The organism is Pseudoalteromonas sp. DL-6 (assembly GCF_004328665.1).
In the GTDB taxonomy this organism is placed as follows: domain Bacteria; phylum Pseudomonadota; class Gammaproteobacteria; order Enterobacterales; family Alteromonadaceae; genus Pseudoalteromonas.
Genome location: NZ_CP019771.1, coordinates 576,713 through 664,854, shown reverse-complemented (window position 1 = coordinate 664,854; position 88,142 = coordinate 576,713). Strand labels below are relative to the sequence as shown.

Below are 88,142 nucleotides of genomic sequence, written 5' to 3'. Positions count from 1 at the left end.
AACCCCGAACCCCGAACCCCGAACCCCGAACCCCGAACCCCGAACCCCGAACCCCGAACCCCGAACCCCGAACCCCGAAATACAGGCACAAAAAAACGGCGCTTAAATAAGCACCGCTTTTAAATGGTTAGGCTATTTTTCAACCTAAAACCTAAGCAACTTTAGTATTTTCTTCGCAGCTTGCTAGGTATTCGTCAAACGTACCTTGAAAGTCAATTACTTGCTTGTCTTTAATATCAACAATACGGGTTGCTAGTGACGATACAAACTCACGGTCGTGGCTTACAAAAATAAGCGTGCCTTGAAAGTCTTTTAGGGCATTGTTAAGCGCTTCAATGGCTTCCATATCCATGTGGTTTGTTGGTTCATCCATTATCAGTACATTAACGTCTTGCATCATTAACTTACCGAATAACAAACGGTTTTTCTCACCACCTGAACAGTTACGGGCTTTTTTATTTGAATCGTCCGCAGTAAATAATAAACGGCCTAACATGCCACGAACCATTAAATCGTTGTGTTTAGCAGTGCGCCACTGCGACATCCAATCAAATAAAGTTAAGTCGTTATCAAAGTCTTTGGTGCTGTCTTGCGGGCAGTAACCAAAAGTCGCGTTTTCCGACCATTTAACTTCACCGTGTAAGCTTTCAAGTTCGTTAACTAAACAACGTAAAAAGGTGGTTTTACCCACACCGTTTTCGCCTATAACCGCCAATTTAGCACCGGCTTCTAGCAATAAGTCGCCACCGGTAAATAATGTTTCACCGTCAAACCCATGGCCAAGTTGTGTTAGCTCAAGCGCTTGGCGATACATCTTTTTGCCTTCGTCAAAGTTAAGAGACGGGCTCATACGACTTGATGACTTAACTTCATCAAGTTTAATTTTGTCCATTTTTTTAGCGCGTGAGCTGGCTTGTTTTGCTTTAGAAGCGTTAGCCCCAAAACGGTTAACAAAGTCTTGCAGCTCGTCTATTTCAGCGCTTTTTTTCGCGTTTTCAGCTAATAACTGTTCGCGTTGCAAGCCTGAGGCTTCAAGGTACTTTTCGTAGTTACCTGGGTAAATACGCAGCTCGCCGTAATCAATATCGGCCATGTGCGTACATACCGAGTTTAAAAAGTGACGGTCATGGGAAATAATAATCATGGTACATTTACGTTGGTTAAGCTCATTCGCAAGCCACGTAATAGTATGAATATCCAAGTTATTGGTTGGCTCATCAAGTAGCAAAATATCAGGATTAGCAAATAGCGCCTGTGCTAAAAGCACACGCAATTTCCAACCAGGGGCTACGTTTGCCATTAAACCATAATGAAATTCTTTATCGATACCCGCATCAAGTAGTATTTCTTCTGCGCGGCTTTCAGCGGTGTAACCGTCCATCTCAGCAAATACGCTTTCAAGCTCGGCCACTTTCATGCCGTCTTCTTCGCTCATTTCAGGCAACGAATAAATACGGTCGCGCTCTTGTTTTACTTTCCAAAGCTCAACGTCGCCCATAATTACCGCGTCTACAACGCTGTATTGCTCAAACGCAAACTGATCTTGGCTTAGGTTACCTAATTTTAGCCCCGGGGTAATAGACACATTACCCGCACTTGGTGTTAGTGCTCCGCTTAAAATTTTCATAAAAGTCGACTTGCCGCAGCCGTTAGCGCCAATTAAACCGTAACGGTTACCGTTACCAAATTTAGCTGAAATGTTTTCAAACAACGGCTCTGCGCCAAACTGCATCGTAATATTTGCGGTGGAGATCAAAAAAAGTAATCCTAGAAAATTAATGGCAGGGTTAAGCTGCAGCAAGGCGCCGCATAAATAAACAAGCAATAGAGTAAATAATAGGCCGCGAATTATACAGATCCGCGCTTCAAGATGAAAGGTAAAAGAATAATCTACGCGTTTAGTAATGCGTGTAAATAGCTTCTATAGCGGATTTATTTTGTTTAATTAACTCATTTATAGTTTGTAACTCGGCTTGGCTAATGGTTTTTTTACTTAGCATTAAATGTATAGAACTCTTATTAATGGCCGCCATTTTAGTTACTGGCTCAACGCTTGGATGTTGGTTTATAAAATATTGTGCTGCTACTTCGTCTTCTATTGCGTAATCCACTCTGTTTTTACTAAGCATTGCAAAGCGTTTATCGGCTGTGGGCATCATAATAACGTGAGCAGGATGATTTTGTTTAAACTGCGCAAATGCAGCGCCATAATAACTACCGCGACCAGTAGCGAGAGTTAAATCTCTATAAAAAATATCATTTAGGTTAGTTATATCGGGTGAATCGCTGTATTTGTATACACGCATTATTTCATCGCGATAAGTATCGCTAAAATAGGCATAACTTTGCCTATCTGGGGCTATGCTGGCTGCAAAAGTAACATCAATACGGCCTTCTTTTAGCTCTTCAAAAGCGCGAGCAGAGGTAGGCAGCAACATAAACTTTAAACAAAACGACGAGCCGCTAAAAATCGTATTTACTACATCAATTTCAACGCCGGTTAGCTTATCATTAACGGCAATTACATAGGGTGGCCAGTTGCGCTCATTAGTGCCCACAATGAGTGTTTTGGTACAGGCAAATACGTTCCAGCTACAGATTAGTAATACAACAAAAGCGATTTTTAGCATTTTATTACTCTAAAAAAATACAACACCTTAGTATAAACCAAGTTGAAGATTTAGCCTGTTTAAACATATTTGTTAGCAAAATAATTAAGGTCAACACACCCTAAAGAGCAAAATCAATTAGCCTTACTTACAGACTAATTGAGAACGCTAAATAGCCAACATATGCTGTTAATAATAGTGCGCCCTCAACTCGGGCAATACGTCGCCCTGTGTATAAAAATAGCAATAAAAGCAAAGAGCAGGCTAATAATATCCACTGATCATAATTAACTATGCGAGAACTGAGCGGTAATGGCTGCAATATTGCTGAGATAGCTAAAATACCCAACATATTAAAAATATTACTACCTAAAATATTAGCCACAGCCACATCGGCATGCTTACGTAATGCGGCAATAACAGAGACGGTGAGCTCAGGTAACGAGGTACCTACAGCAACTATGGTTAAGCCAATTACCCCCTCCGATAACCCCATAGCCAATGCTAAACCGGTAGCGCCAATTAGTAACACCTTAGAACCAATAATTAATAGTGTTAAACCAACGACCAGAAACCCTGCACTCAACCATAAAGAATTAGGCAACGCTGTTATTTCAGTGCTTTGTGCTTTATGTAATTCAGCCTGTGCCGCTTGCTCACTTTTATAAGTGTAAATTAAATAAGCCAAGAGGGCGCAAAGTAGTAATACGCCATCAGTAACACTAATAAAATGATTAATAGCCAATAAACTAAAAATAACCGAGGACAGCAACATCACTGAGGCATCTCGTTTTAGTCCTAAAGGAGAAATAGTAAGTGGTGTGATCACCGCACATAAGCCCAAAATAAGCAAAATGTTACCAATATTACTGCCCACCACATTACCAACGGCAATGTCAGCTTGGCCGCTTAAGGCAGCTTCAATCGATACAACCAGCTCTGGTGCTGAGGTACCAAACCCAACAATTAATAAACCGCTCAATAAGGGTGACAACTTAAAGCGCTTAGCTACAGCCAAGGCTCCTCTAATTAAGCCTTCTCCGCCTAAAGTTAAAAGCCCAATACCCAGTAGCAAATATAGAAAATTAGTCATAAAATTAAATAGTTAAAGTGAATGCTTGATTGTGACTTGGTTATAAAATTTGTGCTACAAATTTTGCGAGTACAAAGCATAGTTTAAAACATATTTGTATAAAAGCTTTGTGGTTAGTTTTAATAATATGCTCTAACTGTGTACCTAAGGGGTTGCAACTAAGCCTAATGACGCTCGATAAGCCTTTAATTGTTTTTCACGGCCAATTTCATCGGTTAATTTATTCCAGCCGGCTTCAATGTTTTCAACCGTTTGGTCTACGGTTTGGCTATGTCTTAAGTATTTAGCTACTTCGGTGTCGAGTATGTCTCTAAAGTAACGGTTGTTTTCAAAAATTCTTAAATCAAGAATAATATTGGCATTATTCACCGTTTTAGAAATAGAACCTAAATAAAAGCGAAGGGTGTTTTCACTCATCCCTTGCTTAAGCCAACTTTGCTGATTAACCAATTGAGAGGTACGGTATGGGTTCATGCCCGTGGCTCCTTTGGTTACATCCTCGTTAGATTGCAAAGGCTGAGCAACATACGACAAGTACTCATAAGCCAGCTTTTTTTTGCCAGCACTGCTGGCGCGGTTTATTGAACCTACCCAGCCACCAAACGCGGCATAAGGCGCATAGTTAATATCGCCAATAGCAAATGGGCAAAGGGTAGCATTACATCGCTCAAGCTGACCTGTTTTACGATTGAGTACCTCAGTTGACCCCGGTAATATACTTACCCCTGTTTTGTTTTTTACTTTAGATTCGGGTAACACGGTCATGGTGCCAATGTCGCCCCATTCAATTGCTAAGGCGCAGCGTCCGTTAATAAACGCATACCTTACATCGTTAGTGTCAAAGTTAAGCTCGTCAGCAGAGCCAAATTCGGTGGTTTGCTTATAAACTTTTAAGGCTTTTTTAAATGCCGCGTTATTTACTAACGGCGCCATGGTTTTGGTGTTAAAAAATATCCCCTGCGATGTTCCTTTGCTTTGCAAAAAGCTACCCGCAATAGATAGCAGCGACCAATACGACTGCTCATTGGCTTTTTTAGAAATACATGAGCCAAAGTCACCCTCGCCATCACCATTCATATCAACCCCATGTAATTGCTTTGCAATAGCAAGGTAATCATCCCAGGTTCTGGGTGGGGTAAGGCCATACTTTTTAAGAATATCAAGGCGGTAATACAGCAAATGTATATCGCCATCGAGAGGGATGGAGTAAATTTGGCCATTATATTTAGAGCTAAAATCTCTAAAAAAGCGCGATACATCATTCCACTGAATTAGAGGATCGGCACTCACGTAGGTGTCTAGGTGCTCTAGATAGTTGTTTTGTGCAAAATCAACCATCCACTGCGATGCATAGGCAATAATATCGTACTGGCTGGTTGGCGAGCTTAAATCTTTACTTATTTCGTTATATAACTGACCAAAAGGCACCTTAGTTACATTAACTTTAATACCGGTTTGCTGTTCAAACTCTAAGCCCCTTTGTATTAGCGGCTGGCTAATAAGAGTGCCTAAATCAACGGTGAGAATATTAAGCTGGGTGTTTGCTTGTAGTACTGTACTGGGTTGGCTTTCTATATTAGAAGCTGGCAGGTTACTTTGTGCAACGCATTGAAATACCAATATTAAGCTTAGAGCTAACCCAAACACAACTTTCATAAAATACTCAACCACAGCAATATGTAATTACTACTCTAGTCTATATTTTGTGGAAAAGGAAAAGGCAGATAGTTGTAAGCAATAAAAAGCGCTTCTAACTCACCACTGGCAAGTAACTTAGCAAATCCTTCATCAAAAATTTGTGCTAACTCGCGGCCTTTCGCGTTATCGGTAAAGGCAATGTATTGTTTTACAGGCACAATGTTTTCGATTTGATACTGCTGCGGGTCAAAATTCATTTTTGATAACTCAGTGGCGTTAGCAATCAGGGTTTGCTGCAGCGCTTTACGGTTATCTAAAAAGAAATCAAGCCTATCGAGCTTAAGCATTTTAACGCCTTCAATTCGCTGGGTAACCTGCTGCAAATCAATCGGCACATACAAATAATTATTGTAGTTAGCGCCCCTTAACGTACCCACTGATCTGTTTTGTAAAGAATACTCGCCTTGCCAATCTTTAAACCGATCTTTTTTAAACATCGCCGACACAAAAGTAATATCGTAATGCCAAACCGGAAAGTACAACCCCTCCACCTCATTTTGCCTTGCACTTAACATAGCATCGGCATTGCCGTTAGCCGTCCACCAATAAGCACGCGACTGAGGTACAATCATAATATTGAGTTCAATCGACTGCGCAGCAAAAATTTTAGTCAGCATATCAACGTAAAGGCCAGAGCCGTCTTTTTCTACCAGCCCGTCAATAGTGTCGGTAGCCAGTACAATTTTTTTAATATCGCTCGACGCCCAACCACTGCTAGGCACGCCTAAACAAAGCGCTAAAAGTACAGCTAAAAACCACCTAACCCTAACATTCATTGTAAGTAACACCTCGGAACTTAAGCACAGCCACACTAGCCAATACATTATTTATACTAGTAAGCGCTGAAGAGCGATCTTATGAGTAAACATAGCACACCTCGCTGACCAATAAATGAACGGTGCAATACGTGTTCATACTATTACACTGCAGGGTAAATAACAGCCATGTTTTTAGTGTGGATTAAGGTAAGTGTTTAATTATTGCTACTCATTCAAATAGCGCCGAGGCGTTTATATAACTTTAATACTTTCAAAGATGTAGAGTTAATAGGTAAAAGTGTAAATAACATTGGTTTATAGCAGTTAAACAGTGCTTTTTTGTAATAAAAACATACTACTTAGGGCGTATATATTGTTGTAGCTCTATATTTTTAAATGTTGATACTGTAGATTAGTTATAAATGAATGCCAGATTAATAGCTTGCGCTGTTAATAAATAAACCAAGGAGCGGTGAATTTAGTGCCTACTAAAACACTCAATTACTATAATCAACATGCACAAACTTTTAGCGACTCAACGCTTAATGTTGATATGTCGGCGCTTTACGCTGAGTTTTTACCGCTTATTCCTAAACATGGCCATATTTTAGATGCTGGCTGTGGCAGTGCCCGCGATGCTATGTATTTTAAACAGCAAGGTTTTACTGTTAGCGCGTTTGATGCAAGCCCCGAGCTTGCAAAGTTAGCCAGTAATTACTTACAACAAGCCGTAGAGGTTAAAACCTTTCAGCAGCTTAACTGTACAAATATGTACGACGGTATTTGGTGCTGCGCCAGTTTATTGCATGTGCCAAAAGTAGAGTTACCGCAGGTGTTTTTAAAGCTGCAAAATGCCCTAAAACCAAACGGGGTTTTGTATGTGTCGTTTAAATACGGCACGCAAGAACGCGTGCATAATGGCCGTGAATTTACCGATTTAAATGAAGATGGCCTAACCGCGCTAATTACCCACCACACCGAGTTTAAAATACTAAAACAATGGCAAACGGTTGACCAACGCCCAGAGCGCGAGAGTGAAGTATGGCTCAATGCCCTAATTAAAGCAGTGCCCGTTTTATGATTGGCGCAATGCAGCAACAACTCGACTTTATTGCCTATATTCAGCGCATGCTGGTTGAGGGAGAGTTCACCGCAACTTATAAATATGCACTATTACATGCTATTGCTGATATTTGCGTAGAACAGCAAAATGAAGATCAGAGTGCTCCAATGGAAATAAAAATCGACACGTTAGTCGATAAATTTATTCAACTTTATTGGAACCACTCAATGCCTTACGCTGCGCACTCTACCGATATTATTACTAATACTGAAGACATGCTGTTAAAGCAAAATAGCCAAGGACAGGCAAAGTTCATCACCGAAATTTACAAACTACAAAATGCAGGTGTGAAAAGTTACAACGCATTCAAAAACTACCAACAATATAACCAAGTAATTAGTTCTCTTAGGCGAACATTTATCGATGGCCCTCTTTGGCGCTTACAGTTACTTTCGGGTAAAGAAGAATGTTTTTTATATCCCCATATACTTTTAGGTAAAGGCAGAGAGCCCAAGCGAATTGTTTTAAATGCTGGTATAGCTCAGTGTTTTAGGCGTTTTTACGATTTGGTTGTGCATCTTAGTGTTACTGAATGGATAGAAAAAGTACAAACTATAAAAGCGAATCAAACACTATTAGGATCGCAAAGCCAGCTACAAGAGTTCTTGTTTGGCAGTAACAGAACTGCGTTAAAAGTGGTAACTCCACTATTGATAGATATTCAAAACGGGCTTTGCTTTTACTGCCAAAAGCCAATGAATCTAAAAAACGAAAAAGAAACTAAAAAAACGCCAGAGATCGATCACTTTATTCCTTTTAAGCGCTATCCAAACGACTTAGCACATAACTTTGTTGCTGCGCATGCTGATTGTAATAACAATAAGCGAGATCACCTCGCAGCTTTTGCTCACCGCGACCGCTGGCTAGAACAAAATCTTGATACTCATAAAGCCGAAATAACGAATAAACTGCAACCTTACTTTTATTGCGATGCTGATAAATCGCTTGCAGTAAGTAACTGGGCGTATCAGGTTGCCGAATCAAGCAGTGCTAAATTATGGCTTGGCAAAAACAGTTTCGAACAAGCAAAACCAACTGCTGAGTTGTTTACGTTCCCAAATGCATCACAACCTGAGTTAAATCAAGTTGCTAAGCCCGAAGTTAGCTTAAAATCAATAGATAATGCATTAAAGCTGCCGTACTTCCCCAATATAAAAATAGCCTGTGGGCATTTTAAAACAGGGGATGAAAGCGATATGGAATTGATGGACGCACCACTTGGCGCGGGCAAGCTCGACCCGCAAGTGCATTTTTTAGCGCACGCATCGGGTAACTCAATGAATGGCGGTAAACACCCAATACTTGATGGTGATTTATTGTTACTTGAGCTTATAACGTCCGATAAAGCAGGCTCGCTGCGCGGCCAAATAGTCGCTATAGAGCGGGATGATATAGGCGGGGAAGGGCAGTATTTACTGCGCAAAGTTAATAAATTATCTAATGGGCAATATGAGCTAATTGCTCAAAACCCCGATTACGAAGTAATGATTGCAGATGAAAGCATGCGAACGTTCGCACGCTTTAAACAAGTGGTGGCAGAGTAGTTTGTAGTCGCGCTTTAACTTGTGGGTGCAGAGTTTGCTCGCGCGAAAAGCTTTTAAATGTGTAGATGTGAGTTTATATTTCGTATGTATTTTCAATGTGGCGTTTGGGCTTGAGGGATTAAAAACCTCTATTCGAGGTTTTATCGCGTTTTTAACTTAAATAGCCTTTATCTGATCAGTTTTAGTCATAACTACACTTTGTATATTCATACAAGTTAGTTCGCAATTGCACTTCAAGGCATGATAGGAAATGCTTTAATTAACTAGGGTGGATAAGTGTCATTAAAAATTATTGTTTTAAAGTTAAAAATTGGTTAGTTTAAGCTTCACTAGGAATATCATTCAAAGGATTTATATTTATGTTAAAAACAGTTTTTGGAGTGGCTACTTCAGCGCTTTTATTTATATCAACCTCATCGGTATCTGCTGAGTCTGCAATCGAACAAATAAAAAAACGAGCTGCTGAAATTAATGAACTAAAAACATTGATACAAAGCCCTGATCCCGCTCTTAGGCTTGCAGCAATAGACACAATGCAAAACTCAAAAGACTTAGCAATGAAGGAGCTTGCATTTTCTACTGGTATAAATGCTTCAGATGAGTCTGTGGTTGCATTAACAATCCGCAACCGCTTTTCCGAAATCGACAGCTTTGTCGTTTTGCTTTCAAAGCCTGAAGATAATGAAAAAGCTCTAAAAGCTTATAACTACTTTGGAGGTAAAGTATTATTTAAGGTTATAAGTTACGATAAAGACAGAGCTACACTTGTCAATGATACTCATGTTTCTAATACAGATAAAAGCTCCACTATCTCTGGTCTAAATCTCTTTTTAAATTCTAGTAATTGTCAAGGTGCATTTAAATTAGCGGAAGACCTTAGCTATAAAGGCACAATATCGTGTGACAAACAAGAGTTTCCCGCGGTTATTAACTTATTTTAAAATACCTGAACTTCTGAAATCCTAATAAGCCCTTTGTCATTCCAACTAGAGTATATTTTTAGTTTAACACGTTGGGCTTTTACACCTTGCAAATTAATAATAACCTCATTATTACTTGGCAAAACAGTGTTGCTTGCAGACGATATCCACCCTCTTTTTCCTGACTTTTTTCTAGATACCAATACTTCAATATCTTTAATACCAGAATTATTTGGTAGAGATAACCTGATACCTTTGATATCTTTATGTGCTTTAAAAGATAAATCAAGTTCCGCGGTACCTTGTAATTGGGTTTCATAGTACGTATTTTTATCTTGATCTGAAATTAACTGTGCCGACAATTCATTACTCGTAGGCGGTAAGTTCCAATAACTAACTATAAATTCTACGGTTTGCGACGATTCAGTTTGTATTTTTTGTACTGTAGGCTGTTTTAAGCTAGAAGAAAAAAACGGAGCGGTCGTCTCTATTAATCGATCTAGCCTTAATACTTTACCAAACCCATAACCACTCTCCACAGACTGTAGCATACCAATTGGGTTGCCTTGAGCGTAAACTAAACTGCCACTCATACCTTTAAAAAAAATTTGTTTTTCATCTTGTGGGCTTATTGTTAAATAAATAAGCCCCGTTTCTTGAACCACAGCCGGAGTTCTTGATATAAGACCATCAGCATTCACTGTTGATACAACCACCGTTTTCGCTTTATCAATATCGGTTTGATTAACTGACAGTGCATTAAACTCAATACCGCATTGATTAGACAATGAACCGGCAATATGGCCAACAGCTAAATCATAGCCAAAAGGTTGTAAAGTTTGCCCGTCACCTAATGAACGCAGATTATCGCTTCCTTTAAGGGTCAAAAAAACACTCTCTGCAACAACATGGTTCGGTGCAATAAAATAACAGAGATTCAAACGTTTAACCGAAAAGCCTTGCCCAATGTCGTCACCTTCAATATAAATTTGGGTGGGGTTTTGTGCCAACACTGAAAACGTGAACAAAAGCAAAAGGAGTAGTGAATTTAATTGTTTTATCATTTTTACTCTTTATTTAATAACGTTTGTTTTAAAAGAAGCGCAAACTCTAGCAGTAAAAACATGAGTGCAAATAATGAGGTGATAGCAGCAACCACGGGGTCTTTGGTAACACGACTCCATACAGAAGGGGTGATAAGTAAATCTTCATTCCCAAATCTAGTTACTTGTACACCGTCACCTTCGGACACCACTGAAAAATAAAAAGCGTCGCTTTGAGTTATCCGTAGAAAGCCTTTAGATACATATTCAGCATCGTTATCGACTATTGAAATTCGATCTCCTGTGTCTAAGGTATAGCTTTCTCCTGGGTATCGACCTGAAGATAGAAACCGACTTTCTAATATATTGACCTCTCCTGCGAGTAGTAATGACTCAACATTTTGACCTACATCTTCGCCAACAAATGCAGTTCCCTCAAAGGGAAGAACAAAGTTCCTCGAAAGCGTCAGCACAATCTCTACATAACCAGATAATGGTTGTGCCGAATTATTTGCTATTAGTTCACCCATTACGTCATCGCTTCTTCCGGTGATCAGTAGCTGATGCTTAGTCACATTATTAATCGATGTAATGCGAAGTTTAGTACCAGGGGCAAATTCAAAAGATCTATTCAATGATAAATCAATAGGTTCCATAAAAAACTCTTCAGAAACTAATACACCTTCAGAGAATCTCCATTGATTGATCAATGCACCCGTGGTGTCTATGGTTATAGCCTGTGTATTGCCTTTTACACTATAAATATTGGTTCGATCCCCTAACAAAATAAAAGCAGCGATAATTCCTACAACAAAAATTAACGCGTAACCTGCATTAAGCTTTTTATTTTGACTACGAAGAAGAATTATTAACCGTTCAATCGTGAGTTTCATTTATGCTTTTCTGTAAGGTAAATGTTGTAGCGGGTAAGCTGCGGCCGTTCTTACGGCGTGCAATTTTAATATTGTACGTATCTTCAGACATGGTTGAGGCAGGCACTTCACAAATTGTGTCGTAGGAAGTGCGTTTACCTTCCTCTAAACGTTCACATTTTGCTTTAATTCGCTTTCCTGTTGCAGATTTAAGCTGCATAAAAACTTCACTTCGACCCGAACTAATCATAAAAAGAACTTGCGAGTCATCAACATTTACAGCACGAGAGGAAAGCAAAACATGTTGATAACGTTGATCATCACAACTTCCGGTTGTAGCAAGAGGAGCCAGTTGATTAATATTAAAAGCTGTAATTATTTTTTCAAATTTAGTGGGGTACTCTATATAAACCCTATTGCTTTTATCTGGAGTAGACTCAATCAGTTTATAATCATTCTCTGAGATATATGTACCGTTAATAGATGAAACTTTAAAACAAAAATCACTAATACCATTAGTCGTATCAAGAAAAAACTTATTATTAGTACTCGTTGATGAGTAAACAGCACCAACTAAAACATTGCCAGAAACCGGAACGACTGAACTAAAGTGCTCATTAAAACTATTTTTTGAAAGAGTAGCCAAGCGTTCAGCAAAACATTGCGGGGCTAAAAGAAAAATGATGCAGTAAATGAGTATTGCCTGTTTAGACATTTCGTATTAATTCCCTGTTAAGTAACATACTTTTTAAACTATGGCATAAAAACAACTAAGAAAAAATAATTTAAACAAATATTGTCTAAAAACAGTGTTTTTGTATCAACCCCAATGCTGTTTCGTGAGATTCTAAGGAGGCAAAGCCTGACTTCAAACATTATATTCCTGACCGTCTGTAATTGAGGTATAGTAGAAAAGGTTAATAAAAATTCAAATTATCACCCAACCGCTAATTTCCCAGCCTCATGCCACATTTCACTTGGCATGGGGTTGATTAATTCCCATGTTATATTCATCGGCTGGCTGCCGTTGTGGCTTTGGTATTTAACCTCGCCGTAGTTTACAAACCCCATAGTTCGGCCGTTTTCGTCTTTGCCTTGTTCACGCACAAATAACAGTATGGTTTTGCCTGTTTTTTGGTGTTCAATATAACTAAGACCGCGTCCGTGTTCTGGGCGGGCGCTATTTTGCGTTTGCCAATGGAACAGGGTGGGGCTGATTGCGTAGTCGTGATACAGCGTGGTGGGCGAGTAGGTTTTTTCGCACTTGTTGAGTGTTACAAATAACAGTTCTAGGTTTTGGTTTTTAAATTCTAAAACACCTTCGCGGGCGGTCGATTTTTTATCAAACGTGTGTGCCCCAAATGCTGCGAGTATTTGTTGGCGCGTGTAGCGGCTGTGTAATTTGATTGCGTGATTAGGTAAGCATGCTAAATCGCTTTCTTGTTGATGAATGCGGTTTATTAACAGCGTAATCACTTGTGCAAGTTCCTGCTGTAACTCGTTGTGTTTAAGTGCCTGTAAGCTTTGCTCAAGGGTTTTAAACCCTAAACTTGCGCCAGTGGTATCCCAAAAGTTGTAATGCGCCATAAGCGCGTACTGTTGGTTTTGAGCTGTTGGCGTAAAACTAAAGTTGTTGTTACATAAATCACGTAAAAAGGATAAGTAACTGAGCGAGTCGCAGCCGAGTAATTGGGTGTTGATTGCGCGGTAATATGCGGCGTAAATATCGCCTTGCCCTGCGGGTATTTCATCGCCCTTTAGCCAGTGCCAGCCGCCGAGCTTTTTATCTTTGGGTTTGTATATATCTTCAAGTGTGACTTGTGGGTTTATACGTAAAAAATTACTTAGCGTAAGCGTATCATTGGTATGTTGTGAATAGCTATTTATAAGCTGCTGTAGTCGGCGTTTAGTGTTTATAGCTTGCTGAATATTTTTTAAAATCGTTTGTTGTGTACGCTTTTGTAGCTCTATACGGCAGCCCAGCGGTAAATGCGGGAAGTGATTTTCAATTTCAGTTTTTATTGGTTGGTTGGTTTTACCAATCAATGCACGGAATTTACTGGCAAAGTCGTATTCTGGACGGGCATTACCGACAAAGTCGAGTACGGTACAGCATTGCTTTTGGCTATTATCTGGTAAACGCAAGCCACGGCCGAATTGCTGTAAAAACAGCGTTAGGCTTTCGGTCGGGCGTAAAAATAATAGGGTATCTACCTCTGGAATATCGACACCTTCGTTAAAAATATCAACTACACACAGTATTTGTATTTCACCTTGTCGCAGTGCTTGTTGTTTGGCCGCGCGTTCATTGGTGTTTTTACTGGTCAGCACATCGGCGTTTATGCCTGCTAAGTTAAACTTAGACGCCATAAACTCTGCGTGTTTTTGGCTTACGCAAAATGCCAGCGCTTTTATATCCTGAACATTAGTCACTATATCAGCAAGGCTGGATATAATTTTGTTTGCGCGGCTGTTCTCGCCTGTATAAAGGTTACTTAATTCGCTTATATCGTAACGGCCACCACGCCATGTTATTTGGCTTAGGTCTGTATCGTCATCTAAGCCAAAGTATTGAAATGGGCATAAGTGACGTTGGTTTATTGCCTCTGGCAAGCGAATTTCAGCGGCTATTACGCCACAAAAATCATCGAGTATATTGGCACCATCTTGTCGCTCTGGCGTGGCGGTTAAGCCAAGTAATATTGTGGGCGTAAAGTGATTTAAAATAGTGCGATAACTGGCGGCGCTTACGTGATGTACTTCATCTATAACTATGTAATCGTAATAGTCAGGAGTTAAATTAAGCGATTCAATTTGGCTGTTTAATGTTTGTATTGACGCAAAAAGTTGGTTGTAACGCTGTGGTTTGTAGTTACCCACCCACAGCTCACCAAAGTCGTTATTTTTAAGTACACCACGGTAAGCACTTTGCGCTTGTTTGAGTATTTCTTCGCGGTGGGCTACAAATAAAAAGTGTGCGTTTGGGTTTTTATCGTAAACGGCTTTAAAGTCAAATGCCGATATTATTGTTTTACCAGTTCCCGTTGCAGCAACCACTAAATTTTTGAAGCGATCATGAACGCTACGCTCAACGCTTAGTTTTTCTAAAATAGCGAGTTGATGGGTTTTTGGTGTTATATCAAAATAAAACTGGCTGCTTGATTGCCCAACACCGCGTTGCTCGTTAAGTGAATTTATGAGCTTTTCTTTACATTCAGCTTTGCCAGTAAATAATTCAAAATCTGGCGATTGCCAGTAAGTTTCAAAGGTGCTTTTAGTTTTGGCTATGATGTGCGGGATCTCTTGGGCGGTAATTTTTAAGTTCCACTCAAGGCCGCTAGTAAGCGCCGAATGCGATAAATTAGACGAGCCAATATAACCGGTATGAAAACCCGTATTACGCATAAACAAATATGACTTTGCATGCAAGCGCTCTTGCTGATTGTTGTAACTAAGCTTTACCTCGGTATTTGGCAGGCTTGCTAAAAACTCAACCGCTTTAGCATCCGTTGCACCCATGTACGAGGTGGTAATTACTTTGAGTTTATTGCCGCTTTTAGTAAACGCTTCAAGCTCATTTTTAAATATGCGCAGCCCCGTCCATTTTATAAATGAAACAAGCCAGTAAATAGTGTCGGATGATTTAATCTCGCGCTTTAGCTCGGTTTCGAGCGATATACCTGCATTAGCTCCGCTAAATAACTCGCTTTGGGTAAGCCCTGTTAGCGGAAAAATATCGTGAGAGTAATCTTTAAGATTTGCAGCAATAGGGTTTTGAGTATTAAACAGTGCAGTAAGAATACGGCCTTGGCTGTCGATAAGGTTTTCGTTGATTAGCTCGTCATCGCGAATATGATCTTTAAGCCACAGAACAAGGCTGTTTGCGAGGTTTATTTGCTCTTGTAAACGCTCGCTTGAATTAGGGATTGCATCAATTGCATGTTCAACCAGCTTGCCTAAAAAACGCGAAAGCCACGTAGCCGCCTCAGCCGATTCTAGCTGGCGTTCGCCCACATAAAATTGGTCACGATTTAAGTTCTGCTCAATTACTTGTGTAATTAACTGCTCGTAAATACCAATTTGCTGCATTAAATCGCTCCCTGTTTGCGAGCATTCAGTTTACTAAAAAATGCAATGTAAACAAGCATTAACTCATTATTGAATTAAAGACTGCTGCCAAGAAAATTTCCCCGTCATTTTGCCCGAAAAGACTCAATTGATGAGTAATTAATTGCATGGATGCAATTAAAGCCGTGACTTCGCCATGGATGGCGAATACACGGCGTTTACGTTTATATCAATTTAGGCTTTAAGGAAATAGCAAAATGCTCGGGGCGCCGTGGGGTTCCAAGGGGCGGTTGGCGTTATCCGCCCCTTGGTTGCCATCGCCAACGCGACATTTACTCGTTTATAAGATAATTAAGAAAGTCTTCTTTTGAAGCAAACACTTTGAAGATTTTATCGGCATGGTTTTTGGTTTGTTTTAATAACCAGTCATATGCTTCTTTTTTATAGCCTTTTCCATCGAAAACAATAACTACAGTTCTCTCGGGTGCATTACTTAATGACTCATAAAAGAATGGGAATTTTTGGTCGACAGAGCCGCTTTGTACTTGTCTATGAGCTTCTATTCTTAATAAGCCTTTAGTTTTATGATGTATCAAAAAAGTACTGTGGCGTGTACTGCCGTACATATCTTGATAGACTGCACGCTTAATATATTTCTGCTGTTGAGGTTGAGAGTCTGTACATTCAGTAAAGCCAATAGATGTAAGGTCTTCTTCTAGTTCTGTACAAAACTTACGGTTTGATTCTTGTGGCGAGCCTGTATGTTCATACTTATTTGGTATTTCATCAAATAATGGTAATTGACCATCCATGTAGCTTTCTCCTTTATAGTTGAACAATTAACATACTAAAAAAAGGATGAAAGTCAAAGTAACCGCAATATTTATATTTAGTTTTGAAGAAAGTGCAAACTGCCCGGAGCGCCGAGGTGACGAATGACCAAAGCGCAGCTTTGCAGCTTGAGAAAGTGAAGGCATGGATGCCGACAGTGACCCAGCTTCAGGGATGAATTATTTGCAGCAGAGTTGATTTAAAGACAAATCACACTTTGGTTGTCGTCGCCAACGCGACATATAACTAAAATTGCAATTAAAAACCAGTGTACGAGCTAGATTACACTCTACAATATCTAATGATCATTAAAGTAAGTAACGAAAGTAATGAGGTTATTGTTTTATATTAAAAAATTGGCATAATTAGTAAAAATTGTTTACAAGGAATGTAGATGCAATCAGCTACTACAGATACAGAATATACCGATCACTCCTCCTCAGCCCAAGAGCAGACAAGTAAACCAGCTTATACTGAACAAAGCGAACATAAACTTGTTTCACTTACTAGGGATGAATTGTCATTTTTAAATAAAAAACGTCGAAGCTGGAAGTTTGCAAATCCGAAAGATTTATATACTTTCAGAGATCAATCAGTTGGTATCTTTAACCATTTGTTGCACATCGTTATTTTTTTAGTTTGTTCATTTCTTTTTATTTCTATTCACTATCTACCTTTTGATAATGAGCTTATTAATGGGGTAGGTAGCTACAACACGATAACGCCACTTGAACGATTTTCGAGAACTTTATTAGTTGGCTTAATTTTATTCAATTTAAATTCGTTAAGGGTTAATTTAAAGGCATACCCTATTAAACGCTATTGGTTTGCTATGGCATCTAATTCGTTACTTAAAGTTGTTATTTTAAATATTTACTATTTACTTTTGATATTTTTGAGTATGGCTTTTATTGGTGCCTCTAAAGGGGTGGATTTATTTAGTGCGCTCGAAATGCTTGAAGATAGCACTAATTATGAACAGTTTTTAATTTTTGATACGTTTATATCGTTTGGCATTATTTGGCATGCCTTTAAGTTTTGTAGAAAGGAGGTTAAGCAGTGAAATATATTATTGTTTTAGCTCTTATCCTAATTTTATATCCTCAGCCTAGTTATGCCAAAAGTGAGTTGCCTTATGGGTGCGATGAGTATTCCAAAGTAGAAGAAAAGAGTTTTGTTTTATTTAATAAAAAACAATTTATAGAGCTTGGAGAATGCGCAGGAGAGGCTTTGGTGAAAGCTAAAAAGATTTATAATATCGCAGCTGCATGCTCAGAGGTTGTTGAAGATAAAAATAGTTTATTAGGTATATTTAGCTTATCGAAGGTTGAAGCAATTAAAATGGGCGTTTGTTTAGGCGCTATTAAGGCAGTTTATAACCGTTACGATAGAGAACTTGTTTTAGTAAATAGTCGTTACCGTAGTACAAAGCGTTATTATAGTTGTAAAAAAGGCATGGCCGCTGTGAATGAACTCGTTGCAAGCGCAAAAGATGAATATTACAAGCGTTCGGAACTAAGAGACATATTGTGCGATAGAGTGTACTAGTATGGCTGAGACAGTTGACACTGAAATTGAACTTATTCCTCAAATTGCAAAGTTATACATCAAACAAAAAGTTTCTGATACGTTACCGAAAGAGCTTCATGATGCGTTAAATAATATATTTACAAAAGGGCATAAAGAATCAACCGATAAGCATGTTTCAAATAGCCGCATGCTTGAATATAGAAAGGCGATTATTGCTTCAAGCTTACCTAATTATGGTAAGCGTGTTGAGCATAGAGTGATTCGTGGTCGACGAGCCTCTATATATAATGCTTTGTGTCTGTATACATTGGTGGGTACTGCAGGTACAAAAAAAATATTTCAAGAATACTATGCTACCAAATCATCAGTTAATAAGCGTGAATTTAAACTGTTAGACCTATTCGCTAAAAAAGAGCTCAGTGCAGAAATGTTGTTTTTTGGAGTATCTCAATCTTCATTCGAGAACATTAAAAATAAATTGATTGATAATAACTTTAATTTATTCACTGAGCAGCTGCCGTCTCCTTTTCAAAGTTTAAAAGCGGGTAATACCGATTTATCCCCTCTTGGTGTTCTTTATGATAGGAACGTTAATTGGCATAGCTTTATAGAAAATTATATTAAAGCGGATAAAAAACTTAAGTCTAAAGAGTGCATAGAGGCTAAGAGCATCCTTCAAAATGTAACTGATAAACGCCTACTTCAGCTTCCATTAGTTAAAGAATTAAGTGATAGCATCGATGCTCAAATTAATGAGAATAAAGATGCATGGGAGTATTTACACAATATTTTGAATTAAGTGTTTGTAGTGCTCCGCACAAGTTCATTATTGAACTCAGTTAACCAACTGGAGTTTAATAATGAAATCAATGAATCGTTTACTTAAAACCCTCCCAAAATGTCAATCTGTTCGTTACGTAGCAGAGGCTAAAGATATATATAGTCATCTTTTACAAAGTCATAACTATAGAGATATTGGCGGCCGAAAACTCACTATAAACCCTAAACTAATACGTTTTAAATTAGGTGATTACCGTTTGATTTTCGTATTCAAAAATGGAACTTTTCAACCTGTGGCATTTATTGCTCGCAAAAATCTTGAATCCTATTTAAAGCGAAGGTGAATAATGTTGTTCACATAATAATTAAATTTAGGAGGCTGTAATGGCTAAAAAAATAAGCCCTGCTGATAATGAAGCAAACCAAAAAAATGCGAATAAAGGTAACGAGGGTGTGAATCAGCAATATGCCAAAGTGCATGGGAATCGCGGTAAGCAATTGAATAAAAATGGAGGTAATAATTAATGGAACAATTAGTAGAAATTAAACCATCGCCTACTTTTCAGTTAAGTAAAAATATATACGAGCAATTACATTCTGCTGTTTGTGTACTGAACTTTGAAAAACTGAAATGGAAATTGACGCAATCAGCTGAAGCAACTTGGAATGATGAGCTGTGTGATTTTGCTGAACTTGAATACCGCAAATTTTTATCACTTAAAAAGTGGTATCCCAAATTATCACTCGTTCCGAGCAAGTTAGTTGATAAGTTTTGGCACGAGCATATTTTAGATACACAAAGTTACACAAATGATTGTGACGTTTTATTCGGTTTTTACTTACATCACTATCCGTATTTTGGAATCTATGGTGATAAAGATCAATCCAAATTACAAAGCTCATTTGATGCAACGGTAGCAGTATATGAGAAGCATTTTGGTGCTTTTCCTACTGCTGAGCTTTATCCAATGGAGTCAGTACAAATGGCACGTTGCGAAGATCATGCATGTCATGTTCCTTCAACTTGTGCATGCCGTGTCCCTGGTGCTTGTAAGTAACTAACTGTAAGAGCTGCTTACTAGGCAGCTCTTTGCCCTTATTTAAGGATTAAAAATGAGTTTAATATTTGCTGTTTTAGTTGATGGAGAAAATGCGTCTTATAACACTTATTCAGCGGTGCTCGACGAAGTTGAAAAATATGGCACGGTGGCAATTAAGTGGGTCTATGCGGATTGGACATCTGTACAACACAGTAACTGGCAGAACATACTACATAAAACAGCCTCTAGTCCCAAACAACAATTTCATTATGGTAAAGATGCTGCTGACCATGCACTGGTGATGGATGCAATTGAGCTTATAAATAATAACCAACGAATTAATGGAGTCTGTATTGTATCGAGTGACGGTGGCTTTTACAGCTTAGCACAGCGGATAAGAGAGAAAGGATTACACATAATGGCTATAGGTAATGAAAGCACGCCAGGGCGGCTTATTAAAGCTTGCCATAATTTTGTATTTTCAAAAAACTTAATAGACAAAGATGACTCAGAAGCTTTTAAAGATTTAAATACATTATTGATTACGGCTTATAAACGTTGTGTACAAAAGAATGAACCTGTTTATTTAGGTGACTTAGGTAGTGCGCTTAAAATGCTCGATTCATCGTTTGATTTTAGAAGTTACAGTGTTACTAGCTTAAAGGCGCTTATCAAAGAGAAGCCAAATCTTTTTGAAATTGCAGAAGAAAGCCACGACCGCTGCTTTATTAAACTCGCTAAAGAACAGATCCCTAATGTTAAAGGCGGTATGTTTGGTGAGATCCGTATGTTTGATAAAAATAGAGGGTTTGGATTTATCGCCTCAGACTATGGCGATTTTCATTTCAGTGTAAGTAAGTTATCAGGCGGGAGTGACCAATATAAAGTGGGCTCGCAAGTTACTTTTTATTGCTCACAAGCAGGTAGTAGTGAAAGATTAAACACTAATAAGTGCAAAAGTGTTGAGCAAGTAAATCTTTATTTTTAAAAGCGGTGCATTTCGCGTCAGCAAGTTGTGCGTCTGCGTTAATAAAGGCCGTGGATGTGTTCGCTGCCAGTCGCTCGTTGCTCGAAACCGAAATTGGCGTTTAAAATAATCACAGCTAAAAATGGTTTCTACGACTTCAACTTATTAACTCACACAGTGAGGCAATTAAGCTCATTATTCGCCTCATTGTGTGAGGCGAATAATGGCGTGAAAGTAACCTAATTTAAAAGCGGTGCTTTTCGCGTCAGCAAGCTTAACGCTTACATTGATAAAGGCAGCGGGCTTCGAGTGACGAGCAGCGAGGCGCGGGTAAAATGCAAATGCCTATAAATACGCGATGTAAAATCGCTGCTACAGATCAATATATAGCTTTTTGTATTTCCTCTAAAAGCGCAGCGTCTCATGACCTCTTTGTAAATAAATTACTTAAAACCTATTTGACCACAGAGAAGCGGGTGAGGAGTAAATGAGTAGATAACGGGCTTCGAGCAGCGAGCTTGTGCTAATACCTAAAATCTAATACCTACTCTTTTAGCGCAGCGCCTCTTAACCTCTGTGGTGTATAAATCACTTAAAAACTATTTGACCACAGAGAAGCGAATGAGGAGTAAATGAGAAGGCTACGGGCTGCGGACTTCGAGTGACGAGCAGCGAGCTTTTGCTATTACCTAAAACCTAGCTCATAGCCCGCAACCCGTGCCAGGTCAGTCGGCCAAGGCGCTATTTGTGGGCTGATAGTCACCATTATCTAACGCATCAAAGTAGGCTTGATAACGGCCGTTTTGTTTAAATTTAAGTAATTGCTGATTAAAAATTTCAAGCCGCTGTTTACTCTGTTCGTTATTTTTAGGGAACATCATAAAACTTTGGTTTATGAGCAACGCTTTGGGGTGATGGTTAATTGAGCTAAATAAGTTAGGTAACTTACTGGCCAAGGTGTAATAACCTACACTTTTTTCTTCGGCAAAGGCATCAATTCTGCCCATGGCTAAGCGCTTAAAGTTTTGCTCTGTGGTACTTACTCGAGACATATCAAATAGACCCGCTTGTAGGGCTTTATCAAACTCTTCGCCATAGCTGTAAGCAAGCCCGCCACCGAGTAATAAGCCTTTTAAATCGTTTATATTTTGCCAATCAAATGGGCGTTGTTTGTGATAAAAAAATACAAAACGCTCGTTTAATACCGGCTCACTGTAAAAATAATCCTCAGTGCGTTGTTGTTCAAACATCCATACGGCGGTGGCTGCGTATTTATCATTAATGGTGTCGTGGTAAGCACGCGGCCAGGGTAAAAAGGTAAAGTTAACCTTAATATTGGCTTGTGCAAATAAGTCGGTGATTAAATGGGCAATCACACCTTGGTTAGGCAATGATTCACTTAAAAAAGGGGGCCATTCGCCGGTGCTTATATTTAATGTTGCGGTGTTAGAGGGCTGCTCGTCTTTGGGTTGAATTGCTTCAATTGCATAGCTGTAATCACTCATCAAAGCCATCAGCAAAAAAGATGCGGTAAAAATAAGGTATCTTAATTTAGCTGATAACATCACATGCATGTGTATAGGTCGCTCCTTTTTAGCCATTAGGTTGTGACTGGTGCTGTTTAAAAAGTAGGCTATTGTAGTGAGTGAAACTGAATACACGCTTAAGTTAGATTTAAAGCCACCTTTGAATACGTTCAGCGTACTCTATTATTCTTTTGTTTGCATGTTTTTTGCGCGCTCTTCTGCTTCTATTAGTGCTTGTGATTTAGGAGCGCGTTGCTTTTCTTCCACTTTTGGTTTTTGTGGTGAATTTGGATCCCAGCTTTCATCAAGCGATAAGTTAGCAAATGGGTTACTGCTTTGTGGCGGGACATCGCGCTTAGTGGGCTCAACTGGCGACACCTTTACTTGCTCTGGTTTTATCGCACTTTTTTTAGTGGGCAAGGGCGCATCAGGATCGAAAGTGCGTATTTCAGGCTCTTTAAAGTCGTGCTCGGTAGATGGCGTTAACGGTGAACGCGGTTGTTTAGGCGAATGTAAGTCTGCCTTTGGCTGATGAGGGGCAATAGGCTCAGCTTTACTCGTTGTTGGCTCTATGGGTGCTTCTTTTTTAACTGCTGGCACAGGTTCGCTAGGCAGATTAACCGGCTTGCGCTGCTTTTTGACTTGTTTGGCTTCGGGGTCAAAGTTTCTTACTTGTGGTTCTGCATACTCGGTGGCATTTTTTATCCGCTCTAAAGTGGCTTTTGCGGCGGCTTCAAACTCTGCGGTATTCGGTTTAGGTTTTACTTTAACTGTGCTTGCTTTACTAGCGTTTATTTCAAGACTGTCGGTTGTTGTTTTTTCTTCGTTAGCGCTTGCGACAACACCCCCTGATTCATCCACAGCGACACTCGTTGGCTCATTGTCGTGATTAACAAAAGGAGCTGTGTGCAGCGCCATGCTGGTATCAGCAGGTTGGTTATTTTGTTTAACATTACGCAGGCGCATTAATACAACAACCCCAATTATGACCACTAATAGTAACGCTACACTGGGTAATACTAACGACAATATGTTTGATTCTTTAGGGATAGATGAGACAACACCCTTTGCTTGCTCTGAGGCTTTTATAGTAACCGGTATGGCCGTTTGTAAAGGCTCTACTGTTGTTTTTGTGACTGCTGGAGCCGTATTGTTCTGGGGTGTTGGGCCACTGCTAGGCTGATCATTTTTTGCAGCATCAGTTTGTTCAACGGTTGCTGTTTTATTGCTTTGTGACTTATTCGGCACTGTGATTGCTGATGCTGGGTTCGTTGTGTTTTGAGTTTGCTCTGTACTTTGCTGAGTAATTTCATCTGCCGCTGTTGCGACTATTTGCTCTGTGTTTAATTGTGGGTTTTGCTGCGTAAGCGACGACTTGTTTTGAACAGGTTCGATAGGGGTAACTGCAATTGATGAAACAGGCTCAGTTACTTGTGGCTTTGTAACCTCTGGTATGGGTTGTTCAATAATAGCTTGCGGTTTAGGCTTAGCTGCAGACTGCGACCGTGCCGTTGGTGGATTACTGCAGTTTTTTTCAAAGTCACGGGCAGCGTTACGGTACTTACGGCTGGTTTTGTTATTACTGTATTGCTGCATTTCTTGTTTTATAAGAATACACATAGCTTCGTTGTAAGCGGCACTGCTGGCGCTATAAAACAAAGCAAAACAAAAAAGTAAGCAACTCAGTAACGGTTTCATAAAACTCAAAAGCGGTTAAGCATTAATACACTAATTTTAAGCGCAAAGTGAAAAATTATCTAGGGCTTTGCAATACCACTCCCTAGCATGAAAAACTAGTCGATAACCATTAAGCTACGGTACTCGTCGTAAGCAAATTGGTCGGTCATGCCGCTTATGTAGTCTTGAATGAGCCTGCATCTATAATAAAATTCGTAAGCAGCAAAATGATCTGGCTCTTCTTGCATGGCATTTATGGCGTGCTGATAGCTACTTAAATGTTTTTTAGAGAGCTTTTTAACTAATCTCGATTCTACTAATAGACGGTTGTCGCCATGCAAGGCGCGTTTAAAGTCGTCGCTAGTTAATTGTAATAATGGTTTATAGCATTCTAGTAAGCCGTTAATAATACGGTAGCCTTGTAGTTCAAGCTTTTCGACCTCTTTATGAGAAAATACATGCTCAAGCGCCACTTGCTTTAGGGCTTGGGTTGCTGCATGCAAGTAACTGCGATCTTCTAATAGGGCATGGTTAAAGTCGCCATGATAAATTGGCTCTATATTTTCAATAAAGCGTTTAGCGGCATGGTTTACTAACGGGTGTAGTAACGACACACGTAAATAAATAAAAAATTCACTATTAAAATTAAAAGGCTGTGCTTGAGCGCGTTCAATAGCGTAGTTAATTGCGTCATCTACAAAGCTTTGGTGTTGGGTGTCGTTTAAGGTTAAGTTAATCAGTGCTTTTTGATACTGCTTTTTTAATTGCTCGCATAAATGCTGAGTGCTTATTATGTCTTTTTCTACCGCGTCTTCTATGTCAGCCAAGCAATAAGAAATATCGTCTGCGGCTTCCATAATGTAGCTGGCAGGATGGCGGCAATAGGGTTCCATTTTTAGCTCTGTTTGCAGTGCTTCTATAAAGCTTTTTTCACTGTAGTAGTAGCCCACTTTTTTCATAATGTAGTTTTTATTTTGTGGGATATCTTGCTTTGCCAAGCTTGCAGGGCGTGTGTACTTTAAAATTGCCGCACTTTGGCTGTAGGTTAAATTTAGGCTCAGTAATGAGTGAATAATACGTATGCCTTGGGCGTTACCTTCAAAGTTGCAAATATCTTGCGCTAAATGTTTAAAAATAACCCCTATGCTGCTATTGGCTGTTTGGCAACGCTCAGGTGTAATACTGGCTAAATGGGTATTAAACCAATTATTAATGGCGGCTTCGCCAAAGTGACCAAACGGCGGATTACCAATATCGTGCATTAGGCAGGCCATTTCTACTAGGGTTTCTAGTGGGCGTTCTAAGCCCGATAAACCATATTCTTTTTGCTGTTGGTAGTTTAAGTTAGCAAAAATACGTTGCACAATAAACCGGCCAACTTGTTGCACTTCTAATGAATGAGTAAGGCGTGAGCGCACGGCTGCATTGCGCTCAAGCGGAAATACTTGGGTTTTTTGTTGCAGCCGACGAATGGCTGCACTATTAATTATGCGGCCACGATCGCTCTCAAGTGCCATTTGTAAATTGGCTGTAGTGCGCTGCATACGCGCAGGAGTTATTTTGCTGCTGAAGTCGATCATGGCAATCCTTTTATTTTGCATGTGAGCTGTTATTAAATGCCGAGTTATGCTTTTTTACTGAGCTACCTTTAATCTATCAGCATGTATCATAAAGTAACAACTTGCTTTAGTATTATTTTTTCTAAAATTAACATACATATATAGGTGTTTAAAATGAAGTTATGGATCACAAAGGCAGTCTGTTTTTGCCTTTTATTAGGGATGAATAATGCATTTGCTGCCAAAGAGCAAACCGTAGTGATGATTTCAATTGATGGCTTGCGCTGGGACTATATTGAAAAACATGGCGCGCCAAATTTAAAAGCAATGGGTGAGCAGGGGGTTAGGGCGCAAAAAATGCAGCCTGTATACCCTAGTAAAACGTTTCCTAATCATATTTCGGTGATCACCGGTTTAATGCCCGTTAACCACGGTATTGTTGATAATAAATTTTGTGACAAAGCGCGCAATAATGAATGCTACAGCATGGGAAAAGGACAAAAAGACAGTACCTGGGTACGGGGTACTCCGCTGTGGAATTTAGTAAAAATGCATGGGTTTAAATCGGCGGTGTATTTTTGGCCTGAATCGGATGCGCGCTTTAATGGTATGACGCCAGACTACTATTTTCATTATTCTAAACAAGGTGACTACCAAGATAGAATTGACCAAATTGTGCAATGGTTAAGTTTACCTCAAGCGCAGCGCCCACGTTTTGTAGCCAGTTACTTTTCGTTGGTTGATAGTATGGGGCATGAATTTGGTCCAGATGCAGTGCAAACACGTGACGCTGTTCATAAACTAGATGCCTTAATGGGGCAGTTACGCACTCGTTTGAGCAAATTAGCGCAGGATATAAACTTAGTGATTGTTTCTGATCACGGTATGGCACAGGTTGATCCTGAGCAAAGCATTATTGTCAGCAGTTTACCTAAAGATGATAACTTTATTACTGTGAATACCGGTCCTCGCTTGCTTATTTATACCAAAAGCGATGCTCAAAATGCGGATATTGAAGCGTATAAAGCACGCTTACAAAAGGCAGCTAAGGGGCGTTATAGTGTTTTAAGTAGCGAACAGCTTAATGGCTATCATTATAATAGCGGGAGCCGAGTGGGCGATATTGTGGTGCAAACCAATGCGCCTGCAGTATTTAGTAACGGTACTAAAGCGCCTTATTTAGGTACGCACGGCTATGCGTATAGCGACGATATGGCAGCCTCCTTTATAGCAACAGGCCCAGCGTTTAAACAAGGAATGAGTATTGAGCTGGTAAATAACTTAGATATTTACCCTGTGCTTGCCAAGGTAATGGGGTTGAAGCTAATGAGTAAAGTAGATAGCGATGGCAAAACCTTACTCCCTGCAATAAAGCAGAAAATGATTAATCATTAAAAAGAGCGCCAAGGCGCTCAGCAGGGGAACTTAATTGGTAAAATGGATTATTTACCCATTTTTACGCTGTTATTTAAAGTTGGCGATACTGGTTTTGGTATCAGTGACGGTACGAATGGCATATGCCTGATTGGTTACACCAAATGGAATGCCGTTTACACTCCAGTTTGGGTTGGAGAAGTAATCGTACTGAGTTGCACTGCCAAATACATGAGGATAAGCCATAATACTGGCAAATTCATTTTGTACGCCGTGGCCCATACCATCAACGTATACGCCACCTGCCGTATCGCCTTGCTTACGAGAATGCGCTAAACCTTGGTTATGACCTAGTTCGTGCACGAATGTTGAAGCGCCACAGTCAACGGCTGTTATTGAATACATACGGTTACTCATAGAGCTGTATAAATTGCCATTCGTGCCTTGACCAACCCAAGCTAGTCCACAAGAGATTAAGCCACTGCCTGCACTTTGGCCTGTGCCTAATACGGCTACCATGTCGGCTTTCCAATTATTACGTAAACCATCGACATAGCTGCTATTTGTCACGGCGTTAAGCCAGTCTTCTGAAGGCGTTATTGCATGATTACCTAAGTTTTGAGAGCCCACTAAACGCAGTGTTATATCAACGCCATTTTGGCTATATACTTGATTACTAAAAGCAATAAGCTGATTAATTTTAGTATTAATGTTGCTAGTAGCGGCAGCTGATTGGTCGGTATATAAAATACCAATATCAATTGTTTCTGCTGACACTGTGCTGGCGGCACATAATGCTGTTGCAATAGCGGCTGTTGATATTATTTTTTTCATAGTCGTATTTCCTTTCTTTTGTAATTGCAGTTTTACTGCTGAGTCATCTGTGTTTAGGCTAAAAATTAACTAGCAGGTGATTTTTTATCACTGGGCGCAAACGGGTCTTTACCATCCGTATTTTTTGGTGCGGGTTCACCCACTTGGTGTTCTATATGTGATTTGTATAAATCGCGCTTTGCTGCAATCCAGCCATATTGGCCTTTGCTTTCAAAAACATAATTGCCACTAGGTGCAGTAAATTGACCATACACCGCATCATTGCCCACGGTTAGTATGGTGGTGTGCATTGCTCCGTTGGCACCAATCACTTGGCCTACAATACTTTTATCGCCGTTACTGGCACTGGTAACGTTAGTTATTTCAGCGCTGTAGGTTTCGGCAGTTTGCGGTATGGCGAGGTCAAAATTATCGCCCGCTTTAAGGGTTTTAAGCGCTGCTAAATCAAATTCTATATAGGCTTCATTTTGCAAATCGGTAGGCAGTACTTTTGCCGCTTTAAGGATTTCTTTGGCCTTGGTTGAGGGTTTATTAATTGCGTCAAACGAACTTTCAATAACGGCTAATTTTGTTTCTGAGGGTTTGGTTTTAATAGGATCTTTACTCATATCAATGGGCGATGGTTTACGAGTTTGTTTTACAAATTCAGAATCAACAGGGACGATGTCAATGGCAATGAGTGGGTCTACCTCATCGGTTTTTTGCTGATTATTAAGCAGTGTATAAATGGCAAATACAGACAAAGGAATAGCGATAATTAAAACAATGTAACGTTTCATCTGTTTCTCTTTTAGGGTTATTGGTGAACTAATTGTTAAGTTTTATATTAAAAATAGGATGAGATCAAATTTAAATTGTAATCATAAAGTGGTAATTAGTGTTTTTGTAACTCATTGTTAGTATTTGCTTTACCTTTTTTAGGTATTTATTTTTAGCTTAAAAATAATGATGTTTACAGTAATGACGCACCCTGTGGAATGTTTTTAGGTACATGCATGTTTTTAAAATTACACCGATTTTGACAAGCAAAACTGACCAATAAAATTTTTTAGCAACGTGATCATTTTTCATTATTCATTATTCAAAATTGCAAAGTATAAATAGGCAAAGTATGTTGTAACATTAGGGTTTCTTAATGAGGGAATTATGGCAGGGACTGATCAGTTACTTAGTCGCACTATGGCGGGGCTTGTTGCCGTTATTATTGGTTTTTCAAGTTCAATAGCATTGATTTACCAAGTGGTGATCACTTTAGGTGGCACACCTGAACTAGTGGCAAGCTGGATATTAATGCTGGGCTTGGTAATGGGCAGTACCTCTATTGTGTTGTCGTTTTATTATAAAGTGCCTATTTTAATTGCATGGTCTACCACTGGAGCTGCACTACTGATTTCAAGTGCCCAGGGCTATAGCTTACCTGAAGCGATAGGTGCATTTATGCTCTCAGCCTTATTGGTGCTGGTGTCGGGAATAACGGGGTGGTTTGAAAAAATCATGAACCGCATTCCCAGTGAACTGGCTTGTGCCATGTTAGCGGGGGTATTAGTCACATTTGGCATTGATGTGTTTAACTTTATGAACGATATGCCATTAGTTATTGGTTTAATGGTGGTGGTGTACTTTATTGGTAAGCGCTTTTTTGCCCGTTTTGCGATGCTAAGTGTGTTGCTAGCGGGTATATTTTTAGCGTGGTATATGGGCAATATCGATACCAGTACCGTACATTGGCAAGCCAGTAGTTTTACTTATATTGCGCCAAGCTTTAGTTTGCAGGCATTTGTAAGTATAAGTATTCCTTTATATATAGTAACTATGACCTCACAAAACTTACCCGGTTTCGCTATTTTGAAAGCGCATAATTATAAGGCGCCTATATCATCGTCATTAACTGTGACCGGGTTAATAAATTGTGTGACGGCTCCCTTTGGTACCTATTCTATTAATCTAGCAGCTATAACAGCGGCTATTTGTATGAGCGAAGAGGCCGATAAAGACCCTGATAAGCGTTATTGGGCAAGTATTGCTGGTGGCGTGTTTTACATAATTATGGCGTTATGTGCGGCTATGTTAGTGGCAATTGTGGCAAGCCTGCCACAGGCCTTGGTATTGGCGCTGGCGGGTATTGCTTTGTTTGGCACCATAGCCAATAGTTTGCAGCAGTCTTTGCATAGTGCTGAATATACTGAGGCGGCCATTATTACTTTTTTAGTAACGGCCTCAGATTTAACTTTGTGGTCGGTAGGTTCAGCATGCTGGGGGATAATAGCAGGAGCACTCACGTTAATGGTGACACGTAAGCGCTAAGCGCAGCTTTGAGTTATAAGTTGTCAGCTATCAGAAAGTGATACAAGAGAAAGCGCGAGATATACTCGCGCCTACAAGCTTTCACCGCACCTGGCTAATCTCCAGCTGAACGCTGAGAGCTAAAACCTAACCGCTGCTCTCTTTATTTATAGCATTGGCTTTAACACATCAAACATGGCGTCAATGTGATCATCACGGTCATTTAGGGCTGCAATGTATCGGTATTTTTCGCCGCCTGCTTCTTCAAAAATTTCGCGGTTTTCACCTTCTAATTCCTCAAGTGTTTCTAGGCAGTCGGCGCTAAATGCCGGGCTAATAATTGCAATATCTTTAATCCCTTCGCCAGGTAGGCTTTCTAAAGTAGCGTCGGTGTATGGTTTTAACCATTCAGCTTTACCAAAGCGACTCTGGAATGTAGTGATCACTTTATCTTTGTCTAGGCCTAGTTTTTCTACAACTAAACGCGTTGTTTGCTGACATAAGCAGTGATAAGGGTCACCATTATCTAAAAACTGTTTAGGCATACCATGGTACGAAAACACCATTTTTTGCGGCATTCCGTGTTTTTCTAAATCCTCACTAATACTATTAGCGAGTGACTCAAGATACTTAGCGTTTTTGTGATAGCCGTTTACAAAGTGCAGCTCTGGCACCCAGCGCCATTTTTTTAATACATTGGCAACCGCGTCGAAGGTAGAGCCTGTGGTTGGGCTTGAGTACTGCGGATAAAGTGGTAATACAATAATACGCGTTAGACCTTTGTCTCTGAGTTCTTCAAGACCCGCTTCGATTGATGGATTACCATAGCGCATCGCCATAACCACTTCGGTGTTGGTATAGCCATGGTGTTTTAATAAGGCATTTAATTTAAGGCTTTGCTGGCGTGTAATGTGAGTAAGCGGCGAGCCATTTTCGGTCCATATACTTTTATATAATTTAGCTGAGCGTTTTGGGCGAATACGCAAAATGATGCCGTGAAGAATGACCATCCACACTATACGTGGTATTTCTACAATACGCGGATCTGACAAAAACTCACGTAAGTAAACACGTAACGCGCTTGCTGTGGGGGCATCGGGGCTACCTAAGTTGGTTAATAAAATACCTGTTTTTTGGTTAAAACGCCCGTCGTGGGGATTATCGGTAACGGCAGAAAATCGCGACACTGTGTGCTCCTTCAAGCAATATATTTGAAAGTAACTATTATGGCTTAGTATAACGAATAAAAGAGCATTTTAGATCAATCATTTAGCCGTTTTAACCATAATTCTAAACGGAGTCGGCTTCTTGGCTTCGAGTTGCTGTAGTTTCACAATCGATTTTGAATTGAAAACGTGCCCTTTAGGTAAAAGCATAATACCTGTATGGCTGTGCAGTGAGTTTGCCAGTGTCATACTCTCTTCAAGTTCTTGAGCGCAAATTACTTTAATCGAGCCAATAGACGTGTCTGAGGCCATAAGCTGTACATGACTTGCCTCAAGCGATTTTACTATTTTTGGATGATATAAGCTGCCACTACCAAGCTTAATATTATTAAGTGCCACCTCATGACGCATTTTTGTAGTTAATAATGGATCGCTTTGCTCATAATGCTCCCAGTAATCGCGAGCAACGCTGAGCACCATAGCCCCAATAGGAATATCGTTTTTAGCAAGCCCTTTGGGTATTCCTTGGCCGTTGTAGCGTTCGAATTGATGATAAATTGCATCAGAAACATCGCTTAAATGAGTTGCTGGCATGAGCATTAATTGTGAAATACTAGGATGTGTATAAAAGGTTTTTCTTTGTACTTCATTCAGCTTATTAATGGGTTTGTTGTAAAGCTCAGGATCCATAGCAAGTAACCCAATTTGAGCTAAGTATCCTGCCATAGGCGCCAATGTAATGCTTTTTTGAGATACATTAAGATAGCGCGCAATTTGGGTACATGTACCTGCTATACTTTCGGCTATTTTTCCATCGAGGTAAGGGTTTGCGTTAATAAAGTTATAAAGCAGCTCAACGGTGGATTGGTGCTCGCGTTTTTCATTTTCATTTGCGACTTCGAGCTTTTTTAGTACGTTTCTAATTTGCTTTGTTCGTTTGTCGACGAGTTGTTCTAGATTACTGTTAAGTTCTTTTAATTGCAGGTTTTGCTGATTTACATGAAACTGTAAAATTTCATTTTGTTTTTTTAGTCTAAACTTTTCTACACCCGATTGGATAACGCTAATTAAGTGGTCATTTTGCCAAGGCTTTTGCACATAGGCGTGAATGCCTCCTTCGTTTACCGCACTTATTGTTGACTCTAAATCAGAAAAACCAGTTAACAAAATACGTTGGCTATCGGGAGCGATTTTTCTCGCTTTAGCTAAAAACTCCGCCCCACTCATATGTGGCATACGCATATCACTAATAACGACGTCAAATTCCTTTGCATGCATTTTTTCAAGTGCATCTTGTCCACTGGTTGAAACACTCACATCAAATTTATATTGGCGTAATAAACGAACTAAAGATTTAAGCACATTGGCTTCATCATCTAAGCATAAAATACTCGGTGGCTGCTGCTTTAACTGTTCTAATTGAGCAATATCTGTCATTGATCTTTTTACCACCAATATGATTATGAGTTATAAGATTAAATTTAGTCTAAACTTTGGCTGTAAACAGCTGATAATGTGATAAAAAATCACTCATTAGCGATTTTTTTACGCGTTTAAAATACTCAAAGCATCGTCAGTTAAGTTAGGCTTTTTAGGTAAGGTAATGTTAAAAATAGTGCCTTGATTTAACTGACTTTTAACACTAATTAGGCCACCGTGTTGTTCTATTATTGCTTTACTTATAGCCAGTCCCAACCCTGTACCTTGGCCAATCGGCTTTGTAGTGTAAAAGGGATCAAAAATTTTATTTAATTTGTCCTCATCAATTCCACAGCCATTATCTGCAATCGTTATATAGGCATTATTTTTATCGGCTTTAGTGGTAATACTGATCACTCCAACTTTGTCGCAAATAGCTTGAGCGGCATTAAAAAATAAATTTAAAAATACTTGAGAGAGTTGAGTCGAACGACCAGTGATGATGATTGGCTCTGTGTTGAAGTGTTTTTCAACGTTGGCGCTGTATTTAATTTCGCTCCAGGCAACACGTAATGTGTTATCAATAAGCTCGGTTATATCAATGTCGCCAATTTGGGTTTGATCTGGATGAGCAAATTGTCTTAACCCTTGTACAATCTCTTTAACACGATCAGCCCCTTCACTCATTTCAGTAATGATATCGCTTGAGTCTGATTGTAATTCATCAAATTGGTAATGCTGTAGCGTATCTACTAATGTTTGCTGCGTTATGGCTTTTTCTGCTTTGAGTGCGTTAATTAAATGGCTAAATTGCTCTAGGTTGTAAGCCAAATTTTGGATGTTACTGACTATGTAGCTTAAAGGGTTATTTATTTCGTGCGCAACGCCTGCAGCCATTTGCCCTAACGAAGCCATTTTTTCAGAGTTGATTAACATTTGCTCTATGTTATTTTGTTTTTCTTGCATTTCTTTTTGTTTAACAAGTAGATTTCGTTTTTCAAATTGTGAAATCGTATTTCCTGCAAAACTGACAAAGCGTTGCATTAAAGTAATGTCGTGTTGATTAAATGCGCCAATCGTTTCAGAAAAAATATACAACTGATAGCTCTCTGTGCTGGTACTTACTGGGGTGGTGAGCATTGCATGCTGCGAATGCCAAAAAGGATCGGTTACTTGCCAATTAGGAAGTTGGTGTAAGTTAAATACATTTTTAATGTTTCTATTCGGTTTATCGAGAACTGTAAGCTGGGTAATTATTGCATCGCTATGAGGATGCGATGCTGTGACTAATGTAGATAATTCATCACTGGGATTTATTTTAATTAAAATAGCCGCAGAAAAAGAGATCGCTTGTTGCAAAATATTAAAAAACTCAGTGAGTAAGGTTTCTGTGCTGTCGTTTTTTAAGATTGCATCTAGGCCGTCTAAAATCAGGCTGTTGAAGGCACGGTTTTCTTCAAGTGCTAAATTATGAACCTGTAACAAATGTAGCTTTTCTAATAGTATTTCGTTGGTAGTCATACAGAATCACCAAATATTTCGCATGAGATCATTAAGTTACCGTGCTTACTAGTTGAGTCGCTAAATGTGCCAAGTTCTCCAAAGGTAAAGCCCATAATAAACGGTGTGTTGGGTAATTGTGCTGCAATAGAGTGTTTTACTTCTTGCATTGCACTTTGAATAGATAACATGCAGCCTCCACAAAAAATAATAATAGCGCCCTTTATATTTTTTATTGCATGTAAGTCTGCCAGTTTGGTCAGTGAAGAAACGACCATATCGCCTCGTTTTATTAATTGTTCAGGGCTTCCCGAAGCAAGATAAACAGTATCGCCAACGCTTAAATTTGAAAATAATTCTAACGTGCCATTTTCAGCTACCGCTGGGTGGCTTAGCAGCAGCCTAGGAATATCATCATCAGAGGAAAGGGCTCTTGCCAGTGGGGTCATTACTGATTGGGCAAGTATATTTCCCGCTTTTAACTGTTCAAACCCTATGTTTTTTCGCCACTGATTATAAACATCAAAGGCGGGCTGGTTATCGATAGTATTTAATATGCGACCATCAACGTTTGTAACTGTACCCAGCTGGTCGGTTTTATCGTAGCCTGAACTATAAAAGCCGAACGTTTCTACAGAGGGATATAACACCGCAATAATAAAGCCTTGTTGGTATACACTATTAGCATCGCTAAAACGCCACTGTGCTGAAATGTCGTTGTCGGCGCAACTTCCTCCAAAAACGGGTATACGCTGCCCTATCGCATCTTGAATTCCTTGTAATACTAGCTCTTCGTTCCCTGGGACTTGAAAGCACCAAACCATTTTGGGGGTTATTCCTGGCTGGCCTGCATTAGCAATGGCTTTGAGTACGGTTTTAGAGGCATTTTCTCTTAGATTATTGGTTGTATTGCAACTGGCAATCCCATAATGACCCCTTGAGTCTTTAATCGAGAATAAACTAATGCTGTGCTCATTTAATGAGAGGGTTTGCTCGGTTGATGAACCAAGGCACGAAGAGATGATTAAACAATTTTGAGTGTTTTTTAAAAAGCGTGGCTGATTATTATAAAGGTATTTAATGGTATCGGTTGTTGCAAACCCTAGCAGCAAGTCTGGGCCATGGTCCACAAATTGGCTTATAGGTTGAATAAATTTATCTATATCGCTGCCGTGTGTGTGAAAAGTATCAATGGCGAACATAGATGCCCCTTGGTAATAAAGATAGCCACAATTGTGGGTGTTTTTAACTATTAATAATAGCTTAGGATTTATTCTAGACTATTCTTGAATAGGGTGTGTTATTGAGTTAGCTGTTAATTAATGTCACTTACGTCTTAAATGTCCTATTTGTCGCTATATCATTAAACTTATGTTAATGTGATTTTAAAATCAAGTTGAATTTTATTAGCATGCTAAAAACATTAAAGCCAAGTGAGATTGCTAGTTATTGCGATGTTCACCAACGTACGGTAAGCCGTTGGATTAACGCGGGAGACTTAAAAGGGCATAAGCTAACTGGTCGAGGTAATTACAGGGTGCAGGTGATTGACTTTATTGACTTTTTAGTCAGAAATAAAATGCCCGTTCCACAAAGTTTGTCGCATAAGCCGCAAGTCTTAATTATTGATGATGAGGCTAATGTTCGTTCTGCAATTAGGCGTGTTTTAAAACGAAGCGGTTTTGACGTTGTAGAAGCCGCAGGTGGGTTCGAGGCTGGTACGTTAATGCACCAGCGAAAACCAGAGCTGATAACTGTTGATTTATCTATGCCGGGACTAAGCGGTATTGAGGTCATTCGTTTTATCCGCTCTTGCGAAGAGTTTAAAGATATTAAGGTATTAGTGATTTCAGGGATGCCTGAAACTCAACTAATCGATGCAGTTAATGCCGGTGCTGATGGGTATATTTGTAAGCCATTTAGTAACGATACATTGATAAACCGTGTAAATATTTTATTTGGTGAAAATAGAATTCTTCTTGGGGTGTAAATAGTGGCTTTGCGAATTTTATTAGTAGACGATGAACTCAATGTATTGAAGTCTTTAAAGCGAGTACTTGTTCGTTCTGGTTATGATGTAATAACAGCATCCACTGGTTTTGAAGCGCTTGAAATATTAGCGGCTAATCAAATTGAAATCATCATTACTGACTTTAGAATGCCAGAAATGAACGGCGCTGACTTATTACGGCAGGTTAAAAGTCGCTGGCCCGATTGCGTAAACTTAGTGCTAAGTGGATATGCTGATTTTAAGTCTGTGGTTGAGTTATTGAATCAGGGATTGGTATTTCGTTTTTTAGAAAAGCCATGGGTCGATAGTGAGCTACTTGAGAACATTAGCGAGGCGCAAGTAAAATATGAACAGCGCCGAGCTAAAAGAGTAAGAGATCAATTATTAATGGGCAGCATGTCTGGCCTAATAGAAATAGACAATAACGGTATTATTAATCGTTTTAACGCGCCTGCCGCTGAAATCATTCCAGATATTCATTTATATGAAAATAAACACCTCGCCCATTTAGATACAGCTCAAAATAAAGCGGTAAGCCAGGCTTTTATTGATAAGAAAAGCAGTACACTTTTTATTAATTACGCACACGCCTCTGATCTAGCTAAAAGCGAAGAAGTTATGATAGAGCGTTGTTTAAATGATGATTCTTATCAACTTTTAAAGTTATCAAGCAACTCAAATAGCATGAGTAACATTTTTCAACTCACCAGAACACAGTCGGTGGTAACCAACGAGTCTGACTTTTATAATCATTTAGCTTTATGTGAAGCGAATAAAGAATGTTATGCATTAGTTTATATAGGTATTGCGCAGTTTCAATTAATCAATGATCTGCTAGGGGAAGAAGATGGCAGCCACCTTGTAAAATTGGTTTTGGAAGTGCTAAAAGGTGTATCAGAAAAAGCGGTCAAAGTTCTTCATAAGAGCGCCGATCGGTTCGTATTATTTGTTCCTGAAATTAAATCTGATAGTGAAATTTTAACCGATTTAAATAAGGCGATGAATGATCTGAAAAAAGTACTCCCTAGTAAATACACCGATGCTCATGTGCAGCTTTATGGGGTGTATGGTTTGTTTCCTGAGGATAGCTTAGAGGGAAAAGAACTCGTTAATCAAATGCAGTTGACGATGAATTATCAAGTAGGTGATCAGCAGCGTATTTGTTCTCGCTTTGACCCTCAGCTGGTCGCAGATTATAAAAAGAATTTTGAGTTAAGCCGTTTATTATTAACAGCGGTAAATAAAGATGAGCTTTCATTACGCTTTCAACCAAAGATTGATACTAAAACAGGCCAAATATTTATTGCTGAGGCGTTAATTCGCTGGTATGAGCCGAGTAAACATGGCTGGGTAGCGCCAGCTCATTTTATCCCTATTGCTGAATGCGATGGTCAAATTATCTCAATAGGGCGCTGGGTTATTTCTCAAAGCTGTAAAACACTAAAATATTGGGGTGATAACAAAACAGGCGTGGGTGTATTAGCAATTAACTTGTCTGCTAGGCAATTAAAAGATGATCCCGATTGGATTGACTACATGCTCGAGTGTTTAAGCAGCAATAGTTTAGAGCCGGCACAGTTAGTTTTTGAGTTAACAGAAACTTATCTAATCGAAGATTTTACTACCTGCGAACAGCAATTAATAAGGCTAAGATCGTTAGGGTTTAAGCTATTGATTGATGACTTTGGTGTAGGTTACTCATCACTTGGCTACCTTTCAAAGCTGCCTGTAGATGGCGTTAAACTAGATAGAACCCTTATTACTGATATTGAATCGTCTTTAGCGATGCAAAGTATGGTTCGTAATATTACGCGTATGTCGCATGATCTAAATTTAAAAGTTGTTGCTGAGGGGGTAGAAACAGCCTATCAATGTGAATTAATTAAAAAGTTAGGGTGTGACTACATACAAGGCTATTACTACAGTGAGCCTTTAGAGCAGAATGATTTTTGTAATTATTTAAACCATTTTAATTCTCAAGGTGCGCAATGAGTTCGATAACGGTCGTCATACTAGACGATGATGCTTTTTTATTAAAAGTATTACAAAGGACTATTCATCGAGCCTATCCAGAGGTTGATATAATGACAACCTCTGATATTGATGAATTTTGGCAGCTGCTAAACACTAAGCAAGACTTAGATTTAGTATTAAGTGATTATTTAATGCCGCAAATGAATGGATTGGATGTTTTAGAGCAGTGCTCTTCACAAAACCCCTATCCAGTGAGGGCGTTACTTACCGGCGATATGACGCTTAGTACTATGATGCGACAACCTAATGTTGTTCATGCTTATCTTGCTAAGCCGTTTAATGAAGCAGATATAACCGCGCTTTTTGACAATGTAGCGGCGTTAAAGTCGTTACCTTTTGCTTTTAATGTGCGCAGGCAGTTAGGGGCTATGATTAGCTTTCCTGTTTACCCTCTTATTTTAAAAGAACTTAGAGACTTAATACAAAGCAATGAATTTGATTTGCACGATATAGCCAATGTTGTTTCCCAAGAGCCAATAATAACGGCTAAATTGTTACAACTTGCAAACTCCGCTTATCTTGGTTTTGTTAGGCCTACATCGTCAATAGATGAAGCTGTATCGAGGCTTGGAATTACCATATTAATGGCAATTACGACGTCTTTATTAGTTGCTAAAAATTTTGAATCGTCTATTCCTAGTGACGTACATGAAAAGCAATTAAATATAGCGGCGAATTACGCTAGCTGTGTTAAGCGCTTTGCTAAACAAGCTGGGTTTAGTCTACAACATCAAGAGCTACTTTTCTCGGTGGCGTTATTGAGTTTTGTTGGCAAGATTATTTTATTGTCTCAAGCTCAAAGCGATGCGCCAGATGAGCATGCCCAAACTATGGCCGATGGGTACGTAAGTGCCAATTTTATTTCGGCCTACGTTTTAAAGTTATGGGGATACGATACTAAAATATGTAACTTACTGATGAGTTGCCATGATTTAGCTGGTATTAATGATAATGATCTAATCACATTCAATCATATGTTATATGTAGTTAGGCAAGTTATTTTTGATAAACAAACCCCCATGCAATTACGTGCGTACTGTGAATCAACAGGCGTAGACCCTCTACTTTGTCATCTTATTAGTGAGTTTGATTGGCATAGTTACACCTCTTAAATAGGCCTGTATAAAATATTGTTTAAAAACGGACAGTACTACATAACGACCTATTTATAGTTTCTGCTGAGTACCCTTTCTTACCTTTTGCTATCTACTTTAGTCTAATAAAAACCGCATAAAACGTCATTTGGAGTGTGTTTTTTACCCAGTTCAGGGTAAAAAACATACAAAACTGTTGTTTTTACTAATTATAAACGAAACCTTAATGTTAACATTACATTAACTTTTGGGGTTGTGATATTAAATTGCTACTTTGGTTGTATTTTGAGCTTTTAAAGGTGTTATTTTCCTGTTTTTAAAGTTATTTGCATTCTTATGCTAATTTTATCAATTTTTTTGTTTCTTTTTGTTTGTGTATGTTGCTAGGATGTTGGCAAGGGGATAAAGGAATATACCCCACACACATTATAAGAATACACAAAACAGGGTCATCATTATGTCAACATATCGTTTAAACACATTGGCTGTAGCGGTTGCTTTTGCTTTCAGTGCGCCAAGTATGGTTAATGCACAAGAAGCGCCTGCTAAAGCTGAAAAAAATATCGAACAAATATCTGTTTTAGGATCGCGAGTTTCAAACCGAACTGCCACTGAGTCGTCATCACCTATTGATTTAATTGACGCAGATGATTTAAATAAAGGTGGCTTTACCGAGCTTGGCCAAAGCTTACAGGCAACGGCACCGTCATTTAACTTCTCGCGTACACAGGTTTCTGATGGTTCAGATTTATTTCGCCCTGCTACATTACGCGGCTTACAACCAGATCAAACTTTGGTTTTAGTAAACGGTAAACGCCGTCATAATCAATCTATTTTTGGTTTAACCAGTACTGTGGGCGGCGGCTCTGCGGGTACTGATATGAATGCGATCCCGCTTATTGCTTTAAAAGGGGTTGAAGTGTTGCGTGATGGTGCGGCGGCGCAGTATGGCTCAGATGCAATTGCAGGGGTTATCAACTTATCACTTAATAACTCAACAGATTTAACCACCGGGTACGTACAATATGGCGAAACGGCGATAGGTGATGGAGAAACAATTTCTGCGGGTTTAAATCGTGGTTTTGAATTAGGTAATGAAGGCGGTTTTATTAATTTATCGCTTGAGTACCGCGATGCAGATAAAACTAACCGCGCAGAGCGAGATACCGGTGGTTCACTTGATGTCGCACCAGGTACTTTATCGGACGAAGTACGTTGGGGACAAGGTAATGCAGAGAGTGAATTTACTTCGGTATTTTACAATATGGCGTTGCCAATGGGTGAGGGGGAGCTTTACTCATTTGGTGGTTACTCTGAGCGAACTGCACTAGGCAACGGCTTTTACCGTAATTTTAATGAAGCGTCTAAAAACGTAACGCAAGTTTACAGCGACGGTTTTTTACCGCAAATAGATAATGAAGCACAAGATATTTCGGTATCAGTTGGTTTTAAAGGTGAAATTAACCCTGATTGGACCTACGATGTTTCTGCAGTTTATGGTGAAAACCAATACGATTTTACCTCACGCAATACTTTAAATGCGTCATACGCGGCGGAGTATTTATTTAATAACCCGGATGCAAGCGATGCCGATATAGCCGCGAATGCTGGCCCAACAGAGGGATACTCGGGTGGTTTTAGGTTTGATCAAACAACCTTTAATGCAGATATAAACGGGATTGTTGATATTGGTCGTAGTGAGCCTGTTTATGTTTCAATTGGCGCTGAATACCGTAAAGAAAACTATGAAATTGTACCCGGTGAAGAAGCATCATACGCATGTGGAACAGCCAACACGGATACCTCATACCCATCGGTGAACGATCCGGGTCAATTTGCACAATGTGGTTTTCAAGCTTATAACGGCCTTCGCCCTGAAGCTTCAAACAAAAGCGATCGTGATAGTTACGCAGTATATGTGGATGCAGAAACCATGATTAACGATGCGTGGAATGTGAGTGGCGCACTTCGCTATGAAGATTTTTCGAATGCGGGTGACGACATCATAGGTAAAGTGGCAACACGTTACGAATTTAATGATGATTTTGCGGTACGTGGTGCGTTATCAACGGGTTTTAGAGCACCATCATTACAGCAAAGTGGTTACACTGCTTTTACCACTAACTTAGGGTCTGACGGCACGTTAAGTCAGTCGTTTACTGCGACAACAGGTTCAGCGTTCCCTGCTGCTTTAGGTGTTGATACTTTAAAGCTTGAAACATCAACTAACTACAGTGCCGGTTTTGTTTACGATGTGACCAGTGATTTATCGCTAACGGTGGACTTTTACCGAGTAGAAATTGAAGACCGTATTACATTAGGTAGCTTGTTGTCGGCGGATGATGTGGCGTTTAGTCCTGAGGCGGTTGCTGCTCTGCAAGCAACGGGTGCAGTGCAAGCGAATTACTTTTCAAACTCTGTAAACTCAACCACTCAAGGCGTGGACATTATTGCGTCATACCGCACCGATTTATATGATGGTAATTTTTCTGCTACGTTTGCGGGTAACTTAAACGAAACTAAAATTGATAGTGTGAATGCAGCTCCCGGCATTCCAAAAAGTGTAGCACTTGATGACATTCAAAGTAGCTTTTTAACCGACGGACAACCGGGTGAACGTGCAACGCTTACTTTTGATTATGAGCGTGATTCGTACAGCTCAATGATCCGCTTTAATTACTTTGGCGAAACCGATGTGAAGTATTTTGCTAACGATCATATTGAGCTAGCTACTGATGGCTCATTTAAAGCGACGAGTACGGTAGAATCAGCCGTATTAGTGGATTTAAATGTAAGTTATCAAATTAACGAGATGTTTGCGTTATCGGTTGGCGCAGACAACGTATTTGACGAAACACCGGATGAATTAGGTGATGATGAAGTATTAAATGCTATCTCTAATGGGGCATTTAAATACCCATTGCGTGCTGTACCCTATGGCTTTGATGGCCGTAGTTACTATGCAAAATTAAGTTTTAGTTTTTAATTTTATAAGCTAAATAGGCGCCGTTATAAACGGCGCTTTTTTTATGGCTAAAATATATTTAAAACAGCATTAAAAATGATTGCATGCTTGAAAATTAAGCCTACAATCGCCATCCATAACGAAGGCGCATTGCTCCTTCGAGTGATTCTTTTATTTTTAACGAATAGGAAATAATATGACTAAAAAATGCAAAGCAAAAGCGGTTAATAAATCCGCCGTAGACACCGGCCGCGGCGTGATTAAACACAACGCATTAGCAGCACTGGTAACCTCTAAAGTATTTAAACCGCAAGTGGTTAAAGCTAAAAAAGGCAAAGGCTCGTTTAAACGCAACAATAAACATGCAGGACAAGAGTCCTATTTAATCGCGGCTTAATTAGCACCGATCAAATAGGGCTTTTGAACTTACCGAAATAAGGCAGGCTTCGAGCTACGAGCTACGAGCTACGGGTTTCGAGTCACGAGCAGCGAACACAACCTAGCACCTTTAGCCTTCTCTTTCCGCGCAGCGTCTCATAACCTCTATGTGAAAATTTTACTAAAACCTATTTGACCACAGAGAAGCGAATGAGAAGAAAGTAAACAGGCAACAGGTTTCGAGTGACGAGTAGCGAGCTTGTGCAAACAACCTAGTATCTAGTCATACTATTCCTAAAACCTAAAACCTAAAACCTAAAACCTAAAACCTAAAACCCAGAACCTAAAACCCAGAACCTGCACTTTTAGCGCAGCGCCTCCCGCAGCTCGTAGCCCGCTATCAAAATATGAAGGACGCGGTAAGTTGTAACTTACCGCGCTTTTATATTATTTAACTAGCATCCATATACCGGCAGCTATCATAAATAGGTTTTCGGTTAATGAAATAAAGCCAAGGGGTACATTACTATCGCCGCCAACACAGGCACATTTTAGTGCTCGCTTGTCTATGTATACAGCTTTAATAACAGAGACTGCGCCAATACTACCTATAAATAAAGAGATAGGGGCAATTGAATAAGCGGGCAGCGCTGCAATCATACCTATACCCACAAAGGCTTCTAAAAATGGATATACATAAGCATAAGGGATCACTTTCATGGCGAGTAAGTCGTAAGTGATAAACGAGTTTGAGAAGCTGGTTAAATCTTGTAGCTTTTGAATGGCTAGTACGGCCATGGTTAATGCCACGAAAAGCTCAAGTGTATACATGCTTAGCCCTGCACCACTTAACGAAAAAGCGAAACTGAGCAACAAGGTAACCGCAAAAATCGCTATCACAGGGGTATAGGTTGTACCTTGCTGACCGGCAGGCGATTTATTAAAGAAACTTCTAAGCTCATCGTAGCCACCTATGCGCTTATCATCTATAAACGTTTGTGGTGTTGTTTCTAAGTCGTGTTGCTGTTTAAACGCATTGGTTTGCGCTCTTGAGGTGAGCAAGTGATCGTCTACTTCAAAGCCTTGACGTTCAAGCAAATCTTTAGATTTTAAACCAAATGGGCAAATATGTTCATCGGTTGCCATTCTATACAATTGGGCTGACTTGGCCATAATTTACTCCTGCATATTTATACCAATTTGCAATAATACTTAATTAAGTGAATCGGTATTAGAGAGTTGAACTGAGTTATGTAACCTTGAAAGATCAACCGACCCTAAGTGTAAAATTTACACTGAAAGCCGTCTAACTGTTAATAAACTCAGTAATACAGAAGGTATATTCAAAAAGTAGGCCGTTTTTTAATATAACCCTGCGCTGAAGTTTTTTTACAACGCACAGGGGAATATTAATGATACGGTGATCCTATTTACACGGTTAACTAGGGCGTGCGGTAGAGTCTCTGACGACGAGTTCAGGAGTGTATAGTTTTATAATATCGCGGTCATTGCCATTACGAATTTGAGCTATTAACAAGCTAGCCGCATCCTCGGCGATTTTATTATTTGGCTGATGAGCGGTGGTGAGTTTTGGCCAGGTTTGACGCGAGAATGGACTATCCTCAAACCCTGTTATAGAAAGCTCGCTGGGTATATCAATGTTCATTAATCTGGCTGCAAATAACGCACCGGCGGCTATTTCATCGTTACATGAGACGATAGCGGTTGGCCTATTAGTTTGGCTAATGAGTGTTTTAGCGCCCTCAACCCCCGACTCAAATGAATATTCGCCATCAATAATTAAACTTGGATCTATAGTAATGTCGTATTGGGCTAGCGCGGCTTTATAACCTTCCAAGCGTTCTTTGGTCGAGTTATGTTCGCTGCCCCCAGCTAAAAAGCCGATGCGCGTGTGGCCGTTATTAATTAGATGCTCAGTAATTGATTTAGAGGCGAGATTATCGTCAATCATAATACAGGGTGTTAATGAGTCAGGCGCGTCGTGCCCTGATAAAATACGCACAACTTTTAGGTCTAGTTGAGTTAGCTTTTCAACAAACTCAGGCATTTCAGAAAAGGGCGGGGTGAGTAAAATTCCCGCGATACGTGTGCGTTTAATCATATTCGTAATTTCATCAAAAATATGTGCTTCTTTAGCGTCACAAGGATGAATGAGTAGTTCAAACCCTTGCTTTTTGCACGCATCTAAAATACCGTTTTGCATATCGATGATATAGTACGCATTAGGGTTGTCGTATATGTAAGCTATGCTGTAGGCTTTTGTTCCTGCAAGACTTCTTGCAGCTAAGTTAGGCTGGAAGTTCAACTTTTCGACCGACGCCATGACTTTTTCACGGGTGTTGTCACGTACCGAGGTTTCGTTATTTATTACTCTAGATACCGTTTTTATTGATACCCCGGCATCTTTTGCCACGTCGTTTATTGTTGTTCTCATCGGCTTAATAGACCTTTACATATCATTTTGGGCACTAAATTATCTTTATCGGCAAACAACTACAGCAAATGCAGTTAACTGTACTCGGTTTTTATTATTTGACGGCTAAATTATAAAGACATCATTGAATATTAACAGTTAATTTATACGCCTTTCTTGTGAGAATGGTAGATAAAGTTTCAGGTAATGATTTGGTAATATTTAAATCTCATTTAAATACAATGATTTAAAATAAAACCATACGTATGCATGTAAATTATTTGTATCTTTTTTGCCCCCTTGTGTAGCTATAAAAGAAAAAAAAGGATACATTAACCGTTAAATGACAGCGTTGTCATAAGTTGAAGCGCAATGTTAATTATTATTTAAAACCTTCGTTAGTGCATTGTTTGGCTAAGGTAGCAATTGCTAGATATGAATAGTGATTGATTTAAAAGCATAAAATATTTTTTAGCTGATGGTACATCATAAACTAACCACACTAAGAATGAATGCATTGAAAAATCGACTTAATTTTTAGCATTTGAAATAGGTGTTTAAGTGACTAAGTTAATACAATAGAGGAAAGTAGCGAATGAAGATTAAATCATTACTGACAGCATGCTGCTTAGCACTGGGTTTAAGTGCGTGTCAGGGCAATGTTGATGAACAAAACACCGTATCGGTTCAGCTAAGCCCTGCAAACGACAGTGCGGTGGAGTTACTTGCCAACACATTACAAATAAAATATCAGCAAGTTGATAACCGCCCATCAGCTCAGTGCGATCCAAATATTGAAAACGGTCACTGTTTTAAAGCAAACTTACATTTAACTGCCAACTCGGCGATCAATGTTGACCAATGGAAAATTTACTTTAGTCAAATTACGCCAATACAAAAGTCGGTTAGCGATGAATTTACTATTAAACACGTTAATGGCGATATTCATGTTATTGAGCTTAAAGACGGGTTTACTGGCTTTAAAGCCGGTGAGACTAAAACGATTACTTTTTATGCGCATTTTTGGTCATTATCGCAAAGCGACGCTATTCCTAACTATATCGTGGTGAATAACAATGACACCGCTAAAGTGATTGAAAGTACAAGGCCTAAAATTGACCTGGAGACGGGCTTAGAGCTATTACCACATGTAGAGCCTTATACCGATTACACTCGTCAGTTTAAACGTACTGAGAGCGATAAAACTCAGTGGCTTACTGCTGAGCGCTTGTTTGAGCGTAATGAAAAGTATGACTTTTCAGCTTATTTAACCTCGCAAAATCAAGTAAGCAATGTGATTGCTCAACAAATTATACCTACCCCACGCGTTAGCGAGTTTAGTCAAACTCAAACGCTTGATATTAGCCAAGGGCTTAATATTAACTATGCAGAAGTTGATAAATCAAGTGTATTGGCTGCAATTGAGCGCTTGGCACTGTTAGGTATTAATGTAAGCGATGATGCAGCGGCAATTAAAGTCACACTTAATTCCACTGTTAAAAAAGATCAGCTTAATGGCAGTTATAAATTAGCGATTAAAGCCGATGAGGTTGTTATTGATGCCGCTGACGAAACGGGTGTTTTTTATGCTCTGCAAAGTTTAGCGAGTTTATACCAAGTTAACAGTGATATGTTACCTGTGGGAGAGGTTATTGATGCACCGCATTATCAGTTTAGAGGGGTGTTGGTTGATGTAGCACGGAACTTTCGTGACAAAGGCTTTATTTTAAAGTTACTTGATCAAATGGCAGCTTATAAACTTAACAAGCTACATTTACACTTAGGTGATGATGAAGGCTGGCGTTTAGAAATTCCATCACTTCCTGAGCTAACCGATGTAGGTGCAAAGCGCTGTTTTGATCAAAGTGAGCAGCAATGTTTAATGCCACAATTAGGCGCAGGGCTAGATACTTCAAGTGCAGCAAACGGTTACTATTCGGTAGCTGACTACCAAGAAATACTTAAAGCGGCGAGTGCGCGCCACATTCAAGTGATCCCATCGCTTGACATGCCAGGGCATTCTCGCGCTGCAATTAAAGCCATGCAAGCGCGTTATAATAAATACATAAAACAAGGCGATAAACAAAAAGCCGAACAGTTTTTACTGTATGACCCGCTTGATACAACGCTCTATTCGTCGGTACAACATTATAACGACAATACTATTAATGTGTGTTTAGACTCATCCTATGCGTTTATCCGTGAGGTAATGGAACAAGTAAAAAGTATTCATAGTGAGGCACAGCATCCGCTAACTCGTTATCACATAGGCGCAGATGAAACTGCAGGTGCATGGGTTGATTCACCTGCTTGTGCCGATTTTATTAAACAAAATAAGTTAGAAATTACTGAAGCAGGTCAGCTGGGCAGCTATTTTATTGAACGTATTGCCAATATGTTGGCTGATATGAATATTGAAACCGCAGCATGGAGCGATGGCTTATCGCATACTAACCCAGAAAATATGCCAGAGATTGTGCAAGGTAATGTTTGGGATTTATTAATGTGGAATGGCCATCAGCGTGCACATGAATTTGCTAATAGAAATTGGCAAGCAGTGCTTTCTTCGCCAGATGTATTGTATTTTGACTTCCCGTATGAGGCAGACCCACAAGAGCATGGTTATTACTGGGCTTCAAGGCATATAAATACTGAAAAGATATTTCAGTTTATGCCAGATAATTTGCCTATTCATGCTGAATTTTGGCTCGATCGAGAAGATAAGCCTTATGTAGCTGATGACACGTTAAAGCATGATGAGCAAGGGAAGGTTGTATCCGCGCCTTTAGCAAAAGATAAACGTTTTGTGGGTATTCAGGGTCAATTATGGAGCGAAAATACACGCACCAATAATATGGCTGAATATAAGCTGTTCCCACGGTTATTATCGCTGGCACAGCGTGCATGGCATAAAGCGGATTGGGCGGTACCGTATGATCATAATGGCTTTGTTTATAGCCAACAAACAAATCGCTTTAGCCCTGAATTAAAGCAGCAGCGCGATCAGCAATGGCAAACATTTGCTGCCACCATGGGGCTAAAGGAATTTGCCAAGTTAGAACGTGCGGATGTGCATTATCGTCTTGCAAATGCGGGGGCTAAAATTGATAACGGTATGTTGTTTGCCAATATTGCTTACCCTGGTTTAGTGATTGAATATAAACAAGGGTCTGAGCAATGGCAAACCTACACACAACCAGTCAAAGTAACACAAGATGTATGGGTTCGTTCTAAAACGCCTTATGCAAATCGTGTTAGCAGAAAGCTTAAAGTAACGCACCGATAAGGTGCGTTTTTCCTTAAATTATTGAAGACAAAAAGAAGTTATTTATTTGTAAATAAAAATAATGACAACGCTGTCATTTGTGCTAGTATAAGATTCATACAGTATGACAGTCCGGTTTTATTTTAGTGTTTTGCAAAACGGTCGAACAACTTAAGAGGCAAAAATGATCACCAACAATCTTAAAAACAATCAACTCTTTGTGGGGATCGATGGCGGCGGCACTAAATGTAAAGCAATTATCGTCAATAGCTGTAATGACATAGTCGGCACCGGCGTGTCAGGCCCAGGTAACCCGTTACATGGGTTTAATCAAGCAACTCATTCTATTGAGCAATCAGTGCGTTTAGCATTACAAGATGCAGGGCTTAAAGATACGCCTTTATCTGAGCTTATTGCAGGAGTAGGTCTGGCCGGAGTTAACTTACCAAGTTTGCATAATCAAATGATGCAGTGGCAACACCCATTTAAAACCATGCACTTAACTACTGATTTACTCATTGCTTGTATGGGCGCTCATCAGGGCGGCGATGGCGCAGTGATGATTGCTGGCACTGGTTCGTGTGGATTTTCATACGTTAATGGTCAATCGTTTATGATTGGCGGTCATGGCTTTCCACACGGTGATAAAGGCAGTGGTGCATGGATTGGTTTTACTGCTTGTCAGTATGTGTTACTTAGCCTAGATAAATTAATCCCAAGTGGTGCGCTTACTAACTTGTTAATGAATTATTTAGAAGTCAGCGATGCAATGCAACTTGTTGAAGTGATTGCCAATAAGCCTGCAGCCTTTTTTGCGCAACTTGCAGGATGTGTTTTTCAATCAGCACAGGCGAACGATGCCACAGCAATTGCCATTTTAAAAGAAGGTGGCGCTTATTTAAGCGACATTGCACGACAATTATTAGATAAAAACCCACCTAGGCTTTCGTTTATTGGTGGCTTATCAACCGTGATGACAACATGGTTAGACCCAGACATACAAGCTATTTTATCAGCCCCATTATCGTCACCAGAAATGGGGTCTGTACTTTACGCTAAACAACAGCACGTTAATTACAGCAGCCAGGAGTTATGATGTTTAACACACTAATGGAAAAAGAAGCGGCGCAAACGCCAAATGTTATTGAAAAGCAAATTATTGCCAACCAACCTTTAGTGGAAAAAATTGGTCATAAGCTTCGCGATATGGCCCCTAAGGTGGTTATGATGATTGGTCGCGGTTCATCAGATCATGCTGGTGTTTTTGGTAAATATTTAATTGAAATTGAAGCGGGTGTACCGGTCAGTTCTGCAGCGCCATCAGTGGCGAGTGTATATGGTAAAACATTAAAGCTTGAAGGCGCTGTTGTGATTGTAATTTCTCAATCAGGACGCAGCCCAGACATTCTTGCCCAGGCAAAAATGGCGAAAGAGGCGGGCGCTTATTGTATTGCACTGGTTAACGATGAAGCGTCACCTCTACAAGACATAGTCGATGATTTTGTTCCTCTTAAAGCCGGCGATGAAATTTCGGTGGCGGCAACAAAAAGCTATTTGGCAACGTTATCAGCCCTAGTACATATTGTTGCTAATTGGACTCAAAATGAGTCATTATTACAAGGGCTTGACGAGTTACCTAGCGCGCTTAATGCCATTATAGATTCACCAACTCAGCTACAACCTACTGAGTTTGCAAATATTAAGAATATGGTGGTATTGGCACGAGGTTTAGGGTTTTCTATCTCAAAAGAAATGGCACTTAAGCTTAAAGAGGTGTGTGCTATTCATGCTGAGTCATTTAGTAGTGCGGAGTTTTTACATGGTCCGGTGACCTTAGTTGAGCAAGGGTTAGTGATTTTAGATTGCTCGGTTGAAGATGAAACCAAAGAGTCACATCAGCAGCAAATTGCTGAGGTCAAAAAACGCGGTGCACAAGTGATTAGCCTTAACCAACAAGGTATTAAAGTACACCCGCGATTAGCGCCATTTTTAGTATTACAGCGTTTTTACCTTGATGTGGCAAAAGTGGCATTAAGCCGTGGTTTTAATCCTGATGAGCCAAAGGGGCTTAAAAAAGTAACAAGGACATTATAAATGTCAGTTAAACGAATTCATGTAGCCCAGTTTTTTGATGGCGAGCACTTTGTTAACGACAAAGTGCTAAGCGTTGATGCGGGTATTATTACGGCAATAGATGATAACGTACAGCAGGCAGACGAGCACCTAACGGGTTTAGTTGCACCTGGCTTTATTGACCTACAAGTTAATGGCGGTGGCGGTGAATTGTTTAACCGTACTAGCAGTGTTGCTGGGGTTAAAAAAATACTGCTAGCACATGCCAAATACGGTACAACTGCTATGCTGCCAACGTTAATTACTGACACCGTAGAAGTAATGCGCCAAGCAGCCGATGTAATTGCTAAGGCGATAGCCCAACAAACGCCAGGTATTATTGGTATTCACTTTGAAGGCCCGCATTTGTCAGTGGCAAAAAAGGGCGCTCACAGCGCTGATTTTATTCGTCCTATTTCTGAACAAGAATGGCAGGTGTTATCTCGCCAAGATTTAGGTAAAGTCGTGGTAACCTTAGCGCCTGAAAATGTATTACCAAGCGATATTACCAAAATGCGCGATTTAGGAATTCAGGTTTGCTTAGGCCATACCAACGCAAGCTTTGCACAGGCTCAACAAGGCGTTGATGCTGGGGCAACCGGATTTACGCATTTATACAATGCTATGTCGCCATTACAAGGGCGTGAGCCGGGTGTAGTGGGGTGTGCATTATTAAATGATAATACTTACTGTGGCTTAATTGTTGATGGCCATCATGTTGATTACGCAGCATGCCAACTGGCATTAAAAGCAAAACCAATGGGGCGCGTATTTTTAGTTACTGATGCGATGCCACCAGTGGGAACAGACGATACTCAATTTGCTTTTTTTGACCGAACTGTCAACTTAGATAATGGTAAGCTCACGTCTACAACCGGTGAGTTGGCCGGCTCTGCGCTTGATATGGCAACCGCAGTTAGAAACACTGTAACTCATTTAAAGCAGCCATTAGCGCAAGCGCTGAATATGGCCAGTTTATACCCTGCTCAGTATTTAAAGTTGCCTGCCACACACGGGCGATTAGTACTGGGTAGCCCAGCAGATTTTGTACAATTAAACACACAACAACAAGTCATTAGCACGTGGATTGGCGGCGCTCAGGTTTGTTAACAACATAATAAATATAAATAAAGGAAAATAACATGACAACCAATGTTATGGATACGTCCAAAAATAGTAGCGTGGTCCCAATGGCCATTGTTGCGGTATTATTTTTTATACTGGGCTTTGCTACTTGGCTTAATGGCTCGTTAATGCCGTACTTAAGTCAAATTTTACAGTTAACTCCATTTCAAGGGTCGTTAATTTTATTTTCCTTTTATATTGCGGTTACATTTACTGCGCTGCCCTCGGCAGTATTGATCAAGAAGGTTGGCTATAAAAACGGTATGGCATTGGGTATGGGCTGTATGATGTTAGCAGGCTTAATGTTTATTCCTGCTGCTATGTCACAGTTTTTTCCTTTATTTTTATTAGCCCAGTTAGTAATGGGCGCAGGGCAAACCTTATTACAAACCGCGGTTAACCCGTATGTGGTGCGCTTAGGGCCAGAAGAATCAGCGGCTGTACGTATTAGTATTATGGGTATTTTAAATAAAGGCGCAGGAGTTATCTCGCCGATGGTATTTACCGCCTTAATTTTAAGTAACTTTACCGGTACGGTAGGCACAGAGCTAAGCCAACAGCAAGTTGATGATATGGCAAATGGCCTTATTTTACCTTACTTAGGCATGGCGCTATTCATTGGTGTATTAGCTTTTGCAGTTAAAAAATCACCGCTGCCAGAACTTATCAATGATGAAGTTGAAGCAATAAACGATAAAAGTGAAATTCGTGAAACACTCTCTCATCCAAACTTAGTGTTAGGTGCTATTGCTATCTTTTTATATGTTGCCGTAGAGGTTATTGCTGGCGATACCATAGGTACTTTTGCACTATCGCTGGGTGTTGAAAACTATGGGGTAATGACCTCATACACTATGATGTTTATGGTGTTTGGTTATATTTTAGGTATTATGCTTATCCCTAAATTTATCTCTCAGCAAGCGGCCTTAACAGCATCGGCAGTATTGGGTATTGTGATCACCCTGTGTATTTTGTTTATTGATGCGCAATCGTTTGTTATTGCCAACGCCATACTGGTGCCTTTAGGTGGCGCAAATTTACCAGACGCTTTACTACTAATTGCCTTTTTAGGCTTAGCAAACGCCATTGTTTGGCCAGCGGTTTTCCCACTAGCGTTATCAGGGTTAGGTAAACTAACCAGTACAGGCTCAGCACTGTTAGTAATGGGTATTGCAGGCGGTGCATTTGGTCCGGTGTTATGGGGCTTACTGAGCGGCTTTACCTCGCTACAAACTGGCTATTCTGTATTGTTACCCTGTTACTTATTTATATTATTTTATGCCGTGAAAGGCCATAAAATGAAAAAGTAATAACATCCACCAGCTATCCCTAGCTCAGTGCACTTTGCAGTATAAAGTGCACTGATTATTAACTATTACATGTCAACTTAATCGCGTTATTTTGAGTTTTATCCTGCCAGCATTCGCCCCATAAAAACGATTTAAATCATTAGCAAATGGGCAAAATTCTCCCGATTTTTTAATGGTTACTTCAACGCCTTCGGCAATTTCAAATGCATGTTCATCGCTTTGACCAATTGTACCTATTAAACTAAACCACTGCGCCATAGCTAAACGCCTAAATGGCTCAAGTAATGCCATAGGGATCTCTTTTACACCGAGTTGCACGTTATCGCGATGCCAACCAGAAGGAGAGCACTTTACACCATCGTCATACCAATATTGATTAGGATAAGGTGTAAAGCGATAGGTCGCACCTTGGGAAAGCATTAAGCCGGTGGCGTTATAAGTTTCGCTGGCGTACACCATCACATCTTGGCTTTGATTAACACTCAGTAAGCTCATATTTTGGTTGGCGAGCATTATATGGCTACTGAGTCCCATAAAGTTCAGTGTGCTGTCGTCACTGTAAATCATTTTATAATGTAAGTTTTTTAACGATTCAGGGCGATAGCTAGTTAATTTATTAATTCGCTGCGCAACACTGTGATGTATTAATGGAGCGATGTGGCTTATTTCATCCTCAATTAATACACAGCACTGCCTATCAACAAGTTTAAAAAATGGGTTTAACCAAAAGTAATGTTGCTGATGACTCAGCGCCAGTGGATCGGGAATAACCGTCACATCGTCTTGGGCAACCAAGTTACTCTCAGGTAAAAGACTTTCGTAGTCTATGTCATGACTGGTTAATAACGAGACCGATAGCGGTTGAGCAATAAGCCATTCAAGTGCATAACGCAAACAAATATCAGCAAGCCCATCGCGATAGTAGCCACCTCCCACATCGGAATGAGCTCCTGCAAACCACAGCTCGGTAATGTTGGCTTGTTGGTTCATTAATGTGGGCTCAAAGGCGCGACGTTTTTCATCAAGCGCAACACAGTGCAATGCCTCAGTGACATTATTGGCAATGGTATGGTTTTCAAAAATAACATGTTCAGCACCACGGGTAGCCTTACTTACCTTTGACAAGCCAATTGAGGCGACGGTATCAAACACACACAAATACACTCGCTCATTTATTAATGGTTCTAGACATTTAGCAAAGCGCCGTGCTAACGCCGCGCCTCTACTAAAACCAGTAAGTAGTAGAGTATCGCCGCTTTGGTAGTGTTGTTTAAAATCATTAATAGCTTGAGTTAAAATGCTGGCTACGTCGTCAGAGCGTGGGGCAAGTGCTTGATTTAAAATTCGCTTTAAACGACTGCCCTTGGTGCCTATGCCTTGGTAATAAAAGCTTAATTGCTTGGAAAATGGGGTGGTGGGTGAATCATCAAGTTTACCGCCGAGCAATAAATGTAGTTTTAAAATATTAGAAATACTGGCGTCTTCTTTAAAGTGCTCAGTACTAAATTGGTCTGCGTCGCGGGGTTCACTGCCGGTACCATCAAAATTAAAAATAAGCGTTTTACCCGACATAGCCTGTTCCTTAAAATTTTTATGTACTTTATATAGCTAATATTAAAGATTAAAGACAGTGATAACTTAAATTACCACTGTCTTTAATCTTGGCTAGTGCAGCTTCATTTTAGGACGCACAACACGCAGCACCTTTTCGCTGATCCATAAAGCAAAGGTTTTGGCACTGCCGTGAATAGCGCGCTGATGCATTCTGTATAATGAAATATACATAAAGCGAGCAATTTTACCTTCAATAAAAAAACTACTACTGGTTAGGTTACCCATTAAGCTGCCCACCGTGCTGTAGCGCGATAAATTTACCAGTGAGCCATGGTCGTTATATTCAAACTTCTTAAGGGGTTGCTCACGCAGTGTAGCAATCAGGTTTTTTTCAACGCACTGCGCCATTTGATGCGCCGATTGTGCGCGTGGGGGCACTTGCGTCCCATCATCTTGGGTAAACGCGCAGCAATCACCAAGCACATATATTTGAGGGTCTAGGTTACTTTGTAAGTAATCATTCACTTTTATTTGATTGCTACGTGTTAGCTCAAATATGTCTAGCTCTTTAATGAAGTCAGGGGCTTTTACCCCTGCTGCCCACACCATAATATCCGCATTTATTTGCTCGTCACCGTTTGTGATAAAGCCATGCTCGGTTGCTTGTTTAACTTGGGTGTTTTCTCGTACGATAACCCCTAATCTTAATAACTCACGTTTGGCTGAGCTGGCAATTCGCTCAGATAGCGCAGGTAAAATGCGGGGGCCCGCTTCAATCAAGTGTATGTGTAAGCGCTTAGCCGACATATTGGTTAAACCGTATATTTTGAGTAAGTCAGAAACATGATACAGCTCAGCCGAGAGCTCAACACCTGTTGCCCCACCGCCAACAATAGCAATGTTTAATGAATGCAATGGGTCGTCGTCTTGATGAAGGCGAGTAAAGTTATCTAGTAAGGCGTGTTGAAAGCGTTCGGCTTGTTGGTTTGAATCGAGGTAAAAGCAATGCTCTTTAATGCCAGGGGTATTAAAGTCATTACTGACACTGCCTATAGCAATAACAAGGTGGTCATAGTGAACAGTTCGTTTTGGTAAAATTTGATGCCCTAATTCATCATTTAGGGAACTTAAGGTGATGGTTTTATTATTGTTATCGAGGTTACAAAAGGTGCCAAGCTGGAAGTTGTAGTGGTGCTTGGCTGCATGGGCTGAGTATACAACGCCATCTAAATCTGCATCAATAGAGCCGGTTGCAACCTCATGTAATAACGGTTTCCAAATATGAGTGCGGTTTTTATCAATAAGTAATATATTTGCGTGTTGCTTCTTTCCTAATTTGTGCCCTAATTGAGTTGCTAGCTCCAGCCCACCAGCGCCACCGCCTATGATGACGATTTTTGGTATGGTTTTGTCCATGACTATGCCCTTAAAAATAATATACCGAAGCAATTTCTGTACGTTGATTTTTAAAATGACTTGGGTATCAAAAAAATTATTTTGGCAATGCATCACTTAGGTAATATTGTGCGCCTAAATAACACGCATGTCAGCAAAAAATCACGTCATTTGCTGTATACTTATATGCAAATATTTCATCTAATGCGCATTTACAGCATTTATGGGCACCGACATAAAAAGGACGCTTTTATGAGTACCTCGCTAGTTCAGTCTCTTGAGCAACATTTTGGTTTTAATCAGTTTAGAGCAGGGCAACAACAAACCATAGAGCAACTGCTAAATGGTCAATCATCACTGGCGATATTTCCTACAGGGTCGGGTAAATCCTTGTGCTATCAACTCACCGCGTTACATTTACCGCATTTAACTTTAGTGGTATCGCCATTATTAGCGCTTATGAAAGATCAAATAAGCTTTTTAAACAGTAAAGGCATCTATGCTGCAAGCCTCGATTCAAGCCAAGATCAAATGCAAAGCAGTACCGTAATAAACGATGTGCGCAGTGGTAAAGTTAAAGTGTTAATGGTATCGGTTGAGCGCTTTAAAAACGAACGCTTTAGAGAGTTTATTAGCCAAGTAGCGCTTTCTATGTTGGTGGTAGACGAAGCGCATTGTATATCTGAGTGGGGTCATAATTTTAGACCCGACTATTTAAAACTACCGCGTTACCGTGAAGAGCTAAATATTCCGTTAGTGTTACTATTAACCGCCACAGCCACTAAAAAAGTAAAACGCGATATGGCAGAACGCTTTGCTATTGAGCCACAATGTATTGTGCAAACGGGGTTTTATCGCGCTAATTTAGATTTAAGTGTGCTGAGTGTTAAAACTGCCGATAAAAACACTGAGCTTACTAAAATTGTCCGTGCGCAAACCGGCCCCGGTATTGTGTATGTCACGCTGCAGCAAAGTGCTGAGCAAGTGGCCAATATGTTAAGCGCACAGGGTCTGCAGGCGGTGGCGTATCATGCAGGGCTTGAAGATACCTTACGCGGGCAAATTCAAGATGATTTTATGGCGGGTAAAATAAATGTGGTGGTCGCCACTATTGCCTTTGGCATGGGGGTTGATAAATCAGACATACGCTTTGTGATTCACTACGATTTACCTAAATCAATTGAAAACTACAGCCAAGAAATTGGTCGTGCAGGGCGTGACGGCAACCCATCAAATTGTTATACCCTGGCTAATTTAGATGGCTTAAATACAGTAGAAAACTTTATTTACGGCGATACCCCAGAGCTCAGCGGTATTGAATATGTTATTAACGATATTCGCCAAGCTCAACAGCAATGGGAAATGCAAGAATATAGCCTTTCAAGCGAGAGTAATATTCGCCAGCTTGCCCTTAAAACCTTGCTGGTACAATTGGAAATGCAAGGCGCAATAACCCCGCAGTATGCGTATTACGCTGATTTTAAGTATAAATTTTTAGTTGATAAAAATGAGTTACTTAGCCAGTTTGATCAGCAGCGCCAAGCCTTTTTAACACAAATATTTAGCCATACCGACTTTAAAAAAATATGGGGTACACTCAACTTTGATAGCTTGACCCAAGCCGAGCAAGTTGACCGTAAACGTGTGGTAGCCGCACTTGATTACCTAGCGGAAAAAAACCATATCACCCTTGAAACCAAACGTATTACTCAAGTGTACAAAGTGCATAGCGAGGTGATTAATAACCCTGAGCTTGCCCAGCAGTTACACGATTATTTTACCGATAAAGAGCAAGCTGAAATAAAACGGATTGCTGCTTTGGTGCGTTTTTTTGAGCTGCAATCTTGCTTAAGCTATAACCTGGCCCGTTACTTTGATGATGCGAATGCGCCACAGCAATGTGGGCATTGTAGTGTGTGCCGTGGACATGCGGTCAAGCTTGAATACTCAATCACCCCTGCAAAGATTGATACAGCGCTTATTTATCAAAAAGTGGATGAGTTTTTGGCGCATATGGCAACGAAAGGCGTGCACAATGTAGGCATTGAAACCCAATGTCGGTTTTTAGCGGGAATGAGTGTGCCGCTATTTGCGCGTAATAAGGTACGCCAACTAAGTGGTTTTGCACTGTGTGAGCAACAGCGCTACAGCGAAATTAAAGCGATATTACTGGCACGATAAATTATATTAATTTTAATGCAATTGCTATTAGTTCCTGTATTCTGGTGGCTTATTCTAAACTGTAAGCCATTATGCCGCACAACGTTATCCCTGTAAGAAATATAACCCCGACTAACGAACCCATCACATGCACTAATTGCCAAGCGTGTTGTTGCCAATTAGAGGTGCGTATTATTACCGATACCGGTGTCCCTTTTCAGTATATTGATTACGACAAATGGGGCGGTGAAGTCATGAAACGTGGCGACGATGGCTGGTGCCAAGCTCTCGATAGAAACACGTTAATGTGTACTATTTACGAAAATCGCCCATTAACGTGTCGAGAATTCGAAATGGCATCGGGTGAGTGTATTACTGAGCGAGAGTTGGCGGGTATTTAAAATGCGATTTTGTAAAGGTTAACCATAAACGAAAGGGTCTTATGACCCTTTCTTCATTAGTGTTTAACCAGTTAATCGTATTTAGCTTCAAGCTCGTTAGCAGTATGAAACTTCTCGTGGCTTTGCAATTGCTCATCATATTTAACAAGGTTTTTAAAGTGTGCAAGCTGGCCAGCATTTTTAACTATTTCAACAATAAACGACATCATAAAATCGGCACCAGTTAGGGTGTCGCCTACTAAATAGCGCTTACCTTCAAGGCGGTTGTTAAAATAGCTAATTACTTTAGCGGTTTCAGCATCGGCATAGCCCTCTAAAAACTGCGTTTTAGCACCGTCTTTTTGCACAAACATTTTCAGCAATAATGGTAAAATTGCAGAGCTTTCTGCAAAGTGAAGCCATTGTTGATAGTCTAAAAATTCTGCAGTACCTGTGGTTGGTGCAAATTTACCTTTGCCATATTTAGTGATCAAATAATCTGTGATAGCGCCAGACTCGGCAATCACTAAGCCGTCATCTTCGATAACCGGTGATTTACCCAGCGGATGAACATTTTTAAGCTCATCAGGGGCTAAAAAAGTTTCAGTATTGCGCTGGTAGGCAACAATTTCGTAATCAACCTCAAGCTCTTCGAGTAACCAAATAATACGTTTAGAGCGAGATTTATTTAAGTGGTGTAGTTTAATCATTATCTTCCTTATTGGGCTGTGCTGAATTTACAACACAGCATGAATGTTATTATAGTGGGCTGTTAATTTTTACTACGGTTTTACCAAAGTTTTTACCACTGATCATATCGTTAAATGCGCTGATGGTTTTTTCGAACCCATCGACAAGATGTTCGCGGTATTGAATTTTTCCGTCTTGTAGCCACGTTTGCATGTCTTGTGCAAATTTGTCATAACGATCGCCATAGTCATCAAAAATTATAAAGCCCTGCATTTTAATACGCTTAGTTAACAATTGTCCCATTAGCATACCTAATCTATCTGGGCCTTCAGGCAGGCTGGTGGCATTATATTGCGATACTAACCCGCACACAGGTACGCGTGCTGAGGTATTCAGCAAAGGTAATACGGCATCAAATACTTTTCCGCCCACATTTTCATAATAAACATCAATGCCTTGCTCACATGCCTTTTCTAATTGTTCGGCAAAGTCATCTGCTTTATGGTCAATACAGGCATCAAAGCCAAGATTTTTAACAGCATGCGTACATTTTTCGCTGCCTCCGGCAACCCCTACTACTTTACAGCCTTTAATTTTCGCTATTTGACCAACCGTGGCCCCCACAGGCCCTGTTGCTGCTGCAACGACCACAGTTTCACCTGCTTTAGGTGCGCCAATATCTAACAATCCCATGTAGGCAGTAAAACCAGGCATACCCATAATACCGAGTGCATAAGATGGATTTTTAGGCTCTTTGCCTAATGACATTAAGCCCTCGCCGTTTGAGATAGCGTAAGTTTGCCAGCCTGTATATGCTAATACCCATTCGCCTTCGCTAAAGGTATCGTTTTTAGATGATTCTACTTGGCAAACCGTTGCACCGACCATTACATCACCAATTTCTACCGGGTCGGCATATGACTTAGCATCGCTCATGCGGCCACGCATATAGGGGTCTAGTGACAAATAAATAGTACGCAGCAATACTTCACCATCTTTTAATGATGGTAACTCTACGTTTTTAAGTTCAAAGTTTTCATTGGTAGGAGCGCCATGTGGGCGTGATGCTAAAGTAAATTGACGACTGGTTGTGGACATAAAAATCTCCATGATAGAGTGATAAAACGACCTATATACCGAATGTTTAAGCTTTAAAACTATACATTGCTCAACAATAATGCGCGGATAGGTAGAAAAGATTTGTACCTTGATACACGAGCTTTGGGCGAGAGGTGGTTAATTCAACCGTCGAAAGAATTTAATTAGAACAATTACTCTGTTTTAGCACACTAAATACATTGCTATCAAAGTAGTGACCATTTTTATAAATTGCTTTCTTTAAAATAGCTTCGTTATTAAAGCCATTTTTAAGCAACGCGCTCATTGAGCCAACATTACCAGCAAATACAGCCGCATGAATACGGTTTAAGTTAGTGCTTTCAAACACTTCTTTAGTAATCAACTCTATGGCTTGGGTAATAATACCTTGCCCCCAATATTGCTGACTAAGCCAATAACCTATTTCGCCACTGCGGCTATACTCAAACTCACCAGGGATAACACCAATACAACCAACACATAGGCCATCAACTTCAATAGCTTTAATGATGCCACATTTTGCTCCTTCGTTTACCCACCAGTTTGCATCTGCTTGAGTATAAGGAAATGGAATTTTAGAGGACAAATAGCGAGCTACTTGTTGATCGTTCAAAATGGTGACTATTTGGCAGGTATCGTGTTGTTTAAATGCTCGTAAAGTGATCATGCTACAAATGAGTTTGTTATTATCAGCCAATAACTTAGCAAGCTTTAAACGCTTAAACAATGAAAAACAATTCATTAAAATTAAAGTGTATACAGGTATAACTTTGCTTAAAACTCTTTTAAAATGTAAAAAAACACCCAGACAGAGTCTCTATGCATCCTCATATCGAAGCCCTTTATAATAGCGCTAAAAAGCCCAGCCGTTTAATTATTGGATTAATGAGTGGCACCTCTTTGGATGGTTTAGATGTAGCGCTATGTAAAATAACCGGTGCAGGTTTGCATACACAAATAGAGGTGTTAAATTTTACTACGGTTGAGTATAACGACGAATATAAAACTAAAATAAAGCAGGTATTTGCTAAGCGCGAATGCGATTTAGAAGTGCTGACTTTATTACATCCTTGGGTGGGCAAACTCCATGGCGAGATGGTTAATCAGTGTTTAATTGCATGGGGAATTGATCCTGCGAGTATTGATGCCATTGCAAGCCACGGGCAAACTATTTATCACTGTCCGCAGTCGCAGCATAACCATCATGACTTTAAACATGGCACCTTGCAAATAGGTGATAGTGACCAAATAGCCGTTACTACAGGCATTACCACTGTTGGCGATTTTAGGCAAAAGCATATTGCCGCTGGTGGAGAAGGTGCGCCGCTGGCCGTGTATGGCGATTATTTATTTTTTGCCAGCCCTGACGAAAACCGCATTTTATTAAACATGGGTGGCATTGCTAATTTAACGTTTTTACCTAAAAGCGGTGATGCTAGTAGCGTGTTTAGTAGCGACATAGGCCCAGGTAACACCATTATGGATGCCTACGTACAGTATTACTTTAAAGGAATGCATTATGATGAGGGCGCAAAGCTTGCCAAAGCAGGCAAGGTAAATGTAATACTGCTAAAATCGCTCAGCGATAATGCGTTTTTTAAATTACCACTGCCAAAAACAACAGGACCTGAGGTGTTTAATTTAGCCTTATTACGTGCAGCCCAAGCCCAAACCGCAACCCAAGATTTAAGCCATGAAGATGTGTTGGCGACATTAAATGCGCTTTCTGCGACTACGATTGCTAGGGCGTTAAATGACTGTGCTAAAGGGGTTCAAAACTGTGTGGTATATGCCAGTGGTGGAGGTATTCATAATCCATTATTGATGGAGCAATTACTAATACACTGCCTAAATATTAAGGCGTTTAAGAATACTGATGATTTGGGTGTTCACCCTGATGCCAAAGAGGCGGTGCTGTTTGCTATTTTGGCAAACGAATGTTTAGCAGGGCAGCGACAAAGTGCTAAAAATAAAAGAGGTGGAATTTTAGATATTACTATGGGTAAAGTGAGCTTTGCTGATTAACTAATTAAAGCTTAATGGTAAAATTTATAACAAGAGCTAAAAAAGTGAGATTAAAGCTGTTCCCATACTGGCGAGGTACTGACGAACGCGGTGCGGCTTTGGTGGGGTAATCGAAGTTACTGGTATAGTATATCCACTACCAAATTGGTTAATATGCATATCGAACTGCAAACTATTCTTTAACGTGCCGTGTTTACCGTGCAAAATCATTTGCATTACAAAACCACGACTATGCGCTATTTGGTTCAACCTAAGCGTGACCCGTCCCTGTTCTAAATCAAATTGATTGAGCTTTTTTTCTGTGTAGTACTGAGCTGCTCGTGCATTTGGTAAAGTTGCGCTCAGCGAAATAATATCACCTTCATGGGCCGCTTCAGGCAAAACGCATTGCAAAGCAATTTGATGCTGGCTATTAGCATGCAATGACAGCGTTTCAAATTCCATGCTGTGGCTTAATGCCGCAGACATTGGATCTTCAAATGACGGTAGTGCAAAGGTTAATTGCACCATAGATTCGCTCATGAGGGTCTTATAAAGCTTTGTTGACTAATAATGCAGCTATTATCGCTGATGATTATTGCAAAATTATGACTAAACTAAAGCGCTTGATGCAAGGGTTAATTTGACTTGCAGTTTATAACTAAAGCTATTGTTTTAAATCAATATTATATTTAATAAATAAACTATAATAGTCGCTCAATAACCTCTGCGATAAACGTAAATACAGTTTACCGGGTTCAAATGTATACGAGCCTTGTCTTAACAATAAAATAAAACACTTACCAACTTTATTGTTAATTTATTTTATTTTTAATGTTAAATAATGGGCTTTTTTTTATGTGTTTTTCTCAACTTTGCAATAAAACAGCTTGAAAAAAAACCAAGCTAGCCATAAAGTGCATTTAAGGGCCCAAATACATAACACACTACCAAACGGGTTGTGAGAAATTAGATGGCACTAATAAAAAATAATTTATGGAAACTCTTTTGTTTTTTGCTATTGGGCGGTCTAGTCCTATTAAGCGTTTTGTTGGCTTATGAATGGCGAAATATCGAAAAAGAATACCGCACAAGCTCCCAAAACCGTGTCGAATTTTCTGCGCAAGCACTTAAAAGCACCCTTAGAAATAAAGAACTTATGCTGGATTTAATTGGCAGAGACATCCTTTCAAACAATAACTTAACCGAAAAAACATCAACAATTAAACTTCTAGACAATATTTTACTAGAGAATCCTGTGTTATTAGGCTTTGGACTGTTTAATCCCCAAGGGGAAATTATTTACTACAGCTCAAATTTAAATGCCTCAACAATGATTAATCTGAAAGAAAATGAAAAAACCCGCCAAAGTTTTTCACAAACCCTTAGCTCAGACAAAATGGTGTTAGGGCAAACTTATTTTAATCTATCGTTACAAGAATGGGTTATTCCAATAAGGAAGTCATTACGAGACAAAAGTGGCACTGTGATTGCTGTAATGACTGCAGGGATGGCGGTATCAAGAGGCGCTAAATACCTCAATATTTTGCAAAGTAATAGTGACGATTACATAATGCTAGCAAGAGAAATTGATGGTTTTATTCAATACAGTTCCGTAAAAGATGCAGATATAGCTAGCTATACAAAAACCAAAATTAAGCAGGCATTAGGGTTATCTGATAATGCTTTGATAAAGCAAACAGGCAAGGATAAAGAAATATTTAAATCCTCAGAAGAGGTGTTTAGTATTGATACACATGTAGGTGGTAAGCCTTATTTAACATCTGCAAAATTTGATAATCGCTATCAATTATGGACACTCTCAAATCGGGCAATGCAGCCAATAAAAAACGTCTTTTATTGGAAGGTATGCTGGTACTTTTTAATCTACTTACTGATTTGTACGGTGTTATATTTTGGTTTTAGGTTTATTGCTCGTGCTGAGCAAAAACGAGTTGATGAACTGTTTTACCTTTCTCGGAACGACGATTTAACAAAGTTACCCAATCGAAAAGCACTGCGTGATAGCTTTGAAGCAAAAAAAGAGACATCTTTTAGTCTAGCAATCATAAACATTACCAATTTACGCTCAATGAATAATCGCTTTGGTATGGAGTATGGCGATAAGGCAATTAAAGCCTATGCCGCAATGTTGCAAGCTACATTCGCAGTTCCATACCTAGTTTTTAGAAACAGTGGTAATGAGTTTTGCATTATTACACCGCATTTATCGGATGAGCAAAATAGGCACGCTTTTGAACAAATATTAGCATCTTCTATTGAACAATATGAAACCAAAAATACCGAACGTCCTTTAAATATGAGTGTCGGTGTGGCCAACTACCCAGAGCATGGCATAACCAAAAGTAAGCTGGTCCGCAGTGCGCATTTGGCTAATCAATGGGCAAAAGATACAGGGCAATGGCTGTGCCATTACCATGCAGATATAAAACAAGCTTATTTGCGCCGTTTAAAAGTAGAAGAGCGATTAAATGTAGCGCTAAGTGAACAATCATTCTCTATGGTCTATCAGTGCCAAGTGAATGAACAGGGAAAAATCCATGCTATGGAAGCACTTATTCGTTGGCATGACGGTGAATTGGGTATGGTTTCACCTGCCGAGTTTATTGCTATTGCAGAACAAAGTGATTTAATATTTAAAATAGGTGACTTTGTTTTAGCGCGTTCTATTAGTGAATTTGCAAAGATGCAACAACACAGCGATACCCCTCTTGAATTAGCAATCAACATTTCAGTGATGCAATTTCAAAGCAGTGCTTTTATTCCGACATTATTGCAAAGCATAGAAACCCATAATGTTGCCCCGCAAAGTATAATCTTAGAAATTACAGAGTCACTGTTTATGGATAACCTTGAGCATGTGATTGATACGATAAATAGCTTAAAATCTAGAGGGATACGCTTCTCGATGGATGATTTTGGTACAGGTTATTCATCACTGAGTTTATTAAGGCGCTTACCCATAGATGAACTGAAAATAGATAAAAGCTTTGTAGATGATATTTTAATAGACCCTAAGTCTAACAGTATGGTGCAAAGTATTATCGCCATTGCCAACAGCCATAACTTAAGTGTTATCGCTGAAGGCGTGGAAGAACAGGCACAGTTTGATATGTTAGTGGATATTGGCTGTAAACGCTTTCAGGGGTATTACTTTTATAAACCAGTGGCAGCAGCAACGGTTATTGAATACCTAACGGTTAATTAACTTATCCTACAAATACTGTGGTGGCGCGACTAAGTCGGTCATTCACTGCAGCCCACTCACTGCCTACTGGCGGTTTTTCGATATAAATATTCAATGGTGTTTTCTCATCAATAAGATGCAGTGCTTTATACATATTTTTAGCGTATTCAATAGGGCAACTACTTAGCTTAGTAATACGTTCGGATGGAATGTCGCTCGCTAATAATTGCTGTTGCACTTGAGTCGAATAGATTAAATAGTGACTTTTACCCTGAGAGTTTTCACTTAAAATTTTAGCGAAATCTTCAGTATTAGCCAACATGGCTGGTGCATGAGGCTGATAATGCGCTTTTACATTACCCGGTACCACTTCGTTATGTGAATGTGGCGTGCTGACATGCAGTCCAGTTTTTTGCAAAATATCAGCTGCTGAAATTGGCCCTGGGCGTAATATGCGTAACTGCTGTGAGCTTGCATCTACAATGGTCGATTCAATACCTACATTACATTCACCTCCTTGTAATACCGCACTAATTCGACCATTCAAATCGCGTATTACATGAGCTGCACTGATTGGGCTCAATTGCTTATAGCGATTAGCCGAGGGAGCTGCAAGACCGGTGTTTAATTGCTTTAGTACCGCTAAAAACTCAGGATGCGCAGGCACGCGAAGTCCAATGGTTGGCAAACCACCGGTTACCGGGCTGTTTAAATTATCTTTAGCATTTAAAATTAGGGTGAGTGGGCCAGGCCAAAATGCATCAGCAAGCGTGATGGCCGCTTTATTTACATTTTTTGCCCAATTGTGTAGATGGGACTGATTGGGAATATGCACAATGAGCGGGTGATTTGTTGGACGTCCTTTCGCTGCAAATATTTTCGCTACAGCATCACTATTAGTCGCATCTGCGGCTAAGCCATAAACGGTTTCTGTGGGTAAAGCGACGCATTCGCCAGCTTTTAATAATGCAACGGCTTGGTTAATACGCTCTTCAGTATTTAATAATTGAGTCGGTTGTATTGATGTCATAATAACTCTTAAGGATTACAAAACTGGCAATATGTTGCATCAGCAACGTGTTTTTCATTCGCTTCAATATGGTTATAGCCGCAGCAATCACACAAAGAGGTTGTTGATTTTACTTGTTGTGTGGGCATGTTACACAGCTCACAAGGCAAGCCTTTGGTGAGCTGTTTAGCAACAAAGTTAGCACTCTGGCATTGTGGGCATTTTGATGCCAACCGTCTTGCTAAGTCCTCGGCAGCGCGGCGAATAATAGCTTGGCGTTGCCCACTATACATGGCTCTTAAATCCGGCGTGATTATGCCGGCTTTGGGCGATTTTTCTGTAAATAAAGCAACCAAGCTTTCAAAGCTTAGCCCTTTATAAAGTGTTTGAGTGTCATCAAGTATCCAGTGTTGCTCTTTATAGCGCTGGCATGCAGTCGTGATTGATTCAACGTTAGTCTCGCTGTTAATGGTTAAGCTGCTGGGTGAAAAAGGCCCGCCAGCGTGTCCATAAATAGCAGTATTAGTGCGCTTATCGTAAAAACAAATTACTTCTTCATCCCAGTTCATTAACCCCGGGTGTGGGCCACCTCCAAAGCTGCCTTCACTACCAAGCCCATATTGCTCGCCAGTGAGTTCACACGCTTGTTGAGCTTTTATTAGTGCCGCTGTTTGGGCACTGCAATCACGCTGCACTTCATTAGTAAACATCCCAAGCGTATCGGTATCAAATAGACTGGTTGTTACCACATTATAGCCAAGTGGCTTCAATGCGGGGGCGATCAAAGGTGCCTTTTTATGTTTAGTGGCAATGACGGCTTTTAACATTAATTATATCTGCTTGTAGAGAGGGCAATTGCAGTGAAGTGTCCATTTTCAAAGCGCTCTAGCGTATTGTCATCGCCCCAACGAATGAGTGTTAGCCAATGGTTATCAATTAGTTCCTTCACCATCGTATGCTTGTTATAAATTGCTGAGATTACTGCTTGCGGCGCAGCAATATATACATTGAGGCGAATAGGTTCGTGCATCCATTTATCGCCATTGTGTAGCGATTGCATAGCTAAGCCAATGCGCAGGTCGCCGCCATTACCTTCAAATAAGCCTATGTTACCGCCCACCGCATTATGAAGTATTTTATTACCACTGCCGTATTTGTGATTGTCGTTAACTGAGGCATTGTATTGGCTATTGATCCAATGGGTGACTATCATAGGCGCGGTCATAATAAGCTCTAATATTGCAAAGTCGTTATCGCTTTCCCAGTCATAATCGTGTAAAAAACAGCGCCCCTGTAAGTTAATACTTCGCGTCCATGAGCGCGGCGCGACAATAAAGGCGGCATTATTTGCAAGTCCCCATTCAGGGCGCACCTGCGACCAATCGCGGGCGCGTTGATGATAAGCGTGATTAATTTCATCCGCTGATTTATCAATCAGCTTTGGCTCTATATTAACTAAGCGTTCGCGCTGAGCTGTTTGTGTTGCCACACTGAGCCATTTTTTTAGATTATCATCCAGTTGAGCATCATAGGTGGTGATCACATCTGTGGTTGTATTATGAATGGCTGCAATAAACTGGGTGTTTTCTGACAGTGTGTGTCCCCGAGTTTTAAGCGCTTGACGTACTTGATCATCGTTAAGTAGGCTTGCGAGCACTCGCACATTCACTTCACCACTTTGTCCGCCACAGGCGCCGCAATCTAGGCCAGCACTGTGTAAGTTATTTGTTGTATGGCTAGCATGACCCACTAACATTACCTGTGGTGCCAACGCTTTTATACCTAGAGTTGTAAGCACTTTTTGGGCTAAATCGGTTTTGTCTTTTAGGGTAAGTTGCTGCTGGTTTTGTGTTAATTGCCAGTCAGTCGGAGTGCACTTTTTAGCATCGCCTTTAGATAAAAAGGTATTTTTTATTAATTTAAATGCATACAGCCAGCCTGCTGACTCAACCATAGAAAACGATGAAGGGGCCGATTTTGACCAGCTTTGCCATGTGGCACTATTTTGGCGTGATGCTTCAAGTGTCGCGTCTTTGTGAGTTTGCGTGGCATGTATAGCCGGTTTAAGTAGCCCAGGGAGCTGTGGGCGAGTAATAGCACTGCCATTTTCTTGATATTCCAGCGGTAAACCAAAAAAACCGGCAAAGCCAAACGTTTCAATATGTTGACTTTGAGACTCTAGCGCACGGCGAATCACTTCCGAGCGAACATCAATACAAAACACTGCTTGTAATTGAGCGTTTGTCACGGGGGCTTTTGTTGCGGTTTGCAGAGCCTCATTAAGCGGATATTGAAAGCTGAGTTCCATTGCTTTTGCCCACACCCATAATGGTTTTTGTGCTAGTTTATGTGCATGTAAGCGCTCAACGACAAGCGCTTTTTCTTGTTGCCACTGACTTTGTAGTTGTTTAAATGTAGCACTATCGTGATTGGCTAGGTACTGCCAAATCACTAAGTCCCATGCCATGCGCATGGCTAGAAGTTGCTTCATCTCATCTGTTGGGGTGTCGTAAAGCTGACCTTGAAAACGTAAATACGCAAGCCACGATGCCCAACCGTTAATATCTAAGAGCAATGAGTGCGCGTATAACTCTAACGAGTCATTATCTATGTTAAGCGTTTTAAGAGTCAGTGCAATTAGTTCATCAGCGGATGTGGGTAATTGCTTAAAATAGCCATTTAAATGCCGTTCATCCATAACAATGCTAATGCCTTTATCAGCTTGAATAACAGTAAGCCAATGGCGATATAATTCAGATGGGGCTTGAGTATCATTACGATGCAGCATAGGACCGAGTTGTTGATAATGCGCAGCACAAAACTGACTTAACTGATGAGTAATTTCATCATGCCAAGCCATTTTATGCTTATTACGTTGCTGGTCCAGTAAATCAGCAATGTTGTGCCAGTCTACTAATGGCACATCAACTCTAAGCGCTTGTAATAGTTGCTCTTTATTAAAGTCACTATTAAGTAGCGTTGCGGCATCGGCTAAGTGTTTGTCGGTAATCATGCCAGCATTATATTTTTGTAGATAAAAATCCTTAGACATCAGCATGTTGGCATTACATAAGGTATCCAGTCGTGCGCTTACATCTTCAATTGGCATATGGCGCATTTCCCAAAATGGGTTTACTGCAATCATCTGATCTAGCGGCCAGTTTGGTGCTATGTAACCGCATACTTTATTAAGTAGGTTGTTTTGACTGTCACTTAGCGAGAGTGCAGTGTTATTTGAAGGCGTTAGGCTGCTCATTTTGATTCCTCAATAGTGATCCCAGCGGCATGATTTTTTAAATCAGTGTGGCCATTATTAGGCAAATTTATCGGCCATATTTTTAGTGTTAGTCGTGTAAACCACTCATCTAAATACAAGCCTGCAAATAATAAAGTAGACAGTGATTTAACCTGAGGGCGCCAAGATTGATAGCGCAAACAGTAGCTTGCTATCATTAAGGTTAAAATAAGGGCTATTACCCAACTGTCGGCTAAGCTAAATGCAGGTTCACGCCACTGCTCAAGGGGAAGTGCAAACGCAAAGATATTTTTAGCTGCCACATAGCTAAAGACCACCAATAGTGCAATTAACAGTTTTTTACTACGTGTTTTTGCAGTAGCCGTACCATGCTGATTAGCAAGCAAAATGGTTAATGCTGATGCTAAAAGCAACCAAATACTTACCGCTCCCTGATAAGAGCTAATAACCCATGCTGCGCCAACTATTATTATTGAAATTAACGCACCTGTTAACCAAGCAAAGCATGTGGGTGATTGTTTTGGAATATGGCGGCGGATAAGATCTTCATTTACGCCATTACCTGAGTTTAAAAATGCGAAAGCTTTATAAGTCGAATGGGTAACAAGGTGAAGCAGAGCCAGTTCAAATAACCCCAGCGCACACTCTACCAGCATCAACCCCATTTGCGCACTAGTAGACCAAGCAAGCCGAACTTTAACGCTTATTCGGGTGGTCATTATTAATGCGCTGATCACTGTAGTTAAGCCAGCAACAATTAAAATTAACCATTGTGCTGCGCTAGCTTGAATAAACAAAGGCGCAAATAAAATTAATAAAAAGCCTCCTAAATTAATGACTCCGGCATGTAATAAAGCGCTCACTGGTGTGGGTACTTCAACCACTTTAATTAGCCAGCCGTGTATTGGGAGTTGAGCGCATTTTATTAAAGCCGCAAAGGCAATTAAAAAAGCGGCGACTTGCTCTGCAAAAGACAATGGTTGTGTGGTGGTGTGATAAAAGGCGGTTATATCACTTATGTACAGACTATTGTGAGTGAACCACAAAATACCAAATGCAATTAGTAATAAGGATTCGGCAACACGTGCCACAATAAATTTTTTATGGGCGGCGAGTACCGCTCGTGGACGCTCAGGGTAAAACATTAGAAGTTTATGTAGTGCTAAACTTATCGCCACCCAACCTAGCCAAAATAGCGCTAAGTGGTTGCTCATAACCACAACTAATACGGCTGTGATGGTTAGTAATAGCCATCGCCAAAAGTAGTTTACGCGTGGCTCACCTTGCATATAGTGCTTACAAAAGCGAATCAATATCAGCGTGATAAATAATATAAGCCCCAGCATAATAATTCGGGTCATGGTCAGCGATAAGAAACTGAGTAAATCAAAAGCATAAATTTGATGAAGCGTAATGGTTGTTATAAATGCAAGGCTATTAAATATCATTACTTTAAACAGTACATGACCATTTGAAGCGCGCGATCGTTGGCCAATTAACCATGCTGCTATAAATGTGCTTAAAGGCATTATTAGCAGTAACAACGAAATAATATACTCACTCATTTAGTGCTCCTTATTTAGTGAGCAAAGTATGGCAAACTAGATAACTAAATAAAAATAGATATAATGCATATAAACGTTCTATAAAAGAGAACAATAATGAGCCGTTTAAATTATCATCACTTATATTATTTTTGGTCTGTTGCTCGCATTGGTAACTTAACCCAAGCAGCGAAAGAGCTGCATTTGTCTCAGTCAGCGCTCTCTACGCAAATAAAACAATTAGAGCACACCATTAATATTGAGTTATTTGAACGAAAAGGCCGCACACTCGCATTAACCGATATGGGAAAGCGGGTGCAAATGTACGCCAATGATATATTTACTAAAGGTGAGGAGTTATCTTCTTTTATTCATAAAGGAGTGATTTCGCAAACCCAGCATTTATCAATCGGAGTGCTTAATACACTCTCTCGAAACTTTATCGAAGAGTTTATAAATCCCTTAATGAGCAATGACGAAGTACGATTCTCTCTGACTGCAGGGCGTATGGATGGGCTGTTAAATGGCTTGGCAGAACATGAATTGGATTTAGTTTTAACCAATAAACCCATCGGGCTTGAGCACTACGATCAGCTTTGGCAAAGTCAGTTGGTATCTCGTCAGCCATTAGCTATAGTTGGCCCCGCTGATAAAAAAATACGTGGCCAATTTCCAGCAGGTTACACGGATGCACAATGGGTGTTACCCGCTAAAACCTCAGCTATCAGAGACTCATTTAATGCTTTGTGTGCTCGTTGGCAGTATCAGCCAAAAATAAAAGCGGAGGCTGATGATATGGCTATGCTGCGATTACTTGCTCGTGATAGTGGTGCACTATCGGTGTTACCATCAGTTGTAGTAAAAGATGAAATAGAACAAGGAATACTGGTTGAGTATCAGCGTTTACCCGATGCGTTTGAGCATTTTTATGCCATTACCGCGCAGCGCAAGTTTGTACCAGACATATTAAAGTCACTGCTTGCCAAAACCTGCTAATTACTTTTAAGGTATTTTTTTGTGTCTGTTGAATTATTAACCTTAAAGTTCTGTGCTAAATGGCCGATACAATAAGTCATTGTACTGAAGATTAAGGATAATCATGGTTAATAAACTACAAGGCAATTATGCTAACTTAAATGCGTTGCTTGCCCAATCGGTCAATAATTCAAACCAAACCACTGTGCCCACAGGCTTGCAATCGCGTGCTCACTTAGCGCCAAGTTCGGCAACAATCACTGATGAAATGCTCAGTCAGTTTAGTGACCAACAAGTCGATGAAATACTTAATCAGCAATTATCCTCGTTACTCACGATTTCCAGCACACCCAGTGGCTCAAATTATAAGCTCTCTAGTGAAGAGGTTGCACTACGTACGGTAATAAGCTCTCAGCAAGAGGGCTTATTAAAAAACGAACGCAGTGATCAGTTAATTGAGCGCTTAAATTCTTCGGTAAAAAATATCCAAGGTGCTTATGCCAACACTAGCGATATTTTATCAAACTTGGGGCAACTGGGATTTAATCAAAAAACATTTTTAGCATCTAGCCAACAGCGTGTTGAACGCTCACTTAACCCTTTCATGGAAAGCTTTAATCGCGAGCGATTTGAAGACGATGATAACTATGGATTTGAGCTTTCGGTAAAAACCAAAGAGGGTGATGTTATTAAAATCACCTTTCATTCTGCACAAGGTTACGATGAAGAAAGCGGCGAAACCACTGACGAATTTAGTGTAAGTTATGAAGTGGATGGCGACTTATCAGAGTCTGAACACCAAGCATTAACGCAAGTACTTTCTGGTGTTGGCGAAATGGCGGATGAATTTTTTAAGGCTAAACAAAGCGCTTACAGTCGTTACGTACCCGCAAACCAAGCTGATTTAGATTTAAGTTTTCTGAGCAATTTTGATAATAAAGAACTTTCGGGTTTTGATTTGTATTTTTCAACGTCAGAGGGAAATACAGCCGATGCTGATGGAGCGCTCCTTGGAACAGATAATGAGCTTAATTTAAGTTATACCCTTGATGAGGATTCTGAGCAGCAAATACTGGAGTTTGAATCGGTAAACGGACAAAACAATATTGATTTTTCGCTTGATATGTCAACCATTGGCGCTCAAGACAAAAGCCAAATGCAACAATACATAAAAGCGCTCGATAAAAGCTTAGAAGATAGCCTGCTCAATAGCTCTGAGAAAAGTACACGCTCTGCGTTTGGCCACAAAAGTGACGAAGTGATGAGACAAGGGCTGGCTGTATTTAAAAGTGCGTTTAGTAGTATGTCATCAGCCGCTGAACGCTATAGTGAAATTGAGTCGGTTGCTACAAAGCAGTTTACTAATGGACGCGAGCTTGTCGCTAATTTAGTTGACAATATGATCACCAAAGATCCACGCTACCAAGGGCTAGGAAGCAGTGATAAAAATTCCTTAGGCGATGGGATTTCTAAGTTAGCTGATTTTGATGCAAAATTCTCTTTTGCAATGGATCAGGGAGATTACATAGCAACAAGCACCACAAAGCTGAGTCAAAATACAGAACACCAAAAATCAGCAGGGTTAACTGGGGTCACTCAAGATAAAACGGCGAGCACGCGTTTTAATTATGAAGAAGGTAACCGCTCAGACATCCCCCCTGATTATTATGATAAACAAGAAAATTACACTATTGGTACCGCTGTAAAAAATAACGAATTGGTTGCCCTTGATCAGGCTCATGAGGTGGATGTAGATAAAAAAGTGTATCAGTTTAATCCCGAAATATCTCAATACGAGCTAAAAAAAGAATTGAAAGAAACCACCACCAGTGAGAGTAATATTCGCCTTATTAACGATATTTGGCTTGAGAAAAATGAAGATAGTCATAGTATGGATGAAAGAAAACGACTCAGTGGTGTGGGGGCGACAAACGAGTTTAGAACAACATCGAGTTATTCACATACGCAATTAGTGACGTTAATCGGTGACTTAGATAAATTAGAACAAAACAAAGAAGCCAAACGTGAGTATTTAGCTGTTTTATCTCAGGTGAATAATTTTATGGACAAAAGTAAGTAAATGTATTCACTTAAATTCGATTATGGGTATAGTAGCTAAAATGCTTTTTAAGTATAAGATTATGTTTAAACAATTAATTTTACTTTTAATGTTGAGTTTACCACTGGCATTGAATGCAACGCTCAAACCACACTCGGACGCTATTACTGCTAAGCGTTTATTAAGCGAACACGATAAATTTGCTAAGCAATACCAAACATTTCCACCCACACCGCAAGACGTTGCATTGATGCAAAAACTAGCAGGTAAAGAGGTGTTAGTGCTTTTAGGTACGTGGTGTCATGACAGTGCCCGTGAAGTACCTCGATTAATAAAGTTACTCGATGAGTCTAAGGTTAAACTTTCGAAAATAACCTTTGTTACAGTCGGTTATGATAAACGTGATGAGGCAGGTATTGCTCTAGCGCATGACTTACAATATACCCCCACTTTTATTGTTAAGCATAACGGGGTTGAAGTTAACCGCGTAGTAGAAAAACCCAGCGGCACTCTCGCCCAAGATTTAACCTTGGGCTTATAACGAGAGTCAGCTAGCCAGTATTATGTTCGAGGTTTTATTATTACACTGGCCAATCAGCGGCGTCTAAGTCATCTAATTGAGCATCGCAGTGCTCATTTCCCTGCCACTTGGCAATGTATTCACCGTGCGGATCATATTGCTGGGTTTGTTTTTGCAAATTAAAGTGACGTCCGCCGCGCGGATCTACACCAACTCCAGCAATATATTGCCAATTACCCCAATTCGACGCCACATCGTAATCGATTAACTGTTGCTCAAAGTAAGCCGCACCATAGCGCCAGTCTAGTTGTAGTTCGTTTACTAAACAGCTAGCAACGATTTGTCTTGAGCGATTGCTAATAAAGCCAGTTGCGTTAAGCTCTTTCATAATGGCATTAACTAACGGGTAAGGTGTACTGCCTTGGCACCATTTAGCAAAACGATTCGGGCTAAACGTGGTGAGTGGCGAGCTTTGTTTCTTACCTTTAAAGGTAAATAACTGATGCTTAACATTAATTGCATGCCACTTAAAATACTCACGCCAGAGCAATTCAAACTTGATCCAGTAAGTTGACTCGTTTGCTCCATGCTGCGCTTCATAAGCATCTACTGCACAAAAAATTTGCTTGGCACTAATACAACCAAAAGCCAGCCAGCTACTAAATTTTGTAGAGTTATCAAAGCCATCTAACTCATTACGAGTGATTTTATAGCTACTCGGTAGTGGGGATGAAAAATAGTTGAGGCAGTGCTCAAGCGCAGCCTGATGCCCACCAAGTAATTGTGTATTCCCTGTTGCTGGCTTTTCTATCGGTTGTTTTGCGCAAAGTATAATAGGTGGAGGCAATCTTGCTGCTGAAAATGTATGTGTGGTTAAACTAATCTCTGCCGCTTCAATTTTTTTTCTAAAAGGAGTAAAGCCGGTTGGTAAATTAGCTAGTTCAAAGGGCAGTTGCTGTTGTTGATATAAGGTATCTTGCATCACAGATTTAAATACCAAAGTAGTGCATTTTGACTTAAGAGCACTCATTTGGCGCTGTTCATATAGACCTATTTGCTGGCTATATACAACTTCGTCAATGCTAAGCTCATTAATACGCTGTGTTAATACCTCAAGTGGATCGCCTTCAATAATATGTAAAGTTTGGCCAAGCCCTAAAACAGACTCCTGTAGCTCATATAGGCTTTGCATTAAAAAGCGTTGTTTGTGGACACCATAGGGTTTTTGTTGATAGTTATTGTTTTTAAACCAAGCAGGGTTAATCACAAAGACCAGGTCCAACTCACATTGTTGTTGTGATAAATCATTGAGTATGGGGTTGTCGTCAATGCGCAAATCATTTTGCAGCCAATACAGAATACGTTTTTTCATACTTATGCTCTGGTTTTTAAAATCATTTATTTTACGAAGCAAAAGCGAGCAGGGATTAGTTTTGAGGTGTTTAATAGGGCTTTAAAAAGAGGCGATAATAATACCGCCTCTCAATTTGTTTCCGTTGTATCTTAAATAGCTAATTTTTGCTGTGCTATCCAGTCGTTAATTACATCTTCAAGTACCGCCATAGGGAGTGAACCTTGGCCAATAACGGTGTCGTGAAAGCTGCGTATATCAAATTGTGCGCCTAGCTGTTTTTCGGCTTTTGCACGCAGTTCGCGTATTTTAATTTCGCCCATTTTGTATGACAGCGCTTGGCCTGGCCAAGAAATATAGCGGTCTATTTGATCTTCTACTGCGCTTTGTGGCAAGGCGGTATGATCAGCCAAGTAATCAATCGCCTTTTGGCGGCTCCAGCCAAAGGCATGAATACCGGTATCGACCACTAAGCGCACTGCGCGCCACATTTCGTAGCCTAAACGACCAAAGTCACTGTATGGGCTTTGATAAAAGCCCGCTTCTTTACCTAAACGCTCTGTATAAAGTGCCCAGCCCTCGCCAAATGCCGAGTGACTCAGTGTGCGTCTAAATTCAGGAACGTCTAACTCCATTGCAATGGCGTTTTGTAAATGATGCCCAGGAATAGCTTCGTGCAGGCTAAGTGCTTCTAAATTGTATAAAGGCTGCAATTTAGGTGTTGAGGCTAAAAAGTAAGTGCCAGGTGAGCGGTTATCTGGCGGTGGCATATAAAACGCACCACGACTCGCTGAGCCTTTTATAGTAAAGGTGTTACGCGGTAAATGGCCAAAGTAAGTGGGGAGTTTGCCATACATTTTTTGCGTTATAAAAGCGGTTTTTTCTAGCAAGTCTTGGGCGTCTTTTGCGTAAAATTGCTCATCGGTTGCTAAAAATTTTAAAAAGTCGCTGTAGCTGCCTTCAAAACCAACGCTATCAATAATGGCTTGCATTTGTGCTTTAATGCGAGCCACTTCTTTTAGACCAAGTTCATGAATTTGTTTAGGAGTAGCATTAGTGGTGGTGTAGTAATTAACGGTGTAATTGTAGTAATCAAGCCCACCTTTTATACTTGCAATACCCGGCTGCGCTCTACAATGTGGCATGTATTCGTTTTCAAAAAAGTCGTAAAAGTGCTCGTAAGCAGGCACGACTTTTTCTTCAATTAACGCTTGTGCTTTTTGTTGTAAGCTCGCTTTTTGCGCCGCATTAAAGGTGCTAGGTATACGCGTAAAGGGCTCGTAAAGGGCGCTATTTTCGGGGTTTTTAACTATGTGCGCGCTAATGCTTTGGCTGTAATTTTCAAAGGTTTTACAATAATGAGTAAACCCTGTTTTTATACCTTGCTTCATTAAATCAATATTTTGCTGATTAAAGCGCGGGTAATCACTCAGGCTCACTAAAAAGGCGTTGTAATCATCAATGGTTAAAAAGGCCATGTTAGCCGGCGCTTCTGCAAAGTAAGTATGCCAGCCACTTAAAAAATTAACCGGGAAGTATTTATCTTGGTAAAGGTAGCTTTGTTGCTCTGTTTCTCGCTCATATTTAAATAAGCGGTAGTTCATTAGCTGCTCGTTGTTGAGTGTTTTTGGGTCAATGCTGGCTAGGCTTTTTAGTACGCTGTTGTTATAAGCTTGGCGCTTAGCAACGGCTTGCTCGCTCCAATTTGGTAATGTGCCGTTTGGTTTCCAACCGTCTGGATCGGTTCTAAAAAATATTTTTTCAGCTTTGGCGTTTTGCCAGTGGTTATCAATAATGGTTTTTAAATCGCTGTTACTGTCGGCCAAGCTTGGCAGCGAGGTGGCTGCTAAGGCAATAGCTAAGATTGTTTTTTTTAGCATGTTGAATTTCACTTTTTAAAATTTTAATTATTATTTATGCGCGCTGATTTTATGATAATAACAAGTTCACTCAATTAATGCGTTGTTTTATAACATTAATGCGTGTGTTTAATTGCTCTCCTTACTTATTTTATTTATATAAACAACGAAGAAATAATTTTTTAAGAATAATGATTTAAACAGCACATAGACAGCTTTACCAAGGGTATGTGGGGCAACCATACGCTTTGCACTTTGACGTCAAATAACCCTTTTACGAGTACTATTACTTTATTTTAGATAAAAAAAATAGCGTACTTTTATTGTACGCTATTTAATTTTGACCTAGCACCTAGCACCTAGCACCTAGCACCTAGCACCTAGCACCTAGCACCTAGCACCTAGCACCTAGCTTTTATTGCGGTTTTCTTTACTAAACGCGCGAATTTTACGTTTTTGCGACAGCGTTACTTTATTCGTACGCCCTGCAAATGGGTTATCACCTTCTCTAAATTCAATTTTGATTGGCGTACCCATAATCTTAAGTGCTTTACGGTAGTAGTTCATTAAGTAGCGTTTGTAGCTATCAGGTAAGTCATGTACTTGGTTACCATGAATAACGATACGTGGCGGATTGTAGCCCCCAGCATGCGCATACTTAAGCTTAACACGACGTCCACGAACAAGTGGTGGCTGATGATCCGCTTGTGCCATGTCCATAATACGACGCAACATAGCAGTACTAATCCGCTTAGTTGCCGACTCATACGCTTCGTCAACTGATTCAAATAAATGACCAACACCAGTACCATGCAGAGCAGAGATAAAGTGTAGGCGGGCAAAATCAATAAAGCCTAAACGACGATCAAGCTCAGTCTTAATACGGTCTTTAACGTAGTTATCTAGACCATCCCACTTATTCACGGCAATAACTAATGAGCGCCCTGAGTTAAGCGCAAAACCTAACAGGCTTAAGTCTTGATCAGAAATACCATCGCGGGCATCAACCACTAATAACACCACGTTACAATCTTCGATTGCTTGTAGCGTTTTAATGACTGAGAATTTCTCAACCACGTCACTTACTTTTTTACGTTTACGCACACCAGCGGTATCGATAAGAATATATTCTTTGTCGTTACGGGTCATCGGAATGTAAATTGAGTCGCGGGTTGTACCTGGCATATCGTATACAATAACACGATCTTCACCTAGTATACGGTTAGTAAGGGTTGACTTACCTACATTTGGACGACCAATAATTGCCAGCTTTACCGGCTTGTCGGCAAACGCTTGGTGATCGGTGTCATCTTCTTCACCTTCTTGATATAAGTCGATAAGTTCTTCATCGTCATCGGCTACATCTTCATCAAGAGCGGCAAGTTCAGCAATAACAGGCTGAAGAGTTTGCTCAAGCAGTAAAGTAATACCACGGCCATGTGCGGCAGCGATATGATGAACTTCACCAAGTGAAAGTTGATAAAATTCAGCACAGTTTGAGTCGGCATCAATGCCGTCTGTTTTATTGGCAACAACAAAGCTTTTCTTTTCTTGCTTACGTAAGTGGTTAGCAATAGCTTGATCAGCCACTGTCATACCCACGCGAGCATCAACTAAAAATAAAACAATATCCGCTTCTTCAATGGCTAGTAATGACTGATCAGCCATTTCGGTTTCGATACCTTCTTCTGAGCCATCAATACCGCCCGTATCTACCACGATAAATTCAAAGCCATCGTAATTTGCTTGGCCATATTTTCTATCACGCGTTAAGCCAGGAAAGTCGGCAACGAGTGCATCACGAGTACGTGTTAAACGGTTAAATAATGTGGATTTGCCCACATTGGGTCGCCCTACAAGAGCGATCACGGGAAGCATAAACTACCTCTTTAAAAAACAACAAAAGGCTTCGCAGTGCGAAGCCTTACAAAAAATAATTAACTATTAGTGCCTTACACTAATAGTAGACAGTTAGTTCGGTATTTTTACCGCGCTAACTTCACCATCGCGGGTGTATAAAATCAATTTATCGTCAGCGACAACGGGCTCAACAAAAAAACCTGAGCTGTCAAAGTCTTCACGAGATACTAGCTCGCCAGTTTCTTTATTTAACCAATGCAAATTGCCTTCTTGGTCACCTAACGCTAAATAATTACCGGCAACCGCTGGACCTGTTAAGTACCAGCCACGTAGAGCGGGTTGGCTCCAACGTTCAATGCCTGAATCTTTATCAAGTGCATAAACAACGCCGTTACTATCAACAACGTAAATTGTTTGCAAATCCATGCTAATTTCACGGTAGCTGCTGTATTCACGTTTCCATACAACATTACCTGAACGAATATCTACTGCTGATAAGTTACCATTGTATGCAATAGCGTAAGCAAATGGACCGCTAATGATCGGCTGCGTATCTACATCAACTAAACGTTCAAACTCTGATGCGCCTTTTGGCACTGCAATTTCTGCACTCCATGCCGAGTAGCCACTCTCAGAAATTAAAACACTTAACTTACCTGTTTCTAGGCCTAGTAACACACCACCGTTAGCCACAGTAGGTGAACTTTGACCGCGTAAAGTCAGCGGTGGCACTTCTTGCTCAAAGCTCCAGCGTTCTTCACCAGTATCTGGGTGAAGCGCAAGTAACTTACCTGAGGCTAAATTTACAAAGATTAAGCCATCGCCTGCAGCGGGTTTAGAGAGTGATTCGCCAGGTACTTTTTTACGCCAGATTTCTTTACCAGTCTCACGGTCAAGTGCAATTACATAACCATGTTCAGAGCCTAAATAGATTTTACCATAAGCTTGTAATATTCCGCCTGATAATTTTGCACTATCGTTATCGCTCCAAGGCCAAAACGATAAATCTTGGCGAACGTCGGTTTCCCATTGGGTATCGCCATTGGCAAGTGATAAGGCTTCTACTTGGCCTTCACGGCTAGCAACATACACTGTCTCTTTATAAACAGCAGGTGATAAGCGTGAAAAGTAATGCTCTACACCACTACCAATTGATTCTTGCCATACCACATCAGTTTCAAATTGATTGGCTATTTCTGGAAGCACCAGTTCTTCTTCGTCATCACTTGAAGAACACCCCATTAGGGTTGCCATACATAGGGCAAGCGTTGCTGTTGTTATTTTTCTCATGCCTAAAACCTTATGCCGCTGGGCTAGTTACTGCTAGGTCATCTAACTTAATTTGTAAAAGAGGATTACTCGTTAATCCACCTGCATCAACAGCAGCTTGGTAAGCTACGCGTGCTTGCTCTTTATTGCCTTGTTGAGTGTAAATATCACCTTTTAATTCAGCCACATTTGCGTTAAATGCTTCAGGAAGAGGAGCATTTAATGTACTCAATGCATCATCGTATTGCTGCTGAGCAATTTGCACACGTGCTAAACGTGTTGTTGCAATGGCTTTAAGCTGGGCGTTATCAACGTTAGTTACAATCCAGCTTAATTTTTCATTTGCTAAATCTAAGTTTTGGGCATCTACAGCTTCTTTTGCAGCAACAAATGCCGCTAGAGTTGCGTACTGAGTGTCTTTGTTTTCACTGATAAATGCATCAGCAGACGCTAATACGCTGTCGCTTTCAACAAGCTTAGTGTATGCATCAGATGCTTGCTCTGCAGTCGTTATTTGATTTTGGTTGTATGCTTTCCAGCCATATAAACCACCTAAACCAACAATAACGCCTAACGCTAGTGAAAGGCCGTTTTCACGAAAAAAGCGTTTAATTGCTTCTGCTTGTTGTTCTTCTGTTGAATAAATTTCCATGCTTACCTCTGTTAAAGCGCTTCACTACTTACGCTTTATATAATTTAGCTATTAATTAGTTCTGCAAGTAACGTTTTAGCTTGTTCTAGTTCTAGTGTGACTTGTTCTTTACGTTCACGTAAGTATTTAATAGTCACAACGCCTTGCTCTAATTCATCTTCACCGATAATAATTGCGACGAGAGCATCGCTTTTATCAGCACGTTTAAGTTGTTTTTTAAAGTTACCACCGCCAGCGTGCACCATTACGCGTAATCCAGGTACATCACGACGTAAGGTAGATGCAATTATAGGCGCTTGAATACTGGCTTTGTCGCCCATAGCTGCTAAATATACATCAGCACTACGGCGTATGTCACCTACACATTCAAGTGCTTGAAGCAGTAAAACCAAGCGCTCTAAACCCATCGCGAAACCTACCGCAGGGGTTGATTTACCGCCTAATTGTTCTACTAAACCATCATAACGACCACCAGCACATACAGTACCTTGTGCACCTAAGCTGTCGGTTACCCATTCAAATACAGTGCGGTTGTAATAATCTAAGCCACGTACCAGCTTTTCATTAACCGTGTATTTGACGCCTGCGGCATCTAATCGTTCACATAAATTTTCAAAATGTTCTTTTGATTCAGCATCTAAATGTTCAGATAACTTTGGTGCATCGACTAAGATTGCCTGAATGTCTGGATTTTTAGTATCCAAAACGCGCAGTGGGTTAGAGTACATACGACGTTTTGAATCTTCATCTAGTACATCGGTATGTTGTTCTAAAAAGGCGATTAAGGCATCGCGGTACTTTGCGCGAGCTTCGTTTGAACCTAATGAATTAAGTTCTAAACGCACATGGTCAGTAATGCCAAATGCTTCCCAAAGTTGCGCCGTGAGTAAAATAACCTCGGCGTCAATATCGGCGCTGGCAATACCAAAAGTCTCTAAACCAAACTGATGAAATTGACGGTAACGACCTTTTTGTGGGCGTTCATGGCGAAACATAGGGCCCATGTACCAAAGGCGTTGTTCTTGATTGTATAACAGGCCATTTTCGTTACCTGCACGTACACAAACTGCAGTCCCTTCCGGGCGCAAGGTTAAATTGTCGCCGTTACGATCGGCAAAGGTGTACATTTCTTTTTCTACTATATCGGTTACTTCACCAATAGAGCGTTTAAATAGGTCGGTTGATTCTACAATTGGAAAACGAATTTCTTGATAACCAAACGATGATACGGTCTCGCGTAAAATGTGTTCTACTTTCTGCCAAACTTGCGTATCGCCTGGCAGGCAATCGTTCATACCGCGAACTGCCTGAATTTGTTTTGCCACTGATAAATCCTAAATCTGTTTATGTGCAACCCTGGGCTGCAACCACGTAAAACTAAAAAATCGACCCTGCATTATAACCTTAACTATAAGGTAATTGCGAGCGTAGCGGAGCGTACGTAATTTATACTACGTTGTGAATACCGCGACTAAAAAAGGTCATTTAAATACATAGTGTTGTAACAACACATCACTCTACGATTTTTATGTCGATTGGAGTTTGCTGTTGCTTGTGTTCAATGAAATCGCGTACATAGCCTTCAAGTTGATCAACAATATTATTGTTATCAATTCGGGCTTTTTGGCGTTCGCCATTAATGTATAAACCTGAGCGACGGTTTGCGCCGGCAAGACCAATATCACTCACTAATGCTTCGCCTGGTCCGTTAACCACACAGCCAATGACTGACACTGAAACTGGCTCAATAATATCTTCTAAACGCTCTTCAAGTTGATTCATGGTGCTCACTACATCAAACTCTTGGCGTGAACAGCTAGGGCAGGCAATAAAATTAATGCCGCGAGAGCGAATACGCAATGATTTTAATATATCAAAGCCTACTTTTATTTCTTGTACCGGATCCGCTGCTAGTGATACACGCAGTGTGTCACCAATACCTTCAGCCAATAGCATGCCTAAACCAACGGCTGATTTAACTGAACCAGAGCGCATGCCGCCTGCTTCGGTAATACCTAAATGCAGTGGCTGGTCGATTTCTTTTGCAAGTAGACGATACGCGCCAACCGCTAAAAATACGTCTGACGCTTTCACCGAGATTTTAAATTGGTCAAAGTCTAAGCGACGTAATATATCTACATGGCGCATAGCCGATTCAAGTAGGGCTTCAGGTGTTGGCTCGCCGTATTTTTCTTGTAGGTCGCGCTCAAGTGAGCCACCATTTACGCCAATACGAATTGGAATGTTGTGCTCTCGAGCTGAGTCGACAACCGCTCTAATACGCTCTTCACTGCCAATGTTTCCTGGGTTGATACGTAAACAATCAACGCCATACTTTGCTACTTTTAATGCAATGCGGTAGTCAAAGTGAATATCAGCAACTAGCGGTATCGATACCTGCTCTTTAATACTTTTAAATGCTTCAGCGGCATCCATAGTTGGAACAGATACACGGACTATGTCAGCACCGGCATCTTGAATCGCTTGAATTTGAGCTACAGTGGCATCAATGTCCATTGTGTCTGTGTTAGTCATTGACTGCACGGCAATTGGTGCACCATCACCAATTGGAACATTACCCACATTAATGCGGGTGGATTTTCTGCGTTTTATAGGAGATTCTGAAAACATAGCGACTACTCTGCTAAGGGTAATTTAAATTTAGCTAAACGGTTTTTAGGAAAAGCCGAAATATCAACTGGCTCACCATTTAGGGTAATACTTACAACATCATGCTTGCCTAAAACCACTGAAAAAGGCGCTACACCAGTTAAGGTCATTTCGTAGCCTGCTTTTTTTACACCAAATGCAATTTTTTCATCGTTGGCATCGTGAATTTCTACCCAGCTCTCGTCATTAAACATCATAAAAATAGTGCTTAAATCAGTGTTTGTTGGCTCACTCGGGCTTTGTGCGTCGTTTAGGGGAGCAGCCTGAATAGTTTGTTGCTCATTTTGTAATGCTGAATTTGTTTGTTGCGCAGGCTCAACATCATCTAATAGCGCTTCATCAGCCGCTTCAGCAAGTCGTTTTGTATTTTCTTGTTGCTGAGTAATAAATGAATTATTAGCATTAATAGTGTTAGTTTGTTCATCAATAGGCGTTGCATTTTGCCACCACCATACAGCTGATGAACCAATAACAATGGCTAGTATTAAATAGCTTACCGTCATCAGTCGACTGTCATGCGCTTCTTTTTCTGTACGTCTTGAAAAGCTTTGCATATCTACTGGCTTATCTGATGTGCTAAAAGCAGGCAGCATGGCTAAAATAGCGGTGCTATCAATGTTGAGTGTGCGACAGTAATTTTTTATATAGCCTTTAACAAATGTTTTTGCGCCCAGTAAATGATATTCATCGTTTTCAATATGCTGAACTTGTGATTCAGTTAATTTTAATAACGAGGCAATCTTAGCAAGGCTAATATTTGCATTTTCTCTATGTGTTTTTAGTATTTGACCTACAGAGGGTTCATCGCTCTGCGGTTGTGTATTATCTTCATTCATAATGTGTATCAGTTTGGATCCACTAGTAAAAGTTTATGTTTTAGCTTAACAGCAAGAGTAAGACTTCGTTTTTATTTTTAGTTAATTCTTGTTGCTAAGGCGCATTAAAAAAAGGTACTACATGCAATACTATAATAACTTTGTGGTGTTTAGCTAAAGCTTATCTGTTTTTAAGTGCTTTAATACACCTTATCCGTAGCAGTTTAGCATTTTATCACACTGAAATGCTAAATTGCTTTACCCTAAAACACGCATTTACGCGTCACCCTTTACGCTATATTTTTGTTTACAGTTAAAGGGGGTTAATCATCTAGCGTATTTGTTTTAGTTTGCTCAATTGACGCTTCGCTATTTGAAGCCTGCACGGGGCTCTTTTTACGAATAACCTTTATTTTTGGCTCAGCAATAATTTGATTGGATTGACTGCCTTCTTGCAATTCATCTAGCTGTGCTTGGCGGTATTTTTCACGCAGTACTTCAAATTCTGTTTGTCTTAACTGGTTATCGCGAATTGCGTTAGCTTGCATACTACTAGGGTAAGTTTGTAATAAAGTTGCCGCAATTTTTTCTGCTTCTTCAATTCTGCCCATACGCTGTTTAACTAAATAACCAAGCAACAAGGCGCGAGAAGAAACTTGCGCGGTGTCGTCATAACGTTTTATTAAGTTACTGGCTTTGTACAAGTCACTTTTTGCATAATATAAAGCGGCTAAACTTATTAATGTAGATGCGCGTTGTGAGCTATGGTTTAGCGCCTGCTGAAAATAGCTTTCGGCGTTAGTGAAATCGTTAAACTCAATGGCACATAGAGCTAAATTTTCATAGCTTTGTGCTACACGAATATAACTAGGTATTTCAATCGCTTTTAAAAATTGATCGGTAGCGCGATCATACTCATTAATGCTGCACAAAAACGTGCCATAGTTATTTAAGGTGTTAGGATCGTTTGGCTTAATAGCCAGTGCTTTTTGATAGGCTTTGTCGGCTAATCCATTTTCGCCAACTTGTTGATAATAGTATGCTAAAGAGTAGTGTACTTCGGGTAAGTTAGGAGCGTACTCATTAGCACGTTCTAAGTTATATTTTGCTTGAGAGTTATTACCTGTACTTAAATACTGTAACGCCAACGCAATGCGCGTGCGAGCAGCACCATCGTTATTAATTTTATTTTCGAGAACTGGTTTATCGCTGCCGTTGTAACTATTTTCAGTAACACAACCGCTCAAAAACAGTGTTGATAGTGCTAACGTAAGTAAAGATCGCATTACTTTGTCTCTTTATTTATATCCATAACCTCTATCTTACCTCAAAGCCTTTGTGTTGCATCATTTATTTAAAAATAAACGACATATCACAAAGACTTCTGATTACTCAGCAAATATTAAGCTTGATGAATATTCACTGCAATCGCGTTTTCATCGCGCATTTTCTTTTTAGCCATACGCTTAGTACGGTCTACAACATCGCCAGCTAACTGACCACATGCAGCATCAATGTCATCCCCGCGAGTACGACGAACAATACAGGTAATACCCGCAGCTTGTAATACTTTAGAGAAACGGTCAATTCGACTGTTACTTGAACGGGTATATTCATTACCTGGGAATGGGTTAAACGGAATGAGGTTTACCTTAGATGGCGTACCTTTTAGCGTTTTAACCAGTTCATGAGCCTGATCGGTGCTATCGTTAACGCCGTTAAGCATTACATATTCAATTGTCACATCTTTATTGGCTTTTGAACCGTCAATGTAACGACGACAGGCCGCTAAAAATTCTTCAATTGGATATTTTTTATTGATCGGTACTAAAATATCACGCAGGGCGTTATCTGGCGCATGCAGTGAAATTGCCAGCGCTACGTCTATTTTTTCTTTCAATAAATCAAGGGCAGGTACCACACCTGAGGTACTTAATGTGACGCGGCGCTTAGATAAACCAAAGCCCCAGTCGTCCATCATCAGTTCCATCGCCGGGACTACGTTTTTAACATTAAGTAGCGGCTCTCCCATACCCATCATTACAACGTTAGTGACAGGGCGCTTTTCACTGTTGCCATCAAGGCCAATATCTTTGGCTACACGCCATACTTGACCGATAATTTCAGATACTTTTAAGTTACGGTTAAAGCCTTGTTGTGCCGTTGAGCAAAAAGTACATTCCAGTGCACAGCCCACTTGAGATGATACACATAACGTGGCGCGATCTTTTTCTGGGATCCACACGGCTTCAACTTCTTGGCCGCCTTCTAGTACTAATGCATATTTAATAGTACCGTCGCTGGCTTGCTGGCGAACTGAAATTTCGGGCGCAACAATTTCGCACTCATTTTTAAGCTTTTCTTTGAGTTTTTTGTTTACGTTGCTCATTTCGTCGAAATTATCTACGCCGAAATGATAAATCCACTTCATCACCTGATCGCCACGAAATGGCTTTTCACCGAATGATACGAATAGTTCTCGCATTGCATCTCGGTTTAAATCTAATAAATTAATCTTTTTTTGCTCGGTCATGTAACAACCTCAATCGGTGGCGGTGATGGTAAAAATTTACAAGGGAGAATTGTACACAATTCACCCACTATAATCATTAAGTAAAACATCATAAATAAACGGTTAATACTTTACGTAATGACTAAAAAAGGGCTCGAAAGCCCTTTTCATACTTTGCATCACAGGGTTAGCTGTGAACTCGAATTAACGAGTACGTGGGCAAAGTTCTTCGTCAGCGAAGAAGTACGCGATTTCGCGAGCAGCAGATTCAACAGCGTCAGAACCGTGAACCGCATTTTCGTCGATGCTATCAGCGTAGTCTGCACGTAAAGTGCCAGCTAGTGCTTCAGCAGGGTTAGT

69 protein-coding genes and 1 pseudogene (1 of these 70 cut by a window edge) are annotated in these 88,142 nt (G+C 40.1%); 28 read left to right on the top strand and 42 right to left on the bottom strand.

Features of this window, described 5'->3' with window-relative positions:
- Nucleotides 1-151 precede the first annotated feature (151 nt).
- The 5 genes from B1F84_RS17910 to B1F84_RS17890 form a co-directional block, all read right to left on the bottom strand.
- Entirely contained in the window at nucleotides 152-1,756 is a 1,605-nt protein-coding gene (locus B1F84_RS17910) for an ABC-F family ATPase (protein ID WP_131692307.1), read from the bottom strand.
- A 142-nt stretch (nucleotides 1,757-1,898) separates the two neighbouring features.
- The gene (locus B1F84_RS17905; RefSeq protein ID WP_131692306.1) at nucleotides 1,899-2,630 is read right to left on the bottom strand and encodes a transporter substrate-binding domain-containing protein; all 732 of its coding nucleotides are present in this window, start codon (nucleotides 2,628-2,630) and stop codon (nucleotides 1,899-1,901) included.
- A gap of 127 nt (nucleotides 2,631-2,757) precedes the next feature.
- Nucleotides 2,758-3,702, bottom strand: coding sequence for a calcium/sodium antiporter (locus tag B1F84_RS17900; protein WP_131692305.1), 945 nt, complete (start codon nucleotides 3,700-3,702; stop codon nucleotides 2,758-2,760).
- A gap of 144 nt (nucleotides 3,703-3,846) precedes the next feature.
- Nucleotides 3,847-5,358 carry an extracellular solute-binding protein gene (locus tag B1F84_RS17895; protein WP_131692304.1) on the bottom strand — a complete coding sequence of 504 codons (1,512 nt, stop codon included), beginning with the start codon at nucleotides 5,356-5,358 and terminating at the stop codon, nucleotides 3,847-3,849.
- Between the two features lie 35 nt (nucleotides 5,359-5,393).
- Nucleotides 5,394-6,176, bottom strand: coding sequence for a transporter substrate-binding domain-containing protein (locus B1F84_RS17890; RefSeq protein WP_131692303.1), 783 nt, complete (start codon nucleotides 6,174-6,176; stop codon nucleotides 5,394-5,396).
- Between the two features lie 463 nt (nucleotides 6,177-6,639).
- On the opposite strand from B1F84_RS17890, the gene B1F84_RS17885 reads away from it, so the two are divergent.
- The 3 genes from B1F84_RS17885 to B1F84_RS17875 all read left to right on the top strand — a co-directional run bounded on the left by B1F84_RS17885 (nucleotide 6,640) and on the right by B1F84_RS17875 (nucleotide 9,766).
- A complete protein-coding gene (locus B1F84_RS17885) occupies nucleotides 6,640-7,239 on the top strand; it encodes a class I SAM-dependent methyltransferase (protein WP_131692302.1) in 600 nt (199 codons plus the stop codon).
- Nucleotides 7,236-8,825 (top strand): S24 family peptidase, encoded by a 1,590-nt coding sequence (locus B1F84_RS17880; RefSeq protein WP_131692301.1) that lies wholly within the window; start codon nucleotides 7,236-7,238, stop codon nucleotides 8,823-8,825. The genes B1F84_RS17885 and B1F84_RS17880 overlap by 4 nt, the downstream gene beginning before the upstream one ends.
- Before the next feature lie 359 nt (nucleotides 8,826-9,184).
- Entirely contained in the window at nucleotides 9,185-9,766 is a 582-nt protein-coding gene (locus B1F84_RS17875) for a hypothetical protein (RefSeq protein WP_131692300.1), read from the top strand.
- Here the strand turns inward: B1F84_RS17875 and B1F84_RS17870 are convergent.
- The 5 genes from B1F84_RS17870 to B1F84_RS17850 all read right to left on the bottom strand — a co-directional run bounded on the left by B1F84_RS17870 (nucleotide 9,763) and on the right by B1F84_RS17850 (nucleotide 16,540).
- Nucleotides 9,763-10,809, bottom strand: a complete 1,047-nt coding sequence (locus B1F84_RS17870) for a hypothetical protein (RefSeq protein WP_131692299.1) — start codon at nucleotides 10,807-10,809, stop codon at nucleotides 9,763-9,765. The two genes, B1F84_RS17875 and B1F84_RS17870, sit on opposite strands and share 4 nt — an antisense overlap.
- Nucleotides 10,810-10,811: 2 nt before the next feature.
- Nucleotides 10,812-11,681, bottom strand: coding sequence for a hypothetical protein (locus B1F84_RS17865; protein WP_131692298.1), 870 nt, complete (start codon nucleotides 11,679-11,681; stop codon nucleotides 10,812-10,814).
- Nucleotides 11,665-12,375 (bottom strand): hypothetical protein, encoded by a 711-nt coding sequence (locus B1F84_RS17860; protein WP_131692297.1) that lies wholly within the window; start codon nucleotides 12,373-12,375, stop codon nucleotides 11,665-11,667. Before B1F84_RS17860 ends, B1F84_RS17865 begins: the two co-directional genes overlap by 17 nt.
- A 221-nt stretch (nucleotides 12,376-12,596) precedes the next feature.
- A complete protein-coding gene (locus B1F84_RS17855) occupies nucleotides 12,597-15,749 on the bottom strand; it encodes a DEAD/DEAH box helicase (RefSeq protein ID WP_131692296.1) in 3,153 nt (1,050 codons plus the stop codon).
- A gap of 311 nt (nucleotides 15,750-16,060) precedes the next feature.
- A complete protein-coding gene (locus tag B1F84_RS17850; RefSeq protein WP_131692295.1) occupies nucleotides 16,061-16,540 on the bottom strand; it encodes a PD-(D/E)XK nuclease superfamily protein in 480 nt (159 codons plus the stop codon).
- 413 nt (nucleotides 16,541-16,953) lie between these two features.
- On the opposite strand from B1F84_RS17850, the gene B1F84_RS17845 reads away from it, so the two are divergent.
- From B1F84_RS17845 to B1F84_RS17825, 6 genes are all read left to right on the top strand, one after another.
- A complete protein-coding gene (locus B1F84_RS17845) occupies nucleotides 16,954-17,622 on the top strand; it encodes a hypothetical protein (protein WP_131692294.1) in 669 nt (222 codons plus the stop codon).
- Nucleotides 17,619-18,107, top strand: a complete 489-nt coding sequence (locus tag B1F84_RS17840) for a hypothetical protein (RefSeq protein WP_131692293.1) — start codon at nucleotides 17,619-17,621, stop codon at nucleotides 18,105-18,107. Before B1F84_RS17845 ends, B1F84_RS17840 begins: the two co-directional genes overlap by 4 nt.
- A gap of 1 nt (nucleotide 18,108) precedes the next feature.
- Complete coding sequence (locus B1F84_RS17835) at nucleotides 18,109-18,888, top strand: hypothetical protein (protein WP_131692292.1); 780 nt, start codon at nucleotides 18,109-18,111, stop codon at nucleotides 18,886-18,888.
- 365 nt (nucleotides 18,889-19,253) lie between these two features.
- Nucleotides 19,254-19,394: a hypothetical protein gene (locus B1F84_RS17965; protein ID WP_165489696.1), complete on the top strand. Its 141-nt coding sequence runs from the start codon at nucleotides 19,254-19,256 to the stop codon at nucleotides 19,392-19,394.
- Nucleotides 19,394-19,927, top strand: coding sequence for a hypothetical protein (locus B1F84_RS17830; protein WP_178957004.1), 534 nt, complete (start codon nucleotides 19,394-19,396; stop codon nucleotides 19,925-19,927). Before B1F84_RS17965 ends, B1F84_RS17830 begins: the two co-directional genes overlap by 1 nt.
- A gap of 55 nt (nucleotides 19,928-19,982) precedes the next feature.
- On the top strand, nucleotides 19,983-20,897 hold the full coding sequence (locus B1F84_RS17825; protein WP_131692291.1) for an NYN domain-containing protein: 915 nt from the start codon (nucleotides 19,983-19,985) through the stop codon (nucleotides 20,895-20,897).
- A gap of 704 nt (nucleotides 20,898-21,601) precedes the next feature.
- On the opposite strand, the gene B1F84_RS17820 is transcribed toward B1F84_RS17825, so the two are convergent.
- From B1F84_RS17820 to dgt, 3 genes are all read right to left on the bottom strand, one after another.
- Nucleotides 21,602-22,450, bottom strand: a complete 849-nt coding sequence (locus B1F84_RS17820) for a transporter substrate-binding domain-containing protein (RefSeq protein WP_131692290.1) — start codon at nucleotides 22,448-22,450, stop codon at nucleotides 21,602-21,604.
- Between the two features lie 135 nt (nucleotides 22,451-22,585).
- Nucleotides 22,586-24,100 (bottom strand): hypothetical protein, encoded by a 1,515-nt coding sequence (locus B1F84_RS17815; protein WP_131692289.1) that lies wholly within the window; start codon nucleotides 24,098-24,100, stop codon nucleotides 22,586-22,588.
- Nucleotides 24,101-24,195: 95 nt separating this feature from the next.
- A complete protein-coding gene (gene dgt, locus B1F84_RS17810) occupies nucleotides 24,196-25,659 on the bottom strand; it encodes a dGTPase (protein WP_131692288.1) in 1,464 nt (487 codons plus the stop codon).
- Nucleotides 25,660-25,812: 153 nt separating this feature from the next.
- On the opposite strand from dgt, the gene B1F84_RS17805 reads away from it, so the two are divergent.
- The gene (locus tag B1F84_RS17805; RefSeq protein WP_131692287.1) at nucleotides 25,813-27,033 is read left to right on the top strand and encodes an ectonucleotide pyrophosphatase/phosphodiesterase; all 1,221 of its coding nucleotides are present in this window, start codon (nucleotides 25,813-25,815) and stop codon (nucleotides 27,031-27,033) included.
- Nucleotides 27,034-27,102: 69 nt separating this feature from the next.
- On the opposite strand, the gene B1F84_RS17800 is transcribed toward B1F84_RS17805, so the two are convergent.
- Together B1F84_RS17800 and B1F84_RS17795 are read right to left on the bottom strand one after the other, a co-directional pair.
- Nucleotides 27,103-27,846, bottom strand: a complete 744-nt coding sequence (locus B1F84_RS17800; protein ID WP_131692286.1) for a zinc-dependent metalloprotease family protein — start codon at nucleotides 27,844-27,846, stop codon at nucleotides 27,103-27,105.
- Nucleotides 27,847-27,911: 65 nt separating this feature from the next.
- Entirely contained in the window at nucleotides 27,912-28,625 is a 714-nt protein-coding gene (locus B1F84_RS17795) for a hypothetical protein (protein WP_076918817.1), read from the bottom strand.
- A gap of 367 nt (nucleotides 28,626-28,992) precedes the next feature.
- Here B1F84_RS17795 and B1F84_RS17790 point away from each other — a divergent pair, with 367 nt between their 5' ends.
- Nucleotides 28,993-30,150, top strand: coding sequence for a benzoate/H(+) symporter BenE family transporter (locus B1F84_RS17790; protein ID WP_076918816.1), 1,158 nt, complete (start codon nucleotides 28,993-28,995; stop codon nucleotides 30,148-30,150).
- A gap of 146 nt (nucleotides 30,151-30,296) precedes the next feature.
- Here B1F84_RS17790 and hemH read toward each other — a convergent pair whose 3' ends face one another.
- The 4 genes from hemH to B1F84_RS17770 all read right to left on the bottom strand — a co-directional run bounded on the left by hemH (nucleotide 30,297) and on the right by B1F84_RS17770 (nucleotide 35,416).
- Nucleotides 30,297-31,316: a ferrochelatase gene (gene hemH, locus B1F84_RS17785; RefSeq protein WP_131692285.1), complete on the bottom strand. Its 1,020-nt coding sequence runs from the start codon at nucleotides 31,314-31,316 to the stop codon at nucleotides 30,297-30,299.
- Between the two features lie 78 nt (nucleotides 31,317-31,394).
- On the bottom strand, nucleotides 31,395-32,732 hold the full coding sequence (locus tag B1F84_RS17780) for an HD domain-containing phosphohydrolase (protein ID WP_131692284.1): 1,338 nt from the start codon (nucleotides 32,730-32,732) through the stop codon (nucleotides 31,395-31,397).
- A 108-nt stretch (nucleotides 32,733-32,840) separates the two neighbouring features.
- The gene (locus B1F84_RS17775; protein ID WP_131692283.1) at nucleotides 32,841-34,235 is read right to left on the bottom strand and encodes an ATP-binding protein; all 1,395 of its coding nucleotides are present in this window, start codon (nucleotides 34,233-34,235) and stop codon (nucleotides 32,841-32,843) included.
- The gene (locus B1F84_RS17770) at nucleotides 34,232-35,416 is read right to left on the bottom strand and encodes an FIST N-terminal domain-containing protein (RefSeq protein WP_131692282.1); all 1,185 of its coding nucleotides are present in this window, start codon (nucleotides 35,414-35,416) and stop codon (nucleotides 34,232-34,234) included. The genes B1F84_RS17775 and B1F84_RS17770 overlap by 4 nt, the downstream gene beginning before the upstream one ends.
- A gap of 209 nt (nucleotides 35,417-35,625) precedes the next feature.
- On the opposite strand from B1F84_RS17770, the gene B1F84_RS17765 reads away from it, so the two are divergent.
- The 5 genes from B1F84_RS17765 (at nucleotide 35,626) to arfA (ending at nucleotide 42,715) form a co-directional block, all read left to right on the top strand.
- Nucleotides 35,626-36,204: a response regulator gene (locus B1F84_RS17765; RefSeq protein ID WP_076918811.1), complete on the top strand. Its 579-nt coding sequence runs from the start codon at nucleotides 35,626-35,628 to the stop codon at nucleotides 36,202-36,204.
- A gap of 3 nt (nucleotides 36,205-36,207) precedes the next feature.
- Nucleotides 36,208-38,217, top strand: coding sequence for an EAL domain-containing protein (locus tag B1F84_RS17760; RefSeq protein WP_131692281.1), 2,010 nt, complete (start codon nucleotides 36,208-36,210; stop codon nucleotides 38,215-38,217).
- On the top strand, nucleotides 38,214-39,371 hold the full coding sequence (locus B1F84_RS17755) for an HDOD domain-containing protein (RefSeq protein WP_131692280.1): 1,158 nt from the start codon (nucleotides 38,214-38,216) through the stop codon (nucleotides 39,369-39,371). Before B1F84_RS17760 ends, B1F84_RS17755 begins: the two co-directional genes overlap by 4 nt.
- A gap of 439 nt (nucleotides 39,372-39,810) precedes the next feature.
- A complete protein-coding gene (locus B1F84_RS17750; protein ID WP_131692279.1) occupies nucleotides 39,811-42,339 on the top strand; it encodes a TonB-dependent receptor in 2,529 nt (842 codons plus the stop codon).
- 175 nt (nucleotides 42,340-42,514) lie between these two features.
- Nucleotides 42,515-42,715: an alternative ribosome rescue factor ArfA gene (arfA, locus tag B1F84_RS17745; protein WP_008464937.1), complete on the top strand. Its 201-nt coding sequence runs from the start codon at nucleotides 42,515-42,517 to the stop codon at nucleotides 42,713-42,715.
- A gap of 428 nt (nucleotides 42,716-43,143) precedes the next feature.
- On the opposite strand, the gene B1F84_RS17740 is transcribed toward arfA, so the two are convergent.
- Together B1F84_RS17740 and B1F84_RS17735 are read right to left on the bottom strand one after the other, a co-directional pair.
- Complete coding sequence (locus B1F84_RS17740) at nucleotides 43,144-43,869, bottom strand: glutaredoxin (protein WP_131692278.1); 726 nt, start codon at nucleotides 43,867-43,869, stop codon at nucleotides 43,144-43,146.
- A gap of 265 nt (nucleotides 43,870-44,134) precedes the next feature.
- Nucleotides 44,135-45,151 carry a LacI family DNA-binding transcriptional regulator gene (locus B1F84_RS17735; RefSeq protein WP_131692277.1) on the bottom strand — a complete coding sequence of 339 codons (1,017 nt, stop codon included), beginning with the start codon at nucleotides 45,149-45,151 and terminating at the stop codon, nucleotides 44,135-44,137.
- Nucleotides 45,152-45,725: 574 nt separating this feature from the next.
- On the opposite strand from B1F84_RS17735, the gene B1F84_RS17730 reads away from it, so the two are divergent.
- The 5 genes from B1F84_RS17730 to B1F84_RS17710 all read left to right on the top strand — a co-directional run bounded on the left by B1F84_RS17730 (nucleotide 45,726) and on the right by B1F84_RS17710 (nucleotide 52,942).
- Nucleotides 45,726-48,416 (top strand): family 20 glycosylhydrolase, encoded by a 2,691-nt coding sequence (locus B1F84_RS17730; RefSeq protein WP_131692276.1) that lies wholly within the window; start codon nucleotides 45,726-45,728, stop codon nucleotides 48,414-48,416.
- Nucleotides 48,417-48,579: 163 nt separating this feature from the next.
- Nucleotides 48,580-49,491 (top strand): BadF/BadG/BcrA/BcrD ATPase family protein, encoded by a 912-nt coding sequence (locus B1F84_RS17725; protein ID WP_131692275.1) that lies wholly within the window; start codon nucleotides 48,580-48,582, stop codon nucleotides 49,489-49,491.
- Nucleotides 49,491-50,489, top strand: a complete 999-nt coding sequence (locus B1F84_RS17720; RefSeq protein WP_008114364.1) for an SIS domain-containing protein — start codon at nucleotides 49,491-49,493, stop codon at nucleotides 50,487-50,489. The genes B1F84_RS17725 and B1F84_RS17720 overlap by 1 nt, the downstream gene beginning before the upstream one ends.
- Entirely contained in the window at nucleotides 50,490-51,617 is a 1,128-nt protein-coding gene (gene nagA, locus B1F84_RS17715) for an N-acetylglucosamine-6-phosphate deacetylase (protein WP_131692274.1), read from the top strand. It abuts the gene before it with no gap.
- 32 nt (nucleotides 51,618-51,649) lie between these two features.
- Entirely contained in the window at nucleotides 51,650-52,942 is a 1,293-nt protein-coding gene (locus tag B1F84_RS17710) for a sugar MFS transporter (RefSeq protein ID WP_131692273.1), read from the top strand.
- Nucleotides 52,943-53,014: 72 nt separating this feature from the next.
- Here the strand turns inward: B1F84_RS17710 and B1F84_RS17705 are convergent, their stop codons facing one another.
- The gene (locus tag B1F84_RS17705; RefSeq protein ID WP_131692272.1) at nucleotides 53,015-54,514 is read right to left on the bottom strand and encodes a DUF2235 domain-containing protein; all 1,500 of its coding nucleotides are present in this window, start codon (nucleotides 54,512-54,514) and stop codon (nucleotides 53,015-53,017) included.
- 93 nt (nucleotides 54,515-54,607) lie between these two features.
- Nucleotides 54,608-55,912, bottom strand: a complete 1,305-nt coding sequence (locus B1F84_RS17700; RefSeq protein WP_131692271.1) for an NAD(P)/FAD-dependent oxidoreductase — start codon at nucleotides 55,910-55,912, stop codon at nucleotides 54,608-54,610.
- Nucleotides 55,913-56,143: 231 nt separating this feature from the next.
- Between B1F84_RS17700 and B1F84_RS17695 the strand changes: the two genes are divergently transcribed.
- Together B1F84_RS17695 and B1F84_RS17690 are read left to right on the top strand one after the other, a co-directional pair.
- Nucleotides 56,144-58,072, top strand: coding sequence for a RecQ family ATP-dependent DNA helicase (locus tag B1F84_RS17695; RefSeq protein ID WP_131692270.1), 1,929 nt, complete (start codon nucleotides 56,144-56,146; stop codon nucleotides 58,070-58,072).
- 71 nt (nucleotides 58,073-58,143) lie between these two features.
- Nucleotides 58,144-58,452 (top strand): YkgJ family cysteine cluster protein, encoded by a 309-nt coding sequence (locus B1F84_RS17690; protein ID WP_131692269.1) that lies wholly within the window; start codon nucleotides 58,144-58,146, stop codon nucleotides 58,450-58,452.
- Nucleotides 58,453-58,523: 71 nt separating this feature from the next.
- Here B1F84_RS17690 and B1F84_RS17685 read toward each other — a convergent pair whose 3' ends face one another.
- From B1F84_RS17685 to B1F84_RS17675, 3 genes are all read right to left on the bottom strand, one after another.
- A complete protein-coding gene (locus B1F84_RS17685) occupies nucleotides 58,524-59,141 on the bottom strand; it encodes a glutathione S-transferase (RefSeq protein WP_131692268.1) in 618 nt (205 codons plus the stop codon).
- A 49-nt stretch (nucleotides 59,142-59,190) separates the two neighbouring features.
- Nucleotides 59,191-60,219, bottom strand: a complete 1,029-nt coding sequence (locus B1F84_RS17680; RefSeq protein ID WP_131692267.1) for an NADP-dependent oxidoreductase — start codon at nucleotides 60,217-60,219, stop codon at nucleotides 59,191-59,193.
- 160 nt (nucleotides 60,220-60,379) lie between these two features.
- Nucleotides 60,380-60,886, bottom strand: a complete 507-nt coding sequence (locus B1F84_RS17675; protein WP_131692320.1) for a GNAT family protein — start codon at nucleotides 60,884-60,886, stop codon at nucleotides 60,380-60,382.
- 152 nt (nucleotides 60,887-61,038) lie between these two features.
- Between B1F84_RS17675 and B1F84_RS17670 the strand changes: the two genes are divergently transcribed.
- The gene (locus tag B1F84_RS17670) at nucleotides 61,039-62,244 is read left to right on the top strand and encodes an anhydro-N-acetylmuramic acid kinase (RefSeq protein ID WP_008464962.1); all 1,206 of its coding nucleotides are present in this window, start codon (nucleotides 61,039-61,041) and stop codon (nucleotides 62,242-62,244) included.
- Nucleotides 62,245-62,280: 36 nt separating this feature from the next.
- Here the strand turns inward: B1F84_RS17670 and B1F84_RS17665 are convergent, their stop codons facing one another.
- Nucleotides 62,281-62,766, bottom strand: coding sequence for a hypothetical protein (locus B1F84_RS17665; protein ID WP_008114385.1), 486 nt, complete (start codon nucleotides 62,764-62,766; stop codon nucleotides 62,281-62,283).
- Between the two features lie 508 nt (nucleotides 62,767-63,274).
- Between B1F84_RS17665 and B1F84_RS17660 the strand changes: the two genes are divergently transcribed.
- Nucleotides 63,275-65,452: an EAL domain-containing protein gene (locus B1F84_RS17660; protein WP_008464963.1), complete on the top strand. Its 2,178-nt coding sequence runs from the start codon at nucleotides 63,275-63,277 to the stop codon at nucleotides 65,450-65,452.
- A 1-nt stretch (nucleotide 65,453) separates the two neighbouring features.
- On the opposite strand, the gene B1F84_RS17655 is transcribed toward B1F84_RS17660, so the two are convergent.
- The 4 genes from B1F84_RS17655 to B1F84_RS17640 are packed head-to-tail and all read right to left on the bottom strand — an operon-like array spanning nucleotide 65,454 to nucleotide 71,261.
- Nucleotides 65,454-66,461, bottom strand: a complete 1,008-nt coding sequence (locus B1F84_RS17655; RefSeq protein ID WP_131692266.1) for an L-threonylcarbamoyladenylate synthase — start codon at nucleotides 66,459-66,461, stop codon at nucleotides 65,454-65,456.
- Nucleotides 66,462-66,469: 8 nt separating this feature from the next.
- On the bottom strand, nucleotides 66,470-67,267 hold the full coding sequence (locus tag B1F84_RS17650) for a DUF6671 family protein (protein WP_131692265.1): 798 nt from the start codon (nucleotides 67,265-67,267) through the stop codon (nucleotides 66,470-66,472).
- On the bottom strand, nucleotides 67,267-69,696 hold the full coding sequence (locus B1F84_RS17645) for a DUF2309 domain-containing protein (RefSeq protein WP_131692264.1): 2,430 nt from the start codon (nucleotides 69,694-69,696) through the stop codon (nucleotides 67,267-67,269). The genes B1F84_RS17650 and B1F84_RS17645 overlap by 1 nt, the downstream gene beginning before the upstream one ends.
- The gene (locus tag B1F84_RS17640) at nucleotides 69,693-71,261 is read right to left on the bottom strand and encodes an NADH-quinone oxidoreductase subunit L (protein ID WP_131692263.1); all 1,569 of its coding nucleotides are present in this window, start codon (nucleotides 71,259-71,261) and stop codon (nucleotides 69,693-69,695) included. Before B1F84_RS17640 ends, B1F84_RS17645 begins: the two co-directional genes overlap by 4 nt.
- Before the next feature lie 96 nt (nucleotides 71,262-71,357).
- Between B1F84_RS17640 and B1F84_RS17635 the strand changes: the two genes are divergently transcribed.
- The 3 genes from B1F84_RS17635 (at nucleotide 71,358) to B1F84_RS17625 (ending at nucleotide 74,815) form a co-directional block, all read left to right on the top strand.
- Nucleotides 71,358-72,236, top strand: coding sequence for a LysR family transcriptional regulator (locus tag B1F84_RS17635; RefSeq protein ID WP_076918790.1), 879 nt, complete (start codon nucleotides 71,358-71,360; stop codon nucleotides 72,234-72,236).
- Between the two features lie 103 nt (nucleotides 72,237-72,339).
- Nucleotides 72,340-74,295, top strand: coding sequence for a hypothetical protein (locus B1F84_RS17630; protein ID WP_131692262.1), 1,956 nt, complete (start codon nucleotides 72,340-72,342; stop codon nucleotides 74,293-74,295).
- 61 nt (nucleotides 74,296-74,356) lie between these two features.
- Complete coding sequence (locus B1F84_RS17625) at nucleotides 74,357-74,815, top strand: thioredoxin family protein (RefSeq protein WP_131692261.1); 459 nt, start codon at nucleotides 74,357-74,359, stop codon at nucleotides 74,813-74,815.
- Nucleotides 74,816-74,855: 40 nt separating this feature from the next.
- On the opposite strand, the gene B1F84_RS17620 is transcribed toward B1F84_RS17625, so the two are convergent.
- The 11 genes and pseudogenes from B1F84_RS17620 to ndk all read right to left on the bottom strand — a co-directional run.
- A complete protein-coding gene (locus tag B1F84_RS17620; protein WP_131692260.1) occupies nucleotides 74,856-76,166 on the bottom strand; it encodes a DASH family cryptochrome in 1,311 nt (436 codons plus the stop codon).
- Nucleotides 76,167-76,297: 131 nt separating this feature from the next.
- On the bottom strand, nucleotides 76,298-78,025 hold the full coding sequence (locus B1F84_RS17615) for a DUF885 domain-containing protein (RefSeq protein ID WP_131692259.1): 1,728 nt from the start codon (nucleotides 78,023-78,025) through the stop codon (nucleotides 76,298-76,300).
- A 387-nt stretch (nucleotides 78,026-78,412) separates the two neighbouring features.
- Nucleotides 78,413-79,882, bottom strand: coding sequence for a ribosome biogenesis GTPase Der (gene der, locus B1F84_RS17610; protein WP_076918786.1), 1,470 nt, complete (start codon nucleotides 79,880-79,882; stop codon nucleotides 78,413-78,415).
- A gap of 93 nt (nucleotides 79,883-79,975) precedes the next feature.
- Complete coding sequence (bamB, locus tag B1F84_RS17605; RefSeq protein ID WP_055011539.1) at nucleotides 79,976-81,154, bottom strand: outer membrane protein assembly factor BamB; 1,179 nt, start codon at nucleotides 81,152-81,154, stop codon at nucleotides 79,976-79,978.
- Between the two features lie 10 nt (nucleotides 81,155-81,164).
- The gene (locus B1F84_RS17600; RefSeq protein WP_054201417.1) at nucleotides 81,165-81,785 is read right to left on the bottom strand and encodes a tetratricopeptide repeat protein; all 621 of its coding nucleotides are present in this window, start codon (nucleotides 81,783-81,785) and stop codon (nucleotides 81,165-81,167) included.
- Nucleotides 81,786-81,829: 44 nt separating this feature from the next.
- On the bottom strand, nucleotides 81,830-83,110 hold the full coding sequence (gene hisS, locus B1F84_RS17595) for a histidine--tRNA ligase (RefSeq protein WP_054201416.1): 1,281 nt from the start codon (nucleotides 83,108-83,110) through the stop codon (nucleotides 81,830-81,832).
- A gap of 187 nt (nucleotides 83,111-83,297) precedes the next feature.
- On the bottom strand, nucleotides 83,298-84,416 hold the full coding sequence (gene ispG, locus B1F84_RS17590; protein ID WP_069439098.1) for a flavodoxin-dependent (E)-4-hydroxy-3-methylbut-2-enyl-diphosphate synthase: 1,119 nt from the start codon (nucleotides 84,414-84,416) through the stop codon (nucleotides 83,298-83,300).
- Between the two features lie 5 nt (nucleotides 84,417-84,421).
- Nucleotides 84,422-85,291, bottom strand: coding sequence for a RodZ domain-containing protein (locus B1F84_RS17585; RefSeq protein WP_131692258.1), 870 nt, complete (start codon nucleotides 85,289-85,291; stop codon nucleotides 84,422-84,424).
- A 365-nt stretch (nucleotides 85,292-85,656) separates the two neighbouring features.
- Nucleotides 85,657-86,556: pseudogene (pilW, locus tag B1F84_RS17580) on the bottom strand (type IV pilus biogenesis/stability protein PilW); the annotation flags it as partial.
- 116 nt (nucleotides 86,557-86,672) lie between these two features.
- Nucleotides 86,673-87,803, bottom strand: coding sequence for a bifunctional tRNA (adenosine(37)-C2)-methyltransferase TrmG/ribosomal RNA large subunit methyltransferase RlmN (locus tag B1F84_RS17575; RefSeq protein WP_008111342.1), 1,131 nt, complete (start codon nucleotides 87,801-87,803; stop codon nucleotides 86,673-86,675).
- A gap of 183 nt (nucleotides 87,804-87,986) precedes the next feature.
- Nucleotides 87,987-88,142, bottom strand: the 3' portion of a protein-coding gene (gene ndk, locus B1F84_RS17570) for a nucleoside-diphosphate kinase (protein ID WP_008111339.1). Its footprint extends 276 nt past the window's final position; only the last 156 of its 432 coding nucleotides appear in the window; its start codon lies off the right edge, out of view; the stop codon is at nucleotides 87,987-87,989.

Coding starts and splice junctions, on each gene's coding strand:
- B1F84_RS17905 (WP_131692306.1), bottom strand. CDS start 2,630: ATGCTAAAAATCGCTTTTGTTGTATTACTAATCTGTAGCTGGAACGTA.
- B1F84_RS17900 (WP_131692305.1), bottom strand. CDS start 3,702: ATGACTAATTTTCTATATTTGCTACTGGGTATTGGGCTTTTAACTTTA.
- B1F84_RS17895 (WP_131692304.1), bottom strand. CDS start 5,358: ATGAAAGTTGTGTTTGGGTTAGCTCTAAGCTTAATATTGGTATTTCAA.
- B1F84_RS17890 (WP_131692303.1), bottom strand. CDS start 6,176: ATGAATGTTAGGGTTAGGTGGTTTTTAGCTGTACTTTTAGCGCTTTGT.
- B1F84_RS17880 (WP_131692301.1), top strand. CDS start 7,236: ATGATTGGCGCAATGCAGCAACAACTCGACTTTATTGCCTATATTCAG.
- B1F84_RS17875 (WP_131692300.1), top strand. CDS start 9,185: ATGTTAAAAACAGTTTTTGGAGTGGCTACTTCAGCGCTTTTATTTATA.
- B1F84_RS17870 (WP_131692299.1), bottom strand. CDS start 10,809: ATGATAAAACAATTAAATTCACTACTCCTTTTGCTTTTGTTCACGTTT.
- B1F84_RS17865 (WP_131692298.1), bottom strand. CDS start 11,681: ATGAAACTCACGATTGAACGGTTAATAATTCTTCTTCGTAGTCAAAAT.
- B1F84_RS17860 (WP_131692297.1), bottom strand. CDS start 12,375: ATGTCTAAACAGGCAATACTCATTTACTGCATCATTTTTCTTTTAGCC.
- B1F84_RS17855 (WP_131692296.1), bottom strand. CDS start 15,749: ATGCAGCAAATTGGTATTTACGAGCAGTTAATTACACAAGTAATTGAG.
- B1F84_RS17850 (WP_131692295.1), bottom strand. CDS start 16,540: ATGGATGGTCAATTACCATTATTTGATGAAATACCAAATAAGTATGAA.
- B1F84_RS17845 (WP_131692294.1), top strand. CDS start 16,954: ATGCAATCAGCTACTACAGATACAGAATATACCGATCACTCCTCCTCA.
- B1F84_RS17835 (WP_131692292.1), top strand. CDS start 18,109: ATGGCTGAGACAGTTGACACTGAAATTGAACTTATTCCTCAAATTGCA.
- B1F84_RS17965 (WP_165489696.1), top strand. CDS start 19,254: ATGGCTAAAAAAATAAGCCCTGCTGATAATGAAGCAAACCAAAAAAAT.
- B1F84_RS17830 (WP_178957004.1), top strand. CDS start 19,394: ATGGAACAATTAGTAGAAATTAAACCATCGCCTACTTTTCAGTTAAGT.
- B1F84_RS17825 (WP_131692291.1), top strand. CDS start 19,983: ATGAGTTTAATATTTGCTGTTTTAGTTGATGGAGAAAATGCGTCTTAT.
- B1F84_RS17820 (WP_131692290.1), bottom strand. CDS start 22,450: ATGCATGTGATGTTATCAGCTAAATTAAGATACCTTATTTTTACCGCA.
- B1F84_RS17815 (WP_131692289.1), bottom strand. CDS start 24,100: ATGAAACCGTTACTGAGTTGCTTACTTTTTTGTTTTGCTTTGTTTTAT.
- dgt (WP_131692288.1), bottom strand. CDS start 25,659: ATGATCGACTTCAGCAGCAAAATAACTCCTGCGCGTATGCAGCGCACT.
- B1F84_RS17805 (WP_131692287.1), top strand. CDS start 25,813: ATGAAGTTATGGATCACAAAGGCAGTCTGTTTTTGCCTTTTATTAGGG.
- B1F84_RS17800 (WP_131692286.1), bottom strand. CDS start 27,846: ATGAAAAAAATAATATCAACAGCCGCTATTGCAACAGCATTATGTGCC.
- B1F84_RS17795 (WP_076918817.1), bottom strand. CDS start 28,625: ATGAAACGTTACATTGTTTTAATTATCGCTATTCCTTTGTCTGTATTT.
- B1F84_RS17790 (WP_076918816.1), top strand. CDS start 28,993: ATGGCAGGGACTGATCAGTTACTTAGTCGCACTATGGCGGGGCTTGTT.
- B1F84_RS17780 (WP_131692284.1), bottom strand. CDS start 32,732: ATGACAGATATTGCTCAATTAGAACAGTTAAAGCAGCAGCCACCGAGT.
- B1F84_RS17775 (WP_131692283.1), bottom strand. CDS start 34,235: ATGACTACCAACGAAATACTATTAGAAAAGCTACATTTGTTACAGGTT.
- B1F84_RS17770 (WP_131692282.1), bottom strand. CDS start 35,416: ATGTTCGCCATTGATACTTTTCACACACACGGCAGCGATATAGATAAA.
- B1F84_RS17765 (WP_076918811.1), top strand. CDS start 35,626: ATGCTAAAAACATTAAAGCCAAGTGAGATTGCTAGTTATTGCGATGTT.
- B1F84_RS17755 (WP_131692280.1), top strand. CDS start 38,214: ATGAGTTCGATAACGGTCGTCATACTAGACGATGATGCTTTTTTATTA.
- B1F84_RS17750 (WP_131692279.1), top strand. CDS start 39,811: ATGTCAACATATCGTTTAAACACATTGGCTGTAGCGGTTGCTTTTGCT.
- arfA (WP_008464937.1), top strand. CDS start 42,515: ATGACTAAAAAATGCAAAGCAAAAGCGGTTAATAAATCCGCCGTAGAC.
- B1F84_RS17740 (WP_131692278.1), bottom strand. CDS start 43,869: ATGGCCAAGTCAGCCCAATTGTATAGAATGGCAACCGATGAACATATT.
- B1F84_RS17735 (WP_131692277.1), bottom strand. CDS start 45,151: ATGAGAACAACAATAAACGACGTGGCAAAAGATGCCGGGGTATCAATA.
- B1F84_RS17730 (WP_131692276.1), top strand. CDS start 45,726: ATGAAGATTAAATCATTACTGACAGCATGCTGCTTAGCACTGGGTTTA.
- B1F84_RS17725 (WP_131692275.1), top strand. CDS start 48,580: ATGATCACCAACAATCTTAAAAACAATCAACTCTTTGTGGGGATCGAT.
- B1F84_RS17720 (WP_008114364.1), top strand. CDS start 49,491: ATGTTTAACACACTAATGGAAAAAGAAGCGGCGCAAACGCCAAATGTT.
- nagA (WP_131692274.1), top strand. CDS start 50,490: ATGTCAGTTAAACGAATTCATGTAGCCCAGTTTTTTGATGGCGAGCAC.
- B1F84_RS17710 (WP_131692273.1), top strand. CDS start 51,650: ATGACAACCAATGTTATGGATACGTCCAAAAATAGTAGCGTGGTCCCA.
- B1F84_RS17705 (WP_131692272.1), bottom strand. CDS start 54,514: ATGTCGGGTAAAACGCTTATTTTTAATTTTGATGGTACCGGCAGTGAA.
- B1F84_RS17700 (WP_131692271.1), bottom strand. CDS start 55,912: ATGGACAAAACCATACCAAAAATCGTCATCATAGGCGGTGGCGCTGGT.
- B1F84_RS17695 (WP_131692270.1), top strand. CDS start 56,144: ATGAGTACCTCGCTAGTTCAGTCTCTTGAGCAACATTTTGGTTTTAAT.
- B1F84_RS17690 (WP_131692269.1), top strand. CDS start 58,144: ATGCCGCACAACGTTATCCCTGTAAGAAATATAACCCCGACTAACGAA.
- B1F84_RS17685 (WP_131692268.1), bottom strand. CDS start 59,141: ATGATTAAACTACACCACTTAAATAAATCTCGCTCTAAACGTATTATT.
- B1F84_RS17680 (WP_131692267.1), bottom strand. CDS start 60,219: ATGTCCACAACCAGTCGTCAATTTACTTTAGCATCACGCCCACATGGC.
- B1F84_RS17675 (WP_131692320.1), bottom strand. CDS start 60,886: ATGATCACTTTACGAGCATTTAAACAACACGATACCTGCCAAATAGTC.
- B1F84_RS17670 (WP_008464962.1), top strand. CDS start 61,039: ATGCATCCTCATATCGAAGCCCTTTATAATAGCGCTAAAAAGCCCAGC.
- B1F84_RS17665 (WP_008114385.1), bottom strand. CDS start 62,766: ATGAGCGAATCTATGGTGCAATTAACCTTTGCACTACCGTCATTTGAA.
- B1F84_RS17655 (WP_131692266.1), bottom strand. CDS start 66,461: ATGACATCAATACAACCGACTCAATTATTAAATACTGAAGAGCGTATT.
- B1F84_RS17650 (WP_131692265.1), bottom strand. CDS start 67,267: ATGTTAAAAGCCGTCATTGCCACTAAACATAAAAAGGCACCTTTGATC.
- B1F84_RS17645 (WP_131692264.1), bottom strand. CDS start 69,696: ATGAGCAGCCTAACGCCTTCAAATAACACTGCACTCTCGCTAAGTGAC.
- B1F84_RS17640 (WP_131692263.1), bottom strand. CDS start 71,261: ATGAGTGAGTATATTATTTCGTTGTTACTGCTAATAATGCCTTTAAGC.
- B1F84_RS17635 (WP_076918790.1), top strand. CDS start 71,358: ATGAGCCGTTTAAATTATCATCACTTATATTATTTTTGGTCTGTTGCT.
- B1F84_RS17630 (WP_131692262.1), top strand. CDS start 72,340: ATGGTTAATAAACTACAAGGCAATTATGCTAACTTAAATGCGTTGCTT.
- B1F84_RS17625 (WP_131692261.1), top strand. CDS start 74,357: ATGTTTAAACAATTAATTTTACTTTTAATGTTGAGTTTACCACTGGCA.
- B1F84_RS17620 (WP_131692260.1), bottom strand. CDS start 76,166: ATGAAAAAACGTATTCTGTATTGGCTGCAAAATGATTTGCGCATTGAC.
- B1F84_RS17615 (WP_131692259.1), bottom strand. CDS start 78,025: ATGCTAAAAAAAACAATCTTAGCTATTGCCTTAGCAGCCACCTCGCTG.
- der (WP_076918786.1), bottom strand. CDS start 79,882: ATGCTTCCCGTGATCGCTCTTGTAGGGCGACCCAATGTGGGCAAATCC.
- bamB (WP_055011539.1), bottom strand. CDS start 81,154: ATGAGAAAAATAACAACAGCAACGCTTGCCCTATGTATGGCAACCCTA.
- B1F84_RS17600 (WP_054201417.1), bottom strand. CDS start 81,785: ATGGAAATTTATTCAACAGAAGAACAACAAGCAGAAGCAATTAAACGC.
- ispG (WP_069439098.1), bottom strand. CDS start 84,416: ATGTTTTCAGAATCTCCTATAAAACGCAGAAAATCCACCCGCATTAAT.
- B1F84_RS17585 (WP_131692258.1), bottom strand. CDS start 85,291: ATGAATGAAGATAATACACAACCGCAGAGCGATGAACCCTCTGTAGGT.
- B1F84_RS17575 (WP_008111342.1), bottom strand. CDS start 87,803: ATGACCGAGCAAAAAAAGATTAATTTATTAGATTTAAACCGAGATGCA.